The following is a 112394-nucleotide window of genomic DNA, read 5'->3' as shown; positions in this document are numbered from 1 at the left end:
TCATGCAGGATCCGGCGCGGATAATGGCGGTTCTCACGGAAGTTGGCGGCGGAGCGCCCGGCGTTGTAGCGCTCGACGTTGTCCCACCAGAGCCAGCGGCTGTGGCCGTTCTCTACGGCCAGCGCCTTGTCGCGCAGCACCCAGCCAAGCCCGCCGTTGTAGGCCGACAGCGTCATCGCCCAGCGGTCGCAGTTGGTGTCGGCCTTCAGGCGGCTGTGCAGCCAGCGGTCGTACCGGGCCAGCGCGCGCAATGACCAACGCGGGTTAAACGGCACCGGTTGGGCCAGTACGGGGTCGATATCCGGCATCCATTCCGCGGTGCGTGGCATGAACTGGCCGAGGCCCTCGGCGCCGACGGGGCTGATCGCCTTCGGGTTCCAGTAGCTCTCCTGGTGCACCTGCGCGGCCATCACCGCCAGCGGCGCGTCCAGCCCCCAGACAAGGCGAGCCTGCCGGGTCAGCTCCTGCCGGTACTGGTGGGCGGCATGAGGGATCTCGGCGGCCTCACCCAAAGGGGCGAGTACGAAAAGCACCACAAGCGTCCAGAATACGGACCAGGCAACGGCGAACTTCACGTCAGGCCCCCAGCGCGATGGCGATGATGACCGCGGCCATGACAATGGCGCGGCGCAGGGTGGCGGTGCCGGCGCAATGCCGGACGGCCCGGCTGCCCTCGGCGTTGTTGCCTTGGCGCAGCCAGTCGGCGATGTGGAAGAACTCGTGCGGCCGGGCATAGGGGAACACAACCCGGTCGATCCAGTAGCCCAGCACGGCCGCCAGCGAGACGAGGCTGAGTTTGTAGAGGGTGACGCCCAGCTGATGCGGCGCGAGGATGGCAATCACCAGCGTCAGAATCAGCGCGATGACAGCGAATGAGGTGAGGCGCGGTGCTCTTAACATAAAAATCCCCGGATCTGGTGTAACTCACGTTGGAGGCTGTGAGTTCCACTGTGCCGGGGATTGTGGGGAGCGTGGTTTAACCCACGTTGGAGATAGGCTTGTTATCAGTTCAGCTGTTCAACAGTGCCATCTGCATAGAGGATTTTCCGCGGTTCGAAGATGGCTCGAATGTTCTGTTGCTCCGCTGCGCGCAGCCTACGTTCGGAATCCTTGAACTCGTTGTAGTCGATCAGGCCATGCCAGTCGAAGAAGTCGTAGGCCGGGACCGGGTCATTCACTTCAGTGCGCAGCGATATGATCGAATTACCCAACAGGTCGACGAAGTGAATGATGCCGTCAAATGCCCGGATATCTCGATCCTGCTGATTCTCAAACCGTATCGTAAATGTGATCTCTTCACGGATCTTCATGTTGTCCAGATCCTTTGGAGAGAAGCCCTTGCGGATCAGAGTCGCCTGAATAGGCTGCGACTCAGGGTCGGGTATCGAGGGCTCCTGTTTATCGACTGGTTGCGCGGCGTCAGATAGCCCTTTGAAGCCTTCCGCGATCCCGCTAAAGGCATCGCTGAAGGCACTGCGCATTTCGTACTTCAGATGCTCACGTCCCGCGTAATAGCCCAGCACAAGGCAGAAGAGCCCGATCAGTACTACATGTTTTTTGGGTAGATCACCTTGCAGCAGCCCCGCCAGCTTTTGCATGGCAGGCTCCGATGAATTCGTAGCTTCCTCTTCTGGCGTGACGCTGCTGACCGCATAAACAGCAGCGCTTTCCGACTCGTCTGCTTCCGCCTTGGCATAAAGCACCCGGCACTTCGGGCACCGCGTTTCCGGTACCGGTTCATCGGCTTTGCGGGCGTAGCCGCACTTTGGGCAGACCTTCCCGACCACTCCCTGAGAGGCGCCCTGATCGTTACCAGCCATCGCATTATCTCCGTTGCTTGCTGTCATGGGTTCACCGGATCCTATCAAAACAACGCCGGCTGTACCCGCTTGAGGTGAATCGCCCGCTGTTCGTTAATGATCCGGTAGACGTGTTGCGCGGATATCTTGTACTTGGCCGCCAGCTGGTCCGGCACCAGGCCGTTGTCGTGCCAGTCGCGGAACAGTTCCACATCGCGGATCGCCTGCTTCAGCCGGTCGCCTTTCGGGATGTAGATGTGGCGACCGCCGCAGTACATCGCCTGCTCGGCGAGCAGGGAGTGCGCCAAGCGTTTGGCCTGCACGTCATCCAGCCCGCCGCGCTTGAGTGCCGCTTCGAAGATATCGATCAGCGCGGCGAGGTCCTTCGGCCACTTGCGTTTGGTTTCTGCCGGGATCTCGTCCAGGTGCTCCAGTAGCTCTTCGCTGAAGCTGCTCTCGCCCAGCATATCCTGCTGTTCTTCAGTCGCCACGATTCAGCTCCTCCCGGTTGGTGCAGTAATCGGGGTCATTCTCAATGCCAAGCTGCAAGTCAAATTCAGGCCACCACATGATGCGGTGCTCGGCCAGTAGCTGCCGGACCAACGCGACTACATAAGCGGGCCGCACTTGCTTTGATTGGATCAGCGCAAAGTCTTCCTTCTGCCACTGGCGATGCACGCGCTTGTTCCACTGTTTGAGATCTTCCAGCACCTGACTGGCCAGTTTTGTGTCACGCTCCAGCCAGTCCAGTGAATCCACGCCGACACCGCCGTTGCGCTTGCTGCTTGCTCGTTTGGCCCAGTGGGTCAGTGCAAGCTCGGAGCCGTCGCGGACGATGCCTGCCTGGTGCATCTCGATCCAGATGGCCCGCATGACGTCGATGATCTGGCCCTTTGATTTTGGGCTGTAGTACTGCTGGCGGCGGCTCTTCGGCTGGCCGCCACGATTTCGCTTGAATCCGACGTTTTCCAAGTGTTTGATCACCTGGTACAGCTCGCCGATCGCCATACCGGAGCAGCTGCGCTTACCGGTGATGTTTTCGAGCATCTCGCGGTAGATATCGTCATCCAGGCCCAGCTGTTTCTTGGCGATGTGGATCTGTGCGAGCGCGGCTTTGCGGTTGTCTTTTGCGGTCATGGCGTTACCAGTCGATATCGTGGATGTTCATGGTGCTGCGGCTGACAACGGCCCGGCGTTCGGCTTTTGAGCCTGTACTTGCGTTCGCTGGCAGAGCTTCGATATCACCCTCAACCACCGCTGCTCCCTGGTTCTCAAGCACACGTTTCAGGTAGTTGTGATTGGTCAGCGGCTTGAAGCTACCGGCCAGCTGCTTAACTCGCATCTGCTCAACGGTGTGAGCCATCGCAGGAGTTAGAGCGTTAAGCTGTGCCAGCTCTAACGCCTCGGTTGCGATGCGCAGTGCGCGATCGTTGGCCAAGTCGCGGCTCTTGCTGCGGAACAGGCTCATATAGCTGACCAGCGCACCGGCTGCGGAGCGGTCCAGCCTGGCCAGCATCGCCAGCAGTTCACGGCCGGCGTCATCCTGGACGAGGGCGTCCAGGTGGATGCGGCTGTGGCAAACAGGGCAACGGGTCAGCTGCATGTAGACCCCACCTTCAACCGCTCAAGGGTACGGATAGCACCCAAGGCTACATCCAACCCGTCATCTTCGATCTTGAAAGTGCTCTCTTCCCAGTGAAGGATTGCTTCTTCACCACTTACATACACCTCAATACCGGGTGGCAGGCTGTTGCGCAATGCCCGCAGGGGACTGATGTTTTTGGCTGGTTCGGACATCTGCAGCACCGGCACCTGTACCGTTTTCGGCTTACTGTGAGCAGACTCAGTTGACTTCTGTTTTGCGGCGACCTTTGGTTTAACCGATACCGGCGCGGGCTTAATGTCAGCGACCGCCGGTGTCGTTACCGTAGTATCGACCGTTGCTCCGATCTTTCCGTCCAGCACCTTTTTCTTGAGGGCGGCAGGCATTGCCCACTGACCGTTTGACTGGTATTTCGCCAGCGCCTTCTTCTCCAGCCCCTCCAGTGTGCCTTTCAGCTGCGCTTTTGAATCCAACCCCTCAACATGGGGCATGATGGTGGATGCGGCGCAGGGCCCACGCCGGGCGAGTTCGTTGAGTATGCGGACTTCTAAGATTGACAGTTGCATTGCTTTCTCCTGGCTGCTCATCAGTGCCCGACCACCACGCCGGACAGACGGACGCTTAGCGCCCGTTTCGCTCTGTGCATGTGCCGTCGCAGTGAGGGCAGACATTGTTGCCCATGCCGTTCATGCAGGGTCGGAGGTCGTTGATCGACGCCTGCAAGGCTCTACCGAACACCTGCGCTTTAGTTGGAACCTGATCAGCTTTAGGTAAGCCCTTAATATCAACAACCACATTTCCGCTGTCGTGGTCAGTCAGGGTGATGGTTACTGTGCTCATGTCAGGTCTCCGCCGTTTGTGATTGATACCCGATGCTGACGACCTCCAAGCCCTCCAGCTTCTGGAGCTTGCGGCGCAGGGACTTCGCAGTGCTGAAGTCCGGAGTCCAGAAAGAGAGCTTCTCGTCCAGGCGCGGGAAGTGCTTTTTAGCCGCTCGCTTGCCGAAGGTTTTGATGATCCGGGCGCGCTCCTTTGGCGGATGAATCGAGTGAGTACGTTCACGCCAGACTTTCTGAACAAACTCATCGAACGAATCCATATCCGGGAAGCCCCAGCCAAGGTTGAACGACCCGTCGATGAACACCAGAATCGCCAACCGATTCTCTTTGACGAAGCGCTTTTCCAGCGTTAGCTTCCGGCCTTCTAACATCAGCTCCACGCGGCCAAACATGTCCTGAAGCTGTTCCTCGATCTCGGCCCACTGTTCTTTTGTTATCGCCATCTCACACCCCGTCCGGTCGGCCATGAATCAGTCCCAGCATCCACCGCGCCATGTCGATGACACCCTCTTCGTAGGTGCCGTCTTCGTTGTCAGTTGTGCTGCCTTCAATGTGCTGCTCAGCCCATTCGAGCACTTCATTCAGCTCGGTTTCGGGTACACGTATTTGTGGAGTCATTTGCTCAGTGCCTCCCGCACGGTTCGGTGTTGACGAAAGCGCAGCGCTGGGGTGCCGTCGCTGGGCCGGGTGCCGAGGTCAAACAGGCCGAAGTTTTCAAACTCCACCGCGTGGCCTTGCTTGATCTCTTTCAGCACGGCGTTGCCGATCGCCTGGATCGCCTGCTCCGCCTGCAGCTGGGTCAGGCGGGCCTGAAAAGCGACGGCGGGTGCTAGTTGGTTTGCGGATTTGGTGGTCATGACCTTCCCCTAAACCGATGCCAGATCCAGCGGGATCGGGCGGTACTGATCAGACTTACCGATACGTTCATAGAGACGCACGTACACCGCTGTGCCGGTGTTCTTCATGGCATCCTTGAGCGCTTCCACTCATCGTCGTCGATGCTGAGTCGCATCAGATCCAGGATCTTTCCGGTACGGATCTCGCCCTTGGTGTTGGTGCGGAATGCCTGTTCAACAACGGCCATCAGGTGCGGATCGGCGTTGGTGCTCCAGCGGCGCAGGCAGTTGTCGATCAGCGCCTTACCGGCCTCGATCTCTTCGGTGAATGCGATCACTTCGCGGAAGCTACGAACCACCTTGTACTGGCCGTCGTAGCTTGTCAGCGTGACGTTTCCCTTTTTACCGCCAAGCTTTGCGCCATAGCGTTCACCGGCTATGGTGACCAGGTCATCGATATCGGTCAGGGCCTCGTCTTTGAACGCCTTCAGCGCCTGGTTAAGACCCAGAGCCTTGGGCACTAGGCCATTCACCAGCTGGTCGCGCAGCTGATCCTGTTCGGATACCTGGTCCGCAGGAACTAACCGGCCCTGGGAATCCATCATGTAGCCTTCGGGAATATGCGGTTGCACTGCCTGGTTCATGCGGCTTCTCCTTCTTCGGTTGCCGGTTTCTTAGGGGTGAGCAGCTCCATCAGGTCGCCGTCGTGCTCCCGGACTACCTGGGCCAGAATGGCGCGAGTGGTCGCACCGTTGTCGTAGCGGTGAAGGGCTTTGTTCAGGTGCTCCTCGCTCACGATCATTGCGGAGTCTTGGTCCTTGGTGTCGTGGCGTGGAACAACTGCCCAAAAGATCATTTCGCCAGCCTTGCGGGTGGCCGGCAGATTGATGATGAAGTAATCGTTATTCACTGGATTTCCTCCCAACGAACCTGGCATTCAGATACGAAGGCGACGCGCTCGATGATGCGCCGACCGTTCCGAACGGCGTTTTTGGTATAGCCCGACTTCAGCTGCTGACAGCCTCGGCCGGGGTTGATCAGCACCAGGGGGCGGCCATCCACCGCACTGAAGCTGGTCACAGTTAGACCAAGGGCTTGCAACGTGTTTACGGCAAGGCTCACCTTCGTCAGGTTCTCTTTAATCAGTTGGTTCTGTACGTTGTTATCCATGACTGTTCTCCTGACATTCAGGGTTGCGTGGGCAGGTACGACACGCGCGGTACAGACGAATCCGCGTGGGGTTACTGCCGATAAACGGTTTTTGGCGCTCTGTTTGGCACTGCTCACCGGTAATGGGGCCCAGAACCGGGCACTCGACATGGGCGGCCCATTTCATGATGGTTTTTGCCATCTTGTCGGTGCACGCCGGGTACTTGTTGGCGAGCAGGGTGCTAACCGAGGCGCGGTTGATCCCGAGGCGACGGGCAGCGGCGGCATTGTTGCCTTCCTGCTCGACCACGTTGGCCAGTACTCGGATAAACTCCGGCGGGTTGTCGCCCCAGGCGCTGGTATCAATGGTGCTCACAGCATTTCCTCCGGCTCATCGGCGTGCATCACCTTGTTCCAATTGGGGTCGTACACCACGCCAACACGCTGGATCTGAGGCGGGCGCGGGCCGCTGTCCATGCGGGGGATTAACTGGAGTACTTCCAGCTTGCCCCGGTGCCGATCGCAGGGGTGGACCATCTGCAGGTAGCCCGCCTTTTTGAGGGCTTTCAGGTAACGGCGCGCAGTCGATTCCTTCAGGTCAATGCCTGAGCTGACGACATGGCCCACCAGCTGGCGGGCGTCCAGCGGGCCAAGCATGCGCAGACAGCGCCACATTGCCTCTTGCCCAAGCCCCTGGGTGACCGGCTGTCCATCGCGGGTCAGTCGTGGGGCTTCGATGCCGGTGTCGCGAATCAGCTGGTAGTCCGCCTGATCGAACCGCTTATCGGTCAGCTTGACGACGTAGCCACCTTTCTCCAGGCACTGGAGATAGGTCTTCACGGTTTCATCGTCGGCTTCTGCACGCCGGGCGATGGTGTAAATCTGGAACCGTTCCTTGTGGATACGGATCTGCTCCCATGCCCGCTGGCGTGCTGGCTTGCCGCCAACGAGCTCCATCTGAATCGGTTTACGCAATCCGATATGCTTCGACATGGACGCTTTCTCCTAAATGCGCTTTCATTTCATGGCGAGTGCGGTAGACGCAGAGCCCAAAATTACGGTGTGAATTCGTCGTGCTCGGTGGCCCAAATGGCGGATCAACCCAGGCAACGTCTCGGTATACAGGGCCCATCGGTTCATGAGGCAGATAGGTGTATCGGGACGTGACCATCCCGTAGAAGTGCCCGTTGCCAAACAGATCGATCCACTCACCGGTCTTCGCATCCCGCACCTGTTCGCAGATTTCAATGTCGCTCATCCCAGCCTCCGCTTTGGTGCTTCGCCGGTGTACAGCTCGCGCCGCCCCCAGCTCTTGCGATCGATGTAGCCCGCGCCAGCGGTACCGGCCACCGTGGCAATCAGCTCCAGGTTGACTGCGACACGACGCACGCTGCCGCCGGAGATCTCAACAAGGTGAGCCAGTAGATCCTCTGCGACCTCAATGCCGGGGGCATACATCGGTACCAGTTTGGCGGCGTCTTCTAGCGATACCGGCTGCGCCGGCACCCAGTTAAGGATGCGCCCGTGGAAGCGCTCCCACTTTTTCAGCTTGTGGGGCAGCTGCTCTTCGCCGATCAGCAGGATCGCGGCCTGACTGCTCTCGTATATATCGCGGATCAGCTCAACCACGTTCTTTTCAACGAGGTGGTCCATTTCGTCAACGATCAGCGGGCGGCCGCTAAGCGCTAGTTCCTGAGCCACCATGTCGAGCATCTGCGGGATCGTGGCCTTGCCCGGCTGGACACCCATTTCGTGCAGGATGGCTGCAAGCGTGTGGCGACGGCTCCAAACAGACTTGGCCTGGATGTAGTAGGCCCGGCGGCGGCAGGCGACGTGGGTCGCCGCTACACTTTTGCCAAAGCCGCTGGGGCCGAACATGCAGACCATGCCCGGCAGGCTCCCGGTCCTGTCGATCGCGCGCTCAAGGGCGACATCGCACAAGCCAAGGTTGGCGGTTTCGGCGACGCCGTTGACGGGTACTGTGTTCTCGTTCATCATTTGTTAGTCACTCCTTACGTGATCCTTGGGGTTCGGCAGGTTGCGGCTGCCGGCCCCAGCCCTCTTCTTCGCTTTCTTCGTGTCGTCTTTTCATCGACCTGTATTCAGGATTCCTTGCGTAGCTCTCAAACCAGTACTGTTCCTCTGGCGGCAGGCTTATCTCGCCGCGGGCAACAGCGCAGTGCTCGGCCCAGCGCTCTTCCGGAGTCATCAGCTCAAACCGGCTCAGCGGTACATCTTCATATTCATCCACCGGCTTGCTCATCTGCTTGCGGATCAACTCACCGTTGATACTGCCCAAGGCACCCAGGCTGATGCTGTCGTCATGCTCCAGGAGCGGACGGCCGCGGCGTTCTTCCTCAATCTCCACGCGCTTGTTCTCGATGCGACGCAGACGGCCCTCGTATCGTTTTTCGCGGGCCTGCTCGATGACCGACATCGGCATGTAGTCGGTGCGGTTGGCGTTCCACTCGGCACGGCAGATCAGGCGGTCGTGTTCCTGGTCGAATACCCAGATGTGATTCGGGTTATTGAGGTCATAGGCCACCTGAACTTCTTCGCCATGCCACTCCGTCAGCTCTTGACTGAAGTAGCGATTGGCGAACACCTGGATCTCGCCGCGCAGCACTTTGCGGGTCACGCGGGGGCGGAAGACCTGGGCGGCTTCGTCCCCACTGAGCGTAAGCGGTTCCCAGCCCTGTTCGGTGTGGTGGTTCCAGGCTTCGTTGGGCGTCAGGTGGCGGCGCTTGCCGGATGCATCGGTAATCTTGGGCAAGGTGCTGTGTGGGCGGTTGTTGTACCAGTCCATCCGCTGATGCACCCATTCCATAAAAGTGGCCCAGGGCATCAGGGTCTGGCGGCCGCCTTTCATCGCCTGGCGGCTGAGTTTGAACTGGTGGTGCCGGGCTTCGCGGTCCATATCCGCGCCCATGTAACCGGCCAGACTCTTGGCGCCATCAACCCACAGGGTCTGGTGAATGCGCTCGATCGCACCCCGTGCCTGGGAGTTGTAGGGCAGCGAGTGGGTCATGGTGCTGCCGAGCCGCGCCATCACGCCGGTGGCCTCATCTTTCAGCATGGCGTTGCAGTAGCCAGAGCCGTTGTCCACATAGATCACCGCCGGTACCGCCTTGCCGCAGGCATCGATCAGGGCATCCAGGACGGCGATGCTGCTCTCGGCCAGGGCCACCGATACGCCCACAGCTCTGCGGGTGGCGATATCGATCCAGGTGGTCACCTCCGGGCGGAAGGGGCGGCCGTGCAGCGGGTGCTGTACCTCGGCATCGAAGGTGTGGCCGTCGGCGCTGTAGATGTCGCCCGGCAGCAGAGAGCTGAAGTCCCGGCGCACGAACGGCATGATGTTCTTCAGCTCACGAGGCCCCATGCGACCGTGCTGCTTGGCCACCGATCCCATCTTCTTCAAGAAGCGGCGAACGGCATGAATACTGGGCGGCTGCTCATCGCTGGCCCAGGCATCGATAAACTGGCGGTAGGCGTGCTCGACACTGGGCTTTTCCGGTTTCTGCCAGCACACCAGGAAGGCATTCGCCCAGGTAGGCGGCACCATGTCCTTTTCGCGCTTCTTGGGAGCCAGATCCTTAACGTCTTTGGTAATCCATCGCTTGAGGCTGCGAGCGCTGGGGTAGGGTGAGTGACCACCGCGACCACGCGAATCCTTAGCCAGCTGCAGCGCCTTATCCAGCACCGGGTTGAGCTCAGCGAGCTGGCCGGTTTCCGCTTGTGTCAAAAGAGTCGTCAGCGCAGCATTAAGGCTGATGCCCTGGCTGCGCATCCCGTCGATCGCGTTGATGATGGTCACACGGGCATCGGCAGCGGCGCGCTGCTTGTGCGTCATCGGCACGTTCGGCAGCGCAGCCGTCACCGGCTTGAGCTGACGCGGCGTGTCGTCGAGACGCGTTAGCATCTCGCGGGCGAAGTGGGCTTCTAACGCCTGCCGGGCCTCATGGGGGAGGTTGCTGATGTGGTATTCGTAGCCCTTTCCGAATGCGCGCTTTTGGGACTCCCAATTTTCGCGCTCGGCTACTTTATTTATGCCGCGAACAGTTGTCGGGATCCCCGGCAGCTGCATTGCTTCCAATTCCTGGGACGTGAACCACTGTTTCATGATCCACCTCGTATCGGCTTCAGGTCAGCCAGTTGCTCGTTCGGCAGGACATCACGCCATTTCATGCAGGCGTCATCAGCCCCGGCGTAAAAGGCATCAAACTCAGCAGTGCCTTCTCGGTAGGCACCTGAATAGGTGGCAACCGGAATGCCCTCATGGGCACGCTGCAGCCAGGCTTTGAGGCCAGCCTGATAGGCCGGGCTGCGCCGCTGTGCATAACCAAAATGGGTGTCGATCAGTGCCTGGTAATCCATCACTCACCTCCCAGCAGCAGCTCGGGCTGCTGATGTTTTTCGATATTGCCCCGCTGAAATGCGAGGTCTTCCATCAGGCGGGTCACGGCCAGAACGGCTTCATCGGCGCCTTCATGGCTGTCATAAAACTGAATCAGAAGCCCCAGCACCTCGTGGGCAAACAGGCTCAGCTCGTTCAGTTCGCGATGTTCAGCTTTGCGGCCGGTCGGCACCTTCACCAGCAAGTAGCCCGCGCTATGCGCCAGATACTGAGTGACAAAGTCAGCGCCGCAGGCATGCTCAAAGGCGCGAATCTTCACCGCCGGCATCCGGCCTGACTCCATCCACTTGTAAAGCGTGAAGTGGCTGGCTTCCCCCATCAGGTCGGCGATCTGCTCGACGCTGCGGTTCATCCGGTCATGCGCGTGACCGATGCACAGTTCTGAACCGTGCCGGAGGCTAATCGGTTGTTCCCGGCTCCAGTTTTTCCGTCGCTTCTGTCCCATCGCGCTGGTTACCCCTTCCAAACAAAATCAGCTTTTGCCTCTGTGCGTTTCAGGCAGCCGAGGCTAGGCTCAATACATCGATTCCAATGCGCGTGAGGTCACGCTATGCGACAATGCGAATGGGTAATATTTGTCTTAAAATCTATGGCTGGCTTGATGTAGCGCGAGGGCCAGATCTCGGCGGGTTCCACTTCCAGAAAGGCGGCGATGATCATCTCCACCTTGGGATAGGGCTTGTGGAATACGTTGTATAGAGCGGTCGGATTGCTGTAGCCGTGGTGGCGACCAAGCTCGGCGAGCGTGGTGCCTTTCTTACGGATCGCGGCCATGATGTCTTCTCGGTGCCAGTCCTGTGGGCGAGTGTTTTGCTTGCTCATTTTTTTGGGCTCCGCTGTGGGTAGTTTTTGAGGCGCGCATTAGTGCGCGTTACGCGTCAACAATAGTCGCAAAACTGATTGTACGTCAAGTCATTTTTGCGTGTTCCTTTTCTCCGAGAGGGGTTTTTGAATCATTTTTGCGATAAGGCATTGTTTAAAAATGAATAATCCGACAGACGAAGGATCAGAAACGAAAGGGAACGATGTTCCTTTTCAGGAGAATGAAATCGGAACTCGCATTAGCGAGATCAGCTCATTCGTGGGCGGGAAGAAGCAGCTCGCAAAAATGATTGGCCTATCTGAGGCTCAATTGCACAGGATCATCGCCGGCACCAGTCAACCGAGGCTCGAGCCAATTGTCGAAATGGCTCGCCTTACTGGGGTCTCCATTGCATGGCTCGCGACAGGAGACGGGCCGATGCGCCTTGGTGATCTCAGCGATGCCGAGCAGCGACGGGAAGATATCTACCTAGCTGAGGCGGGAGACCAAGACGCTGCGGACAGGAAAGAGGTGCACTTCAGAGAAGCGGTTGGTTTACTCCAGTCTTCCAGGGAAGCTGCGGATACGGCAGCGGCCGGAAAGGATCTCAGCATAGGGGACTACGAGCTGCTCCGCGCCATTGCAGGCGCCAACCCGATGGGTGAAGATCTGTTGGCGGGCTTGGCGTCACGTCTGAGCGTCGATACAGCAGGGGCCGAACTCAGCCAGGAATTCGCTCTGATACCCGGCTACAGCATCCAGGTAGCCGCCGGATCAGGCGCGTTGCCCGATAACGAGCAGCCCTCGCGAAAACTGGCGTTCCGGCGCAAGTGGCTGCGTTTCAGGGGGCTGAACGAAAAAGACCTGGTGCTGGTGTTCGCTAAAGGCGACTCGATGGAGCCGACGATCAGCGACAACAACACAGTCATGATCGATACCAGCCAGCGCGAGCTCACCGACGGCTCCATCTACGTGATCCGCACCGACCACCACCTGATCGTGAAACGGGTGCAGACTCTCTGGAACAAAGGCATCCTGCTGCTCAGCGACAACAAGGAGTATAAGGAACAGCTCGTCGAACCAAGCGAGGCCGACGACCTGGAAGTGATTGGCAGGGTGGTCTGGATCGGAAAGGATGTCTAACGGGGCAGGACGCCCACGTTGAGCGCATTGATTGTCTTTTTAGCCGCGCCGCTCGAAGAGTGACAAAACACGCGCAAGATCTACTCGTTGGCGCGTTGGCGTTGCGCTAAATCGATCCGCCCTCTAACATTTCACGGAAATCGCGCCAACCCTCCAAAGCCCGCGTATCCCGTGACATCCATCCCACTTAATCCCGTTTCATCCCATTTAATCCCGCTTATATCCCTGGGACAATTACTTCACTAGATCACACCAATCCATCCCGAAAATAGAGATAATCCCGCTCATACTCCCCTACGCAGTAGGTCCATTTTTGCCCGCTGCCGGAGCGCTTGACCTCGCAGGGGTGGCCCCAGGCGCGGGTGGCTTGATCTTCATCCATACCGACGACGACTTTACCCAGTCCTGCCAGTTCATCGAGACGGCGCTGGTGCCGGCGCTTGTCGAGTATCCGTTGCGATTTTGCATCCATTCTGGATTCTTCAATGGCTCGCTCCTGGCGGCGCTGCTCGAAGGATTGTTCGGCACGGCGCTGGAGGGCTTTGTAGTTACCGGGGTTTGAAGTGGGTGGCGCGATTTTGACTTGTTCGGAGGGATGGTTGTCACAGGGTTGGGCCTGGAACTGGAGTCGCCCTTCGCTGTTGCGGCACTTGTATACTTCGGCCCATACGGGCAGCGCGGTGGCTGCGAGCGTGGCTGCCAGAGTGAGGTGTTTCAGCATGAGTCCTCCTTGACTCGCTAAGTGGTTTTTAAGGTTTAGACGATAGAGAAGCCGCTGCTGTCGGCGGTGTAGTCGATGGTGTAACCCATATCCTGCAAGGTACCGCAGGTCATATCGTCCAGGTAATTGGTGTCATTGAAATTAGCAGGAAGACCGGGGCTGAGCCAGTTTGATCAAAGGGACAGGAATATAGGTCAATCATGGACGTGAGAAGGGCTGAGGGGCCTTTTTCCCAGACCTCGGCCACGCTATGATCGGGCGGCTGACCTTACCGACAAATTATGACAATTGGACTGAACCATGATGAAAAGCTGCTTTGCACGGCTCAAGCCGGTCGCTGCGTTGGCGACCCTGCTGACGTTTGTTGGCACCCCGGCATTGGCCGAAGACACCTATACACTCAAACTGGCGGAGACCTGGGGCCCGAATACGCCGATCCTGGGTGATACCACCAAACACATGGCGGAGATGGCGGAAACCATGTCCGGTGGCCGTCTGAAGATTCGTATCGACTCCGGCAACAAGCACAAGGCACCGTTCGGCATTTTTGACATGGTGAAGGCCGGTCAGTACGACATGGGCCATACCGCGTCTTACTATTACAAGGGTAAGGTGCCAAACACCATGTACTTTACCACTGTACCGTTTTCCATGACCGTGCCGGAGCAGTATGCCTGGTTCTACCACGGTGGCGGCATGGAGCTGGCCCAGAAGGTATATGAGCCCCATGGCATGCTCTCATTCCCAGGCGGTAACACCGGTAATCAGATGGGTGGCTGGTTCCGAAAGGAGATCAACTCCGTCGAAGATCTTCAGGGTCTGAAAATGCGCACCCCCGGTTTTGCCGGTGAGGTGATGTCTGAACTGGGTGTTGCCGTGACCAATATCCCACCGGGCGAGCTTTACACCTCTCTGGAGCGCGGCACCATCGATGCGCTGGAGTGGGTTGGCCCTGCTCTCGATCTGCCGATGGGCTTCCACCGTATCGCCCAGTACTACTACTCCGGCTGGCAGGAACCCGCAGCTGAGGTGCAGTTCCTGGTGAACAAGAAGGTGTGGGATGATCTGCCGGCGGATCTGCAAGAGATCCTGCGTGTGTCCATGCGAACCGCAGCTTACGACATGTACACACAGAGCACGCATATGAACAGTGCAGCCTGGGATAAGATGAAGGAAGAGTATCCGAACGTGACCCACAAGGTGTTCCCGCCGGCGGTGATCGATGCGCTGCGTCAGGCCACCGAGAAGCTGCTGGTGGAGCAGGCTGAAGCCGACCCGCTGGCTGCTGAAATCATCGAGAGCCAGCAGAGCTACCTCAAGCAGGTTCGCAAATGGACCAACATCTCCGATAAGGCTTACCTGAACAGTATCTCTACTGTGGAGTAAGTCTCATCCGCGGAAAAGGTAAACCCCGTCCACTGTGGCGGGGTTTTTGTTTTCAGGCCAGCCACTGTTCGATCAGGTGGACCAGTTCCGAATCCTCGGCAAACGCCTCGGTGGCGCTTATGCGGTAGTGTTTGTTGTAGGGCGTAATCGATTGACGGTCGTAGGTGTTGGTGGGAGCGGGGTCCACGTAAAGAATCGTGGCCGCGGCCTGACTGCCGATATAGGCCTCGGCGCAGAAGGCGATGACGCTTTCGCTGCTGCCCACCACCACGACCAGATCCTCTTCTGTGAGACTGTTCATCAACTCGAAGAGCTCGGCATACACCGGTGCTATCTCACCGAAAAACACTACGTTGGGTTTGAAGCGGCCCTGTTGCGCCGTGTAGTCGAATGCCTCGTAGTGCAGCGGGATGATCTCCCGGCTGTCCAGATTGACCATCTCCAGCAGATTGCCGTGGATATGCCGGACCCTCGGGCTGCCCGCGCGCTCATGCAGGTCATCCACATTGGAGGTCATCAGAATGACGCGCTCCGGTGCCCCCTGTTGCACCTGCGCGATTTTGCGATGGGCGGTATTGGGCTCAACGCCGGCCAGAGCCGTACGTCGCTGGTTGTAGAACTGGTGAACAAGGTCATAGTTCTGCTCAAAGGTGTCGATATGACAGACATCTTGAATGCGGTGGTTTTCCCACACCGCATCGGAGCCGGTTCTGAAGGTGGGGACGCCCGACTCGGCCGAGACCCCCGCCCCGGTAAAAAAGATCACACGTTTCATAGCTATCCGGTTTGTTGGTTCCCGTTTGACGTATCAGCGGTCACCGTCGATCAGACGGCCCAACCCGCCCAGCACGGAGCCTTCGCCCTTATCGCTGCCGCCATGGGAGGGCGCGTTTGCGATAATGCGATCCGCCATGCGCGAGAATGGCAGGCTTTGCAGCCAGACGGTTCCGGTGCCGCGCAGAGTGGCCAGGAACAGTCCTTCGCCGCCGAAGATCATCGATTTCAGGTTGCCGGCACGCTGGATATCGTAGTCGATGCCCTCGGTAAAACCGACCAGACACCCGGTATCCACGCGCAGGGTTTCGCCATTGAGCTTTTTCTCGATGACCGTGCCGCCGGCCTGAATAAAGGCCATGCCATCGCCTTCAAGTTTTTGCAGAATGAACCCCTCACCTCCAAATAACCCGGAGCCGATGCGCCGGTTAAAGGTGATACTGACCTTGGTGCCCAGTGCTGCGCAGAGAAAGGCGTCCTTCTGACAGGTGATCCTCTCGCCATATTGAGCCATATCGAGCGGGACGATATTGCCGGGGTAGGGCGCAGCAAAGGCGACCCGGCGTTTACCGGCTCCGCGGTTGGTGAAATGTGTGGTAAAGATCGATTCGCCGGTGAATACGCGCTTGCCGGCGGAAAACAGCTTGCCCATGAAGCCTTCGTCGGGATCGGAGCCATCACCCATGCGGGTTTCGAAATCGATCCCTTCTTCCATGTAGGTCATCGCCCCGGCCTCTGCGATCACGGTCTCGTTGGGGTCCAGTTCCACCTCGACCAGCTGCATTTCAGAGCCGATTAATTCATAGTCCACTTCATGGCAGCGCATGGTTGAATCCTCTCTCATCCTGATTGGCGATAATCCAAACAGTTTAGCGAAGTTGGCCGAATCAAGCATACAGGGTTAACGCGCTTTGATTGACTGGCATTGGGGTTGATTTTAAGCTCGCGCACAGGAACAGGAAGTTCCATCCGGCCGTAATCCCAGGGAGGCTCGCTCTGACACCCGCCCCCATGTTCGGTTTGTCTGACTTCCTGTCGATCCTCAACCACCTGGGAGGCTCAGGATGAGCGAACATCTCAAGCATTTCAAAGCCCTGCACAGCAACATGGCGCAAGCCATTGTCGGTAAACATCGCACGCTGACCCTGGGGCTGATCACCCTGATGTGCCGCGGTCACCTTCTGTTGGAGGATGTGCCGGGCCTGGGTAAGACGATGCTGGCGCGGGCGCTGACCCGCAGTATCGATCTGGAATTTCGTCGTGTGCAGTGCACGCCGGATCTGATGCCCTCGGATATCACCGGGGTTTCGATTTTCAATCAGCAGGAGCATCGGTTCGAGTTCATGCCGGGGCCGGTGTTCTGCAATGTGCTGCTGGCCGATGAGATCAACCGTACGTCGCCACGGACACAGTCCAGCCTGCTGGAGTGTATGGCTGAGGCTCAAGTCACCACGGAAGGGGTGACCCGGACCCTGCCGGAGGTGTTCATGGTGATTGCCACCCAGAACCCGGTGGAGTATCACGGCACCTATCCACTGCCGGAAGCGCAGCTCGACCGCTTTTTCATGCGTCTCTCCATGGGTTACCCGGATCGCGATGCAGAGATTCGGATTCTCCAGCAGCAGTTCACCGGTCACCCCATCGATAACCTTAAGCCGGTTATTTCGATCGCCCAGTTGCGGGCTCTGCAGGAGGCGGTTGAGCAGGTGCATATTTCGGAGCCGGTGCTGGGCTATATCGCGGATATTGTGCGTGCCAGTCGGGAGCATCCGGATCTGGAGCTTGGCGCCAGCCCACGCGGCGCTCTGGCGTTGATGAAAGCGGCACGGGCGGCGGCGTTGATCGATGGCCTGGACTATGTGACGCCGGATCAGGTGATCAAGGTGGCTGAGCCGGTGCTGGCACACCGCCTGATCCTGAGTCAGCCGGCACGGATGAAGAAACTGCACGAAACGGACCTGGTGAAGGCGATTCTAAAGCAGGTTGAGCCGCCGGTCTTGGACGCGGCGCAGGCGTTGTGAGGGCGCTGACGGCGCTCAAAGGGATCTGGCGCCACCCGGGGTTTTGGCTAGGTACGCTGTCGGTGCTGATTCTGCTGGCGGCCTGGAATACGGGCGAAAGCCGCTTGTACCAGTTTGGCGTTTTGCTGAGTGCGACACTGATCGCTGGCTATTGGCTGCCACGGCGTAATGTGCGTGGGATCCATGTCAGTCGTGAGCTGCCGGCGGAAAGTCATGAGGGCGATGAGATCGAGGTGGCGCTCCAGTTGCAGGCCAAAGGCTTCTTTGCCCGCTATATGCTGCAGGTTCGGGATCGGTTGCCATTTCTCGATCAACCCGACTATCCGGTGCTGATTGCGCGGCTCAGGGGGCGGCAGCAGTTTCAATACAGCATTACCTGTGAGCGTCGTGGTATCCATACGATCGGCCCACTGCAGGTGAGCTCGGAGTTTCCGCTGGCATTGATGCGGGTGAGTCTGCCGCTGACCGATAGCCTGACCGAAATCCGGGTGCTGCCTTCAACCTTCCCGATACAGGGGCTGATGTTGGCGGGACAAACCGGATTTCCCACCGACAGTCATCAGGTGGGCCCGGCCAGTCGTGGTCAGGATACTTTCGCTGGCGTGCGGGATTATCGGCGCGGCGACAGTATGCGCCATATTCACTGGCGTGCGTCAGCGCGCCGGGGTGAGTGGGTGGTCCGCGAATATGAGCAGATCGAAAACGCTGAACTGGTGATTGTGCTTAATGCGGATCCGGGTGCGAACCCGGGTAGCGGCCGGGAGAGCTGTTTTGAATATGCGGTGCGTATTGCTGCATCACTGGCTCGTTATGCCACTGAAAATGGGCATAAGGTCGGCGTTTTCTGTCAGCAGATGGATGGTGTGCGCTGGCTGGCCCCAGACAGTGGCTGGCATCACTACCGCCATGCGCTGGAGTTTCTGGCCGGTGTAGAAGCCGACACGCCCGGCGATTATCGCCAGGCGGTTGAACAGGCAGCGACACTGGCCGGTCGACAGGGGCGGCTCTGGCTGTTCCACACCGCGGAGTCTCCTTCGACCATTCCGGCGGCACCCGCGCTGTCTTCTCGCATTGATCAGGCCCCGGTCCAGGTGGCGTTTGATGCCCCCAGCTTTCGTCAGAGAGCGGCAACCCAGGCGCCGTCCCTGCGCCAGATGGCGGTGCCAGACCTCTACTGGATCAGCCGCGGGGCCAATCTGGCGGAGGTGTTTGCATCATGAACGGGGGATTGAGTGGCGGCGTCTATGGGGCGCTGTGGATGATGCTGACGTTGGCCGCATTCGGCTGGACCAATAACCTGGTGGGCGCATTTCTAATCTCGTTGCTGGCGGGCGGCGCTCTGCTTTCCGGCTTCCGTTACAGCCGTGCTCCGGCCCGCTGGATGCGGCTGTTAAAAGGTTTCGCCGTTGTTATCGGGCTTCTGCTGGCGCTGCCCGGCTTAATGCGCGGTGACCTGCTGAACGGCATGATGATGCTGATGCTGTTCATCGCGTTGGGGCTGTCCTGTACGCTGAGCAACCGCCGTGAGCTGTTCATGCTGATCCTCGCGTCGATCGGCCTGATGCTCTACGCCTCAACCTATTCCCGCAGCTTTTCGATACTGCTCGCGTTGTATCTGCTCAGCGTCGTGATTGTGTTGATGCAGCTGCAATTGGCTCGCGTGCGTCAGCAGGTGGCGCAGTATCGAGGCCGTGGCAGCGCGCTGGCCGCATTGCCGGTGACCCTGTCCATTCTGGGCCTGACGGCAATCCTCTACTGGCTGTTGCCGCAACCCGAACCCACCTATAAATCCTGGGTGCCACAGGATGCTGAACTCACTTATGGCAACCGCGGTTGGGAGTCGATGGCAGATCAGCAGGGGCGCGCAAAGCGCGGGGGGCAAGGCAGTTCCGGCTCCGGCGGTGGCGGCTCGGGCCAGGGTGAGCAGGGTCAGCCACCGCCCCCGACATTGGCGCAGGAGCCGATTCTGGGGGAGGGCGGCGCGCCTGATAACGAGCCTCCCCGGCTGTTGTTAAAGGTGGACAGTGACTCCCGCCCGCTCCTGCAGGCCCAGATTTTCGATCACTTTAACGGGGAGAGCTGGAGCCGGGCGGCCCCGGGGATGGGAGACCGCTTTTACCGAGTGTCGGACGGCCTGTTCGAGCGTGATGTGCCGCGTGGATTCCCGGTGACAGTACAGCAGATTGAGGTTGTAGAAGAGATGCCCGGAGCCCTGCCGGTATCGCCAGTGGCGTTTCGCATCGCACTGCCGACCCGGGTGATCCGAATAGATCCAAGGGGGAATGTCTACCTGCCGGGGCCGTTAGAACCGGGATTGCAGTACCGGGTTGAGTCGGCTCGTGGTGAAGTGGATGGCCGCCGTCTGTCGCCTGGTCAGGCGGATGGAGCACAATGGCTGCAGTTACCGGGGTCTGCTCACGCGCTTTGCCCGTTAAGTGATCGTCTGGTGGCGGACCGCGCCCCCCTGGCCGCCGGCCGAGAGATTGAACGCTATCTGCTGGAGCGGGGAGCAGTCGTTGGCAAAATGGGCGGGTCCTCGCGCATTGAGCTGGATCCGGAGCAGTTCCAGGAGGGGGCGGGGCTAACGGCCATGCAGCGAATCAGCGCTTTTGCCTTGATGCTGCGCTGCCAGGGGATCCCGTCCCGGGTGGTGAGTGGATATCGCGCTGATACCCGTCACCCGATCAGCGGGACTTGGGAGGTCACTTCCGCGAGCGCCGTGGTCTGGGCCGAGCTCTATCTGCCGGGCCAGGGCTGGGTGCAGTTTGTTGTCAACGATAACCCGGGAACGGCTGCACGGTCGGCACTGGAGCAGGCCCTTGATTACGTGGAGCAACGGTTGCAAAGAGCGGACACGGGGTTGCTGGAGTATATCGGCCTGTCCATGGTGGCCGCCTTGCTCGGCGCTCTGATCGCCGTGTCACAGCTTCCGTTGTGGGTAAAACTGCTGTTGTTACTCTGTGCCTTGTTGGTTCTGGGGCTGTTGATCTGGGCGTGGCGCAACCGGGAGAAACTGCGTGATCGATGGCTGGAGCGGCGTTTTCTTCATCGCTTGCAGCAGTCACCGGAGAGGGCCGCAACTCATCTGCTTGCTGCGCTGGAAAGTTGGCTTGAGCGCCGGGGACAGGGCCGTGCACGGCACGAAACGGCCAGTCTATGGCTAAACCGGGTGGGCAACGATTACCCCTGGCTGCAGGATGTGTTGGTACCGGTGGAGATCGGCTTTAACCGCGAGCGCTATGCGGACAGCGGGGAGGGGATGACCGCCGCCCAGGCACAGACCTGCTGGCGCGCTTTTCGTCAGCGCATTGCCCAGCAGGGCTGGCAACTGGGCGAACGGTAGAGGATCAGGCGCGGGAACTGAACTTACCGGTTTCGGTATTGATCTTTACTTTCTCGCCGGTTTCCAGGTACTCCGGGACCTGGATCTCCAGCCCGTTGGCAAACCGGGCCGCTTTGGTGCGTCCGGTGGCGCTGGCCGCTTTCATACCGGGTACGGTCTCGACGATCTCCATAACGACGATGGAGGGCAGCTGGATCGAGATCGCCTGGCCATCCACGAGGGAAACCATAATCCCTTCCATGTTTTCGATCAGGTAGGGCAGCTGATCTTCGATAACATCAGCGTTAATACCGTACTGGCTGTAATCCTCGGCATCCATGAAGTAGAACAGATCATCCTCACGGTAGAGGTAGGAGCATTGACGGCGCTCCAGTGCCACATCCTTGACGATATCGTCACCCACGTAGGTGGCTTCATGCTTGCCGCCGCCGGGAATCTGGCTGAAACGGACACGATAAAGTGTCGACGCGCCCCGGGCTGTGGGGTTACGCACGTCGATCTGCTGGACCAGCATCAGCTTGCCGTCGATATCGATGACTTGGCCGCGCTTAAGTTCGGATGCCTTAGGCATAGGGACCTCGAAAGGTTGGGTTGAAAGTGCGCTATTCTACCGCCGTTTGCCCCGTAATCAGTAGCCCCGTCGATAGTTAACCGCAGGCGGAATGGTTCCATCTTTTTGGTAGGCCTGCAGATTGTCGCGGACGATTAAACTGGCGGTTTTGACATTGGTCGGCGCGGATATGTGGGGTAATACCGTAACCGCCGGGTGATGCCAGAAAGGGTTGTCCGGTGGCAGCGGTTCGGTGCTGAACACATCCAGCACGGCATGGCGCAGGGCACCCTGATCAAGCTGGCGTAGCAGGGCCTGCTCATCAAAAATTGCGCCACGTGCAAAGTTGATAATGGCGGCCTGGGGCTTGAGCAGGGCCAGACGCTGGATATCCATCAGGTGCTCGGTGTCGGCCGTTAAAGGCAGCAGGCTGACCAGAATATCGCAACGGGCCAGCAGGGCAGGCAAACGCTCCAGCCCGGCGTAATGATCGACACCGTCGATCTGCTGCTCGGACCGGCTCCAGGCACTGACACGGAAGCCGCATGTCAGTAGCGCCTCAATTGCCGCCCTGCCCAGCTTCCCGCTGCCCAGCACGCCAACCTCACACTCGTCAGGTGGTGTGTAGGGCCGCTGTTGCCAGATTTTTTCTTTCTGCTGGCGCGCATATTCCGGCATATCTCTGTGCAGATAGAGTGTCCAGGCCAGAACGGCTTCGCCCATGGTGCGAGCCAGCTCCGGGTCCTCCATACGCACAATGGGAATCTCCGCGAGCTCAGGCATTTTGACCATCTTTTCCACGCCGGCCCAGACGCTCTGTACCCAGCGCAAGCCTGTGAACCGGCGCAGTTCATCCGGAGAGGGGTTGGCGACAATCGCCACATCGGCGTTAGCCGCCTGATCTGTATTGAACTGCTCGGACGGGCGCACCTCGGTATCCGGCAGCACTGTGTTTAGCTGGGTTAACCAGGCGTCACGTTCATCGCTTTCGATATTGGCGATCAGGGGGATCGATCTCATGCCTTGTTCCTGCACAGTGTTAACGACAAAAGGGGCCGTTCAGGCCCCTTGCAGTTAGAACATCAGAAGACGGGTGGCGTTAGCCCAGCACCTCTTCGACCGCGCCTTGCAGAGCGCTGACCACCTGATCGCACTCTTCCCGTGTGATGCATAGCGGGGGCGCGAAGCCGAGGATATCACCCTGCGGCATGGCGCGGGCAATGACGCCGCGCTTGAGCAGGGCGGCTGCCAGTTTGCCACCTGTGGTGCCGACATTTTCGAAGCGGCGGCGCTCGGCCTTGTCCTCAACAAACTCTACCGCGCACAGCAGCCCTTCACCACGAACATCACCCACGTTGGCGTGGTCGCCGATGGCATCCTTCATCGCCTGCTTGAAGTAGGCGCCGGTTTCGGCTGCGTTGCCCACCAGGTTCAGCTCGTCCACCAGCTGCAGGTTGGCTACACCGGCGGCAGCACCGATCGGGTGCGCAGAGTAGGTCCAGCCGTGGCCGAATACACCGAACTCGTCAGTGCCTTGCTCCAGTACCTTCCAGACCTTGTCGGAGATGATGGAACCGGACAGCGGTGCGTAGGCGGAGGTCAGGCCCTTGGCGATGGTGATGATATCCGGCTTGAGTCCATAGTGAGTGGAGCCGAACATGCTGCCCAGGCGACCAAAGCCGGTGACGACTTCATCGGCGATCAGCAGGATATCGTGCTTGTTGAGCACAGCCTGAATCGCTTCCCAGTAGCCCTTGGGCGGCGGAATCAGGCCGCCGGTACCCAGCGCCGGTTCACCGATGAAGGCGGCGATGGTATCGGCACCTTCGCGTTCGATCAGCTTCTCCAGTTCCGCCGCACACTGGGCGGAGAACTGCTCTTCGCTCAGGCTGCCATCCTCACGGCCATAGTAGTAGGGCGCTTCGGTGTGGATAACCTGGGACAGCGGCAGATCAAACTGTTTGTGGAACAGGTGCAGGCCGGTTAGAGAGCCGCTCATCAGGCCGGAGCCGTGGTAGCCACGCCAGCGGGAGATGATCTTCTTCTTCTGCGGACGGCCCAGCACGTTGTTGTAGTACCAGACGACCTTGACGTTGGTCTCGTTGGCATCGGAGCCGGACAGGCCGTAGTACACCTTCGACATATGGTCCGGGGCTCGATCCAGGATCATCTTCGACAGGGTGATCGATGCTTCGGTACCGTGACCCACGTAGGCGTGGTAGTACGCCAGCTCATTGGCCTGCTTACTGATGGCGTCGATCACCTTCTGCTGGCCGTAGCCCACATTGACACAGTAAAGGCCGGCAAACGCATCCAGCAGGTTGTTGCCCTTCATATCATTGATAAAGACACCTTTGCCGCCGGTGACGACGCGGTTCGGTGCATCGCCACGGGCAAAGTCGGCCAGATGTGTGGAGGGGTGGAAAAAGTTTCCGCGATCCCAGCTTTCCAGTTCATTGATATCAGTCATAACATCCTCCAGTGGGTTATCCGGCGCTTATTCAAAGTCCCGGCAGACATATTTCACTTCAGTAAAGGCTTCGATGCCCAGCCGGGCACCTTCGCGTCCGATACCGGACTGCTTCATCCCCCCGAAGGGGATAGGCGCGCCGGTGACCTTGGTTCGATTGACCGCGACCATGCCGTACTGCAGGGCGCGGGTCAGGCGGTAGATACGGTGTGCGCTCTCCGTGTGGATATAGCTCACCAGACCATATTCGGTGTCGTTGGCACGACTGATCGCTTCGGCTTCAGTGTCAAAGGGCGCGATAGCGGCCACCGGACCGAAGGTTTCTTCATGGAAAATGGCCGCGTCAGCCGGTACATCCGCCAATACCGTGGGCTGATAGAACAGCGGGCCGGCCTTGTGGATATCTCCGCCGGTGAGCAGCTTGGCGCCTTTTTCAAGCGCGTCGCTGACCTGCTCCACCTGCTTGGCCACGGCTTTCTCGTTCATCAGCGGTCCAATGACCGGGTCATCAATACCCGGGCCGATGGAGAGCGCGGCGGTTTTCTCGGCAAAGCGTTTACAGAACGCGTCATAGACCGGGCGTTCGACCAGTATACGGTTGGCGGCCAGACAGTCCTGACCGGATGTGGCGAATTTGGCGTCAATGGCGCAGTCCACCGCATGCTCCAGGTCCGCATCGGCAAATACCAGAAACGGCGCGTGTCCACCCAGCTCCAGCACCAGACGTTTGACGGTGTCGGCACTCTGGCGGTACAGCAGCTTGCCGATCTCGGTGGAACCGGTGAATGACAGGGCGCGCACCTCGGGCATCTCGGTCCAGGGGCCTACAATGGTGGGGGCTTCGCCGGTCACCACATTGAATACGCCCGCCGGCATACCTGCGCGCTCAGCCAGTTCTGCCAGCGCCAGCGCCGAGAAGGGAGTTTCCCAGGAGGGGTGTGCCACCACGGTACACCCGGCCGCTAGAGCTGCACCCGCTTTACGGGTCAGCATGGCCGAGGGGAAATTCCAGGGAGTGATCAGGCCCGCGACGCCCACCGGTTCGCGCCAGAGTTCAACTTCGGCCCGCTCAAGGTGAGACATGACGCTTTCGATATTGAGGCGCTTGCCCTCTTCGGCGTAGTACTCCAGGAAGGAGGCGGCGTAGTCGATCTCACCCCGGGATTCTGACAGGGGCTTGCCCTGCTCCAGGGTCATCAGCAGTGCCAGGTCCTCTTTGTGCTCCATCATCAGGTCGTACCAGCGATCGAGGATCTTGCCCCGCTCCTGGGGTAGCTTGCGCGACCAGGCTTCGAATGCCGCGTTGGCCAGGTGCACTGCGTTGCGGCTCTGCTCAGCGCTCATGCTGGCGACAGAGCCCAACCAGACACCGTTGGCCGGGTTATAGACATCGGTCCGTGCGTCATTTTCACCGGAGCACCATTCGCCGTTGATGTAGGCAAATTCACGCAGCAGCGTCGGGTCAGCCAGAGAATCCAGGTGTGGATCGCGTTCGTGGCGTTTTTGAGTAGACAGCATAGTCTGGCCCTCCTGGGGAGTCTTCGATGTCAGCGTTGACTGTATTGTGGTTCAGGAAGCCGGGAGGTGTTTTCTTTAATCCTGCGGTTACGGGGAGAAACTCTCTTTTTACAGTGGGACCGGAAGAGAGAGTCTCTCTCCCGGTGGGACAATGACCGATGGGTTAGAGCACCTCACCGATCACGTAGAGGCAGTCGCCGATCTTGGCCAGCGACGGCACGTGACGCGCGATAACCATACCGTCCCGGGGGGCGCGGTATTCGCACGTGGGTACGGCGGTGCGCTCGATATTGTGGATCCGTGCCATCACCTGGCCCTCCCGGACACTATCGCCGAGGGATACACAGGGTTCCACCAGCCCGTTGTGCTCGCTGAACAGATAGGAGCGAAAGTCGGGCATATCCAGGCTCACCGTTTCTGTTTCCGGCAAGTGTAGTTCACCTTTCAGGATCCCGGCGTGGATCAGGAAATTATCCACACCGCGGCGGGCGATACCGACCGACTCGGGTGACGTGGTTCCAGCGCCCCCGAGCTCGGTGGTGACAAACACCTTGCCGCTCTCCTCGACCTGGGTGTCGTAGAGCCCGCTTGCATCGATCTCCAGCATCTGCACCCGGTAGGGCGCGCCGAACGCCTTGGCTGCCTCTTCACAGAGCTTCTGCTGGTGCTTGTCGTCCAGAATGTGCGAGGCGGAGAAGGGGACGAAGTCCAGCGTTTTACCGCCGGAATGGATATCCAGTACATAATCGGACATCGGCACCAGGTAGCGGGAAAAGTAATCTGCAATGACTTCGGTGGTGCTGCCATCAGGGCGGCCGGGAAAGATACGGTTCAGGTTGAGCCGGTCGATGGGCGAAACCCTTCGAGCCTGCTGAAACGCCGGGTAGTTCATGGCCGGGATGATGATCACGCGGCCCTGGATATCATCGATCTGCGGGCGGCCTGCGAAGTTGAACAGGGCCACAGGGCCTTCGTACTCGTCCCCGTGGTTGCCGCCAGTCATCAGTGCCGTGGGGCCATCACCATTCTTGAACTGGGTGATCGGGATCATGATCGCGCCCCAGGCGGATTCATCACTGGAGTAGGGCAGACGCAGGAAGCCGTGCTGAATCCCCTCTTTGTCGAAATCGATGGTGGCGGAGATTGGGTTGTTTCGCATCACGTACCTCCTGAGCTTATTTCACAAACAGTTTGCGTGGCACATTGGACAGGACCTGGCCCCCGTTCGGGGTCACGGTCAGGCTCTCGGTAATCTCAAAGCCCCAGTCGTCGAACCACATACCGGGCATAAAGTGGAAACACATCCCCTCCTGCAACTCGGTGGTATCGATATCACGCAGACTCATGGTGCGCTCGCCCCAGTCCGGCGGATAGCTCAGGCCGATGGAGTAACCGCAGCGGTTATCTTTTTCGTAGCCGTTCTTACGCAGCAACATGGTGAATGCATGGGCCACCTCGCCGCACGTGGTGCCGGGGCGGAACATATCGATGACCAGATCGATCGCCTCCAGAATCACCGCTTCGATATCCCGGTACTTCTTGGGCGGTTTGCCGAAGTGTAGCGTCCGGCTGCAGGGGCAGTGGTAGCGGTTGTGCGCCCCGGCCAGCTCCAGACACATACCGGTATTCTTCTCGATGGGAGTGGAATCCCAGGTCAGGTGGCAGGCGCTGGCCTCCGGGCCGGATGCGATCAGTGGCTGGATCGCCGCGTAGTCGCCGTAAAACTCCTCGGTGCCCTGGGTGCTCGCATGCAGGATCTCGGCGACCAGATCGTTCTTGCGCATGCCCGGTTCAGCAATCTCCAGTACCCGGTCGTACACCCGCTCAATCACCTGGCCGGCACGCTGCATATACTCGATTTCGAGGGGGGATTTGATTGCCCGCTGCCAGTTCACCAGCGCGGTGGCATCGGTGAAGGTTGCGTCCTGCAGGCACTCCATCAGCAGGTGCATGCCCCGGTAGGTCTGGTAGTAGTTATCCATCTCGGCACCGATATGACCGGTGTCCAGCTGGCGCTGCTTGAGGACCTGAGCCAAGTATTCAGTCGGGTGCACTTCGGCGGACTGAACGTAGTGATCCGGGTAGGCGATGATGTCCTCTTCCGGCAGGTGCGTGGTGATATGCGCAGCGGGCGCGTCAATGCCGCGACCGAACCAGAAAAGCTCGCTGTCGGCGCTGATAACGACGCACTGATAAACATAGAACGACCAAGCATCATAGCCGGTAAGCCAGCAGATGTTGGAAGGATCTGCGATTACCAGCAGATCGATACCCGACTCAATCATCGCTTTACGGGTTTTTGCCTGGCGTACCAGATATTCTCCGGCATCAAAACGGCGACGTCTTGGTTTCACAGAAAATCCTCTCGCTAGAGATGTATACAATTACCGGCTTGGGAGCGTTACGCGTCCTTTGTTTCAGCCACATGTGTAGTACTATTTTGATCAAATGTATACATCATGTTTGCAATATCGTGACTAGGTTGTATGTTGAATAGCAGTGCAACTGCTGAACGGCAAATCGTTCGGCGCTTTTGCATGATGAGGATAACGAAACATGTAAAAACGAAATTCACTTCCAGTAGAGGGAATTCAGATGAAGAAAACATTTGCGCCGAAGTATCTAGCCAGTGTCATCGCGGGCGTGGTCATGACGACCGGAGTTGCTCAAGCAGATACTTGGCGATACGCCTTTGAAGAGGCGATCACCGACGTTCAGGGTGTGTTCGCGACCAAGTTCAAAGAGGAGATCGAAAAGAACTCCGATCATGAAATCGAACTCTTTCCCTACGGTACACTGGGCGAGTCAGCCGATATCATGGAGCAGACCCAGGCAGGTATCCTGCAGTTTGTGGACCAGTCACCGGGCTTTACCGGGGCGTTGATCCCGGAAGCTCAGGTCTTTTTCGTCCCCTACCTGTTGCCTACCGAACCCGAAGCGCTGAACGAGTTCTTCCGCACCAGTAAGGCGATCAACGAAGACTTCAAGGAACTTTATGCCCAGCATGGGCTGGAACTGCTGACCATGTTCCCCGAGGGTGAGGTCGCGATGACCACTCAGGAGCCGGTCAAGAGCCCCGCTGACCTGGAAGGCGTCAAATTCCGTGTCATGACCAACCCGCTGCTGGTAGAAACCTATCAGGCCTTCGGTGCGACTCCGACACCGCTGCCCTGGGGTGAGGTATATGGCGGCCTGCAAACCAACATCATCCAGGGCCAGGAGAACCCGGCGTTCTTCATCGAATCCACCAAGATGTATGAAGTGACCGATGTGATCACTTATGCGGGTCACAGCAACTTCACCACCGCCGTAATGGCCAACAAGGATTTCTACGATGGCCTGCCTGCGGGTGATCAGGAGCTGGTTCAAAACTCCATCGATACGGCGTTTGAATACATTCTCGATTACCAGCGAGGACTGGATGAAGAGTCGATTTCCAAGGTCAAGGAAGCCAAGCCGGAGATCGTGGTCAACGTGCTGACCGAAGCGGAGCGTGAGCCGTTCAAGGCTGCTGCGAAAGAGGTTGAGAAGAAGTTCATCGAAATGACCGGGGATAGCGGTAAAGCGATCCTTGATCAGCTGAAGAAAGATCTGGCCGCCGTTACCGAGTAACCGAGCGGACCTGGCTGCGGGGCGTCGGAGATCCCGATGCCCCGCGTTCGTTTGCGTGGGAGCACTGCAATGTCCATCTCATTGATCTCCAAGGAGGGGCGCCATGGCGGATAATCCACAGGACCACGAGCACGCCTCCGACCTGCCCGGCTTCCTGGGCACGATCGACTCGATCATCAGCCGCCTGGAATCGATCGGCCTCGCGGTTAGTGTCCTGCTCATGGCGGTGAATACCATAGCCAATGTGGCCGGCCGGTTCCTGTTCGGCGAGAGTATCTTCTTCAGTGAGGAGCTCAACCGAATACTGATTATTCTGATTACCTTTGCCGGTATCGGCTATGCGGCCCGGCACGGGCGACATATCCGTATGTCGGCGATCTACGATGCACTACCGCCCGCCGCGCGCAAGGTGTTCATGGTGGCTATTGCAGTGATTTCGGCACTGTGCATGTTTGCGCTGTGCTATTTCGCGGTGACCTATATCCAGAAGGTCGCCAGTTCAGGGCGGGTCCTGCCTTCGCTTCAGATACCGGTTTACTGGATCTATCTCTGGGTGCCCATTGGGTTTCTCGTGACCGGTGTTCAGTACACGCTGACGGCGATCAAGAACCTGGTGGAAAAGGATATCTATCTCTCGACCAAAGTACTCGAGGGATACGATGACACTGAAGTCGAGCTCTAGGAGAGACGATCATGGCAGCGACAATATTTCTGGCAATGATCATTCTGTTATTGCTGGGCTTCCCGATGATGATCCCGCTGATTGTCGGCGCATTCATCGGTTTTTACGAACTGTTTAACGGCATCGACAAAATGGATTTTATGGTACAGCAGTTTATGGCGGGTATTCGCCCGGCCTCACTGATTGCCGTGCCGATGTTTATTTTTGCCGCCGACATCATGACCCGAGGCCACTCTGCCAACCGGCTGATCGATATGGTGATGAGCTTTGTGGGCCATATCAAGGGCGGACTGGCAGTCAGTACGGCTACTGCCTGTACGCTGTTCGGGGCGGTTTCCGGCTCCACGCAGGCGACGGTGGTCGCGGTGGGGTCACCGCTTCGCCCGAGGATGCTGAAGGCCGGCTATAAGGATAACTTTGTACTGGCGCTGATCGTCAACTCCAGTGATATCGCCTTCCTGATCCCCCCCAGTATCGGCATGATTATTTACGGGGTGGTTTCCAATACCTCGATCTCCGAGCTGTTTATCGCAGGCATTGGGCCGGGGTTGCTTATCCTCTTCCTGTTCTCGATCTACAGCATGATCTACGCGACGGTGAAAGGCGTACCGACGGAGCCGAAGGCGTCCTGGTCGGAGCGCGTCAAGGCAGTGCGCGAGGCGGTATGGCCTCTGGGCTTCCCGGTCATCATCGTGGGCGGTATCTACGGGGGTATCTTTAGCCCCACCGAAGCGGCAGCCGTATGTGTTCTTTATGCACTGATTCTGGAGTTCATCGTCTTCAGGGCGATCACCGCTAAAGAGATCTATGAAACGGCTAAGTCCACCGGCTTGATTACTGGTGTGGTCTTTATCCTGGTGGGCGCCGGCGCCGCATTCTCTTGGGTTATATCCTTTGCCCGCATTCCGCAGGAGTTGCTGGGTGCCGTAGGTGTGGCCGACATGAGCGCCGTTGGCGTGCTGCTGGTGATCTCTATCTCCTTCTTTATCGGCTGTATGTTTGTTGATCCGATCGTGGTCATTCTGATTCTGGTGCCGATTTTTGCGCCGGTCGTTGAGTCTGTAGGTCTGGATCCTGTGCTGGTGGGCACCATTGTCACCCTGCAGGTGGCGATAGGTTCGGCGACGCCGCCCTTCGGGTGTGACATTTTTACTGCCATGGCTGTGTTCAAACGTCCCTACTTCGAGGTCATTCGTGGTACGCCGCCGTTTGTCTTCATTCTGCTGAGTGTGGCGGTAGCGCTGATCTTCTTCCCGGATATTGCCCTGTTCCTGCGGGATCTGGCATTCCAGAAGGGAGCCTAGGCATGAAGGGGGAAAAGGATGTTTAAACGGATTTTGCTGGCAGCAGATGGTTCAGAAGGGGCCTTTGAGGCCCTCAAACTGGCTGTCGAGCTTCAAAAAACGCATGAGTCGGAGTTGTGGATACTGTCGGTGTTCCGCCACCACAGTCTGCGAGAGGCATCGATGTCCATGGTGCGTCCACGGGAGCCTGAGCATATGGATGATTTGATGCAGAGCTACTCCAAGGAAGTGGCTGAGAGCTTCAAAAAATATGCGATCGAACATGGTTGTCCCGGTGTGCGGGCCTTCGTGAAAAATGGCCATACGGCGAAGACGATTGTCGAGTTTGCTGAGAAAAGTCAGGTCGATCTGGTTATTCTCGGTAGCCACGGACTGGGGGAGGCTGAGACCTTTTTGGTCGGTAGTGTTTCTCAGAAAGTGGTTGGTATGGCGAAATGTCCGGTGCTGGTGGTCTGAACGGGCAGAACAGCATTCAGGGAGCATTCATGCTCGCCGTCCCCTGATTCACCTGCCTCCGTCGAGAAACGGTCGGGGCGCAGGGTGTGTGGCCGGGCCGCACGATAACAACAATACAGGATTGAATGCTGAATCATGAACAGTACAGCGGATCAGTCTCTCGTTCCGGGGGACCTTCATGGGAGCGCCGAACAGCGCTTCGAGGCGATCTATCTGCTTTTGCGCAGACGTATCTGCCTGCTCGAATATGAGCCGGGCAAGCGGTTATCGGAGACAGCACTGGCCCGGGAGTTTGATGTCAGTCGGACGCCCATTCGCAAGGTTCTTGGGCGGTTGGAGGTCGAAGGCCTCGTCGAGATCCGTCATGGCGTCGGTACGCTGGTGACCAACATCGATCTGGCCTACCTGTGTGAGGTGTATCAGATGCGGATGGAGATCGTCTGTCAGCTGGGGCTGATGTCGCCTTTGTCACCCACACCCCAGGTGACTCGCCGGATACGCGCCACACTGAACAAGGCCCGCACGATTACCGAAGCGGAGAACCCCAAGCGGCGATTCGCCGAAGTGAATATTGAGTTCTTTGATGCGCTGATGGAGCTGGTGGGTAATCGCGCCATGCGAGAAGTTGCCGCGTTGCTGTTTTACCGCTCGTCACGCATGTGGCCGTTTCTGATGCAGGATGAGGTTGTGCCACTGGAGGCGGAGATGTTTTGTAACGAGATACGAGAAACGTTGCAGCTGCTGGAAAGCGGGCAGCTGGCAGCGGTTGGCCATCTGCGTCGGCGCCATATCGCCATGGCGCTCTCGCGTTTGAAGCTGATGTCGCCAGACAGTGGGCTCGTCGCATGACGCTGGATCTGTCCTCTGTTTTCGCCGCGCGCAGAGCGATCGCGGGGAAAGTCACACAGACGCCGCTGGTACCGGCGTTCAGCCTCAGTGACGCCTATACCGAAGTGCGCCTGAAACTGGAAACCACTCAGCCCACCGGCGCGTTTAAATTGCGCGGTGCTACAAACGCGGTATCCCGGCTGACACCGGAACAGCTGGCGCGCGGGGTCGTATGTGCCTCTACCGGAAATCATGGCCGAGCGCTGGCCTGGGCCGCGTCTCAGGCAGGCGGGCGGGCAACGATCTGCATGTCTTCACTGGTGCCCGAGAACAAGGTGGAGGCGATCCGCGCGCTAGGGGCCGATATTCGTATCCATGGGCGCAGTCAGGACGATGCCCAGGTCTTGGTTAAAGAGCTGGTCGAGGATCAGGGGATGACAGAGATCCCTCCGTTTGACCACGCCGATGTGATAGCCGGACAAGGCACTATAGGATTGGAAATACTGGAAGAGTGGCCGGAGGTGGATACGCTGATTGTCGGACTCTCCGGGGGTGGGTTGCTTAGTGGGATTGCATTGGCAGCCAAGGCGATTAAACCGTCAATCCAGGTAATCGGTGTCAGTCCCGAGCGTGGTGCAGCCATGGCCGCCAGCCTGGAGGCTGGAGAGCCGGTTGAGGTAGAGGAGCTGGAAACACTGGCAGACTCGCTCGGTGGAGGGATCGGCTTGGCAAACCGTTATACCTTCAGCCACGTCCAGAGACTCATGGATCATCGGGTGTTGCTGTCGGAGCTGGAGATCGCAAGGTCCATGAGGCATCTCTACATGCACGAACAAGTGGTCGCCGAAGGGGCCGCCACGCTGGGGGCCGCTTTGTTGCTGGAGCCCGCCCGAAGGCAGGCGCTGGCTGATCGCCTGGGCCGGAGAATCGCGATCATTGTCTCGGGCCGAAATGTGGATATGGCGATGTTCACCCGCATCATTAATCAAACTCATAACGTCTGGCAAAACGCAGGTGAGTGATGGCAGATATCAAAATACTGACCGAATCTGAACTTCGTCAGTGTGTCAGCCTCGACAGAGCGCTGCACGATCGAATTGAGCATGCGTTTTCCCAGCTGGAGCAGGGGGATGTGGTGATGCCCCCGGTGCTGAGTATGGATCTGCCGTCGGTGAATGGCGAGGTTGATGTCAAAACCGCATTTGTACCGGGTATGGATAACTTTGCGATCAAGGTCAGCCCGGGTTTTTTTGATAATCCGGCCAAGGGTCTGCCCAGCTTGAACGGGCTGATGGTGGTGCTCAGTGCTGAAACCGGCATTGTCACCGCGGTATTGCTCGATAATGGTTACCTGACTGATATCCGGACCGCTGCCGCAGGGGGGGTGGCGGCGCGTCATCTCGCGCCGGCCAGTGTGCAGACCGCGGGTATCCTTGGCACCGGTGTGCAGGCGCGCCTGCAGCTTAAGGCGCTACTGCTCGAACGGGAAGTGCAGCGTGTGCGGGTGTGGGGCCGTGATCGAGATAAAGCGGAGTCATTTGCGCAGGAACAGGCCGAACTGCATGGCATACCGGTCACGGTCAGCGAAAGCATCGAGGCATTGGTGCTCGAATCCCAGGTGGTTATCACCACGACGCCTGCGCGTGAGCCGTTGATTCGAGCCGACTGGTTGCATCCCGGTATGCATATTACCGCCATGGGCTCTGATGCACCCGATAAGAATGAAATAGCACCGTCGGCGTTGGCAGCAGCCGGGTACCTGGTTGTTGACCGGGTCAGCCAGTCTCTGGAGCGCGGGGAGTTGCGCAGTGCCGTGGCCGCGGGCGTGTTGCGACGTGAAGGTCCGTTCACCGAACTGAGTGCGATCTGCGCCGGGACGGCCCCGGGGCGGACCCATGAAGCGCAGATTACGGTCTGTGACCTGACCGGTACCGGTGTACAGGATACGGCGATCGCGGACCGTGCACTGCAGGTGGCTGATATACATGGGCTGGGGACACTTATTCACAGCTGACCGGCGCTTGGGTAAGCTGGTGCCGGTTTCGTTCAGGGTTTAAAGGGGCAGTGTAAACACCTATGCGTGTAAAACTGGATGATCGGGATATCCAGATGTTGTCGATCCTGCAAAAGGAGGGGCGCATCACCAAAACGGAGTTGGCCAGGCGCGTGAACCTGTCTCCCACGCCCTGCTGGGAGCGGCTTCAGCATCTGGAGAAAGTGGGGTTAATCGAGGGCTATGGGGCGCGTATCGCCTGGTCGGCTCTCGGGAGCCAGACGCTGGTCTTTATGGAGGCTGAACTCAACAGTCATCTGGCGTCTGATTTTGCACGTTTTGAAAAGGCGGTCCAGGCTCAGGATGAGGTGCTGGAGTGTTGGGCATTGGGGGGTGGCATCGATTACCTGCTGAAGGTTGTGGCGCCCTCCATCGACGACTACCAGCGTTTCGTGGACCGGATGCTGAACGCGGATGTGGGGTTGCGTCGCTACTATACCTATATTGTCACGAAACGGGTGAAAGACGCGGACGCGGTACCGGAAACGCTGCTGCAATCACTCAAGAGCTAAGCGGCTTATTGCCGTCGCTTTCTGCTACAATTTCGCTCTTTCGGACAGAACGGAAGACAGGCATGCAACAACTCGGTCACCTTTACATCGTCTCCGCCCCCTCCGGCGCCGGCAAAACCAGCCTGGTCAAGGCGCTGCTTAAGCGCGACCCCCAGGTGGTGGTATCGGTTTCTCATACCACGCGGCCGATGCGCGAAGGTGAGCAGGACGGGGTGGATTATAACTTCGTCAGCCGCGAGACCTTCGATGCCAAGATCGAGGATGGTCTGTTTCTGGAATATGCCGAAGTGTTCGGCAATAAGTACGGTACTTCGCAGGTTTGGGTCCGGGAGCAGCTTGCCAAGGGGCTGGATGTTATTCTGGAAATTGACTGGCAGGGCGCATCCCAGGTTCGCCGTTTAATGCCGGGCGCACGTTCGATCTTTATTCTGCCGCCCAGCCGGGCTGTGCTGGAGGAGCGGCTCAGGGGGCGTGGCACCGACACTGACGATGTGATCGAGCGACGTCTGTCAGAGGCGGTGGCGGAAATGAGTCATTATGCCGAATTTGATTTCCTGATCATCAATGACCAGTTCGACGTGGCCCTGGACGATCTGGCATCGCTGTTTCGCGGTGCGCGCCTGACACAGACGCTTCAGCAGCAGCGTCATCAAGCGCTGTTGGCTGACCTCTTGTCTAAGTTATGATCGAACCGTAAACTACTTGCCCTTTTCACCGTCACCGCATCGAGGACAGCAATGGCACGTGTAACAGTTGAAGATTGCCTGGATAATCTGGATAACCGCTTCGAGCTGGTTATGGTCGCATCACGTCGTGCGCGCCAACTGGCTACAGGCGGCAAGGATGCAAAGGTTGATTGGGAGAACGACAAACCCACCGTGGTTGCCCTGCGCGAAATCGCTGAAGGGCTGGTTGATCGCACCGTTCTGGATGAGCGCGAAGAGGCCTGATCTTTTACTTCCAGCGTGGATGGGGCATTATCCTTGGTGAGGGTTGAGCCGATTGGATCGGTTCGGTTTGTAGGCCCGGAGGTATAATGTCCACCATCGACGCGTTATCCGAAAATCTCACCGAATACCTGGATCTGCCCCAGATCCTGCAGGTGCGTCGTGCCTATTTTTACGCCGAGCAGGCACACGATGGTCAGCGCCGTAAAAGCGGTGAACCCTACGTAACACACCCTCTGGCGGTCGCCTCTGTCCTGTCCGAAATGCACATGGATCATCAGAGCCTGATGGCCGCCATGCTGCATGATGTGATTGAAGATACCGAAATCAGCTATGAAGGCATCGAAGGTCAATTCGGGCAGTCGGTCGCCGATATCGTCGACGGCGTCTCCAAACTGACCCATCTTGAGTTCGAGACCAAGGCGGAAGCCCAGGCCGAGAACTTTCAGAAAATGGTCCTGGCCATGGCGGAAGATATCCGCGTGATTCTGGTCAAACTGGCCGACCGCCTGCATAACATGCGCACGCTGGGTGCGATGCCGCCGGTTAAGCAGCGCCGAATCGCCCGTGAAACCCTGGATATATACTCGCCGATTGCGGCTCGCCTGGGGATGCGGGATCTGCAGGTTGAACTGGAGGATCTGGCGTTCCAGGCGTTTTATCCCATGCGCTCACGTTATATTCGCCGCGCCGTGGTCAAGGCGCGGGGGCAGCGCCGGGATATCATTACGCAGATTGAGCAGGCGATTCAGGGCCGGCTCGATCAGGAGCACCTGCCCGGCGTTGTGACCGGTCGCGAAAAACACCTCTACAGCATCTATAAAAAGATGAAATCGGAGCGCAAGGCGTTTTCTGAGATCATGGATGTGTTTGCTTTCCGTGTTGTGACGGAGAGTGTGGATGACTGCTACCGGGTGCTGGGTGCCGTTCACAATCTATACAAGCCAGTCCCGGGGCGCTTCAAGGATTACATCGCTATACCGAAGGCAAACGGCTATCAGTCCCTGCATACCGATCTTTTTGGCGCTCGCGGGATTACCATTGAGGTGCAGATTCGCACCCGAGAGATGGATGCCGTGGCCAGCCAGGGGATCGCCGAACACAGTCACTACAAAGTGTATGGCGACTCAGCCAGTGCCGTTGGCTCCTACAACCGGGCCCGTAAATGGGTTCAGGGGCTGCTTGAGATGCAGCGCCGTGCGGGCGATTCGATGGAGTTTATCGAGCACGTCAAGAAGGACCTGTTTCCCGACGAGGTGTATGTCTTCACGCCCAAGGGGCGGATCCTGGAGCTACCCCGTGGCGCAACACCGGTTGACTTTGCCTACGCCGTTCACACCGATGTTGGCAACTCCTGTGTATCCTGCCGTATCAATCGACGTCTTGCGCCGCTGTCTGAGCCACTTCAGAGTGGTCAGACCGTTGAGGTGATCACAACCCCCCGAGCTCAGCCTAACATGGCCTGGCTCAATTTCGTGGTGACCGGCAAGGCGCGTTCCAGTATCCGCCATTTTCTCAAGAATCAGCAGCGTCATGAGTCTATCGAGCTGGGTCGGCGACTGCTTAACCAATTCATGGCCAACTACGGCTGCGGCATTGATGACATTGACCCGGACAAGCTCACGGAGCTGCTCACTGAAGCGGATCTGCCGGCGCTGGACGACCTGCTGGAAGATATCGGCATGGGCAACCGCATGGCTTATGTGGTGGCCCGTCGCCTGAAGCCGGAAACTACAGAGCCGGAGTCTGAAGCAGCCTCGCCGCCGGGGCCGGCGGGCCAGCGCAAGCCGATGGCGATTCAGGGGGCTGAAGGGATGGTGATGCACTATGCCAAGTGCTGTCATCCGATCCCCGGCGACACGATTGTCGGGCATATTAGCAGTGGCCGCGGCCTGGTTGTGCACCGCTCTGACTGTCGGAATATCGGCTATATGCGCGATGACCCGGAAAAGTGCCTCTACCTGGAGTGGTCCGGTGCCGGTGATGAAGAGTATCCGGTTGCGCTGTCTCTGTCGGTAGAGTCACAGCGTGGCATCATTGCTCAGCTGGCCATGGCCGTGGCATCAGCCGGTGCAAACCTGTTAAAGATCGACAGCGGTGAGCGGGATGGCCAGCTCTACCGGGTGCATCTCGAGTTAATGGTCTTCAACCGTGTTCACCTTGCAAAGGTGATCAAACAGCTCCGTCGCCAGGCAACCGTCAATCACGTTATCCGTCACTGATCACGCTAACGCCCGACCGCTTTGCCCTCCCGCCGCGGATCCACGCCTGTTTCCCAGCGCCCATCCGGTAAACGACGGACACCGTGCAGTCCGCTGTTGAGTGAGCGTTGATCCAGCGTATGTCCGCGGCTCTCCAGCGCGTCGAGCAACGAAGCGGATGTCTGCCCATCCTCGATGGCGGTGCTGCCATTGCGGTTGCTGATATGTGGCAGAGAGACGATCTGCTGCAGGGGCAGGTCAGAGTCGATCATGGCGAGTACTGATTGCGCCACATAATTGATGATATGACTGCCACCGGGTGAACCGATCGCGCCTATCAGCCGGTTATCTGCGTCAAAAATCATCACCGGAGCCATGGAGCTGCGCGGACGTTTACCGGGCTCAACCCGGTTGGCGATGGGTTGTCCATTCCGCTCACTCTGGAACGAGAAGTCGGTCAGCTGGTTGTTGAGCAGAAAGCCTCCGACCATCAGGGTGGAGCCAAAAGCGTGCTCAATGCTCGATGTAATCGATACCGCATTACCCGCTTGGTCCACAATGACGAAGTGACTGGTGGAGGGCAGTTCGGGTGACCGGTCGTCCGAACGGCTCAGCGATACGGGCTCGCCGGCGGCCGCCTTGCCCATATCTTTGTTTGGATCAATCAACGCGGCACGGTGTTGCAGGTACTCCTTATCCAGTAAAGCCTTTACCGGCACCTGCACAAAATCCGGATCCGCCAGGTATTGGGCGCGATCGGCGTAAGCGAGTCGGCTCGCCTGAGTAAACAGGTGGGCGAAATCGGTGCTTTGCGGCGATTGTGGCGCGAAGTTCTCCATTATTCCGAGTATCTGAAGCAGGGTCGCGCCGCCCGATGTAGGTGGGGGAAACCCGCACACCCGATAGCTGCGATAGCTCTGACACAGAGGGGGACGTTCTACCGCACGGTAGTTGGCCAGGTCGTCTTCGCTGAGGTAGCCGGGGTTGTCGGTTACGTTGTGTACGCGTTCTGCAATCTGGCGGGCCAGCGGGCCGGTATACAGCGCGTCGGCACCCTCTGCAGCGATGCGGGTCAGCGTCTGAGCGAGCGCAGGGTTGTCTCGGCGCGTGCCGACTGGCAGCGGCGCGCCGGTTTCAGTAAAGAAGTAGTCTCGCGCCTCCGGATAACGGCCCAGTCCCGGGTTCACTGATTGACTGATCAACTGATGTAAGCGCTCACCAACAAGAAAGCCCTCTTTAGACTGTTTGATGGCAGGCTCAAACAGTGTGGCCCACGCGAGTTTGCCGTGGCGTGAATGGGCCAGCTCGAGCATACGCAGGACACCGGGCGCGCCAACCGCGCGGCCGCCGATTACAGCATCGATCCAGCGCATGGTGTCGCCATCGGGGCTGAAAAATAGCTGGGACGTGGCGTTCGAAGGTGCGGTCTCACGGCCATCGTAGGCGTACAGCTGCTGAGCCTGCGCATCCCAATAGAGTAAAAAGGCACCGCCGCCGATGCCGGAGGACTGCGGTTCAACCAGGGTCAACATCGCCTGCACGGCAATTGCCGCATCCAATGCTGAGCCGCCCTGCTCCAGAATGGCAAAGCCGGCATCAGCGGCGAGAGGGTGAGCGGCAACCACCACTTCATGGCTGAATGTAGACGCCTCACTTGCGCTGAACCCGGTACTCGTTTCCGGGTCTGGACGTGCCAGCTCATTGGCCCGGGCCGGCGCTACTGTGACAAGAAAGGCGAGCGTTAAAATGCCGAAAATTGGATGCATGTAGCCTCCCTTATTGGGGCTGTTTTTGCTGTCATCGGTAAGTGTTTCCTATACTCTAGGGGCTTCGGTGTACTGAGAGAAGCCTCGGGATAATTTATCTGAATTTAATGATTGCCAGACGATTATCATCAGCGTGCATAGACAGACTGGAGAGTGCTACGTGTCTTTAGGAGTACAGGCGCCGGATCCGGGCGCAGGGGATGAAAACGCGGTTCGACTGGTCTTGCTGCATGATGCACAAGGGAAAGCACTGGTGCTGCTCCCGGCGAGGAGTCTGTTAAACCTCGGCAATATCTGGTCTTTGACCGGCCGCCGCCTGCAGACCACACGGGGTGAAGATGCCCAGCGATTTTTCTCCCAGGCCGGTTTGCAGAATGAGCCGGGCCAGAAGCGTTTAATGGCGTCGCTGCCTCTGATTATCGATCAGACGCTTGAGGGCGCCCCTGTTCTGCAACTGCGTGAATTATACAGCGGACTGGCATTCAGCTGGCGCTATCCAGGCAGCAGTGAGCAGCCGGTTCAGTTTGCCGACATTGCCGTCAGTCAAAGTAAGCTGGCGTCTCCCCGCCCCGGTGAAGGGCAGGATGAAGCCGCCATTACTCGGGCAGTGGAGCGCTTTACGGCGCTGCGTATCCAGCAGCGTCTGGAAGACACTCTGGGTCTGCCAGCTTTGGCACCCACCACTCAGAAAATCATTATGCTGCGTTCGGACCCGGATGCCGGTGTCGATGACCTGGTGCCGGTGGTGCGCCTGGATCCGAGCCTTTCAGCGCAGGTCATGAGCTGGGCGGTATCACCCTATTATGCGGCGCCGGGCAAAGTCAGCTCCATTGATGATGCCGTGATTCGGGTGCTGGGTTTTGATCTGGTGGTCAATCTGGCGCTGGGTATCGCTATGGGACAGGTACTGCGAGTTCCTGACGATATGCCCAGAGGGTCCACACCCTATTGGCAGCAGGCCGTGTATGCGGCAACGCTGGCCGAGATGCTCGCCCGAAAGATTCCCCTCGAACGGCGTCCCAAGGTGGGCCTGGTCTATCTGTCCGGCCTGTTGCATAACTTCGGTTACCTGGTACTGGCGCACCTGTTTCAGCCGCAGTTCTCGGTTCTTTCCCGTTACATTGAGGCAAACCCGCATCTTGAGCCGGTGATGGTTGAGCAGCAGGTGCTGAATGTGACCCGGGATCAGATCGGTGGCTGGTTGCTTGATAGCTGGAATCTGCCTGCTGAAGTCTGCGCGGCAATCCGTCAGCAGCAGATGGAATCGCCGGATGAAGAAGTGGAGCCCTATGTCGGGTTGCTACAGCTGACCACGCGGCTACTGCGTGCAGAGGGGTTGGCTGATGGGCCGGTGCATGCCATCGAGCCGGCGCTGTATGAGCGCCTGGGGCTGACGGCCGATCAGGTGGCGGACGCGGTGGAAAGCCTCAAAGCGTCACAGGATGAGCTGACCGAGCTGACGCATACTCTGAGCAAGAGCCGGGCTCAGGCGTCCTGAGCCAGCTCGGCCTCCAGCGTCTCGAGTGCCTCCAGCTGCTCAAGCAGAATCTCCTCTACTTCAGACTGTTGCTGGCTCAGGCTCGCCTGGTCGGCCAGCAACTGCTTTAGCTCGTCCTTGCGGGCCTCCTCATACAGGCCGGTATCAGACAGCGCAGTCTCTATAGAGCTTAGCGCGTCTGATACCGATTCCAGCTTGGCTTCCAGTGTGTCGATCTGTTTACGAAGTGGCCGCAGCTTGGCTCGCTTGTCAGCCTCCCTGCGTTTCTGCTCTTTGCGCTCCTGGGCGCTGAGCGAACGGGGGGCATCATCCGGGGCGGGTTGTGTCGTTTCGTTGTCGCGGCGCTGTTGTGCCAGCCACTGATGATAATCATCCAGGTCGCCTTTAAATTCATCGATACCGCCATCGGCGACGAGCAGAAAGCGATCAACGGTGTTTCGAATCAGGTGCCGGTCATGCGAAACCAGAATCAGCGCGCCTTCAAAGGTTTGCAACGCCAATGTCAGGGCGTGACGAACCTCCAGATCCAGGTGGTTGGTCGGCTCATCGAGCAGCAGGAGGTTCGGCTTGCGCCAGGCGATCAGCGCCAGTGCGACGCGCGCTTTCTCGCCGCCTGAAAAACTGCCCACCGGATCCAGCGCCTGGTCGCCATTGAAGCCAAAACTACCCAGGAAGTTGCGTAGCTCCTGGTCGGTGGCTTGGGGGGAGATCCGCTGCAGGTGCAGAAACGGGGAGGCTTCCAGGTCGAGCGCTTCAAGCTGATGCTGTGCGAAGTAGCCAATCTCCAGATGTTCACCAGTATCACGGGAGCCGCTCAGCAGCGGAATGTCCCCCACCAGGCTTTTGATCAGCGTGGACTTGCCGGCACCGTTATGGCCCAACAATCCGATACGTTCTCCCGGTGTCAGCGTCAGCGCAATATCCTGTAAGACCGGTTTACCGGAATAGCCCAGGGTCGCATCGTAGAGCGTGAGCAGGGGAGAGGATATTTTATCGGAGCAATCAAAATGAAAACTGAAGGGGCTGTCCACATGCGCCGGAGCCAGCTGCTCCATTCGCTCCAGTTCCTTGAGGCGGCTCTGGGCCTGTTTGGCCTTGGTCGCCTTGGCCCGAAAGCGACGCACAAAACTTTCGATCTGCTCGATTCGCGCCTGCTGCTTTTCGAAGGCGGCCTGTTGCTGAGCCAGATTTTCCCGCCGCAGCCGCTCAAACGCCGTGTAGTTGCCCTTGTAGAGGGTCAATGAACGTTGGTGCATATGGGCCACGTGACCGACCACGGCGTCGATAAAGTCACGATCATGAGAGATCAGTAACAGTGTGCCCGGATAGAGCTTGAGCCACTGCTCAAGCCAGATGGTGGCATCCAGGTCCAGGTGGTTGGTGGGCTCGTCCAGAAGCAGCAGGTCGGAGCGGCGCATGAGCGCCTGGGCCAGGTTCAGACGGATACGCCAGCCGCCGGAAAAGCTGCTGACCGGGCGTGCGGCATCACCCGGCATGAAACCCAGGCCATCCAGCAACTGGTGCGCCCGTGATTCAGCGCGGTAGCCGTCGATCGACTCCAGCTCCGCATGCAGCTCGCCGATCTGTTCGGCGCGATGACCCGCTTCGGCCTGAGCTAAATCGTGCTGAATGCGGCGCAGCTCAGGGTCGCCATCGAGGACGTACTCGAGTGCCGTACGGCTGCTGGAGGATACCTCCTGTGCCATATGGGCGATCGTCAGCCCCGCGGGCAATGATAGCTCCCCGGCATCGGGCTGCAGCTCACCGAGCAGCAGCTTGAATAGACTCGATTTACCCACGCCGTTGTTGCCGACAATGCCGACTTTCCAACCCGAGTGAAGGGTCAGGTCAGCCTGCTCTAGCAACGGCAGAGGCCCGCGATGTAAGCTAAGATTCTGGATCTGGATCATGGCCGCGAATAGTACAGCGACTAAGCTGGCCAACGCCAGTCCGGCATGCGCCGGACCGGTGGAAATTTGGTCGAGCCGGAGAATACCGCTTATGCCGTTAGATAATCCGTTGTGGCACTACGCCCTGAAACTCTACGCCAAACCCGGAGTGGAACAGGCGGCACTGGAGTTGCAGAACGCCGGCTGCAGTATTAATCGTTTGCTGCTGGCCTGCTTTCTGGCTCGGCGTGGGGAACGATTGACGCCGGACATGCTCTCAGGCGAGGCGCTGGAATGGCAGCGTGAGCTGACTCACCCGCTACGTGTTTTGCGTTATAGGGTTCGTAACCGAAAAAGTGAACGGCCCGAACTGGATGCATTCTATAGACGGCTGCGAGAGGCGGAGCTGGCGGCGGAGCAGGTGGAACTGTCTCTGTTATGGGAGTCGATCGAATCCGATGAACGGCCGGCTGCGCCTGCCGGTGAAAGTTTAGCCCGGACCAATCTCCAGGTGGTGCTTGCGGATGCCGGCCCCACGCTGGTGCCGCGCTTCTCGGCTCAGCTTGAGGTTTTGGTACATGCCGCTTTTGGCTCTGATCTGGCCAGCGACTGAACTTTCGCGTTTAATGGTCGCCTAACCCGGAACAACCCGCGTTCAACCGTTAAGGAATCGAGAATGAATAAAACCTTACTCGCTGTAGCACTGACCGGTGCTCTCGCCTCCGCTCCTGCTCTGCACGCTCAGGAGCTGACAACCGAGCAGGAAAAGCTGAGCTACAGCCTGGGTCTGATCCTCGGCCAAAAGCTGAAGATGGATATTGAAGACCTGGATGTCGATGCCTTCCGAAGCGGTGTGGAAACGATCTACTCCGACGAGGAGCCGCTGCTCAACGATCAGCAGATCGGTGAAGTGATGCAGGGGTTTCAGCAGCGCAAGATGGAAGAGCAGAAGCAGGCGATGGCTCAGCTGGCTGACGAGAACAAAAAGGCCGGTGAAGCCTATATGGCTGAAAACGCTGACAAGGATGGTGTAACCACCACCGAGTCAGGGTTGCAGTATGAAGAGCTGGCCGCTGGTGAGGGCGACAGCCCTGAAGCCAGTGATACCGTCAAGGTTCACTACCGTGGCACTTTGATTGATGGTACCGAGTTCGACAGCTCCTATGCCCGTAATCAGCCGGTCTCCTTCCCGCTGGATGGTGTGATCCCGGGCTGGACCGAAGGGCTCCAGCTGATGAAAGAGGGCGGCAAGGCGCGCTTGGTTATCCCGTCTGACCTGGCTTACGGCCCGGGTGGAATGGGTAACGCGATTGGCCCCAACGAGACGCTGGTGTTCGAAGTTGAGCTGCTGGAAGTGAACCCGGAATCCGAAGCGCAGTAAATAATGCGCCTGGGTTTCTGAAACGGCCGCCGATGAGTGCGGCCGTTTTGTTTTCAGGCCGTCGAGAGCGCTAAAGACTCGGCCTGCGTTTTAACGCAGGACGTTGAGAAGACCGTTGGAACCGAACGCGTAGTAACGTCCGTCATTGCCAAAGGCGACGGCCTGAACACTGGTGCTGGTGGGCCCGTAGGCAGCGCGCTTGTGCACCGCCCAGCGGCGCAACTCCTGACCGCTGCTGACGCTCCAGAGCTGTACTGTGCCGGACGCGGTGCCGGTAAGCAGTCTTTGGCCATCATCGGAGAAACGGGCGCTGATATAGCTTACGCGCCGCTTCCAAAGAGCTTCGTCACCGCTCAGCGTATGCAGGATCTCACCGCTGGCGGTATCCCAGATATGGGCTTGATCCAGCGTCGCGGAGCTGAAGGCGAACCGGCCATCAGCCGACAATTCGACAGTGTCAACGGTGTTGGCAAACTGAATGCTGTGCTGGAGCTCTCCGGTGGCCAGGTTCCACAGACGGGCCTGGTAGTCATCACAACCGGTTATAGCCAGGCTGGCACTGTCGTCTAGATCGACACTGCGCACTCGCGCTGGGTGGCGCAATGTTTGGCTGATACCGCCGTTCTTGATATCGAAGTAGACCGCTTCATGATTGGCCTGTCCCAGTAGTGCGAAATCTCCGCCGGGAGACAGTGCAATGGACAGGATCTCGGACGGGGCACTCCAGAACCAGACCGGTTGGCCGTCATCCAGGGTCCACAGCACCATATCCTGGGAGGTGGCCGTGACAGCGAAGCGGCCTTCCGGAGAAAAGCTGCTGTCGACAATATTAGCGTATTCGCCCTGTTGGTGGTTCCAATCATAGAGGCGTTCATGACGCTGGATATCCCAGAGGCTGCCGCCATGCCGGATAGAACCGATCATGGCGCTGCGACTGTCAGGGGAAAAGCTGGCGCTGTAACTGCCCTGGCTGGTATAGGCGTGCCAGCTGTCCGGAGCATCTCCGCTGCCACAGCCAGTCAGTAGCAGCGTACACGCAAGGGCGAGCGGGAGACCTCTGTTCACGCCCCGCTCGCGGCGATGGCCGGGTTATGTGCGGTATGGAGAACTTCGATCAGCTGGTCCTCCAGCTCGAAGCGGTCTTCAAGCGTCTCGCCAAGCCGGGACAGATCCTCGGTAAAATCGCGAATTTCACGCAGGGTCGGTGCGTCAAAGGTTCCGTACTGATCGTTGAAGTCGAGCGCACTGTCGGTGGTGGGCTGGATCTTGGGAAAGATATCCTGAACCTGTTCCACACTGCCGTCAGCGTAGTCGCTGCCCTCTCGCAGCAATTGCTCGTAGACCTCGAAATGACCGGAAGAGACATAGTCCATCATCAGGTCACAGAAGAGTGTGAGCTGAGTGTTTAGCTCTTCACCAATCTGACAGTCGGATAACGAAAACAGGGTGCTGATCAGGCGCTGACGCTGCTCCAGCCACTGGTCAATGATATCGCTGACTCCGCCCCAGCGTTCCTGTGCATTGCGACATTTTTCCAGCATAGGCGCCTCTCCCGATGAATGTGGTTCAATAGTACTGCCAAGCGTAATCGAGGTGCAACAGCTCCCCGGGAGGCTGCCAGAAAAGAGTGCAGCAGGTATACTGCCGGAGCTGATTTGGCGCAATACAATCGAGCCGCAAACAAGGGAGAAGTGCATGACCAGAGTGCTATCGTTGATGCTGGTTGTCTGGCTGGGTCTGATCGCCCCGGTCGCGCAGGCAACAGAAGAGAACACGCAGGAGCAGTACATCAGCTACATCGAGCTGAAGCCGTTCGTCACCAATTTTGGCAGTGCGGATGATCTGCGGTTTCTGAAAGCGGAGGTGACCATTCAGGTCAATTCCAGTGCTGCGCACCATGCCGTGAACGCTCACAAGGCTCAGATTCGCAATGATCTGGTGTTTCTGTTCAGTGCCCAGACCGATGAGAGCGTCGGTACCGTTGCCGCCCAGCAGGTGCTGGCCGGCAAGGCCCTGGAGCTGATCCAGAAAACGCTGATGGAAGAGGAGGGTGAATCCTACGTCAGCGACCTGTTTTTTACCTCGCTGGTGATCCAGTAATCCCTTATTGCGCGAGGTACTCTGCCAGGAACTGATCGAATGGAGGCTGTGGCTGCGCTTCGATCTCTTCCTGCTCCGCCAGTGACCGGCCGGTCATCTCTGAGAACAGGGCGTGTTCACTGTTGCTCAGCGGCACCTGGCTCAGTGTCTGGCGGTGGGCGCGGCTCTGTGCCATGGCCCAATCGGTATAACTCAGTCCACTTTCCTTGATCGCGCGAAGTACCTGAGCCGAAGGCGTCTGGTCCGGGTCTTCCAGCTTGGCGTGCTGGGCCTGTACGGCGTTTTCGTGGTCGCGGCCACCCAGCTGTTCGTCCATGATTTTGGCGGTCAGCAGGGTCTGTTCAAGAATCTGTTTGCCGCGCTCGGCAACGCTGCGCTCGCCATCGGCACAGGCCAGCATCAGGCCCGGCTCCCGACCGCGAGTAACGATGCGTTGATGGTTGGCGGCGATGCGTTCACACTCCGCATCGGAAACCAGGTCGTCACTGCACAGCAGGCAGGTGATCAGGAAGGCATCCATAAAACGCGCCTGTTCCAGATCAATACCCAGCGGCTTGAGCGGGTCGATATCGGTATTGCGGACCTCGATGTATTCCACGCCGCGTGACATCAGTGCATGGACCGGCTTCTCGCCGGAGAAGGTCACCCGTTTGGGTCGTACATCACTGTAGTACTCGTTTTCGATCTGCAGGATATTGGTGTTTAACTGGCGGTACTGGCCATCCACCTTGACCCCGATTTTCTCGTAAGCGGCGTGCGGTGTGTTGATCGCTTCATTCAATGATGCGGCATAGGTATCGAGGTGGTTAAAGCAGATATTCAGTGAGGACTGGGCCCGGTTGGAGTAGCCCAGGTCGCTCATCCGCAATGAGGTCGCATGAGGCAGATAGAGGGTGTGATCACCGAGGCGCTCGAGCTGGTGAGAGCGGCCCTGCATAAAGCTGGTTGAGAGTGCCGGCGATGCTCCGAACAGATACAGCAGAATCCAGCCATAACGACGGAAGTTGCGGATCAGCTTGAAATAACCGGCAGAGCGAAACGCGTCGGTGCTGCCTTCAGCCCCGGTCAGCGACTGGTAAACCGGCCAGAAGCGATCGGGCAGAGAGAAGTTGTAGTGAATTCCGGCGATGGTCTGCATCATCTTGCCGTAGCGGTGCTCCAGTCCTACCCGGTAGATATGCTTGAGCTGGCCGATATTGGAGCTGCCATATTCAGCGATGCGGATATCGGCCTCGGTACCGATATGACAGGGCATGCTGGCCGCCCATAGCTCCTCATCTCCGAGCTGTTCGAAACAGAAACGGTGCAGTGCGGCGAGATGATCAAGCGCCTGCTCCGGAGTGGCGCAAACCGGCGTGATAAATTCCAGCAACGCCTCGGAGTAGTCCGTGGTGATCTGAGGGTGGGTCAGCGCGGAGCCCAGCGCCTTGGGATGCGCGGTCTGAGCGATCACGCCACGGGTATCTACCCGCAGCCCCTCTTTTTCGATGCCATGACTGAGCTGGGTCAGCAGCGCTGTTTCGCCGTTGGCGACCAGCAGGTCGAGGTGTTTTTCCAGAGTTGCCAGCACCGGTCAGCTTCCTGTTTCTGAGTGTAAAGCGCGGCATTATACAGCCGCGCGGGGATGATGAGCCATGCCTGATCGTTTTTTCGCCGCAGATGATTAACGGCGCAGACCGGCGGCCTTGAGTTGTGCCGCCAGGCTCCCTTCAGGTTGCTGTGCCCCGGGCTTTGCGGAGCTGGCAGTTTGCGTGCGCTCAGGCTTTCCCCTGGGCGGTGTTTGCTGGGCCCGCATGGACAGACTGACACGCTTGCGTCGCTCATCCACGTCGAGTACCCGCACCTGCACAATCTGTCCGCTACTGACAACCTCATGCGGGTCCTTGATAAACCGGTCTGCCAGCTCCGAGATATGCACAAGGCCATCCTGATGGACACCGATATCAACGAATGCTCCGAAGTGTGTCACGTTAGTCACCACGCCTTCCAGTGACATACCCGGGGCCAGATCCCCCAGGGTCTCGACGCCCTCCTTGAACGCCACCGACCGGAACTCGGGGCGTGGGTCGCGACCGGGCTTCTCCAGCTCCGTGAAGACATCCTTGACCGTATAGAGGCCAAATCCTTCTCGAACGAAATGCTCCGGGTCCAGGCCATTCAGGCGTTCGGCATCGGCCAGCAGCGCTGAGCGGTCGACTCCGGCGGCAGCCGCAATGCGATCCACCAGTGGGTAGGATTCCGGGTGTACCGCGGAGTTGTCCAGTGGCTCCTCGCCATCACGAATGCGCAAAAAACCGGCGCTGAGCTCAAACGCCTTGGGCCCGAGCCGTTTGACCTTGAGTAGCTCACGGCGGTTTTTGAAGGCACCGTTCTCGTCACGGTACTCAACGATGTTATCCGCCAGCTTGGTGTTGAGCCCCGATACATGGCGTAACAGCGGGCTGGATGCGGTATTCAGATCAACTCCCACATGGTTGACGCAATCCTCAACGACGGCATCCAGAGCACCACTGAGCTGAGTCTGGTTAACATCGTGCTGATACTGACCGACACCGATGGAGCGTGGGTCGATCTTGACCAGTTCAGCCAATGGATCTTGCAGACGACGGGCAATGGACACGGCGCCCCGGATACTCACATCCAGATCCGGAAACTCCTTCGCGGCCAGTTCCGAGGCCGAATAGACCGACGCCCCGGCTTCACTGACAACCACCGGCTGAACGCCCAGCTCGGGGTGTTTCTGTGAAAGTTCGCGGGCCAGCTGCTCGGTTTCCCGGGACGCGGTGCCATTACCAATGGCGATCAGCTCCACACTGTGTCGGCGGCAAAGTGCGCGCAGTTGATCCAGGCTGGCGTCCCACTGTTTGCGTGGCGCGTGCGGATAGATGGTCGTGTGCTCCAGCAGTCGCCCGGTCGCATCAACGACCGCGACTTTGACCCCGGTACGCAGGCCCGGATCCAGCCCTACTGTAGCCCGGCCTCCGGCCGGTGGTGCCAGCAGCAGATCATTCAGGTTGCGCGCGAATACATCGATTGCGGCCGCCTCCGCTGCCTCACGCAGACGCCTGACCAGTTCGGTTTCCAGCTGCGGTTGCAGCTTCCGTGACCAGGCCTGTTCCAGCGTGCGTTGCATCCACGGTCCGGGAGCGCGCAGCTTCCAATGGCGTTGAACGGTGTCGATGCCCCGGGTGCTATCGCTGTCCGGAAACTCCAGTTTGTACTTGAGAATCCCTTCCTGCTCGCCCCGGAGGATGGCCATAGCCCGGTGGGAGGGGATGCGGCCGATCGGTTCGGCATACTCGAAGTAGTCGCGAAACTTGCTGTCCGGGTCGGCCTTGCCACGACTGGCACGGGTGCTGAGCTCGCCCTGAGACCAGAGTCTGCTGCGCAGTGTTTCCAGCAGATCGGCCGATTCGCTGAGCTGTTCAATCAGCAGATGACGAACCGATTCCAGTACGGCGTCCGGTGAATCCAGCCCATGTTCGGGTGAGAGATAATCACCAGCGCGGCCCGCGGGGTCACGCTCGGGGTGTTCCAGAACCTGGCGTGCCAGCGGCTCAAGACCCGCTTCGCGTGCCTCCTGGGCTTTGTTGCGCCGTTTGGGGCGGTAGGGCGCGTAGAGGTCCTCCAGTCGGGTGCGGTTATCCGCTGCCAGCAACTCACCGCGCAGTTCATCGGTGAGATGACCGCTGTCCGTCAGTTGGCTGAGGATCGTATCCCGGCGTGCCTCCAGCTCACGCAATTGGCCTAAACGGGTATGCAACTGGCGCAGCTGGGTATCATCCAGTGCGCCGGTGGCCTCTTTCCGGTAGCGGGCGATGAAGGGGACGCTGGCCCCTTCATCGAGTAACGCCAGGGTAGCGTTGATCTGATTGATACCGACGTTGAGCTCGCCGGCCAGCTGTTCAGCGATCCGCATGCGTCAGGGTACCTGAATGATCTGCATGGAGTTGGTGCCACCGTGTACGCCCAGCGTCTGCCCGCGGGTCAGCAGGACGGTATCACCGCTGGTGATCTTGCCGGCCGCTTCCAGCCCAGCCAGCAGCTCCTTGTTGAGTGCTGCCTCACTTACGGCCGTTGCATCGAAAAACATCGGCTCCACGCCGCGGTAGAGTGCGACGCGGCGCATGGTCTGTTCGTTGCGGGTCAGCGCGTAGATCGGCAGGCCAGAGCGAATACGGGACATCCACAGCGGCGTGGAGCCGGATTCGGTCAGGCAGATGATCGCTTTGATGGTTGGCAATCCGTTCGCTGTGTACATGGCGGACCGGGCGATCGCTTCGTCAGTGCTGGAACAGGGTGTTTCCGGTTCGCTGGGCGCCGGGCGCGACAGCTGATGTTTCTCTGCGCCCTGGCAGATCCGGCTCATCGCCTGTACAACCTCCACCGGGTAGGCACCTGCCGCGGTTTCCGCGGACAGCATTACGGCATCGGTGCCATCGAGAATCGCGTTCGCCACATCGAACACCTCGGCCCGGGTCGGCATGGGGCTGGTGATCATTGTCTCCATCATCTGAGTGGCGGTTATTACGACCCGGTTGAGTTCGCGGGCACGGCGGATGATGTGCTTTTGCACGCCGATCAGCTCCGCATCGCCGATCTCAACCCCCAGGTCACCCCGCGCCACCATGACGCCATCGCTGGCGAGGATAATCTCATCCAGCGCTTCAGCCGTGGCGACCGTTTCTGCACGCTCGACCTTGGCGATAATCTCGGCCCGGCTGCCGGCTTCATCCAGCAGGTGGCGGGCCTCTTCCAGGTCGGCGCCGCTGCGGGGGAACGAGACCGCAACGTAGTCCAGGTCGAGCTCCGCTGCGACCTTGATATCGAAACGATCCTTGTTGGTCAGCGCCGCCGCCGACAGGCCTCCCCCCTGACGGTTGATCCCTTTATTGTTTGAAAGGTTGCCGCCGATGGTGACTTCGGTCTCGATCCGAGAGCCTTTGATGCCGGTCACTCGCAGCTGAACCCGGCCATCGTCCAGTAGCAGGATATCGCCCTCACGGCAGTCCTCCGGGAGCGCCTTGTAGTCGATACCGACTTCGGTCTGTGTGCCCGCTTCCGTTTCTAAAGCGGCATCAAGGGCAAACGGGTCCCCGACCTCCAGTTGAATCGGGCCTTCAGCGAAGCGGGCAATACGGATCTTGGGCCCCTGCAGGTCGCCCAGCGTGGCAACTGAGGCACCGAGCTTGCGGCAGGCTTCGCGCACGGCCAGAACACGCTGGCGGTGATCATCGGCGCTGCCATGGGAGAAATTGAGGCGCACGGTGTTGACGCCTTCGCGGATGAGCTGTTCCAGCACACCGGGTTTATCGGTGGCCGGGCCGAGCGTTGCGACGATCTTGGTTCGTTTATGCATGCTTGATCTCTGGCTGAAAGGAGATGCGCCTGTTCGGCGTGGCGCGACTAAAGTAAGATTCAGCCTAGCCAATTTCAAGTCATGCAGGAAGCGAGATGGGGAGATGCCGTGGTTATGGCGGTTGATACCGGCAGGCCCGTCAGTTCGCTGAGGGCATACAGACCACTACTGATTACACTGCTGCTGACACTGTTTGTCCTGCTGCTGGTGGAGACCGGTGTGGTCAGTCGACAGCAGGCGATTGACGAGCTGCAGCGCAGTGCCGAATCCCATCTCGACCGCTACATGCTGAGCCTTCAGCAGAAGCTGGATCGCTACAAAGACCTGCCCCATCTGTTGGCCACTCACTCGGAGTTACACTCAGCTGTGACCGCGCCCCTGGGCGACCCCATACTGGAGCGCGCCAGTCGCTACCTGGAGGAGGTTAATGGGATTATCGGCACCACGGATGTCTATCTGATGAATGCTGAAGGGGTGACGGTCGCGGCCAGTAACTGGCGTTCGGATACCACCTTCATCGGCCGCGATTTCAGCTTTCGTCCCTATTTTCAGGATGCTATGGAGGGTCAGGAAGGGCGCTATTTCGCGCTGGGTACCACCTCCAATAAACGCGGCTACTATTTCTCCTACCCGTTGCATCAGGACGGGCGGATCGTGGGTGTCGTTGTGGTCAAGGTCGATTTACATGATGTAGAGCGTCACTGGAGCAACCCGCTGATCGATCTGCTGGTTACCGATTCCGACGGCATTATCTTTATCTCGACGCGCCCGGACTGGAAGTTTCGTTCTCTGCAGCCCTTATCTCAGCAGGAGATGCAGCGCATTGTTTCCAGTCTGCGTTACGGTAACTACGAGCTGACGGAGCTTGAGATTCTCAAGCGGGAACAGCTCGACAGTGGGGGCGAGCTGATCACGCTGTTGGACAGCCGGCATATTGAGAATGAAGCGCTTGATGGCTTGAAGCCGCGGCAGTTCCTGCTGCAGCGCAAACAGGTGCCTGGTTTCGGTTTGCATGTTTCAGTGCTGGCGAGCCTGGAGCCGGTGGAAAACAGCATGCTGCGCAGTGTGTTGATGATGGGCTTTAGCACCGCCGCAGTGGCGCTGCTGGTGTTGTTCCTGTTGGCGCGCCGGCGCATCGTCAAGGAGCGGGCACGTTTTCAGCAACGGGAGATGATGGCACTGGAGGAGAACGAAGCGCGGGTTCGTGCGATCATCGATAACACCCACGCGGGGTTGGTGATGCTGGATACCAGTGGATCTATTGAGTCGATCAATCCCACCGCGGAGAAACTGTTTGGCTTTGCCATTGATCAAATCAGGGGGCATTACTTCAGTCAGCTGCTGGCACAGGCTGACCGGGCGCTATGTTGGCGCCATATTCTGGCGGATGACCCGGAAACGCCGGACCTGCTGTCGATTGAGGCAACCGGGCTGCGTCAGGATGGCAGTCGATTGCCGCTGGAGCTGAATATCAACCGGATGACGCTGGCCGGCTCCCGACACTTTATTGTGACCATTCATGATCTGACCGAGCGCAAGGAGCAGGAGCGCCAGCTGAAGGCCGCCCAGGAGGCGCTGGAAACCCGTGTGCAGGAACGGACCATCGATCTCAGTCGCGCAAACGCCAAACTGGTCGAGGAGATGGAGCAACATGGGCGGACGCAGAATGAATTGATCCAAACCGCCAAGCTTGCGGTGATCGGACAGATGTCCGCCGGTATCAACCACGAATTGAATCAGCCGCTGACCGCGATCCGTAACTACGCCGACAATGCTCGCGCATTTCTGGCTCGGGATCGACTGGAAACGGTGGATACAAATTTGCAGGAGATCGGAGCACTTACCGAGCGCATGAGCCGCATTATCCACCCCCTTAAAGAGTTTGCCCGCAAAAGCAGTGGCGCTGCTGAGCGCGTCTGCCTGCAGAGCGTGCGGGATGGAGCCATGTCACTGATGTACGGGCGGTTCGAAAAAGCCAGAGTGGTGGTGAACTGGCCCGAGGATCTGGGTGAGATCTATGTGCGCGGCGACAGTCTGCGTCTGGAACAGGTGCTGGTGAATCTGCTCTCCAATGCCCTGCATGCGATGGAGGGGCAGGCGGATGGACAGATCGATGTAACCCTGGCGCGGGACTCACACTGGATCGAACTGTCCGTGCGTGATCACGGACCCGGCATTCCGGCAGTGGATCAGGCCCGGGTGTTTGAGCCCTTTTACACCACCAAGAAGTCGGGACAGGGGTTGGGACTGGGGCTGTCGATCTCCCATCGGATTGTGCAAACGATGGGCGGACATCTGAGTGTGGCAAACCATCCAGAGGGCGGTGCGGTATTCACGATTCAGTTACCGACGGGAGAGGACACATCTCACGCCACGGGATCTTCGGAGAAACAGAATGACCAATACTGATCAGGCGGCGGTACCGGTCCTGCTGATCGACGATGAAAAGCATATCCGCCTTGCGGCCGGGCAGACACTGGAGCTGGATGGTTACGACGTCCAGACTCTGGAGTGCGCTGAGGGTGTGCTCGAACTGATTGATCAGGGGTGGCCCGGGGTGATCGTGACCGATATAAACCTGCCTGGGCTGAATGGTCTCGAGCTGATGCGTCAGGTGCGCGATGTCGATCCGGAGCTGCCGGTGATCCTGATTACCGGTCATGGTGATATATCCATGGCAGTCAGCGCCATTCGGGATGGCGCCTACGACTTTATCGAGAAGCCTTTCGCGTCTGATTTTCTGCTTGATACAGTGCGCCGTGCCGCCGATAAGCGCCGGCTGACGCTGGAAAACCGCCGTCTGCGCCAAGAGCTGGAGAGCCAGAGTGCGCCGGGTCCGCGAATCGTCGGTAATACCCCTCAGGTGCAGGCGTTGCGTCAGCTCTGCAAAACCGTGGCAGAGACACCGGCTGATGTGTTGATTCTGGCGGAAACCGGGTCCGGTAAGGATCTGCTGGCGCGTTATATCCATGAGCGCAGCCCCCGCCGCTCGAAAAACTTTGTCGCGATCAACTGCGGCGCGGTACCGGAAAACCTGATCGAGAGCGAGCTGTTCGGCCATGAAGCAGGTGCATTCACCGATGCCAAAACTCGGCGTATCGGTAAGTTCGAGCATGCCAACGGGGGTACGCTGTTTCTCGATGAGATCGAGAGCATGCCGATGTCGCTGCAGATCAAGCTGCTGCGGGTACTGGAGGAGCGTGCCATTGAGCGCCTGGGTTCCAACAAGCTGATTCCATTGGACCTGCGCATCATTGCGGCTGCCAAGGTAGACCTGAAGCAGTTGGCCGAGGAGGGGCAGTTCCGCGAAGATCTGTACTATCGCTTGAATGTGGTCCGGATCGATATACCACCGCTGCGAGAGCGCCGCGAAGATGTGCCGCTGCTGTTTCAGCATTTTACGCTGGTGGCTTCAGCACTCTATGGACGTGAGGTGATTGAACTGTCACCGGAGCGGATGCAGAGTTTGATGATGCATGACTGGCCCGGTAATGTGCGTGAGCTGCGTAACCTGGCTGAGCGTTATGTGCTCTTGGGTGAGTCCTGTACCTTCGATTTCGATAACCGCCCGATTACCGAGGATGGTAATGGAGCGGGTCTCACGCTGCCGGAGCGGGTTGAGCAGTTCGAGCGGATGTTGATCCATACGGAGCTTTCGCGGCATGGCGGTTCGATCAAGGATACGCTTCACTCGTTGGGTCTGCCACGCAAGACGCTCTACGACAAAATGAAAAAATACGGCTTGGATAAAAGCGATTATAAGCCCTGAAACGGTTGTCCTCAGGCGCGAAATAACGCTTTGAGATACGAAAAAGGCGGTTGGCGGATTTCGACACATTTGTCTCAATCGCCAACCGCCTTTCTGTTTTGGGGCGTGCCGGGAGCCGGTGATCAGAGTTTAAAGCGACTCACCATCTGTTCCAGTTGCTTGGACAGGTCGGACAAGTGCTCTGCCACGTTGGACAGCTCCTGCGCTCGGCTTGATGTGGTTTCCGTGCTGGAGTTGATCTCGGTGATGCTCTGCTCTACCGAAGAGGCCATCTGAGTCTGCTCGCGCACCGCGCTCGCCACCTGGTGGTTCATATCGTTGATAACACGAACCTCCTCAGCAATGTTGCTCAGTGCATGCGCGGTACGCTTGACCTGCTCCACACCGTTTCCGGCACCATCCAGTGCCGTGCGCATGACGCCCACCGCTTCCTTGGCATCGATCTGCAGATCGCTGATGATCTTGTTGATCTCTTCGGTGGAGTTGTGGGTACGGCTCGCCAGCGTGCGGACTTCGTCGGCCACTACGGCGAAGCCTCGGCCCTGCTCACCGGCGCGGGCCGCTTCTATGGCCGCGTTCAGTGCCAGCAGGTTGGTCTGTTCCGCCACTTTCTGAATCACCTCAAGCACGGTGCCCACGTTCTGACTTTGCGAATCGAGTCGCTCGATCACGCCGGTGGCCTGCTCAATGCTGGATTTCAGTGCTTCGATCGCCTGAATCGCCTGCTCGGTAACTTGGGTGCCTTCCGTGCTTTCCTGCAGGGCCAGGTCGGAGGCGGAAACGGTACTTTCGGCGCTGGCTTCAACGCTTTTGGTTGCTGCTTCCATCTGCTCCATGGCCGATGCGACCGAACTGGTCTGCATCTGGTTGCCTTTGGCTCCCTCAATGGCGCGTAGCGCGATTTCGTTGATCTGGCTGCTCGAGCTTGTCAGGCGCAGCACCGTATCATTCACGTGCTGAATACTGCTCTGGAAGTTGCCAAGCATGGAGTTAAACGCCTGGGACATGCGGCCGATCTCGTCCTGCGATTTTACATCGATACGGCGGCTCAGGTCAGAGTTACGCTCGATTTCATGGATCGTGTCGGCCAGGGCGTTGATCGGGCTGACCACGATACGACGCAGCAGGAGGCCGATGATCAGGATGCCGCCGATAAACAGACCCAGTTCCACCATCGCGACGTTGCGCAGGTTAATCATGATCTCTTTGTCGATCTGGGCGAAGTCGTAGGTCACACGTACCGCACCGAGAACCGTACCCTCTTCGACCTGGTGGCAGAGCAGGCAGTTGGTACCCTTGTAGTCGGATAAAGCTTTCATGGGCGTGACGACGGTCAGGCGGTGACCTTCGTCGTCGTCAAACTCCTTGACGATATGCTCACCATCCATCGCGCGCCGATCCAGCTCGTCCATAATGACCGAATCTTCAGTCCCCGGGCCGTAAACGTCCGAGACGCCTTTACCGCGAATGATGCGGGCTTCGATCAGTGACTCGTTACTCAGGATTTTCTGCTGCAGAACCCCCCGGTTATTCATGGCCCCGCTGAGCATGAGCATGTTGATGCTGTCAAAGTAGGAGTCGGCGGTTGCTTGGGTGGTGAACTCGGCTACATCCAGACTCAGCGAGGATTCGCTGCGGTAGATCGCTGTCAACGAACTGGCGAAGACCACGAGGAACACGAGTACCAGAGAGAGATTGACCTTGGTCTGAATAGAAACGGCTTTGTTCACTGTTCAGGGGTTCCGCTTGATTTTGTTATACGACGGTGATTACAGCATGTTGCGCAAATTCATCGCGTGATTCAACTGTTAATCCCCCGGATGCGGCGAAATGACAACACTCTTTTGCTTTGAGTCACTATGTCTGTCTTTTGAGTCACTTTTGTACATCCGCCGGTTGCGGCGAGAACCCGCTCATTTATCCAGGATCGATGTGTGGAAATCCGCCGATTCAATATGGCTTGAGTAAAAATCTAGTCGAGCCAGTTAAAAAATGTTTGTTTTTAAGTCGTTGTTTTAAAGGGCTTAAATGCTAAAGGTGATTGGTGTTTAACGGGGTTGGCACTGCGGTTGCTTAATCCGGGGACGATCACTCCTCCCCAAAGAGTGGCGAATAACTACAAGCAAACGATAACCGGATAAAACCGCGATAACAGGAGAAGTCCAATGCGTCTATTGACTGCTGCCGTAACCACAGTTGCTCTGACCCTCGGTGCTCAGGTAGCCACTGCAGCCCCCATCGAAATCAAGTTTTCCCACGTGGTTGCTGAAAATACGCCAAAAGGCCAGATGGCTATGCGCTTCAAGGAGCTGGTCGAGGAGCGCCTGGATGGCAAAGTAACCGTCTCCGTATTCCCCAACTCCCAGCTGTTTGGCGATAACAAGGTGCTGGAAGCGATGCTGCTGGGCGATGTTCAGATGGCTGCGCCGTCCCTGTCCAAGTTCCAGAAGTACACCAAGCAACTCCAGGTTTTTGATCTGCCGTTCCTGTTTAAAGACATGGAAGCGGTTAACAAGTTCCAGCAGAGCGCTACCGGTCAGGAACTGCTGACTTCTCTCGAAAAGCGCGGGCTGGTCGGCCTGGGTTATCTGCATAACGGTATGAAGCAGCTTTCAGCCGGCGAACCGATGCGCACCCCGGAAGATGCTGCGGGTAAGAAGTTCCGCATCATGACCTCCGACGTACTCCAGGCTCAGTTCGAAGCTGTGGATGCGGTGCCACTGAAAAAGCCGTTCTCCGAAGTGTTCACACTGCTGCAGACTCAGGCGATCGACGGTCAGGAAAATACCTGGTCCAACATCTACTCCAAGAAGTTCCACGAAGTACAGCCTTACATCACTGAGTCCAACCACGGTCTGCTGGACTACATGGTAGTGACCTCTGCCGAGTTCTGGAAAGGCCTGGATGCTGATGTGCGCACCGAAGTGAAAAAAGCGCTGGATGAAGCGATCGCGTATGGCAACGACATCTCTGAACGTAAAGCGATGGAAGATCGCCAGGCAATCATCGACTCCGGCCGTTCTGAAGTGATCCAGATCACCGATGCCGAGCGTGCCAAGTGGGTTGAGGCGATGAAGCCGGTGTGGAAGCAGTTTGAAGATGAGATCGGCGCGGATCTGATCGAAGCCGCTGCGGCCTCCAACAACTGATCATTCTCGTCATCAGACCGGGTGTCGCCTGATACCCGGTCTACTACCCCAGGGTCTGCGCTGCAACGGATGTAGAGGAAAGGCCGGGGTCTCCCCTGTACGTCCGCAGCCGTTATGCGCTCCGAACTTTTGAGGTTCAGTTATGGCACTTCGTAATCTTGTCACGCAGATTGAAGAGGCGGTTTTATCGCTGCTTCTGGTCAGCATGACCTTTCTTGTCTTCGCCGAGGTGGTTGCACGCTTCGGTTTTAATGCCGGCATTCACTGGGCACAGGAAGCCACTTTGCTGCTGTCCGGCTGGTTTGTCCTGTTCGGCGCCTCCTATGGCGTGAAAGTAGGCGCTCATATCGGCGTCGATGTCTTCGTCAAAATGCTACCCAGGGGCGTGCATCGTGCGGTCACTGTCTTTGCCGTCGCTCTCTGCCTGGGCTATTGCACATTGTTCCTGATCGGTTCCTGGGAATATGTGATGAAGATGAAAATGATCGGTATTGAACTTGAGGATATTCCGATCCCGAAATGGACGGTCTCGACAATTCTGATTATCGGCTTTGTGCTTTTGATTATCCGTTTCCTGCAGCTGGGTTGGATGGTGATCAAAGGGGAGGCTGACGGTTTCCACTTTGCCGATGAAGCTGAGGAAAGCATGCATATTGCCAACGAACTGAAAGAGTCGGAACAGAAGGAGGGCCGCTCATGACCACTGCTATGCTCTTCATTCTCCTGTTCGGCTGCATGCTGATGGGGATGCCGATCGCGATCGCGCTGGGTCTGTCCAGCGTCACCACAATTCTGCTGTTTTCCAGCGACTCGCTGGCGTCGATTGCGCTGAAGCTGTTTGAGGCAACCTCCGAACACTACACGTTGCTGGCGATACCGTTTTTTATTCTGTCGTCTGCTTTCCTGTCCACCGGCGGTGTGGCGAAGCGCTTAATCAACTTTGCTGTTGATGCCATTGGTCATGTGCGCGGCGGTCTGGCAATGGCGTCGGTCATGGCGTGCATGCTGTTTGCGGCCGTGTCGGGCTCGTCTCCGGCCACGGTGGCCGCGATCGGCTCCATCGTCATCGCCGGTATGGTGCGCTCCGGTTACCCGGAGGCGTTCGGTGCAGGGGTTATCGCCAACGCCGGTACTCTGGGTATTCTGATTCCGCCTTCGATTGTGATGCTGGTGTACTCGGCGGCGACAGAGGTTTCAGCGTCTCGCATGTTTATGGCGGGTTTTGTACCGGGCATCATGATGGGCGGGATTCTGATGATTGCGATCTACATCGCGGCTCGCATCATGAAACTGCCGGCCCAGCCGTTTCCCGGCTTTGGCCAGCTGGCACGCTCCGGCCTGATTGCGCTGGGTGGTTTGATGCTGATCGTGATTGTGCTGGGTTCCATTTATGGGGGTATTGCATCGCCGACCGAAGCGGCTTCCGTTGCGGCCATCTACGCCTTCCTGATTGCCGTTGTCGGTTATCGCGATATTGGACCGCTCAAGGGTGTGGCCTGGCGCAAAGAGGGTGAGGGCATGGGTAGCGTGGTGGCGCGTAACACCGGCCTGATGCTGTTGGCGCTGCCGAAGTCTGTGACTCACCCGGAAGTGCGTAAGGTGCTGGTCGATGCCTCCAAGGTGTCGATGATGCTGCTGTTCATCATCGCCAATGCCATGCTGTTCGCCCATGTACTGACTACCGAGCGTATTCCCCATACGATTGCGGAAGTCATCGTAAACTGGGGACTGCCGGCCTGGGGGTTCCTGATTGTTGTTAACATCCTGCTGTTGATCGCCGGGAACTTCATGGAGCCGTCGGCGATCCTGCTGATCATGGCACCGATCCTGTTCCCGATCGCCACCCAGCTGGGGATCGATCCTATCCACCTGGGGATCATCATGGTGGTCAACATGGAGATCGGCATGCTGACACCGCCGGTGGGCCTCAACCTGTTCGTGACGGCCGGGATTACCGGGCGGGATATGGTCTGGGTCATCAAGGCCTGTCTGCCCTGGCTCTGCCTGCTGCTCTTCTTCCTGATACTGATTACGTATATTCCGCAGATATCGCTGTTCCTGCCGGAGTATATCGATCAGCTGAAAGGCTACTGATTCCGTAACAGGAGATCCGGCGACGGGAAGATGGAACTCCCTGAAGCCTCTTTGCCTCCCAGTGAGTGATACCGCCAGTGCTATCCCCCCGGATCGCCTGGCGGTTTTTTTATGTACAGGACGTACGGTATGCCGCGGTCGCAGGGATGCGCAGGCGCGTATTTCCCGGTACCGAGGTCGGATATAAGTTGTGCTGCGATAGCGGTATAATCGCACTCTGTTCGTTTTACGGTGGGAGTAAAAGATAAAATGCTGGGTGCTGTAGCTGCGATCTGGGGATTTTTGGGTATTTGCCTGTTGTTCGGCAGCGCGATCTATCGCCTGGGAAGTATGGCATTGGAGATGTCGATGGCGAGCTTCGCCTGGTATCACTGGGCCGCTTTAGCTTTTAGCCTGGGGTTTATGGGGTTTGCCGAGGGTTACCGAGGCTTTCAGCAGAACTTCTCACCTCGGGTGGCCGCCCGAATCCGATACCTGTCCGGGAATGTGACGCCGCTTCGGGTGATACTGGCACCGGTATTCTGCATGGGATTTTTTCACGCTCAGCGCCGTCGGCAGATCGTTACCTTCTGTTTAACGGGCGGTATTATCATGCTGGTCATGGTGGTGCGTTTGTTGGAGCAGCCGTGGCGAGGCATTGTTGATGCGGGCGTCGTGCTGGGACTGACCTGGGGTATTCTGTCGCTGGCCGCGTTTACCTTCCAGGCGTTCCGGAGCGAAAGTTTCAACTATTCACCGGAAACGCCTTAATCGTTGGTATCCCGCATTAGAACCTCAGTCCTTGACGATCATCGTAACCTCCTCTGAGCCATGTACGATATGAGGAAAGGACTGCAGTACTTTCATCAGACCGTAGATGGCTACGCCATGGTGGGCACCGAAGTAACCATGGTCGATGGTTTCCCAGATCTCATGACCGGATGTCAGCAGCAGGATGACGCCGGAAAGCAGATTGACCCAGGGGTTTTCCGCAAAGCGTTTTAGGCGAAGAGTGAGCATCGATAATCCTCATTGCAGGGGTGGGCGCAGACTGTATTGTTGGCAAATGGCCCGCGCCTGTCACTCGAAATATCGATGAGAGCTCTACTGATCGTGAACCACCACTGTTCAAGTGGTGGTCCGGAGCTTTTCTGTGTAGGAGGTTTCGTCTTCCTCCGTACCCTCGGTACCCAGTGCCTTTTTCCAGCCCAGTTTTTTCTCGATCGACGAGATCATGCGTCCGGCAATATCTTTTCCGGTGGCCGCTTCAATACCCTCAAGGCCCGGCGAGGAGTTGACCTCCAGCAGCAAGGGGCCGTTCTTGGAGCGGATGATATCAACCCCGGCGATATCCAGCCCCAGCGATTTGGCGGCAGTCGTCGCAAACTTTCTCTCTTCCGGGGTGATCTTGACTACGCTGGCTGTGCCGCCCTGATGGATATTGGCGCGGAACTCGCCCGGGGCCGCCGTGCGCTGGATCGATGCCACCACCTTGCCATCAATCACGAAGCAGCGGATATCTTTACCATCCGCCTCCTTGATGAACTCCTGTACCAGCAGGTTAGCGCGTAGCGATTTAAAGGCGTTGATAACACTCTCTGCCGCTTTCTTGGTCTCGGCCAACACCACACCGCGTCCCTGAGTACCTTCCAGCAGTTTTACGATCAGCGGAGCCCCACCCACCATTTCGATCAGGTCGTTGGTATCCATGGGCGAGTTGGCAAAACCGGTGGTGGGGATATTGATTCCACTTTTCAGCATCAGCTGCAGCGAAAACAGTTTGTCCCGGCTCTTGATGATCGAGTCAGAGGTGTTGGTGGTCAGCACCTTCATGCTTTCAAACTGCCGGGCAAGCGCGCAGCCGTAGAAGGTGACGCTGGGTTTGATGCGTGTTACCACGGCGTCCAGATCGTCTAACAGCCAGCCGCCCCGATAATGCGCTTCAGGGTTCTTGGCATCCAGTTTCATGTAGCACTGCTTGATATCCAGGAACACCATCTCATGGCCCCGCTCTTCACCGGCTTCCATAATGCGCTGGTTACTGTACAGGTCTGGATTGCTGGCCAGCACCGCAATCTTCAGTCCGCTGCGGACGGTCTCTTTCTCGGCGTACAGGGTCTGCAGCTGCTCCTTGTTGAGCTGGCCCATGCAGAAGCTGCTGGAGGGGTCGATCAGGAAGCGTCCGCTCATGGCCTCGCGTCCCAGCAGCATGCGATAGCCCATGGAGTCCCGGTTGGCCAGTGTCAGTTCGATATCCCAGCACTCATCGCCGAGCTGCAAAGGAACGGAAATTACGTAACGCGTTTCCGAAATCCCGCTGGAGCTTTTGACCGAACGCTTGTCCACAACGGGGCGTTCGCAGCGAATGGAGGTGCGACGATTGTTCTGCAGCGGGTGGACCTCGAAACTGACCCAGAGTTTGCTGTCCCGCCGGAATGTCTGAATATTAAACGCGTGGATCGAGGAGGTTTTGGCTCCGGAGTCGATCCGTGCCTTGATGGCCGGCAAACCGAGCTCTGGAAAAGCACACCATTCTTCACTACCGATAATCGCGCTCAATCTGGCTGATCCTTTCATGGAGATAACCGTTAAAGTTCGGGTTCAGGTTTTGGAGGGCAGTCTAGCCGGGAATATCGGTTTGGAACATCCTGTGGGCAACGGATTTTTCAGATTGGTTGGCTCTGGGGCGCGGGTAAGGGGCGGTTATTCGGCTAGCGGGACGAGTGCCGCCGAAATATTGAATCTTCGGCGGCGTCTGATGCGCAATCAGCCCAGGAACAGCTGATAGGCGCGGTTTTCAGTTTCATCGAAGTAGGTGTAACCGATCTCTTCCAGGAACTGGACCACTTTGCTGCGCTCATCCTGCGGCACCTGCATGCCGACCAGAACGCGGCCATAGGCGGCACCGTGGTTACGGTAGTGGAACATGGAAATATTCCAGCGCCCGCCCAGCTTGTTAAGAAACTTCATCAGTGCCCCGGGCCGCTCCGGGAATTCAAACCGGTAGACCACCTCGTTGGTCACGCTGGCCGGGGCATGCCCTCCCACCATATAGCGCACGTGCAGTTTGGCCGTTTCATCGTCGGTCAGGTCTACCACGTCCTCGATGTGTTCCTGCAGCTCCTTGAGCAGCTCGGCACGGCCGCCGTTATTGGGGCGGATCTGGACTCCGGCGAACACCATCGCCTGCTCATCGTCTGAGTAGCGATAGTTGAACTCGGTGATATTGCGCTTGCCCAGGGCGGCGCAGAACTGTTTGAATGCGCCGGGCCGCTCGGGAATACGGGCGGCGATAATCGCTTCGCGTTGCTCGCCCAGCTCGGAGCGTTCGGCGATATGGCGCAGGCGGTCAAAGTTGACGTTGGCACCGGAGTCGATCGCGATCAGAGTCTGACCCTCAACACCATCGCGGGCGACATATTTTTTAAGCCCGGCCACGCCCAGAGCTCCCGCGGGTTCGCAGACGGAGCGGGTATCATCGAAGATATCCTTGATGGCGGCGCAGATCTCATCGGTGGTAACGGTAATAACCTCGTCCACGTAGTCTTTGGCGATCTCCCAGGTGTACTCACCGATCTGAGCCACGGCGACCCCGTCGGCAAAGATACCGACCTGGTCCAGCGTATCGCGAAACCCTTTTTCCATGGCGAGGTGTAAACAGGCTGACTCCGCCGATTCGACACCGATCACCCGCGTTTCCGGGCGCAGGTATTTCACGTAAGAGGCGATCCCGGCAATCAGGCCGCCGCCGCCCACGGGCACAAAAATAGCGTCGATAGGCGCGCTTTCCTGGCGCAGAATCTCCATGGCGATCGTGCCCTGGCCGGCGATCACATCAGGGTCGTCGTACGGGTGGATAAAGACCAGCCCCTTTTCTTCCATCAGCTTCTGGGCATGGCCGCGCGCTTCGTCAAAGGTGTCGCCATGCAAGACCGCGCGACCGCCCAGACGTTTTACGTTGGCAACCTTCACATCGGGTGTGGTCTTGGGCATGACGATGGTCGCTTTAATGCCCAAATGCCTGGCTGAAGCGGCAACGCCTTGTGCATGGTTGCCCGCCGAGGCGGTAATCACCCCACGCGCTTTCTCCTCGTCATTCAGCTGGGCCATCTTGTTGTAGGCGCCGCGAATCTTGAACGAGAACACCGGCTGTTCATCTTCGCGCTTGAGCAGCACGCGATTGCTGAGGCGTTCTGATAAACCGCGCGCTTCATCCATCGGCGTTTCACGGGCGATGTCATAGACGCGGGCTTCGAGGATTTTCTTGATATAACGCTGCATAGGTCGCTTCTGTGTGTTGAGTGGCGTCGATCCGCACATTTCAGGAGGCCAAATGGTATCGGCTCTGCCCATTAGCGTCTATAAGGGGGGGCGACACTTGGCTATAATCGCGCCAGATCCCAACCCTATGAGAAACGTGAGCAGGTCATGACCCAGGACGAAATGAAACAGGCGGTTGCCCGTGCCGCGGTTGAGCGTATTCGGCCAAAGCTGGAAAACGATACCATCATCGGTGTGGGCACAGGTTCAACGGCCAACCTTTTTATTGATGCACTGGCTGAGGTCAAAAACGATTTTGGCGGTGCGGTCGCAAGCTCAGAGGCCACTGCCGAGCGGCTCAAGAGCCACGGGATCGAGGTGTTTGATCTCAACAGCGTGGATCAGCTTGCCGTATACGTGGATGGCGCGGACGAATTTGATCGGCACTTGCATCTGATTAAGGGCGGTGGCGGAGCCCTGACCCGGGAAAAGATTGTAGCGGCGGTGGCGCGCGAGTTCGTTTGTATCGTCGACAGTACTAAAAAAGTGGATCTGCTGGGTGAGTTTCCGTTACCGGTGGAGGTGATTCCCATGGCGCGCTCCTATGTGGCGCGGGAACTGGTCAAACTGGGCGGTCAGCCGGTGTACCGGGAAGGTGTAGTAACCGATAACGGTAATGTGATTCTTGATGTGCATGATATGGAAATTCTGGATCCGAAAGGACTGGAACAGCAGATCAATAATATCGTCGGCGTCGTCACCAATGGCCTTTTCGCCCTGCGTGCCGCCAATGTGGTGCTGATGGGCACCGAAAGTGGTGTTGAAACCCTGCACGATACTCACTGAATACTCAGGCGTTTCTTCCAGAGCTCATTGAACAGCGTCGGTTCAGGGGCGTGTTTGGGAAAGCTGGGATAGAGGAGAGCGGAGGAATCAGGCCCCGGCGTGCGGACTAACCAAGGGTTTCGACGCTGAGGCCTTATCGGCGCGAGAGTTCACCTGCTTTCAGTCGCTTGAGGCCGATGAAGCAGGTAAACCCGAGCCGCTTTTACCACTGAACGACCTGAGTCAGGACCAGTGATACCGGCATGGTGATCCATACCATGGCGATCAGGTTAACGACGATCCAACCAAAGCCAGAACTGTCACGGAAGTTTTCATTACTTGCCATTGTTTTCACCCTGTACTGCTAAAAAGTAAAATCGATCTTTCGAATCGTTATTTGACCGCCCGGACAGCCTGGAGGCCGTCTCGGCGGCGGGCCGGATTCTATCAGGCTGTTCAATTTCTTTACAGATGGTCGCGCCTGGAAGGCATCTGCCAGCGTGAACCTGATTTCGTCGTCCGAGACTGCTATAAAAGAAAAATGCGTTTGTTTTTTCAGGGAGTGTTATTGCATGAGATGGATCGCAGGCGGGATGGGCACGCTGTTGGCACTGGGCTTGGTGTTGCATTCCATACCCTTTCTGGTGCGTGATCAAGCTGTGATCTGGCTGCGAGATCAGGGTGTTGAGGATGCCCGGTTTCGCGCTTTGAATATCGATTGGTTCAGCGGACGTGTTGAACTCTTGGGGTTGAAAGCGCGCAGTGAAGGGCGGTTTCCGCTGGAACTGGATCGACTGGACCTGGATCTGGACTATGCGGCACTGTTTGATAAGCAGCTCCGTGTTCAGCGCGTGCTGGTTGAGGGCCTGCGAGGCGGGCTTGTTTACCGCGATGATGAGCAGTGGTTGGGGCCTATTAACCTGAGTGCGTTGACCGACGCTCAGCCGGAAGATGAGTCTGCAGCGACCACAGAGCCGTCATCCTGGAGCCTGGGCCTGGATGGACTGGCGCTTAAGGCAGTGGACTGGCGTCTTCGGCTTGAAGACCAGGCCCATCACCTGGAGCTGGACCAGCTGGCACTGGGGAGTGTCTATCTCTGGCAACCCGATCTGGAGACTGCGCTGAGCCTTTCAGGCCGCATCAACGGGGCTCCCTTCTCGCTGGATACCCGGTCTGTACCGCTGGCGGAGAATAAACGAGGCGATATCGCGATCCAGATTGAGCAATTGCCTGTGCAATCGCTGACGTCCGCTTTTGTGCCGGAGCTCGAGGCTACCCTGACCACGGATCTTCAAGTGAATCTGGCCCTGGAGGGCAACTCGCTTCAAGTGGCGCCCAGAGGGCGCATTCAGGTTGACCGGTTCCGCTACGATTCAACGTCCGATATTCAAGTGGGTCAATTGGTGTGGCAGGGCGATGCCGATCTGGCGTTGGAGCAGTTTCAGCTCGCTAAGTTGACTCTGGATGGATCTCTGGAGCTGCAGCAGCCCCGGTTCGCTCAGGACGCGCTGGATGCTCAACTGCAGAGCCTGAACTGGCAGGGGCAGGTGGTGCTGGATGACGGCGAATCGATCAGTATCGATGTGGACGGCGCGGTGAAGGGCGGTGGCCTGGCGTTATCTCAACAAGCTCAAGAGGCGTTGGATCTGACCGTGAATGACCTGACATGGCAGGGCCAGGTGGCGCTCGCCATGGCCGAGGGCGGGTCGATGACGGGCCGCCATCAGCTGGCACTGAATCAGTTGCAGTTGGGCCAGGGGGAGTCCCTCAAACTGACGATGAACAGGGTTGACCTGCAGACCCGGCTTAGCACCCGGCAGTTTGATCAGTGGGGCTGGCAGGAGATGCGATTAGCACTTGAGGGTGCAGAGTTAAGCATGGCGCCGTCCATGGGGAGCGAAATAGCAGCGCTGGATGTCCAGTCGCAGGGGGAGTACCAGATTAGTGATGGTCGGCTCTCGGCACAGGTCTCCCGGGTAGGCGTGGGTCGCACCGACCTTCAGGTTGGGGACGGTGCGCCCTTGGCCCGTTTCGAATCGCTTGCTGTCAACGACATGACGTTGGCCTTGCCGCTGGATCTCAGCCTTGCATCGGCCGAGCTCAAAGCGCTGGATATAGACACCGGGGGGGAGCCTCTGTTCGCCTCACTGGGCAGCGGGCGGCTGGAGCAGCTCGTGATGGATAGCGAGCGAGTCGGGATTGGGCGGATCGATCTGGAAGGATTAGTCTCCCGTCTGACCCTGGATGAACAGATGCGTCCGCTGGAACTGGAGGCACTGACCGCTCGCCTGGAGAGCGTGAACTCAGGTCAGTCCGCACCTGAGTCCCAGGCGGAGGCGCCCGGCGCAGATGTCGGCCAGCCACTGCGTGTTTCCGTGGACGAGGCGCGCATTGGCGGAGACAGTGCATTCTATTTCACCGACCGGTCAACACAGCCGGTTTTTGATACCCGGATCACTATTCGGGAAGCCGTGATCCGCGATATAGACACGGCGGGCAGCGCTCAAAGTGAGTTTTCATTCAGTGCCGGTATCGATCAGTTCGCAGAACTGAAGGCCGAGGGTGCGGTCAATCTGATCGGCTCGCCCCGCAGTGGACACTGGAATGCGGAGCTGACCGGCATGGAGCTGCCGGCGTTAAGTCCGTACAGCATCAAATACACCGGCTATTTCCTCAAAAGCGGCCAGCTGGCGCTGGATCTGGAGGGGACGCTGGAGCAGGATCAGCTCAACGGTGAGAACCGTATTCGGCTGCATCGTCTGGCGGTGGACCCGGTGGATCAGGAGCAGATTCAGGACTTTCAGGCGCGGATCTCGATGCCGTTGGGCACCGCCGTGGCTGTGCTCCAGGACGATAACGACAATATTGATCTGGACGTACCGATCAGCGGGTCACTGGATGACCCCGAGTTTGATTACCAGAGCATCATCAATCGGGTGGCCGGAAAAGGGGTCAAGCAGGGAGTGTTGAGCTATCTGACGAAGGCGTTGCAGCCCTATGGTGCGCTGATCTCTCTGGCACAAACTGCGATCAAGGCCAGCAAAACCGGCGCCTTTATCAGCCTGGAGCCGGTCGGCTTCGAGCCGGGCAGTGACCTCCCGGTCGCCGGTGCCACGGACTATCTGGAACAGCTGGCGGGTTTGCTTGAGCAGCGCTCAGCGTTGCGCCTTAACCTGTGCGGTATTGCCGTTGAGTCCGATCGGACTCTGTTAGGCGAGACCCTGCGTGAGGCTAACGAGAAAGCCGACGAGCCGCTCGAGCCTGACGCCTTGGCAGCGGAGCTGGACAAACAGCTGGCCGAGCTGGCGGAAAACCGTGCGGTGGTGCTCAAACAGCGCCTGCAGCAGCGGATTGATGGTGAACGCCTGTTCCTGTGCTATCCGCAGGTCGACCAGGAGGGCGAGCCCCGCGTTGAGCCCGCCCTCTAACGGCCGTATGGCCTACGCGCCTGCGCGCAGCAGCCGGTAGCACTGATCCAGCCGCAATGGGCGGCGGATCAGTACACCGGTGACCACGAAAAAGCAGGATGCCAGTGCCGGTAACGCAACCCAGAGTGTTGGGTGCAACCGCGGCTCAACATCGATCAGCGCCAAGTGCAAGCCGGCCAGTACCAGCTCGGCACTGAAACCAGCCAGAGCCCCGCAGACCAGACCCAGCAGCAGAAACTCCAGCAGGTCCAGGCGGCGGGTCTGGCGGCCACTGGCGCCCAGTGTCTGCATCAGGGCCGCTTCAAAGCGACGCTGCTCCAACGCCTGCAGCAGTGTGACTGCCATCAGGATCAGCCCGCAAAACAGCGTCAGTCCCAGGATCATGGCTGAACTATCTCCCAATCGCTTGAGCCAGGTGGCCAACTGGGCCAGTAGCTGGTCGATATCGATCAGTGTCAGCGACGGGAATTCAGAGAGCATCTGTGTGGCCAGTGCCTTGCGCTCTCCTTCCAGACGGAAACTGGTGATCCAGGTGGATGGGTAGGACTCCAGCGCGCCGGGACTGAAGATGACGTAGAAGTTGGGTCGGAACGAGGTCCACTCCACCCCGCGGACACTGGTGATCTCAGCGGACACCTGCTGGCCGCCGATATCAAAGCCCAGGCTGTCACCGATCTTCAAACCCAGGTCTCCCATCATGTCCTGCTCCACCGATATCTGCGGTCGATCAGGGGTCTCCTCCCACCATTGGCCGGCCAGGAGTTCATTATGCGCCGGTTTGTCGTGGGTCCAGCTCAGATTGAGTTCCCGGTGCAGGCTGTTGTCCTGAAGCTGCTCTTCGTTGAGTTGGGGTCGGATCGGCTTACCGTTCAGCTCGTTGAGACGGCCTCGGATCATTGGGTAGAGCTGACTGTCGATCGTGTTCTGCTCCAGAAAGCGATCCAGATCCGGTTTCTGCCAGGGTTGAATGTTGATCACGAAGAAGTTCGGCGTATCCGTGGGGAACTTGGCGCGCCACTCGGCCAGCAGGTCGGAGCGGCTGACCCAGACCACCGCCAGCAGGGTTAGCAATAGTACGATGACGGCTGATTGCAGACGGTGCCATTTACGCTGCTGGCGCAGACGCAGGCGCAGCAGTTTGCCCAGCAAAAGTCGGTTGGCCAGGGGCTCAGCGGCGCGTACCAGCAGCCACTGGGCAATAAATCCGAACAGAGTGCCGCCAACCAGTAGCAGCACCAGCAGGATCAGCGCGGCCAGCGGAGCCTGGAGGAATACCAGCAGGGTGACAGCCAACAGAGCAAGACAGATCATTTGCAAGGTACGGGCGCGTTTATCCTGGGGGGGACTGTCGCCGCGCAGCAGGTGTGCCACGGGGATGCGCGCCAGTGAAAGCACTGGCGGCAAACCGATCAAAATCAACATGACTAGACCTAGTGCGGCACCGCTGAACCAGAGGTAAGGCGCGGGGTCGGGCAGACGTTGGGGCAACAGGTTGGCCAGCCAACCCTGTATGGCGCTATCCAGCAACACGGCGGTAGCCGTACCCAGCAGGGCGAGCGCTACCCAGGCCAGCAGCAGTTGGTAGAGATAGATGCGCACCAGTTGGCCCGGGTTCAGGCCCAGATTAAGCAGCAGCGCACTGCGGGTGTGCTGTTTCTGGCTGAACCGGCGCAGGCTGAGCAGTATGGTCAGCGCCGATAGCAATAGGGCGGTCAGAGCAGAGAGTTTCAGGTAGGCCAACGCGTTACCCAACGCGTTCCCGGTCAATGGTTGATCCGTGCGCAGGGCCAGCAGGCGCTCGTGGTCCGCCAGCGACGGCCTTAGCTGGGCGTCCATTGCGGCAACCGATTCCTTGTCGCCAGCCATCAGCAGTCGAAAGCTGGCTCGGCTGCCCGGGGCCAGTACGCCGGTGGCTTCCAGGTCGCTGCGGTTGATGATGATATGGGGGCTGAAACTGCGAAAACCGGTACCCCGGTCCGGTGAGCTGATCAGTTCAGCGCTGATGGTAAACTCGCTGTACCCCAACTCCAGTGTCTCGCCCGGCTGCAGGCCCAGTTGGCTCAGAACGCGCTGTTCCACCCAGACTTGCCCAGGTTCCGGCAAGTCTGTGGTTTGGGCGGGTTCCGTGATGATCTCGCCACGCAGGGGGTAGGGCGCAGTGGCGGCGCGAACGGAGACCAGCATCGGCGGTGTGTCTCCGCCGGTGGGGTTGGAGATCATGCTGGGGAACTGCACCACCCGGGTCTGTGTGAGGCCGCTGGCTTCTATCTCATCAAGCCGTTCGTCGCTGAGTGGGCGGCTGCTGCTCAGTACCAGATCGGCCCCCAACAAATTTGCACTTTCGCGCAGCAGCCCCCGTTCCAGGCGGTCGCCTAGCAGGGTCAGCAGTGTGGTCAGGGTAATGGCGATCCAGGTGGCCAGCAGCAGTGCACGCCATTCAGTGGTGCGCAGTTGAGTCTTCAGCTGGCGTCCGGCCAGGCGCATAAGCAGACTCATGAGGTAATCTCCGTCAGGGCTCCGTTGTGTAAACGCAGGCGACGATCGCAGCGGGCAGCGAGTTCCGGATCATGAGTAATCAGAATAAGGGTCGTATCCTGCTGCTGGTTGAGTGCAAACAGCTGATCGATAATCCGGGCGCCGGTTTCCTCATCCAGGTTGCCCGTGGGCTCGTCGGCAAACAGCAGCCTGGGCTGGGTGGCAAAGGCGCGTGCGATAGCCACACGCTGCTGCTCACCGCCCGATAGCTGTGCCGGGTAGTGGTGAAGGCGTGGCTCCAGTCCAACCTGTGACAGCCAGTGAGCAGCCTCCTTGTCCGGGCTTTCGGCACCCCTGATCTCCAGTGGCAGGCGCACATTATCCAGTGCGGTCAGCTCCGGCAGCAGGTGAAATGACTGAAAGATGAAGCTGATTTTGGTGGCTCTGAGCCGGGCGCGCTCTTCATCACCCAGCAACTCCATCTCCTGACCTTCAATCAACACCTGGCCCTCGGTTGCGGTATCGAGGCCGGCCAACAGGCTGAGCAGGGTTGATTTTCCGGCGCCGGATCGGCCGACGATGGCCAGGCTCTCACCAGGACGAACCTGCAGGTCCAGGCCGCTGAAAAGTGTGACGGCCCCGGCCTCGGTCTGAAATACTTTGCTGATTGAGCGGGTTTCGATCATCAGGTTTTCACGGGTAGACTGATCCATATCCATCTCGTATCTGGTTTATCTATCGGGTTACGCGGATTTTAGGTGAGCGGAGCACCCACTATTGCACGTATGAGCCCTGAGGGAACCAATGGTTCTGATAAGAAGTGTAAAGGAGCGACAATAATGCGCGTATTTCTGTTTCTGATTTTGCTGATTTCGGGTGTGGCTCAGGCATCGCCGCTACTGGTGCTCGGGGATAGCCTGTCGGCGGCCTACGGTATTGAACGGGACCAGGGGTGGGTTAACCTGCTGCGACAGCGCCTGTCGGAGCAGGGGTATGATCTGGAGGTGGTCAATGCCAGCGTCAGCGGTGAAACCACCAGTGGCGGATTGAGTCGGTTGCCGCCCCTGCTCGAAACTCATCAGCCAAGTATTGTGATTATCGAGCTGGGTGCCAATGATGGTTTGCGCGGTACGCCGCTGGATATCGTCCGGCGCAATCTGGAGCAATTGGTAGAAACTGCTGAGGTGTCTGGCGCGCGTGTGATCTTGGTGGGTAATCATCTGCCACCCAACTATGGCCCGCGTTACACCCAGGCGTTTTTTGCGCTGTTTCAGGAGGTCGCTGAGGAAAAGAGCGCTGTGCTGGTCCCTTTTCTGCTTGAAGGGGTCGCCGATGACTGGGATCTGATGCAGGAGGATGGTTATCATCCCAAGGCGAAGGCTCAGCCGAAACTGCTGGATACGGTTTGGCAGGTACTTGACCCGGTCTTAGGGTCGGAAACGGAAAAGGCGCCCCAATGAGGCGCCTTTTTCAGCGTTGATCAAACCTTTGATCAGGCGAAGTTCTGGTTCGCGAAGTCCCAGTTCACCAGTGACCAGAAACCTTTCAGGTATTCCGGACGCGCGTTACGGTAATCGATGTAGTAAGCGTGTTCCCACAGGTCGACGGTCAGCAGTGCAGTCTGGCCGCTGGTCATCGGAGTGCCCGCGTTGCTGGTGTTGACGATCTCCAGGGAGCCATCAGCGTTTTTCACCAGCCAGGTCCAGCTGGAGCCGAAGTTGTTAACGGCCTTGTCGTTGAACTCTTCCTGGAACTTCTCGAAAGAACCCCACTTGGCGTTGATGGCGTCAGCGATAGCACCAGTGGGCGCACCGCCACCGTTCGGGGACAGGCAGTGCCAGTAGAAGGTATGGTTCCAGATCTGAGCGGCGTTGTTGAATACACCACCAGCCGGTGCAGACTTGATGATCTCTTCCAGAGACTTGCCTTCGTACTCGGTGCCCGGTACCAGACCGTTCAGCTTGGTCACGTAGGTGTTGTGGTGTTTGCCGTGGTGGTATTCCAGAGTTTCGGCGGAGATGTGCGGTTCCAGAGCATCCTTTGCGTACGGCAGTGCTGGCAGTTCAAAGCTCATAATAATTCACCTTATTTGTTTGACAGGTTTCCGAAAGTCCTTGGCGTTGTACAGCCGCTAGAAACACGGCCGGCAGCCGTCGTACTTTCAAGCATAAAACTGGGTTAGCCCATCGGGTCACCCTCGGCGGTGAACCGATAATAGCACCCTTATGGGTCAGTATCATGGCACAAACTGTAGTGCCTTTATCGGTCTTGGCGTCCGGTAACGGCCCCGCCAAGCCGTTACACGAGGTAATGGGGATGGCTGGACGGGATTGCAAGCCCTGGTGTTCGATATTCTCTAGCGCGGCTCGGTGTCGAGAAAGTGCCGGGCCAGATAAAGTGCTGCCACGGCACGGCCTTCGGCGAACGCCGGGTCCATGGCAAGCGCGTCAATATCGCTTAATGGCCAGGCCACCGGCTCAAGCGGCTCGGGTTCGTCGCCCTCCAGCTGGCTGGGGTAGAGGTCGCGGGCCAGAATAATATCGATCTGGTGGCCCATGTAGTTGGGTGCTGAGCAGAGCTTCTTGAGCGGTATCAATTCACGGGCACCCAGCCCCACCTCCTCTTGAAGTTCGCGGTTGGCCGCTTCGAGTGGTGTTTCGCCTGGATCGATCAGCCCCTTGGGCAGCGTCAGGATATAATCGTGCAGACCGGCCGCATATTCGCGAATCAGACGCAGGTTGTTGTCGGTGTCGACAGCGACAACCATAACAGCCCCGCGCCCCCGGTTGGACAGGCGCTCGAAGCGGCGTTCCACACCGTTACTGAAACGCAGGTCCAGCGCCTCTATTTGGAACAGCTGGCTCTGAGCAACCGGGGTTACCTTCAAAATGTCCGGCTTTCGGGGCATACTTTTGATCCCTTTTTAAGTCCCATTCAACACAGAGTTTTCCCTGATTATGCTTGATTGGCAAGCCGTGGATACTGTTCTGCTCGACATGGACGGTACCCTGCTCGACCTTCACTTCGATGCACATTTCTGGTTGGAGTTCATGCCGTTGCGTTATGCCCAGCGTCATGGGCTGGATCCGGCTACCAGCCGCGATCCGCTGATTGAACGGATCATGTCCGAACGCGGTTCGCTCAACTGGTATTGCCTGGACTACTGGAGCCGCGAGCTGGATCTTCCCATCGCCGAGCTTAAGCGTGAAGTGGCAGACCGTATTGGCTATCGCCCGGGGGTGGAAGATTTTCTGGCAGCCCTGCGCCGCAGTGGGCGGCGGACTCTCATTGTGACCAATGCGCACCGTGACAGCCTCAGCCTCAAGGTCGAGCGTACCGGGGTCGATCAGCTTGTGGATGCAGTGATCTGTTCCCATGACTTCGGCTTGCCCAAAGAAGATGTCGCCTTCTGGTCTAAACTGCAGCAGGTGGAGCCCTTCGACCCGGGGCGTACGTTGTTGGTTGAAGACAGTGAGCCGGTGCTTGAGTCCGCCCGGCGGTTTGGCATTCGTCACCTGTTGTATGTCGCGCAGCCTGACAGTCAACAGCCGGCGCGCGAGAGCGATACCTTTGAAACCGTTCACGACTTTGCGGAGGTTATGCCACCACAATGAGCAAAGATTCAAAAGCCGCTGAGGCGTCCAAGGTTCGTCTGGATAAGTGGCTATGGGCCGCGCGATTTTACAAAACCCGGGCCCTGGCCAAGGCGATGATCGAAGGTGGCAAAGTGCATTATGACGGCCAGCGAGCCAAATGCAGCAAGATGGTGGAGGTGGGCGCCAAACTGCAGATTCGCCAGGGTAATGAGGAAAAGGTTGTTGAGGTACTGGCGTTGTCCGATCAGCGCCGTGGCGCACCCGAAGCCCAGAAGCTCTATCGCGAAACCCAAGAGAGTATTCAAGCGCGCGAGCAGCGTGCCGCCGAGCGCAAACAGATGGGCAGCGCGCCGGATCAGCGACCCGATAAAAAGAGTCGGCGGGAGTTACTTCGGGTTAAAGGCCGGTTTTGAACCGAGGACGCTGTTTTTGGGCCGGTAATATGATAGATCGCGTGATGTTCCCGACAACATTCCGTAAAATCGCGCCTTTGTTTTATCCAGCCCGGCGGCCGCTGGCGGTCGGGACTTAGTTTCCGTAGGTGAGATGTGAGTAACTCAGACCATATTCAGCGCATTCTTTTTGACGAGATTGATGTCCGCGGCGTAATCGCGCGGGTAGAGGAAAGTTATGCCGAGGTGCTCGCGCGGGCAGATTACCCTCCGGTTATCCGCCGAATACTTGGTGAGATGCTGGCCGCGGTCAGTCTGTTGAGCTCCAACCTAAAGTTTGAGGGACGGCTTTCACTGCAGGCTCAGGGTGAAGGAAACCTGCGTATCTTGATGGCGGAGTGCAGTCATCACCAGGATCTCAGGGCCATCGCGCGTTACGAGGGTGCCCTTGCCGAGGCGCCCTTTAATGAGCTGTTGGTCAATGGTCGTCTTGCACTGACCATCGAGCCTGAAGGCGGTCAGCGCTATCAGGGGGTGGTGCCGTTGGAGAAGCCTTCGCTGGCTGAGTGTCTCGAGGATTATTTCCGTCAGTCTGAGCAGCTATCGACCAGTATTCATTTGGCGGCCGATTCGCAGAAGGCGGTGGGCCTTCTGTTGCAGGTTCTTCCTGCTGCCGGGACCGGTGTCGACGACTGGGAGCGGATCTCCGCGTTGGCATCGACGCTGAAGGACAGCGAGCTCATCGAACTGGATAACGAAACCGTGCTGTATCGTCTGTTTCACCAGGAGAAGTGCCGTTTGTATGAACCGGAAAGCCTGCGTTTTCAGTGTGACTGCTCACGGACGCGCAGCGCCGAGGCGCTGCAGATGATGACCGAGGAGGAGCTGCTTCAGTTGGCGGATGAGCATGACGGTGTGCTTGAGGTGAGCTGTCATTTCTGTAACGAACTCTATCGTTTCGACAAGGCCGATATACAGGCGCTGTTCAGCAATGGCGGCCCGCTGGATCAGCCGGATCAGATACACTAAGCCCGACTGTTGAACGGGAACAGGGGCTTTGCATAGCGCCGATACGGGGGAATACTTCCCGGGCGCAAATGAGAAGGGTTCCGGGTTATCCTGGCCTTCACTTTGTGCGATAATATGCATCCCCAGAATAATAAATGCGGCCGGCCAACGGTGCGCGTAACAGAATAATTGCTTTCAGGTAAATTTGGCGCGCAGCCAAGGGAATCAGGTAATGACCACAGATAACGTCAATCGCGTACACGTGAATCCGAGCCCGGCGGAGCTGGTCGAGCTGGCGGTTTCTCGCAAAGAGGGTGTTCTGGCGGACACCGGCGCACTCGTTGTAACCACCGGTAAACGTACCGGTCGCTCACCGATGGATCGCTACATCGTTGAAGAGCCCAGTACTTCCGATGTGATCGACTGGGGCAATATCAATCGTCCGTTTCCCGCAGACAAGTTCGATGCGCTCTGGGACCGGGTTGAGGCCTATCTCGCCGATCAGGAGCATTTCGTTTCTCATGTTCATGTGGGGGCGGATCCCAATCACTATCTGCCGGTGAAAATGTCTACCCAGACGGCGTGGCAGAACCTGTTCGGTCAGAACCTGTTTATCCGCCCTCATGAGTACAACCCGAAGGGCAAAGAGGAGTGGCAGGTGCTCAACGTGGCTGGCTTTGTCTGTGAGCCGGAGCGTGACGGTACCAACTCCGATGGCTGCGTCATCCTCAACTTTGCCAAGCGCAAAGTGCTGATCGCAGGTATGCGCTACGCCGGCGAAATGAAAAAGGCGATGTTCTCGGTACAGAACTTCCTGCTGCCGGAAAAAGATGTGTTGCCGATGCACTGTTCGGCCAACATCGGGGAAGATGGTTCTACTACGCTGTTTTTCGGTCTGTCCGGTACCGGTAAAACTACGCTGTCAGCCGATCCGACCCGTTACCTGATCGGTGACGATGAGCATGGTTGGGGCAAGGGCGTGGTCTTCAACCTGGAAGGTGGTTGCTATGCCAAGACCATTAACCTGAGCAAGAAAAACGAGCCGATCATTTGGGATGCAATCCGTTTTGGCGCCATTGTCGAGAACGTTCATCTGGATGCCAAACGTCACGCGGATTACAACGATACACACCTGACCGAGAACGGTCGCTGTGCTTATCCTCTGGATCATGTTGAGAAACGTTCAGCTACCAACATGGGCTCCGAACCGGATGCCATCGTCTTCCTGACCTGCGACCTGACCGGCGTGTTGCCGCCGGTGTCTGTGCTTACCAAGGAAGCGGCGGCGTACCACTTCCTGTCCGGTTATACGGCGCTGGTTGGCTCCACGGAAATGGGCTCCGGTGGCGGCATCAAGTCCACCTTCTCCACCTGCTTTGGTGCACCCTTCTTCCCGCGTGCGGCGCATGTATACGCAGATCTGCTGATGAAGCGGATTGAAGAGTTCGGGTCCCGGGTTTACCTAGTTAACACGGGGTGGACCGGTGGTTCCTATGGTACCGGGGAGCGCTTCAGTATCCCGACGACCCGTGCCATCATCAGCGGTATCCAGAGCGGTGCCCTGAAAGATTGTGAAACCGAGCATTTGCCGGGTATTAACCTGTCGGTACCCAAGTCAGTGCCCGGTGTCGATGACAAACTGCTCAATCCGCGCACAACCTGGGCTGATCCGGCGGCCTATGATGCTGCAGCGAAGGATCTGATCGGCCAGTTCGTCAATAACTTCCAGAAGTTTGACGGCGTCTCTGAGGCGATCAAGCAGGCTGGTCCTCAGGCGTGATAGCGCGCTGAACGGATCGAACGAAAACGCCCCGCTGATGCGGGGCGTTTTGCGTCAGGAGGTTTGAAAAAGTTTGCCTCAGGCGCTTACTCGATGCGTAGGGTATGGCCATTGGCGCGCTGGTATTCTGCCTCGCTCTCCAGGTCGGCCCGGGTGAGCGGATGGTGGGTCAGCCAGCCGGTGGGGAAGCGCAGGGTCAGCTCATTGCCGTTGTTGATGCTCAATTGAATGGCGGGAAGCCTGGCTGTGGTGCGACTGCGGTGCAGGATTACGGCCAGGCGCAGCAGCACGCACAGGCGCAGAAACGGCTGTTGGCTCTGCTCGGGCAGAGCGCGGAACTCTTCCTTGGGAAACTTGCGGCGATGGCCACGTACCAGAAACGCCAGCAGTTGTTGCTCGGTGTTGGTGAAGCCGGGCAGGTCGGAGTGCTGGAGCAGGTAGGCGCTGTGTTTGTGGAACTGGGTATGGGCGATGGTCAGCCCGATCTCGTGAGTGCGGGCGGCCCAGCTGAGCATATCCTGATATTCGCTGTCGGCGATCTCCCAGGTGTCGCGGATCTGCGCGAGCAGATAGAGCGCGCTGGCTTCTATGCGCTGAGCCTGTCCGGTATCGACGTGGTAGCGTTTCATCAGCGCAGCAATGCTGCGTTCACGGACATCTTCATGGTTGAGACGCCCGGCCATATCGTAAAGCAGTCCCTCGCGAAGAGCGCCATCGGAGTAGTCCATCTGCTCAATGCCCAGCAACTCGAAAACCGCCAGCAGGATGGCTGCGCCGGAGGGCAAAACCGCGCGCCGGGCCGGTTTGATCCCTTCGATATCGATCCGGTCTGCACTGCCGAACGAGAGCAGCTGTTTACGAACCGCCCTGAGCCCCTCGAGCGTGATTTGGTCGCCATAACCCAGTGCGTTGCAAGCCTGTCGCAGTGCCTTGACGGTGCCGGAAGAGCCGATGGTGCTTTGCCAGCGCAGCCGGCGATAATCCCGGCGAATAGCCAGCAGTTCCCGAGCGGCCGCCGTTTCTGCTTTGTCCATGGCGTCGGGCGTAATCTTGCCATCGGCAAAAAAACGCTTGGTGTAGCTGACACAGCCCATATGAAGGCTTTCCAGCTTCAGCGGTTCAAAGCGGGATCCGATAATAAACTCGGTACTGCCACCCCCGATATCGACCACCAGGCGGCGGTCACTGTCGTCCGCCAACGTATGCGCAACACCCAGGTAGATCAGGCGTGCCTCTTCACGGCCCGCAATAACTTCAATGGGGGCTCCCATCAATGTGCGTGCGCGGCGAATAAATTCGTCCCGGTTCTTGGCCTCACGTAGCGCGTTGGTGCCGACGATGCGGATGGCATTGCGAGGCAGCTCTTTGATGCGCTGGGCAAAGCGGCTGAGACACTCCAGTCCGCGCAGTTGCGCTTCTTCGCTAAGCAGACCATCGTCTCCGATACCGGCCGCCAGCTGAACTTTTTCCGACATCACATCGAGCGGCTTGAGCTCACCGTCCACCAGGCGGGCGACCACCATGTGAAAACTGTTGGAGCCCAGGTCGATAGCGGCGAGCAGATCGCCGGTTGTAGGGGGTTCCTGGTCGAGCATGCCGTGTAGCACCTCCGAAGTTGAGCTTGACCCACCGGTGGCGGCTTGGCCGTCCACTTTGTTGCGTCGCGCAAGATTACCAGATGTTATCCATCGGTGCAGGCGTGTCGATGGCGTTTAACCGCCTGTTCACATTGGTTCGATGCTGGTGGTATCATCGGTGGTCAGATTTTTAACGCACCAGGTGCACTGGAGAGCAGAGCCAATGAGTGAAAACATCGTTAGCGTCACCGACGCCACCTTCGAAGAGGAAGTGTTGAAAGCGGAGGGCGCTGTCCTGGTAGATTACTGGGCTGAATGGTGTGGTCCCTGCAAAATGATCGCCCCGGTACTGGAGGAGATCGCCAAGGACTACGCCGGTCGTCTGAAGGTCTGCAAGCTCAATATCGATGAGAATAACGAGACACCACCGAAGTTCGGTATTCGTGGTATCCCCACGCTGATGCTGTTCAAGGGTGGAAACGTTGAAGCGACCAAGGTTGGCGCACTGTCCAAATCGCAGTTGGCCGCTTTTGTGGACGCGAACCTCTAAGCACACCGAAAGAAAACGCACTGTGTCCGGCGGACCATTGCGTTTTCTTGCATTACGTGCTGGACAGCACAACCCTTAGGCTTTATATTGCTTTTCACTTATCTGTCCGGTGGCGGCGTCCGTCGTATAACCCGGCCTGATCACTGAATTTTTTCTTCCGACTAATCACTCCGGTCCCATCCGAAATCGGCCTTTCATGGCCGCTTCCAAAAAAACTATGAATCTAACCGAACTCAAGACAAAAAGCGTTCCGGAACTACTGGACATCGCCACCGAAATGGGCCTCGACAACATGGCCCGATCCCGCAAACAGGACGTTATCTTCGCGATATTGAAGAAGCATGCGAAGAGTGGGGAGGACATCTACGGCGATGGTGTTCTCGAGATTCTGCAGGACGGCTTCGGTTTCCTCCGCTCCGCAGACTCCTCCTACCTCGCCGGTCCCGACGATATCTACGTTTCCCCCAGCCAGATCAGACGCTTTAACCTCCGCACCGGAGACACCATCGCCGGCAAGATTCGCCCGCCGAAAGATGGTGAACGCTACTTCGCGCTGCTCAAGGTCAACGAGATCAACTATGACCGTCCCGAGAACGCGAAAAACAAGATTCTGTTTGAGAACCTGACGCCGCTGTTTGCGCAGAAGCGTCTGCGGATGGAGCTGGGTAACGGCAGTACCGAAGATATCACGGCCCGTGTGCTGGATCTGGTCACCCCGATGGGTAAAGGTCAGCGCGCCCTGATCGTGTCGCCGCCAAAGGCGGGTAAGACATTGATGCTGCAGAACATCGCCAACAGCATCACGCGCAACAACCCCGAGTGCTACATGATCGTTCTGCTGATCGACGAGCGCCCGGAGGAAGTCACCGACATGCAGCGCACCGTGCGCGGTGAAGTGGTTGCCTCCACCTTCGATGAGCCGCCATCCCGCCACGTACAGGTAGCCGAGATGGTGCTGGAGAAGGCCAAACGCCTGACTGAGCACAAGAAGGACGTGGTGATCCTGCTCGACTCCATCACCCGTCTGGCCCGTGCCTATAACACGGTAATTCCCTCTTCCGGTAAGGTACTGACCGGTGGTGTGGATGCCCATGCGCTGGAGCGCCCCAAGCGTTTCTTCGGTGCGGCCCGTAACATTGAAGAGGGCGGCAGCCTGACCATCATCGCTACCGCATTGGTCGATACCGGCTCCAAGATGGACGAGGTTATCTTCGAGGAGTTCAAGGGTACCGGTAACTCCGAGGTGCACCTGGACCGTAAAATCGCTGAAAAACGTACGTTCCCGGCGATCAATATCCGTCGCTCCAGCACCCGTCGTGAAGACCTGCTGACCAGCGAGGAGGAGCTGCAGCGGATGTGGATTCTGCGCAAGCTGCTCGACTCCATGGAAGACGCGGCAGCCACCGAGTTTGTGATCGACAAACTGAAGGACTTCAAGACCAACGATGAGTTCTTCATGTCGATGAAGCGTAAATAAGCGCGACGGTTGATCTGTTTGTGAAAAAGGCGAGTAAGAGAGGCTCTGAAAAGGCTTCCTGCTCGCCTTTTTTAATGTCTGCTGGACGGGGCTGATAGGCCGGAAAGCCAGCACATCTGTATAACCAGCAAAAGGCCCGATTGCTGATGAGTAACCCCAAGTACAAGGATCTGCGCGACTTTATAAAAATGCTGGAGGCGCGTGGCGAACTGAAGCGGATCAGGACCGAGGTCGATCCCTACCTGGAGATGACCGAGATCAGCGACCGCACGCTGCGTGCTGAAGGTCCGGCCCTGCTGTTCGAAAACCCCAAGGGCTACGACTACCCGGTGCTGACTAACCTGTTCGGTACGCCGGATCGTGTGGCTCTGGGAATGGGTGAGGAGTCGGTCACTGCGTTGCGTGACGTGGGTAAATTGTTAGCGCAGCTGAAAGAGCCTGAGCCGCCCAGGGGGATGAAGGATGCCTGGGAGAAGCTGCCGGTCTTTAAGCAGGTGCTCAACATGGGCCCCAAAGTGGTCAAAAATGCGCCCTGCCAGCATACGGTGATCGAGGGTGATAATGTGGATCTGTACAAATTACCGATCCAAACCTGCTGGCCCGGCGATGCCGGCCCATTGGTGACCTGGCCGCTGGTCGTGACGCGCGGGCCTGAGAAATCGCGTCAGAACCTGGGTATTTACCGTCAGCAACTGATCGGTCGTAACAAGTTGATCATGCGTTGGCTGTCCCACCGCGGAGGCGCCCTGGATTTTCGCGAATGGAAACTCAAACATCCCGGCGAACCTTTCCCCGTTGCGGTGGCGCTGGGCGCGGATCCCGCCACGATTCTCGGTGCCGTGACTCCGGTACCGGACACCCTGTCGGAGTACGCCTTTGCCGGGTTGCTGCGCGGTGGCAAGACCGAGGTGGTGAAATGTATCGGTAATGATCTGCAGGTACCGGCCAGCGCCGAGATTATCCTTGAAGGTTATATCTATTCGGACGAACTGGCTGATGAAGGCCCCTTTGGTGATCATACCGGTTACTACAATGAGGTGGATCGCTTTCCGGTATTCACCGTCGAGCGCATCACCCAGCGCGAGGTGCCTATCTACCACAGTACCTACACCGGCCGACCGCCTGATGAGCCCGCCGTGCTTGGCGTCGCCTTAAACGAAGTGTTCGTACCGATTTTGCAGAAGCAGTTTCCCGAGATCGTCGATTTCTACCTGCCGCCGGAGGGGTGTTCCTACCGGATGGCGGTGGTCACCATGAAGAAACAGTACCCGGGTCATGCCAAACGGGTGATGATGGGGGTCTGGTCTTTCCTGCGGCAGTTTATGTACACCAAGTTCGTGATTGTCTGTGACGACGACGTCAACGCCCGGGACTGGAAGGATGTGATCTGGGCGATCACGACGCGAATGGACCCGAGCCGGGATACCCTGCTTGTGGACAACACACCGATCGATTACCTGGATTTTGCTTCCCCGGTGTCGGGCCTGGGCTCGAAGATGGGGATGGATGCCACCAACAAGTGGCCCGGCGAAACCGACCGTGAATGGGGCGTGCCGATCACCATGGATGCAGCGGTTAAGGAGCGAGTGGATAGTATCTGGCAGGAGCTGGGTATCTTTGACGACGATTGAGCAGAGCGATTTCAATCGCTGGCAGGTTTCTCTACCTGAAGAGGGGGTTGTCCTGGCGCTGCGTCAGGAGGCTTCGTTACTGGAGCAGCTGGTGGAAGCCGGTGTACCCCTGCGCCATGCCTGTCGCAATGGCGTCTGCGAAATCTGTGAGGCCTGGCTATTGGAGGGGCGGGTTGAACAGGCCTATCCGGCAGACGTCATTGAGGGAAATAAAGAAAGAGCGCCGCTGATTCGCCTTTGTACGGCGCGAGCGCTCTCTGATCTAACGCTCAAGCTGACCGGCTATGCCCGGCGTCAGTGAGATTTCTTCGTGAGTTTATCCAGAATGCCCATGGCAAACGCGGACACCACGAACGTCAGGTGGATAATGACGTACCAGAGCAGTTTGTCGTTATCCACATTGCCGGCATTCATGAAGATTTTCAGCAGGTGGATCGACGAAATGGCGACGATGGAGGCGGCGACCTTGTTCTTGAGACTGTTGGTATCCAGTGTGCCCAGCCAGCTCAGCTTTTCCGAGCCCTCATCCAGGTCGATCCGGGATACGAAGTTCTCGTAACCAGAGAACATCACCATCACGATGAGTCCGCCGACCAGTGCAATATCGATCAGTGACAGGACCACCAGTACGATATCGGCTTCGGCGATCTCGGTCACATGGGGTAACAGGTGTATCAGTTCCTGAAAGAATTTGATGCCCAGTGCGACCAGCGCCAGACTCAGTCCCAGATAGATCGGGGCCAGAATCCAGCGTGAGACATACATCAAACGTTCGAATTGACGTTCCAACATCTGTAATTCCTTTATACCGGGTAACTACCAATCGACCCCTTTGATGGGGTCGGTGGCCGCAAGTTCAATCCTTGTCCGGTGCGTGCTGTTTTGCCGGTGGCAGGGGAAGGGCGGGCAGTGCGCCATTCATCAGTTCGAAACCGCGTGCGGCGACGGCGGAGGCGCGTTCTCCCTCGCCCAGATGGGTCAGCAGGCGGCTGAGTTCTGCGCAGGCTTCGGCCCCTGGCTCCAGCTCAATGCTACGCTCGAAGTGGCTGATTGCGTTGCCCCAATGTTCATTCTGCATGGCCAGGCGGCCCAGGGTCAGTTCCAGAGCAGCACTCTCGTCCTGCTTCTTGGCCCAGCCACGGGCTGTTTCCAGCTGTTTGTGGGGATTGCTGCTGCGGATGCGACCGTAGAGGCGAACCAATGACTCATCCCACTGCTTTTTAAGTTGATCGCGCAGCATCTTCTCTGCTTCATCGGCGCTGCCAGCGTCGACCATCAGCTGGGTGTACTGTTCGATCAGCTGGTTGTCATGGGTGCAGTTGGCTGGCAGTGATTGCCAGGTGTGAGCGACCGCCTGCAGCCGGGTCTTGCTGTCCGCTTCCGCAGGCTGCTCCGCCAGGCTCTGGTCCAGCAGGTGATGGGCTGCCTCCGTTTCCAGACGGCGAACCTGCTCATCAGGCAGCACCTGGTGGCGCTTGAGGTCCGGCATCAGCTTGTTGAGGCCAGACCAGTCGTTCAACCGAACGTAGGTCTCCTTGAGCAGTTTCAATACATAGCTGTGTTTGGGAGCCAGACGCTTCAGGTGCAGCAGTGTTGCCAATGCGGGTTCATTCTGACCCCGGGCCAGCTGAATCTGGGCCTGAACGATGCCGATAGCGACTTCCGCTTTCGGGGTGGCCTCTCGGGCTTTCTGCAGCAGTTGATCAGCGCCGCTGGCGTCGCCCTGTTCATGGGCGGCCTTGGCGGCCGCCAAGTAGTTGATCAGAGGTTGTTCGCTACGCTCGGCCGCCTGGGTCAGGTAGCGCTGAGCTTTCCACCAGTTGCCTTCGGAGAGTGCCATCAGCCCTTTGAGAGTCTTGCCCTGGGCGATCTTATGATTGCGACGGCCGCGCCAGTCGCGCATCCGCTGGGCTGGTACACCGGCCCGGGTGATCAGGTTGAGCACCGTATGCAGGACCGCAAACAGTACAATGGCGATCAACAGCAGAACCCAGAGGCTGGTTTCCACCGTGGTCTCTTTGTAGGCCATCAGAACGTAGCCCGGGTCCTGCACCATCAGCTGGCCCAGCCAGGCACCGGCCAGCAGCAAGATCAGTAAGATGATGAAAAAGCGTTTCATTGCCCGGCCTCCTGTTTCAGGCGGGCCATATCACGCAGATGGCCCTTGAGGGCTTTCAGGGAGCCGGAGATGTCGGGCAGTTCAGGAGCAACGTTGGTGGCGTTCAGTTCGCCGATGCCCCTCAGCAGCGCCTGAGTTGTCGCGTCTTCTTCGTTGAAATAGTTGCCGATCCACTGGGAGGCCTTTTCAAGGCTGGCGTCGAACGCCTGCTGCTTGCGTTGCAGCAAAGCCAGTTGCGCCTGTTCCAGCATCAGGTGCAGGTTCTGCTGCAGATAGTAAGTCTGCTCCGGTGATAACAGCGGTTCTACCGGCTCGTCACGGTGCTGAATAACCACCAGCTTTTCAAACTTGTCCATCGCCTTGCCCCAGGCCGCCGCAGCGCCCTCGGTCCAGGTTTTCTCCACCGACTCGGGCGTGATCTCCTCCAGCATGGACGGTAGTTTGCGACGATCGGTAATCGGGGTCAGGCGCAGATCATCCACCTGCCGATTCATGGCGGCCAGCTTCAGGTAAACCCCTTCCACATCAAGCACCGGCACCGCTTCCAGGGCCGCGATATCGTTGGCCAGTGCCTCGCGTACCGGGTAGAGCGCCACATCGTCACTTTCGCGCAGAATATCGTCAGTGGCTTTAAGCAGGGTCAATGCGCCGGTCGCGGTCTGCTCCATCAGTACGCGCTGGTTAGCCAGGCGCAGCAGGTATTCGGCTTCGGCCATGAGCCAGTCGGTGCGCGATGTTTCCCGGGTGGCGTTGACCTGCTTGATGGCGTCTGTCAGGCGCTGCTGGAGCTGTTCGATATTTTGCTTGTCGGCCTGAGCCCGGCTCTGGAGCGACCCCAGTTGCTGGTTCATGCTGCCGATCCGGTCGGCCACATCGGCTTTGGTATTCGCCAGAGCCGTCTCAACCTGTTGAGTGATTGCGGTGCGGGTGGATGCGGATGTCTGCTTGAGCTGCCACCCTTCCCAGGCCAAGTAGCCCACGCCGCCAACGGCAACCAGTGCCAGAACCAGTGCCAGTTTGCCAGGCCAGGTAGCACCCTGTTTTTCGGCTTTGGGTGGAGAGGGTGGGGGTGGCGGTGTCGCACCCAGGTCGCCGGAAGTTTCCTTTGCCGTTTCGCTGGGCGCAGCTTCGGCGTCTGTGGTTTTCGGGCCGGGTGTCGTCTGTTTGTTTTCCGCCGTGTTGGCGTTGGATGTGTCCGGCGTCGAGTTATGTTGCTCTGTTTCTTTTGCCTCGGTTGCCGGGGTGTTCTCCTCGGGCTTACGGGTATCGTTCATGCCTAAAGTTCCAGTCAGTCGGCAGGTCTTATAGCGCGGATCATGGACGTGTCATCCGGTCCGTCCGCTATCCTGATTCGAGTAAAGCCCCGAGCCCGGGCCAGATCGGCAATGCGCGGGCTGGGAACAATCAATTCTGTGCTCAGTAGATCCGGCTCTGTCCCCGCCAATGCCAACAGGTGCTCCAGAGCCTGGCCGCTGGTTATCAGAATAACGGATAACCGCTGATCATAAATAGTACTTTGGATAAGCTCTTTATCATGCGCCGGACAGACGCGCCGGTAAAGGTCGGCATAGTGGACCGTCGCTCCGCGTGCTTCCAGTGTCGTGGCGAGAAGCTCACGACCCGCTTCCCCGCGCATGATCAGAAAGCGCTGTCCGGCCACATCCTGGAGCAGTGGGTCGGCCAGCAGCGCTTCTGAGTCAAACCCTCCTGCCACATGGTAAGCAGGGATGCCCTCCGCTTCCAGCCGGGCTGCGGTCGCGGCCCCGATCGCCAGCCACTGCACCCCAATCGGGAGCTGGGGCCAGTATTCGTCTACCCATTGGGTTCCGATGGCTGCCGCGTTGGCGCTGACAAAAATCACCCCCTGATACAGGTCCAGGTCGAGGATGCGCGACTTCACGGTTTGATACGCGGCATCCCCTGTCTGTGTCGGGACGATCTCCAGTAGCGGCAGCGCCAGTGGCTCGGCACCCAGTGCGCTTAGCTGAGCGATCAGATTCGCAGCCTGGTGTGCCGGTCGGGTAACCAGTACGCGTTTACCGGTGAGCGGCTGTTCAGCCACGTTCGGCGTAAACCTCTTTCAGGATCGCATCGGCACCGGCTGACAGCAGGCGCTCAGCCAGCGTGATCCCCAGCTGTTCGGCCTGATCAACGGGACCGCGGATTTCGTCGCGCAATACATGGGTACCGTCGGGGCGACCGACAAGGCCACGCAGCCAGATTTCGCTGATATCGTCATTCAGGGTTGCAAAGCAGCCGATGGGTACCTGGCAGCCGCCCTCCAGGCGGCGGTTCATGGCGCGCTCGGCCAGCACACGGTAGGCGGTTTCGGTGTGGTGCAGCGGCTTGATGAGGTCGATGAGTTCCTGGTCATCGCTGCGGCACTCAATGCCTACGGCTCCCTGGCCTCCAGCGGGGAGACTTTCCTCCGGGGTGATTTCGTAGCGAATGCGCTCATGCAGCTCAAGGCGCATCAGACCGGCTGTGGCCAGAATGATCGCGTCGTACTCGCCAGCATCCAGCTTGCCCAGGCGAGTCTGCACGTTACCGCGCAGGAAGTTGACTTGCAGGTCGGGGCGGCGTTCCCGGATCTGGACCTCCCGGCGCAGGGAGGAGGTGCCAACAACGGCGCCCTGGGGCAGTTCATCCAGATGGTTGTAGTGGTTGCTGACAAAAGCGTCGGTCGGCTTTTCGCGCGGGCAGATCACCGGCAGGCCCAGCCCGTCCGGAAACTCCATGGGGACATCTTTCATGGAGTGAACAGCGATATCCGCTTCTCCGTCGAGCATGGCGTTTTCCAGCTCCTTGACGAACAGCCCCTTGCCGCCGATCTTGGCCAGCGGGGTATCCAGGATTTTGTCACCCTTGGACTGGATCTTGACCAGCTCCACCTGAATGCCGGGGTGGATACGCTCAAGCTCGGCTTTGACATACTCGGCCTGCCAGAGGGCCAGCAGGCTGCGACGGGTGGCGATGCGAATCGTTCTGCTCATGAAACCTGAAATCCTGTATCCAGAGGCATAGCCTCGACCTGAAAAGTTAATGGAGCAGAGTGTACCAGAACCGTTCAGTTCTAGCGCTTGGCCGACACGATTGGCATGGCAACCGGCTGCCACGGAGCGCGCATCAGGCTTCAGTTAGTTGGGCACTGAATTTGTGACGGCGTGTCAGGCCTTTTCACCGCGTCAGATCCTGATCCTTTTGCAGGGTGGGTCAGAGGCTGAGAAACCAACTGAAAAGGGCTGTATAATCCCGGCATTACACGTCAGGGACCGCGTTTTCGCGGCCGAATCAGCGCCAGTGAGGTACCAGTTATGAGCAAAGAGACCAATCAGCAGTGGGGTGGCCGTTTCAGTGAACCGACAGATGCTTTCGTGGCGCGTTTTACCGCCTCTGTCGATTTCGACCGCCGCCTCTATAAGCAGGATATTCAGGGGTCGATTGCTCACGCCCGGATGCTTGAGAAAGTCGGTGTGCTGACGGAAAAAGAGCGTGACGACATCATTCGGGGCCTGGGTGAGATCCGCATTGAAATCGAGCGCGGCGACTTCGATTGGTCTGTGGCGCTGGAAGATGTCCACATGAACATCGAAGCGGCGCTGACCAAAAAGATCGGCATTACCGGTAAAAAACTGCACACCGGGCGCTCGCGCAACGACCAGGTGGCCACCGATATCCGTCTGTATATGCGCGACGAAATTGATCTTGTACTCAGCGAAATCAGTCGCCTGCAGAGTGGTTTGCTGGATCTGGCGGAGCGTGAAGCGGATACTATTATGCCGGGCTTCACCCATCTGCAAACCGCACAGCCAGTGACCTTCGGACACCATCTGCTGGCCTGGTTCGAGATGCTCTCCCGTGACTATGAGCGGTTTGCCGATTGCCGCAAGCGGGTCAACGTGATGCCCCTGGGCGCGGCCGCGCTGGCCGGGACCACGTACCCGATCGACCGCGCTTACACCGCTGAACTGCTGCAGTTTGATGCCCCGGCCGGCAACTCGCTGGATGCGGTATCGGACAGGGACTTTGCCATCGAATTCTGCGCCGCTGCCAGCGTGCTGCTGATGCATATGACCCGTATGTCAGAGGAACTTGTGCTCTGGACTTCCGCCCAGTTCAATTTCATCAACCTGCCGGACCGCTTCTGCACCGGGTCATCGATCATGCCGCAGAAGAAAAACCCGGACGTGCCGGAGTTGGTGCGTGGCAAGAGCGGACGGGTGTATGGCCATCTGATGTCATTGCTGACCCTGATGAAGTCCCAGCCGTTGGCGTACAACAAGGATAACCAGGAAGACAAAGAGCCGCTGTTCGATGCGGTGGACACCGTAAAAGGCTGTCTGCGCGCCTTCGGCGATATGGTACCTGCCATTGAGTCGCGCAAGGATGAGATGCGTGAGGCCGCTCGCCGAGGTTTCTCCACCGCGACCGACCTGGCTGACTATCTGGTTCGGAAGGGCGTTGCCTTCCGCGACGCTCACGAGATAGTGGGCCTGTCGGTGGCCTACGGGATCGAGAGTGGAAAGGATCTTTCTGACATGTCGCTGGAGGAGCTGCAGCGTTTCTCCGATACCATCGAAGAGGACGTATTCGACGTATTGACACTGGAAGGCTCGGTGGCGGCGCGTAATCATATCGGTGGCACTGCGCCGGACCAGGTGCGCGCAGCGGTGGACCGCGGTCGGGTTCTGGTCGCCGCTCGGGGCGAGTAAGGCGACAGCGACTGCGCCCGTTCAGAATAATAATGAACCATCCCGGGCTGCCGGGGTGGTGATAGGGAGCAGTTTAATGGAACAGCGTCTTAAAGTGCTGTTTGCAGGGATTCTCAGTCTTATTGTTACGGTCGGGGTGGCGCGTTTTTCCTACACGCCAATTCTCCCGATCATGCTGGAGCAGACCGGGCTGGATACCGCTGGTGGTGGATGGCTCGCCAGTTTTAACTACATCGGTTACCTGGCCGGTGCACTCGCTGCGGCCGCAGTCAGCGATCTTAAGCTCAAAGATCGGTTGTATCGCCTGTGCCTGATCCTGGCGGTGGCCACCACTCTGGGAATGGCACTGACCGATAACTTTCTTCTCTGGTCCGTGTTGAGACTGGTGGCAGGCTTCGCGGCCACCGGGGGGCTCTTGCTTGCCAGCGCATTGATACTTAATTGGCTGATTCGTCATCAATACCGTTCCGAGCTGGGTGTGCACTTTATAGGAATGGGAGCGGGGATTGCGCTCTGTTCACTGCTGGTGGAGTTTTTTGCCCGTTCGGGGCTCGACTGGCAGGGCCAGTGGCTGGGGTTTGCGGGCGTGGCTCTGGTGCTGGCCGTACCGGCTTGGCGGTGGATGCCTCCACCCGATACGGGGGGTAAGACCCGCTCTGGGCAGGCATTGGTGGATCGGCCTCCGGGTAAAATGTTTAGCCGGTTGCTGCATCTGGCGTATTTCTGTGCCGGCTGGGGGTACGTGATCAGCGCCACCTTCATCGTTGATATCGTTCAGCGTCAACCCGGCCTGGAGGGGAGTGGTAACTGGGTGTTTCTGGTCTTGGGTCTGGCAGCGGCTCCCGCTGTGATTGCCTGGGACCGGATCGCTCGGCGAACCGGCTATATACCGGCGCTGTTTCTCGCTTACCTGCTTCAGCTAGTCGGTATCATGCTACCCGCTCTGCAGCCGAATCTGATCGGTGCCATGGCCGGTGCAATCCTGTTTGGCAGCACTTTTATCGGCTGTGTCGGGTTGGTGCTGACGATGGCGGGGCGTTTCTATCCGACGAAACCCGCCAAACTGATGGGGCGCATGACGCTGGCTTATGGCACCGCGCAGATTCTCGCGCCGGCCATAACCGGTATGTTGGCAGCGCGGCTGGGTAGCTATGATCTCGGTTTGTACATAGCGGCGGCTATGGTGGGGCTGGGGGCATTGTTGATGACGCTGTTGTGGCGTCTTGAGCGTGATGAGCTGGCGCTGGAGCGCCATTCAGGCTGACTCCAGTACCAGTGACGGACAGGTGCCTCAGTTCAGGGTGATATCCACCATCAAGTCGGAGGCGATCGACTCAAGCTTGTCCTGGAGCTCATCCAGATCCACCGGTGACGGTACCCAGATTTCGGCATGGGCCTTAAACAGCTGCTCGCCGGACATGGATCCAGAGGTCAGCTCGGTCTGCATCTTGTGGACGTTGACCTGCATGCCGGCCAGGGCCTGGGATATTTCCCGTACAATCCCCGGTTTATCGTGGCCGATCAGATCCAGCGTGACCGAGCGGTTGCCCGCGTGGCTCTCATCCTCGGCGCTCTTCTCGACGCTCACCCGCAGGCCCTGTTGTTCCAGAGCCTGCAGCGCGTTAATCAGCTCAGGTTGCCGCTCTTCAGGCACCTGGATGATCAGTACACCGGCAAACTGCCCGCCCAGTCGGGACATGCCCGACTCCAGCCAGTTGCCGCCATGCTCGGCGATAGTGGTAGAGAGCAGGCCGACCAGGCCGGGTTTGTCCCGACCGATAAAACTCATTACCAGAGATGTCATTGCAAGGGGCTCCGTGTAGGCTAAGGTCGCCGAACGAACGGCGTTATCGATAGTTTACGCTCATAGAGCGTCTGGCTTTGAGTATAAACAAACATGGCTGAGATTCTTACCGCACTCTGGCCCGTCTTTGCACTGCTGGTGATTGGTCATCTGGCGCGTCGCTTTGATTTTCCGGGCGCGGCGTTTTGGCCGCCTGCTGAGCGGGCGACCTACTATGTACTTTTCCCCGCGCTGTTGGTCAGCCGGTTAAGCCGGGCGGACCTGGGTGGGGGGCAGTCGCTGCAGCTGATTACAGCGGTCCTCGGGCTATTGGTTCTGGGGAGTTTACTGGTATTGCTACTGGGGCGTTTATGGCGCTTTGCCAACCCCCGGTTTACATCGGTGTATCAAGGAAGCCTGAGGTTTAACACCTATGTGGCACTGGCAATCAGTGCGGCGTTACTGCCTGATCAGGGTGTGGTTTTGGCGGCCGTGCTGGCGGCGGTTATGATTCCGACACTGAATCTGTTCTGTGTGCTGGTGTTCGCGGGTTACGGGGATGCCAAGCCCAGTATGAATGGCGTGGCTCGTACGCTGGCGACCAATCCCCTGATACTCGCCTGTCTGTTGGGGATCGCCCTGAATCTGTCGGGGCTGGGGTTGCCGGTGCCGTTTGTACCGGTCCTCGAACTGTTGGGGGGAATGGCGTTGCCACTGGGGCTGTTGGCCGTAGGCGCAGCGCTCAATCTGCAGGCACTCAGGCACAGTGGGCCGGAAGTCATCATGGCCTCAACAGTGAAACTGCTGGTCTTCCCGCTGTTTGCCGCCACGCTGGCCTGGTTGCTTCAGCTGGATCAGGCCGGAACCCGGGTGTTCCTGGTGTTTGCGTCCGTGCCGACAGCAACAGCCTCTTATATTCTGGCGCGGCAGCTGGGAGGGGATGCACCGCTGATGGCCAACATCATCACTGCACAGACGCTGCTCTCGCTGATTACCATGCCTTTGATGATCGGTTGGCTGGGTTGACTGTCTTTGCTCCGGCCGGTGAACCGTCTTGCTTGGAATGATCATTTTTGAATGTTGATCTATCGAGACGCGCTTTTATTGTTCTGGTTGCTACTACTTAGCGGCGAGGAGGGGAAATCTGTTCTAAATCAAACAAAAAAGCCGGCTTTTTGTCGTATTTGTTGCATTTTTTCTCAAGTATGGAACACTTGAGCCGATTGCATGTCAAACAGCTGTTACAAATTGGTGGGCCCGAACTTCGTGAACCGGGAAACCGGCGCCGATACTGGGTTTGCAACCTGATAATAAACAATGGAACCGGCTGAAGAAGATGAAAAGAAGTCCCGATTTGGTACTCGTTCTTGTAATCGTTTTCGTTCTAGGTGCGCTGATGACGGGTGTATCCCAGACGGACCTGCAGTTCACGGCGCTTGTCCAGCAGGTATTTAACAGTTAAACCCGGCGGCTTGTAGATACTGCGTGTTGTCGGTCACAATCCCGAACAGGGGGACATCCCAGGGCTGAACCGGGAGTGCCTCGACCCGCTGACATTCATGTGCCAGACCAATCAGCTTGGCACCGTGTATCCCTTTCTCAGTGTGTTTGTAGCTGAACGTGCGGTCGTAGAAACCACCGCCCATCCCCATTCTATTTCCCTGCGGATCAAACGCGACCAGTGGCAGCATAACCAGATCCAGCGCCCAGGCGGGGCGTCTCGGCACACCCTGTAAGCCCGGTTCCTCAATGCCGAACCGGTTCTTAACCATTTTGGTGGTCGGTGAATAGGGTACAAACCAGAGGCGGTTGTGCCGGATCGGATGCAGCACCGGCAGATAAACCTGCTTGCCGAGCTTCCAGCACAACTCTATCAACGGTCTTGGGTCGATCTCTCCGTCGTTGGGCAGGTAGAGTGCAATATGTTGAGCTCGCCGAAACCAGAGTTGATGACCCACACTCTTTTTCAGGCGCAGAGCTGCGGCTTTCTGCTGTCGAGGCGTCAATGATCGACGTCTGCGTCGCATTGTCTGGCGAAGCGAACGGCGCTCGGAATCGATAGAGGGAAATGTATTCATGAAAAGGGCCTCCCAGGGTGCCGGCATCGGTTGTGGCCCTGAACCCAAAGGTTCAGAGTGGGGACGTCAGTGGATATATTAGGCTTTCCGGCAGACCGGACTTGCACACAATATCCGCATTCCATCCCCTGGGTATTGCTTATCGGCTCGAGGGACTTAACCGACAATCGAACACCCCAGGAAGTTGATTTCCATTATACGCCGGCTGTATTAAATGTCAGGTCTTGTAATTTTTCAGGGATTTGCTACGGGGCTGTAAGTCGCTGAAATAAATAGGGTTAGATCGACTATGAGAGTTTTTCAGGGTGTGATCAGCGGCTTGCGTCATCGTCATCCGGCTGCTGAACTTCACGCTCATCGATCTGATGCAGGGAGCGGTCGATCTTGTTACCCAGTCGACGCAGCTGCATCTCGACGTTGTGGCGGCTTTCCTCACGGTTTTTGATTAACTCGTGCGACATGTTCAACGCTGCCATCACCGCGATGCGCTCCAGGCCGACGATTTTGCCGGAGGTTTTGATTTCGCGCATTTTGCTGTCGAGGTAATCGGCAGACGCCAATAGCTCCGCTTCTGCGCCGTCCGGGCAGCTGATGGTGTATTCCTTGTCGAGCAGCTTCACGGTAACGGTCCGTGCTTCCTGACTCATGACTGTTGCTCCAGTGCTTTCAGGCGGGAGATCATGCTTTCGACACGGTCCCGGGTCTGATCGTGCAGTTGCAAGAGTTGCGCACGCTCCTCACGGAGTCGGGCGTCCTGTTCGCGTAAATGCGTGTTTTCCGCTTCCAGGGCCTGAAGTCGGGCTAGCAGCCGATCGATTTTCTGTTCCAGTGCATTGAAGTAGTGTTCTGACATCGTGTGGCCCTTAATGTCCGGCAGTCGCAGCCCGTTCAGCGCGACTATAAACAGGGCAACTGTCGGGGTCAATTGAGTCCTCCGTGGGTTGCCGCTGAACCCCTTGCGCTTGGCTATGCAAGGTGGCATGTTTAGATTTTGACCAGTCGGTTATACAGGGACGTTGTGTTGACTCGCATTCTAGTCTGTTTGTCACTGTTTTGTCTGTTTCTGGCCCGGTTCGCTGCTGCGGATCTGGTGCTCAGTGACGCCGAGCGTGCGCGGGTCGAAAGCGGGCAGCCGGTGACCATGGCCGCGATGTATGATTTTGTGCCCTTTTCGTTTGTCGAGGAGGGCGAGCTCAAAGGGTTTGTCCCTGATCTGGTTGCGCTGCTGGAGCAGAAAACCGGGCTTAAGATCCAGCTGCAAAGCGGTGAATGGTCCAACAACCTGCGTCGGCTGCGCGAGCGGCAGATCGATGCGATCTCCGATATCTCCTTCAAGCCTGAACGAACCGCATTCACCCTTTATACCACCCCATACTTCGAGATTCCGACGGTGGTCTTTACCCGCAAGGAATTTGGCGGGTATGAGGGGCTTGCTGACCTGTCCGGCCGTAAGGTCGGCGTGTTGCAGAATATTTTTTATCTGCCGGAGCTGCGCTCTCACAGTGATATCGAGGTGAGCGAATACGACGATTATGAAACCCTGATTCGGGCTCTGGCCTATGGCGAAGTCGATGCCGCGATTCAGAACCTGACCTCCGGCTATCACTATGCCACGCGTAACGCCTACACCAACCTGAAAGTGGTTGGGGAGTTCCAGCTCGATAGTGTGGGGCGGGAAGACCTGCGATTTGGTGTGCAGCCCGAGCAGCCGGAGGTGCGCTCGATCTTGCAGAAAGGGCTGGATGCGATCACTGAGACTGAGCGTAAGCAGCTGATTGATCGCTGGGTCGGGGGAGCGTCCCTGGGCTTTATTCGTGACGCGAGGACTGTCCCTCTATCGCCTGAGGAGCGCGAGTATGTCAAACGCCATCCGGTTATCACCGCGCACAACGAAGCCAAGTTCGAGCCCTATAATTTTTTCGAGAATGGTCAGCCCAGGGGGCATTCGGTTGAGCTGATCAAGCTGTTAGCCGACCGGGTGGGTCTGAAAGTAGAGTTTGTCAGCGGAAAAAGCTGGGATGAGTACCTGCATATGATGCGCCGGGGCGAGCTCGATGTGATGATGAATATCGTGCGTAGCCCTGAACGCGAAACCTATATGCAGTTTACCCGGCCCTATATCCGGCTCGCCCAGGCGCTGTATCAGCAGCAGGATAGCCCCGATATTCGTACCTTCGATGATCTCAAACACAAGCGGATCGCGTTACCTGACGGTTTCTATATGTACGATCAGCTTAGCCGGGTGCCCGAGATCGAGCTCATTGCCACCGACGACAGCCTGGAAGCGCTGATGATGGTCAGTACCGGAGAGGCTGATGCCACCATCGAGTTGATGACAGTGGCTGACCACCTGCGCCAGAAATACGGTATACCCAACCTGAAAACCCAAAGCGCGTTGCGTATCGAGGGTGGCGATCCGCTGTCGTTGCATATCGCCGTACCCCGGGATCATGGGGTGCTCCGCGATATTCTGCAAAAAGCGATGGACAGTCTCAGTGAGCAGGAAAAGCGCGAGCTTCAGCAAGAGTGGGTTGGACGCGCAAAGAGCCCGGCCAGTTATGTCCACTTGACCGGGCAAGAGCTTGGCTGGCTTGAGTCACGGGCGGCTCTGGGTATCTGCGTGCAACAGGAACATCTGCCGTTTGAGCAGATCGATGAAAACGGCCAGCAGATTGGCGCACTAAGCGAAATGCTGGAAGTGATTGCCAATAATTCCGGACTCAGTTTCAGAGTCGTACCGGTGGCCGGGTTCCAGTCGGCACTGGAGGCGCTTGATGCCGGTCGCTGTGACCTGGTCAGTGAAGCGCCGATGATCGCGGGACGCCCCGGTCTGACCTATACCCAGACATTGTTTACGACCCCGTTAGTGATCGCCACAGGGCTGGATCAGGTATTTGTCAGTGATCTGTCTCAAATCGGTAAGGAAGTGCTCGGCGTCGTTAACGGTTCCGGTGTTCAGGCATTACTGTCAGACCGCCGTCCTGGTTTGAATTTGCGCAGCTACGATACCCTCCCGGACGCGCTGGAAGCGCTGCATGAGGGTGAAATCTACGGTGTGGTGGAAAGTTTGCCGGTGCTGGGGCGCGCCATGAGCCAGCGGGTGTATGGGGATCTTAAAATATCGGGCCAGGTTCAGGGCGGTTATCCGGTCCGTATCGCCATGCGCAGCGATGACGGGATTCTGAGCCAGGTGATGAACAAGGCGTTGGTTTCGGTGACTGACAGTCAGCGTGAAGCCATATATAACCGTTGGCTGCAGCTGGCCACCGTTCGTGACAAGACAGATTACGCCGTGATCACACAGGTGACCCTGGCGGCGGCGTTCGTGTTGGGGGTCATCCTGTTATGGAACCGGAAGCTGGCGCGGCTCAATAACCAGATCAGCGAAAGCAATCAACGTCTCCAGGATACGCATGAAGAGTTGCAGGTTAAGAACCGGATGCTGGAGGAGTTGTCCGTCACCGACCGGCTGACCCGGCTCAAAAACCGGCTCTATATCGAGCAGATGTTTGAGCGTGAAATCGAGAAAGCGGAACAGCATGGCGAAGGATTCGCGGTATTGTTGCTGGATATCGATCATTTCAAGGCGGTTAATGATCGTTTTGGTCACGCCGCTGGCGATGCCCTGCTGACCGAGTTCGCCGGGCTGCTGAAGACGGCCTGTGACCGGGAGGATATTATCGCCCGCTGGGGCGGCGAAGAGTTTATGGTGATTGCACCTGGCGCCGATGCACAGCGAGCTCGTGCCCTGGGTGAACGCTTGTGCCGGGTGATTGGTGAACACCGGTTCAGCGAGGTTGGCGGATGCACAACGAGTATCGGTGTGGCGCTGTGGCAACCGGGCGATCGCCAAAAGAGCCTGAGCATGCGGGCCGACAATGCGCTCTACAAAGCTAAAGAGGGCGGGCGCAACCAAGTGTGCTGCCAGTTCTGAGCTCCCCCCTCGTTCTCGCCAGGTTGAGGTGCTAGCATAGCTGTCTTCCCCTCACCTGATCAGACAATATTCCCGACTATGAGCAATGATGAATCCCCTGTAGCACTGCCTGACTTCGATCTGGTGGCCAACTTGCTGATCGAGGAGGGCGTGCTGGCCGTATCTCCGGCTGAGCTGCACGGCCTGCTTGCCGGGCAGCTTGCCGCGGGTGCCCGGTTTGATGCCGATACCCTGCTCAAGGTTTTCCAGGAACTGATGGATGTCAGTGCACTGCGCAGTGAAACCACTAAACTGGGGCTGATTGAGCTCTATCAGCGTACCCTCGCACAGTATGAATCCGATGATTTTGGATTCGCTCTGCTGTTGCCGGACGATGACCAGATGCTGGCGCAGCGTGCCGAGGCACTGGGTAGCTGGTGCAGTGGGTTCCTCAGTGGTTTCGGCCTGCATACAAAAGCGAACACCAAGCTGTCCCAGGAAGCCAGCGAAGGGTTGCAGGACCTGGCTCAGATCGCTCAGATCGCCGCTGACACTGACGCCGAATCGGAAGAGGATGAGGCTGATCTGATGGAGGTGCAGGAGTATGTCAGGATGGCTGCGATGCTGATGTTCAACGAGTGTAACCGGGTTCCCGAATCGGACGCCGAGGCAAAGCCCCCCACACTGCATTGAAGTCCTTTTTGGAGAGAACGACGCCATGCGAATAAGCCCGCAAACCTATGCCGCAAGACGTCGGCGCCTGCTCGAACAGCTCCCTGAAGGAAGCGTGGCGCTGGTAGCCGGCTCGACACTGGTGAACCGTAACCGGGATGCCGAGTATCCGTTTCGCCAGAACAGCGATTTCTATTACCTGACCGGTTTTGATGAGCCAGATGCGCTGCTGGTGCTCAAGCCCGGTCGTGCTGAGGGTGAAACCGTTTTGTTCTGTCCGCCACGGGATCCGGATATGGAGATCTGGACCGGGTACCGGGCCGGTCCCGAAGGCTGCGTAGAGCGCTATGGGGCGGATCAGGCGTTTGTACTTGCCGAGCTTGACGAACAGGTACCGCAATTGCTGGACGGTTCCCGCCGTCTCTATTACGCGCTGGGCAGTGACGAAACGCTGGATAACCGGGTGCGTGGCTGGCTCAACGCGGTTCGAGCCAAGGCACGTCAGGGAGCAGAGGCTCCGGAAGAACTGGTATTGCTGGATAACCTGTTGCATGAAATGCGCCTGTTCAAAGAGTCAGAAGAGCTGGATGTGATGCGGGCTGCGGCGCGTATCTCTGCGGCAGCGCATGTGGAAGCGATGCTGTACGCACACCCCGGTGTTCATGAATATGAGCTTGAGGCCAAGATCCTGAGCCATTGCATGGGTGAGGGTGCTCGCCACCAGGCTTACAGCCCCATCGTCGGCGGCGGCGCGAATGGCTGCATACTGCACTATATCGAAAATAATGCGCCGATTGATGATGGCTCGCTGGTGCTGATCGATGCGGGGTGTGAGCTGGACTGCTATGCCAGTGATATCACACGCACCTTTCCGGTCAATGGCCGCTTCAGCCCGGAGCAGCGGGCTCTCTATGAGCTGGTACTTAAAACCAACGAAGCCTGTATCGCACTTATCCGACCCGGCTTGCCCTGGAACGAGGTTCATGACCTGTCGGTGCGTCTGCTGACCGAAGGCCTGGTCGAGCTGGGGTTGCTCGAGGGTGAACCGGAAAAACTGATCGAAGAGGGGGCTTACCGTACCTTCTATATGCATCGTATCGGGCATTGGCTGGGTATGGATGTGCATGATGTGGGTAACTACAAAGTGGCTGGCAACTGGAGGCCGCTGGAACCCGGGATGGTCATGACGGTCGAGCCGGGTATCTATGTCTCTCCGCACAACGAATCGGTTGAACCCCGCTGGCGTGGTATCGGTATCCGGATCGAGGATGATGTGGTCGTCACGGAGCAGGGCTGCGAGGTTTTAACCGCCGATGTGCCAAAGTCTGCCGAGGCGATCGAGGCGCTGATGAACCGGAACTGAAGATGACAACTGACTATGATCTGTTGATCGTCGGCGGCGGCATGGTGGGCGCAAGCTTGGCCTGCGCACTGCTGCCGGTGGCGCAAACCCTGAATCTGAAGGTCGCCGTCGTGGAAACCGAGGCGCCGCCCGGGCCGGGTGAGCCTGTTTTTCAGCCCAGCTACGATACGCGCTCCACGGCGTTGGCGTATGGCGTTCGAGCGGCGTTTGAGCGAATGGGACTTTGGGATACGCTGGCGGAGCATCTCACGCCGATAGACCATATCCATGTATCGGATCGGGGGCATTTTGGCGCGACCCGGCTCAATGCTCAGCGAGAACAGGTTCCGGCGCTGGGCTATGTGGTGGAGAATCACTGGCTGGGTCAGGTTTTGCTCAGCCGGCTTGGCCGTGATGGGGCGCCCTGGGTTGAATTTATCGCCCCGGCTGAAGTTGTGGATCTGGATAACCGTTCCGATGGGTGTACGGCGGTCCTGAATGAGGAGGGGCGTGAACGCCAGGTCAGAGCGGGGCTGGTTGTTCTCGCTGATGGCGGCCGGTCGGCCCTGCGTGAGCGATTGGGAATCGGCTACAGTCAGAGCAGCTATGATCAACATGCCCTGGTGGCCAACGTCAGCCTGGATCGCCCCCACGCAGGGGTGGCCTACGAACGGTTTACCGATACCGGGCCTATTGCTTTACTGCCCGGCGAAGACCTGGATGGCCAGGCGCGCTGTGGGCTGGTGTGGACATTGCCGGAGGATCAGGTCGAAGAGGTGCTGGCGTTGAGTGATCAGGCGTTCCTCGACCGCCTCCAGCAACGGTTTGGATACCGAGCCGGACGTTTTATCCGGGTCGGCGAGCGTTTCCACTACCCCTTAAAACTCGTGCTTGCTCAAGAGCAGGTGCGCGCCGGACTAGTGGTGCTGGGTAATGCCGCCCATGCACTGCACCCTATCGCCGGGCAGGGGTTCAATCTGGCATTTCGTGGTGTTACCGCGCTGGCCGATTTGATAATCGAACGTCGTCATCAGGGCCTTCCCTTGGGTGATCTGCACGCCCTGCAGGCGTTTGAGGCGGCGCGCCGGGGCGATCAATTCAGAACCATTCAGTTCAGTGATCTGACCATGAAACTGTTCACCCATGAGCGGCCGGGCCTCGCGCTGTTGCGGGATGTCGGGCTCAATGCGCTGGAGTGCTGCCCGCTGGCGAAAACACTCCTGACCCGGGCCGCGATGGGGTTAAGTGAACCGGCACCGCGATTGCGGGTATCGGATTGAAGTAGGTAAGGCAGGAGAGCGGTTCCATGGATCAGCAGTCGGTAAGTGGGCAGGATGTCATCATTGTGGGTGGCGGCATGGTCGGTGTCGCCCTGGGCTGCGCGTTGGCATCATCGGGTCTGCGGATTCGTATACTTGAGTCGCGTACCGATCAGCCCTTGGAGCTGATTGAGCGCTTGCCGGAGTTGAGCAGGCTAGGGTTTGATTCGCGGGTCAGCGCGTTGACCTGTGCCTCGCAGCAGTTTCTGACTTACCTTGACGCCTGGCCCCGGATGGTTGAGGCGCGCGTTTCGCCCTATACCGATATGGAGGTTTGGGATGGGCAGGGACGTGGCTCGATCCATTTCAGTGCGGTCGAGCTGCATGAGCCCTGCCTGGGCCATATTGTTGAGAACCGGGTGACACTGGCCGCGCTTTATCAGGTGATGGCGGGGCATGGCAACATCATTTTCGAGCCGGGGATTCACATTGAAACCGTCAGTGCCGCGGATAGTGTAGGGCACCATACGCTTAAACTCAGCGATGGACGCGAGTTGACCACCGCTTTGCTGGTGGGCGCGGATGGTGCTCATTCACGTATCCGCGCTTTGACCGGCATGGGGACAACGGAATGGGATTATGGTCACCATGCGATTGTGACCACCATCACCACGGAGCATCCTCATCAGGACACCTGCTGGCAGCGTTTTACCGAAGACGGCCCACTGGCGTTGCTGCCTCTTTCTGAACCAGGCGGCCATACCCTGTCTATTGTCTGGTCCACCTCTCCGGGGCATGCGCGGGAGCTGATGTCCCTGGGCGATGACGCGTTCTGTCAGGCGTTGACCCGCGCCTTTGAAGCGCGATTGGGCGAGGTGTTGACCGCGGATCGGCGCTATATGCACCCGCTTCGTCAGCGCCATGCTCAGCAGTATGTCAAGCCTGGCCTGGCGCTGGTGGGGGATGCTGCGCACACCATTCATCCGTTGGCTGGGCAGGGGGTCAACCTGGGGCTGCTGGATGCTGCAGCGCTGGCCGAGGTTATCATTGATGCGGTCAAGCGGGGCGAGGCACCGGGGGATGAGTCGGTCTTAAGTCGTTTTCAGCGGATGCGGCGCTCGGATAATCTTCAGACAGCGGCTGCCATGGAAACCTTTAGGCGTCTCTTCGATGACTGGCCGGCACCGGTGAAGCTGCTGCGATCAGCGGGCATGGGGTTTATGGATCGTCTGTCACCGGTGAAGCAGCACCTGATGATGATGGCGATGGGGTTGCGAGGTGATATCCCCCGTTTCGCCCGTCGACCCTCGCCCGTAAAGGCCAAAATCGGCTAAAGATTGAACTGCCCGGTATTTGCCGATACATTGTCATCCCTTTTTTCCGGGCATCCGGTCCGCCGCATCAAGGTAAGTAGCGGGGCGGCTGTCAAAGATGACGGAAGCGCTGATGGCAAAAACAACTCCTCTCCATGATCAGCACTTGGCGCTGGGCGCCAAAATGGTCGACTTCAGTGGCTGGGATATGCCGTTACATTATGGCTCTCAGGTTGAGGAGCATCATCAGGTGCGCCGTGAGGCTGGCGTATTTGATGTCTCCCACATGACCATTGTCGATGTCTCTGGCCCTGATGCACGCAGCTACCTGCGCCATCTGCTTGCCAACGATGTGGCGCGGCTGGATACCCAGGGTCGGGCGCTCTACAGTCCGATGCTGAATGAGCATGGCGGTGTGATTGATGATCTGATCGTTTATCTGATGACTGAGCCGGGCGTCACGGGCGAGTGGTATCGAGTCGTCGTCAATTGCGCTACGCGGGATAATGACCTGAGCTGGATGGCGGATTGCGCCGTACGCTTCGATGTGTCCCTGGCCGAGCAGCCTGATCTGGCCATGATTGCTGTTCAGGGCCCCAAAGCGCGCCAGTTGGCCGCTTCCGTGCTCAGCGAGTCCCGGGCGCGCCTAATCGGTCAGCTGAAAGTGTTTCAGGGGCAGGAGTCCGAGGGCTGGTTTATCGCCCGCACCGGCTACACCGGCGAGGATGGCCTGGAGGTGATGATACCTGAGGAGGAAGCACTCACTTTTTTTCAGGCTCTGGTCGATGCCGGTGTGCGGCCCTGTGGGCTGGGAGCACGGGATACCCTCCGACTGGAAGCGGGCCTGAATCTCTACGGTTCCGATATGGATGAAACGGTGACCCCGTTGCAGAGCAATATGGGTTGGACTGTTGCCTGGGAGCCCCAGGAGCGAAGTTTTATTGGCCGGGAGGCGCTGGAGCGGCAGCGCGATGGCGGTGTGCCGTCTAAACTGGTGGGACTGGTGTTGGAGCAGCGTGGCGTGTTACGCGCGCACCAGACCGTTGTGGTCGATGGGCTCGGCGAGGGTGAAATCACCAGCGGTACGTTCTCCCCCACGCTGGGTTACTCCATCGCGCTGGCTCGGGTACCAGCCGCTGCGGATGCCGAAGCCAGCGTTCTGGTGCGGGGTAAGACGCTGCCCGTAAAGATTGTCAGGCCCCCGTTTGTGCGCAAAGGTGCCCAGGGTCATTCCTGAATTTAAAAGCAAGGATCTAAAAAATGAGCAATATCCCCAGTGAACTGAAATACGCGGCGAGCCATGAGTGGGTTCGAGACGAAGGAGAGGGTGTCGTTTCAATCGGTATCAGTGACCACGCTCAGGACCTGCTCGGGGATGTGGTGTTCGTGGAGTTGCCGGATCTGGACGCCGACGTGTCGGCGGGCGATGAAGCGGGTGTGGTGGAGTCGGTAAAGGCGGCCTCCGATCTTTACGCGCCGGTCAGCGGCAAGGTGATTGCGATCAATGAAGAACTGGAGGACGCGCCCGAACTGGTCAATAGTGATCCATACGGCGACGGCTGGTTTTTCAAGGTGAAGTTGAGCGACCCGGCTGAGCTGGAAGCGTTGCTCGATGCTGATACCTACGCCTCGCACTGCGAAGAAGACTAAGCCCTCCACTCTGACCCGCTTTGGCGTGCGCCGAGGCGGGTTCTATCGTTCGAAAAAGTGATTATGACACTCAAACCTCTGGTGCTTCAGGCCAACGCCGACCGCCGTCTGCGTGCAGGCCATCTTTGGATCTATAGCAACGAAGTCGACAACGGCCGATCGCCGCTAAAAAGCTTTGAACCTGGTGAGCAGGTGGAGGTGATCAATGCCCGAGGCAAGTCCCTGGGGTTGGCATACGTAAACCCCAATACGCTTATCTGCGGCCGCTTGATCGGTCGCAGCACAGAGCATCCGTTGGACCGATCGCTGCTGGTACACAGGCTTAAAGTGGCGGCCTCACTGCGCGATGCGCACTTCGATCAGCCTTGCTACCGCTTGGTATATGGAGACTCGGACGGTCTGCCAGGGCTGGTGATCGATCGCTTCTATGATACTTTTGTGGTGCAGATAGCCACTGCCGGGATGGATCGTGTACAGCCGCTGGTCATCGAGGCACTCAATAAGGTCTTCAAGCCCGCTGCAATCGTCCTGCGTAACGACGGTAAGATGCGTGCTGTAGAAGGACTCGAAACCTACGTGGAAGTGGTGCAGGGCGAAGTGCCTGAGCTGACCCGCCTTACAGAGAACGGTGTCGAGTTGCTGGCGCCGGTACTCACCGGACAGAAGACCGGCTGGTTTTATGATCACCGGGAAAACCGGGCGCGGATGCAGCGGATGGTCAAAGGCAAGCGTGTGCTGGATCTGTTCAGCTATGTGGGTGGTTGGGGCGCACAGGCGCTGGCTGCCGGTGCTGAAGAGGTATCCTGTGTCGATGCGTCGGCTGGCGCACTGGAAGTGGCCGCCGAAAATGCGAGGCTTAATGACGGCGCATCTCGTTTCCGGGCTTTGCAGGGTGATGCGTTTGATTTGTGTAAGGCGATGGTGGCCGAGCGTGAACGCTACGATGTGGTGATCGTTGATCCCCCTGCCTTTATCCAGAAACGCAAGGATATCCGTAATGGTGAGCGCGCCTATGGACGTATCAACAACTTCGCCATGCGCCTTTTGGCCCGCGATGGTGTGTTGATATCGGCCTCTTGCTCAATGCACCTGCAGCGCGACCGGCTGGTGGACTTGCTGCGTGCAAACAGCCGGGAGCTTGATCGCAGCGCGCAGATCTTCGCCCAGGGGTACCAGGGGGCCGACCATCCGATCCATCCGGCCATACCGGAAACCGAATACCTGAAAGCCTATTTTTTGCGCGTTTTACCTGCCAGTTAATCACCATTTGCAAAACCAAGGAGTGACTTGAGTATGGAATACAAAACGCTGGGCCGGTCCGACCTGTGCGTCAGTCGAATCTCTCTCGGAACGATGACCTTTGGTCGCACTAATACGGAAGCGGAAGCCTTCGAGCAGATGGACTATGCGCTCGCACAGGGGGTTAACCTGTTCGACGCGGCGGAGATGTATCCGGTACCCACGGACCCAGAGTATCAAGGTAACACCGAGCGCTATATCGGTAACTGGATGAAAGCGCGAGGGATGCGTGAGCAAGTCGTGTTGGCAACCAAGGCGGCAGGCCCCGGAGATCAGGTCAGCTACATTCGCCCTGATCTTCATTTCGACCGGGTAAATCTGCGCCAGGCGGTGGAGGATTCTCTGACCCGCCTGCAGACCGATTACATCGATCTTTACCAGCTGCACTGGCCCGACCGCAGTACCAATATGTTTGGTCGCTTGGGTTACGAGCATCAGCCCGAGAAAGATGGCACACCGATACTGGAAACGCTCCAGGTGCTCCAGGAGCTTGTGGACGAGGGTAAAATACGTCATATCGGCCTCTCCAACGAGACGGCCTGGGGCACGATGAAGTTTCTGCAACTGGCAGAGCTGCATGATCTGCCACGTGTGGTTTCGGTCCAGAACCCCTATAACCTGTTGAACCGCTCACTGGAAGTAGGTCTGGCCGAAGTGTTGCTGCGCGAACAGGTGGATCTTCTGGCGTACTCGCCCCTGGCTTTTGGCGTGCTGAGTGGCAAATACCTCGGCGGTGCCCAGCCGGCGGGCTCACGTTTGGTCGAATTCCCTCAGTTTGCTCGTTATATGACTGAATCTGGCATAGCAGCGACAGAGGCCTATGTGGCACTGGCGCAGAAAGTGGGGCTGGATCCAGCCATGCTGGCGCAGGCGTTTGTGAATACCCGTGACTTCCTCGGTGCCAACATTATCGGTGCGACGCGCATGGAGCAGCTCAAGGCGAATATTGCATCGGTAGAGCTCAGGCTTGAGGAGAGTGTCATGGCCGAGATCGAGGCGATTCACACGCGCTACACCTATCCCTGTCCCTGATCAAAAATTTATCTCGACGTACAGGCAAAAGCGACGATCCTCTGCCAAACTTTTTACGAAAAGAATGAGAAAGAGAGGAAAGTCGCATGCTACATCAGAAACAGGTGCGTGACCTGATGCTCCCGGTCGCGCATCCGCTCACTGCCGATATGGCACTATCCGAAGCGGTGGAGTTGATACTGGTTTCCGGCCAGCTGGGCCTACCAGTGGTCGATGGTCGTCGGGCTGTGGTGGGTTTTCTGTCCGAGCACGACTGCCTTCGCTACCTGGTCAGTAGCAGCTATTACTGTGACAGTCGGATCCAAGTCAAGGATATCATGCACGCGGAGCCACTCTGCGTTTCCCCGGGCGACAGTGTTATCGACCTGGCCCAGCAGATGAGCCAGGCCAAACCTAAAAATTACCCGGTGGTCGAGCAGGGCCGTTTAGTCGGTATGATCACTCGCCGCCAGGTTATGACGGAGCTGAACCGAACGCTGCGGGACTGCAAAGTGGCGATCTGATCAGCGGCGCAGGTCCAGTATCGGCCAGCTTCGCTGCTGGGCGATCTGGGTCAGGCGCTCGTCCGGGTTAACGGCAACCGGGTTATCAACCCGCTCGAGCAGCGGCAGATCGTTGCAGGAGTCGCTGTAAAAGCTACTGCCTTCGAGAGTGTACCCGGTCTGATTCAGCCACTGCTCAAGCCGGGTTACCTTGCCCTCCTGGAAGCAGGGGGTGCCGCTGACGCGACCGGTATAGCGGTCTCCGAGTTGTTCAGGGTCGGTGGCAAGCAGGCCGTCTACCCCCAGACGTTGGGCAATGGGTTCGGTGACAAAGCGGTTGGTCGCCGTGATAATCAACAGATATTCGCCGCGCTCACGGTGGCTGTCCAAAAGCTGCTGCGCCTTGGGGAGCATCATCGGTTCAATGCATTCGCGCATGAACTCGTCATGCCATTGAGAGAGCTGCTCAGGCGTGTGGTTTGCCAGCGGGCGCAGGGCGAAATTAAGAAACTCATGGATATCCAGCGTGCCGTTCTGATACTGCCGGAAAAAGTGATCGTTGGCCGCCCGGTATTCAGCTTCGTCAACAATTCCTCGATGGCATAGAAACTCGCCCCAGGCATGATCGCTGTCGCCGTTGAGCAGGGTGTTATCGAGATCGAAAATGGCCAAACGCACGGGGATGTTGCTCCAAACAGTATGATAGGGCGGATAGGATACAGTGCCTGAGGTGGGCTGCGCCAGCATACCGGTGGGAGGAACCTATCAGACAGTAAGGGGTCGGAGCTGATTGGTGTGGCTATTTGCCAAACAGAGGAACTGTGGAACAATAGATTCATATTATTAAAGTTATTCGGGACAAAAATGTGATCGATTCAGACGGGTTCAGGCCGAATGTAGGTATCATTCTGGTCAACGCGCTGGGTCAGGTACTTTGGGCAAGGCGCATCGGGCAGGATGCCTGGCAGTTTCCACAGGGCGGTATTCAGGGACGCGAAACGCCCGAGCAGGCAATGTTTCGAGAGCTGAAGGAGGAGATCGGGTTATCGCCGGGCGATGTGGAGGTTCTCGCGGTGACACGGGGTTGGTTGCGTTACCGTTTGCCCAAACGCATGATCCGCCGCCATTCGCACCCAGTGTGCGTAGGCCAGAAGCAAAAATGGTTCTTGTTGCGTATGCTCAGTCATGACAGTGCAGTGAGAATCGACGAGACTGACAAGCCAGAGTTTGATGGATGGCGTTGGGTCAGTTACTGGTACCCTCTCGGACAGGTAGTATCCTTTAAGCGAGAGGTGTATCGAAAAGCATTACGAGAATTATCGCCGAAGCTGGTGCGTTTGCAGCCGGTTTCAGAGCGTTAGACAGGGGCATACATCACATGGCGGCGACGATGTTGAGCGTTCTGCGCAAAATCGTACAGGAGGTGAGCACGGCTCCGGATCTGGATTCGGTGCTCGACCTTACCGTTCGTCGCATCCAGCGGGCCATGCATACCCAGGTCTGTTCAATCTATCTGCTTGATACCATTTCGCAGCGTTATGTATTGATGGCGACCCAGGGGCTGAATGTTGAAGCCGTCGGACAGGTGAGTCTCTCACCCACCGAAGGGGTTGTCGGTCTGGTGGGGCAGCGCGCTGAACCGTTAAACCTGGAAGACGCGTCGGTACACCCTTCCTATATTTATCTCAAATCCACCGGTGAAGAGCGCTATCACGCGTTTTTGGGTGTGCCGATCATCCATCAGGGTGAAGTGCTCGGTGTATTGGTTGTCCAGCAAAACGAGCGGCGCCGTTTCGATGAGTCGGAAGAGGCCTTCCTCGTTACCGTGTCAGCGCAGCTGGCAGGCGTCATCGCTCACGCTGAGGCCACAGGCTCGATTCAGCCGGTGGGCAACAACGTGGAAAACGGCGGCGAGCGCTTCGCTCAGGATCGCCGCTTTTCCGGTGTGGCCGGAGCGCCCGGCGTGGCCATCGGCCAGGTCTTTGTCGCGACGCTGCCCGCTGATCTGGAAACGGTGCCGGACAAGCCCGCCAAGGATGTCGATAAGGAGCTGGAACGGTTTAATACCGCGCTGGAGGCGGTTCGCAGTGATATCCGGGCGGTCAGTCGTAATCTGGCGCAGCGGTTGCGCAGTGACGAACAGGCCTTGTTCGATGTCTATCTCCGGATGCTGGAGGACAATGCGCTGGCCGGACAGGTGGCGGATCGGATTCGTGCCGGTAACTGGGCTCAGGGCGCGCTCCGCGAGGTGGTTGCGGAACATGTGCGCGAGTTCTCGGCCATGGATGATGCCTATCTGCGTGAGCGAGCCACCGATATCCGTGATCTGGGGCGCCGGGTTCTGAGTCATCTGCAGGAAAATGTGAACTCTCAGGATGTGGAGTATCCGGATAAAACCATTCTGGTGGCGGATGATCTGTCGCCCGCCATGTTAGGGCTGGTGCCGGAGGATAAGCTGGTGGGCCTGGTATCGGTCAGTGGCTCAGGGAACTCCCATGCCGCCATTTTGGCCCGCTCCATGGGCATCCCGACGGCCATGGGGGTGGTGGATCTCCCGTTTACTCGCCTGGAAGGGCGGGAAGTCATTCTCGACGGCTATACCGGCCGTGTTTACGTCAACCCATCCGATGATCTCAAAAACGCTTTTGGAGAGATCCTGCGCGAAGAGCAGATGATTGCCGCCGGGCTCGAAACCCTGCGTGATCTGCCGGCACAGACCACGGATGGTTACCGGATGCCGCTCTGGGTTAATACCGGTTTGGTCAGCGATGTGGAGCGCTCGCTGGAGCGGGGGGCCGAGGGTATCGGTCTGTACCGGACCGAGATTCCGTTTATGACCCGCGACTTCTTTCCCAGTGAGCAGGAGCAGTTACAGATCTATCGGCGTCAGCTCGAGGCCTTTGCGCCGCGTCCGGTCACCATGCGAACGCTCGATGTGGGGGGGGATAAGGCTTTACCTTACTTCCCCATCGAAGAGGATAACCCCTTCCTGGGGTGGCGAGGTATCCGGGTGACCCTGGATCATCCCGAGATCTTCCTGGTTCAGGTGCGTGCCATGCTGCGTGCTGCCTTGGGCTTCGGCAACCTGCGAATCATGCTGCCGATGGTCACCAGCATGCATGAGATCGAGGAGGCCAGTAAGCAGATTGATCGTGCTGTGCGTGAGCTGCAGGAGGAGGGGCTGGATGTGGAGCGACCGCCTGTCGGTGTGATGGTGGAGGTGCCGGCGGCGGTGTATCTGACGCGGCGCTTTGCACGCAAGGTGGACTTTATTTCGGTGGGCTCCAACGACCTGACTCAATACCTGCTCGCGGTGGATCGCAATAATCCGCGTGTGGCCGGGCTCTATGCACCCTACCACCCGGCAGTGCTGAGAGTGTTGCATTTTGTGGCTCAGGAAGCGCGCAAGGAGCATAAGCCGGTATCGATCTGTGGTGAAATGGCGGCCGACCCAGGCGGTGCGCTGCTGTTGATGGCGATGGGGTATGACGTACTGTCGATGAACTCCAATAACCTACCCAAGGTAAAATCCGCTATCCGTGGGACCAGTCTTGCCAAGGCCAATACGCTCTTACAGCGCGTGATGCGTATGGATGACGCTGAAGCCATTCATGAGTATCTGCGCACATCGCTTAAGGATATGGGGCTGGGCAATCTGACCCGGCCTGTGCTGCCCGGGCGTTAATTCCAGCCCAGCGGTGGCAGATCGAGTCGATAGCTTGCACGGCCGGTTGTGCCCAGTGCGTCCTGTTGTACCTCTTCGATCAATGTCTCCCCCTCATTGTTTTGCAGTATCAGCGTGCGTGCCCGGGTGCCGTATCCGGGGCTGCGAATAAAGCAGCGCGAGAGGAGCCGCTCACGCTCCAGCGAAATCCCGGTGGCGGGCAGCTCGCTGTCCGGAGCCGTACGTTCATCCAGTAACAATTCAAGTAGAGACTCGGGCGTGGTGTCTGCGCGCCCTAATGCCTGCTCCAACGCCTGTTGAAGATTGCGCTGTTTGGGCCAGCTGCTTTCGAGCAGGCCGTTGCTTAATGTATGAATACCCGGTCCCAGTCTCTGAGTATGACCACCCCGGTTGCTGTGATAGAAGATTCCGCTGTGGTCGGCGCAAAGCAGGTTGTAGCCTGATTCAATGCGAGGGTCGGGCGTAAACTGCGCGGCAGGCTGGGTCCCGAGGAGAAAATCGGTGGGGAGCGTTCCCCGGGAGCGGGAATACGGAAAGCTACGTCCGCCTTCACGGTAGTTTGTGACCGCAGAAAACCGGCCGGATCTGGAAAGCGCCAGCCAGGTGCCGCCGGCTAACAGGTCTCGTCCCCCAATCAGGGGTGCGTCTGGCCAGAAGCCAAGATGGCGGGTTGGGCGATCATAAAACTCATCCCGGTTGGCCAGCACCACAAGTGGCCACTTAGGGTGGGTTTTCAGCGCAATGGCGATCAGGCACACAGTTATCTCCGCTATTCAGCTGTGTCAGAAAACCCTACTATAGGCCACTGCTGTCCCATAGTTTTTTTGATCATAAAGGGATCCTCATTTGAGGGTCCCTTTTTTGTGGCTCGGGTGGAGGAGGATTGAGCAGCGCCCAAAGGGGAATGCGTTCGAACAAGCTCACCTGAAGAGTTCGCATAATGCGTTGTACACTCCAGCCTTGCCGCGCACTATGGCGAGCAAACGAGAGCAGCAGATAGCAGATCATGGCGATCCAGATCTGCGTCAACACTGCATTTTTACTGTGACCTAAAAACGCCTTTATCTTCAGGTTCTGCTTGAGCGCTTTGAAGAAGAGCTCCACCT

109 protein-coding genes, 2 other RNA genes and 3 pseudogenes (1 of these 114 running past the window's edge) are annotated in these 112394 nt (G+C 58.2%); 52 read left to right on the top strand and 62 right to left on the bottom strand.

Annotated features, from left to right (window positions below; all coding sequences use genetic code 11):
* From G403_RS22525 to G403_RS22495, 22 genes and pseudogenes are all read right to left on the bottom strand, one after another.
* Positions 1-575 carry the 5' portion of a transglycosylase SLT domain-containing protein gene (locus G403_RS22525; RefSeq protein ID WP_211232654.1) on the bottom strand. It extends 52 nt beyond the left edge of the window, so only the first 575 of its 627 coding nucleotides appear in the window; its start codon is at positions 573-575; the stop codon falls past the left edge of the window.
* A gap of 1 nt (position 576) precedes the next feature.
* Entirely contained in the window at positions 577-900 is a 324-nt protein-coding gene (locus G403_RS0107080; RefSeq protein ID WP_036232912.1) for a putative holin, read from the bottom strand.
* A gap of 104 nt (positions 901-1004) precedes the next feature.
* A complete protein-coding gene (locus tag G403_RS0107075) occupies positions 1005-1820 on the bottom strand; it encodes a hypothetical protein (RefSeq protein WP_027853373.1) in 816 nt (271 codons plus the stop codon).
* 44 nt (positions 1821-1864) lie between these two features.
* Positions 1865-2290, bottom strand: a complete 426-nt coding sequence (locus G403_RS0107070) for a Mor transcription activator family protein (protein WP_051298671.1) — start codon at positions 2288-2290, stop codon at positions 1865-1867.
* On the bottom strand, positions 2280-2936 hold the full coding sequence (locus tag G403_RS22520; protein WP_051298669.1) for a gp16 family protein: 657 nt from the start codon (positions 2934-2936) through the stop codon (positions 2280-2282). Before G403_RS22520 ends, G403_RS0107070 begins: the two co-directional genes overlap by 11 nt.
* Before the next feature lie 4 nt (positions 2937-2940).
* Positions 2941-3402 carry a hypothetical protein gene (locus G403_RS22515; protein WP_051298667.1) on the bottom strand — a complete coding sequence of 154 codons (462 nt, stop codon included), beginning with the start codon at positions 3400-3402 and terminating at the stop codon, positions 2941-2943.
* Positions 3393-3968 carry a hypothetical protein gene (locus G403_RS0107055; protein ID WP_027853371.1) on the bottom strand — a complete coding sequence of 192 codons (576 nt, stop codon included), beginning with the start codon at positions 3966-3968 and terminating at the stop codon, positions 3393-3395. Before G403_RS0107055 ends, G403_RS22515 begins: the two co-directional genes overlap by 10 nt.
* A 7-nt stretch (positions 3969-3975) precedes the next feature.
* An RNA gene (locus G403_RS24875) (hammerhead ribozyme type II) lies at positions 3976-4041 on the bottom strand.
* A gap of 202 nt (positions 4042-4243) precedes the next feature.
* Positions 4244-4684, bottom strand: a complete 441-nt coding sequence (locus G403_RS0107045) for a hypothetical protein (RefSeq protein WP_027853369.1) — start codon at positions 4682-4684, stop codon at positions 4244-4246.
* Position 4685: 1 nt separating this feature from the next.
* Entirely contained in the window at positions 4686-4859 is a 174-nt protein-coding gene (locus G403_RS25265) for a hypothetical protein (RefSeq protein WP_156899655.1), read from the bottom strand.
* Complete coding sequence (locus G403_RS0107035) at positions 4856-5098, bottom strand: HU family DNA-binding protein (protein ID WP_027853368.1); 243 nt, start codon at positions 5096-5098, stop codon at positions 4856-4858. The genes G403_RS25265 and G403_RS0107035 overlap by 4 nt, the downstream gene beginning before the upstream one ends.
* Before the next feature lie 9 nt (positions 5099-5107).
* Positions 5108-5679: pseudogene (locus G403_RS22510) on the bottom strand (DUF3164 family protein).
* Between the two features lie 38 nt (positions 5680-5717).
* On the bottom strand, positions 5718-5987 hold the full coding sequence (locus G403_RS0107025) for a hypothetical protein (protein ID WP_027853367.1): 270 nt from the start codon (positions 5985-5987) through the stop codon (positions 5718-5720).
* Positions 5984-6247 carry a hypothetical protein gene (locus tag G403_RS0107020; protein ID WP_027853366.1) on the bottom strand — a complete coding sequence of 88 codons (264 nt, stop codon included), beginning with the start codon at positions 6245-6247 and terminating at the stop codon, positions 5984-5986. The genes G403_RS0107025 and G403_RS0107020 overlap by 4 nt, the downstream gene beginning before the upstream one ends.
* Positions 6240-6602, bottom strand: a complete 363-nt coding sequence (locus tag G403_RS0107015) for a hypothetical protein (protein ID WP_027853365.1) — start codon at positions 6600-6602, stop codon at positions 6240-6242. The genes G403_RS0107020 and G403_RS0107015 overlap by 8 nt, the downstream gene beginning before the upstream one ends.
* Entirely contained in the window at positions 6599-7219 is a 621-nt protein-coding gene (locus tag G403_RS22505) for a hypothetical protein (protein ID WP_036232907.1), read from the bottom strand. The genes G403_RS0107015 and G403_RS22505 overlap by 4 nt, the downstream gene beginning before the upstream one ends.
* Positions 7194-7484 carry a hypothetical protein gene (locus G403_RS0107005; protein ID WP_027853364.1) on the bottom strand — a complete coding sequence of 97 codons (291 nt, stop codon included), beginning with the start codon at positions 7482-7484 and terminating at the stop codon, positions 7194-7196. Before G403_RS0107005 ends, G403_RS22505 begins: the two co-directional genes overlap by 26 nt.
* Positions 7481-8221, bottom strand: coding sequence for an AAA family ATPase (locus G403_RS0107000; RefSeq protein WP_245578217.1), 741 nt, complete (start codon positions 8219-8221; stop codon positions 7481-7483). The genes G403_RS0107005 and G403_RS0107000 overlap by 4 nt, the downstream gene beginning before the upstream one ends.
* A 10-nt stretch (positions 8222-8231) precedes the next feature.
* The gene (locus tag G403_RS22500) at positions 8232-10349 is read right to left on the bottom strand and encodes a Mu transposase C-terminal domain-containing protein (protein WP_051298665.1); all 2118 of its coding nucleotides are present in this window, start codon (positions 10347-10349) and stop codon (positions 8232-8234) included.
* The gene (locus G403_RS0106990; RefSeq protein ID WP_027853362.1) at positions 10346-10603 is read right to left on the bottom strand and encodes a hypothetical protein; all 258 of its coding nucleotides are present in this window, start codon (positions 10601-10603) and stop codon (positions 10346-10348) included. Before G403_RS0106990 ends, G403_RS22500 begins: the two co-directional genes overlap by 4 nt.
* Complete coding sequence (locus tag G403_RS0106985; RefSeq protein ID WP_027853361.1) at positions 10603-11088, bottom strand: hypothetical protein; 486 nt, start codon at positions 11086-11088, stop codon at positions 10603-10605. Before G403_RS0106985 ends, G403_RS0106990 begins: the two co-directional genes overlap by 1 nt.
* A 98-nt stretch (positions 11089-11186) precedes the next feature.
* Entirely contained in the window at positions 11187-11465 is a 279-nt protein-coding gene (locus tag G403_RS22495; RefSeq protein WP_036232903.1) for a helix-turn-helix domain-containing protein, read from the bottom strand.
* Between the two features lie 160 nt (positions 11466-11625).
* Between G403_RS22495 and G403_RS24870 the strand changes: the two genes are divergently transcribed.
* Positions 11626-12588, top strand: coding sequence for a S24 family peptidase (locus tag G403_RS24870; RefSeq protein ID WP_084403966.1), 963 nt, complete (start codon positions 11626-11628; stop codon positions 12586-12588).
* A gap of 247 nt (positions 12589-12835) precedes the next feature.
* On the opposite strand, the gene G403_RS0106970 is transcribed toward G403_RS24870, so the two are convergent.
* A complete protein-coding gene (locus G403_RS0106970; RefSeq protein ID WP_027853360.1) occupies positions 12836-13309 on the bottom strand; it encodes a DUF4124 domain-containing protein in 474 nt (157 codons plus the stop codon).
* A gap of 300 nt (positions 13310-13609) precedes the next feature.
* Here G403_RS0106970 and G403_RS0106965 point away from each other — a divergent pair, with 300 nt between their 5' ends.
* A complete protein-coding gene (locus tag G403_RS0106965) occupies positions 13610-14695 on the top strand; it encodes a TRAP transporter substrate-binding protein (RefSeq protein ID WP_027853359.1) in 1086 nt (361 codons plus the stop codon).
* Between the two features lie 52 nt (positions 14696-14747).
* Here the strand turns inward: G403_RS0106965 and G403_RS22485 are convergent, their stop codons facing one another.
* A complete protein-coding gene (locus G403_RS22485; protein WP_036232900.1) occupies positions 14748-15470 on the bottom strand; it encodes an SIR2 family NAD-dependent protein deacylase in 723 nt (240 codons plus the stop codon).
* A 33-nt stretch (positions 15471-15503) separates the two neighbouring features.
* The gene (locus tag G403_RS0106955; RefSeq protein WP_027853358.1) at positions 15504-16295 is read right to left on the bottom strand and encodes a TIGR00266 family protein; all 792 of its coding nucleotides are present in this window, start codon (positions 16293-16295) and stop codon (positions 15504-15506) included.
* A 238-nt stretch (positions 16296-16533) separates the two neighbouring features.
* Between G403_RS0106955 and G403_RS0106950 the strand changes: the two genes are divergently transcribed.
* From G403_RS0106950 to G403_RS0106940, 3 genes are read left to right on the top strand one after another with little or no spacing between them, the layout of a single operon-like run.
* Positions 16534-17490, top strand: a complete 957-nt coding sequence (locus G403_RS0106950; RefSeq protein ID WP_027853357.1) for an AAA family ATPase — start codon at positions 16534-16536, stop codon at positions 17488-17490.
* Positions 17487-18710 (top strand): DUF58 domain-containing protein, encoded by a 1224-nt coding sequence (locus G403_RS0106945; RefSeq protein ID WP_027853356.1) that lies wholly within the window; start codon positions 17487-17489, stop codon positions 18708-18710. The genes G403_RS0106950 and G403_RS0106945 overlap by 4 nt, the downstream gene beginning before the upstream one ends.
* Entirely contained in the window at positions 18707-20833 is a 2127-nt protein-coding gene (locus G403_RS0106940; protein WP_027853355.1) for a transglutaminase TgpA family protein, read from the top strand. The genes G403_RS0106945 and G403_RS0106940 overlap by 4 nt, the downstream gene beginning before the upstream one ends.
* 4 nt (positions 20834-20837) lie before the next feature.
* On the opposite strand, the gene efpL is transcribed toward G403_RS0106940, so the two are convergent.
* The 6 genes from efpL to G403_RS0106910 form a co-directional block, all read right to left on the bottom strand.
* Complete coding sequence (gene efpL, locus G403_RS0106935) at positions 20838-21404, bottom strand: elongation factor P-like protein EfpL (protein WP_027853354.1); 567 nt, start codon at positions 21402-21404, stop codon at positions 20838-20840.
* A gap of 57 nt (positions 21405-21461) precedes the next feature.
* Complete coding sequence (locus G403_RS0106930; RefSeq protein WP_036232896.1) at positions 21462-22403, bottom strand: 2-hydroxyacid dehydrogenase; 942 nt, start codon at positions 22401-22403, stop codon at positions 21462-21464.
* Between the two features lie 79 nt (positions 22404-22482).
* Positions 22483-23853, bottom strand: coding sequence for an aspartate aminotransferase family protein (locus tag G403_RS0106925; RefSeq protein ID WP_027853352.1), 1371 nt, complete (start codon positions 23851-23853; stop codon positions 22483-22485).
* 27 nt (positions 23854-23880) lie between these two features.
* The gene (locus G403_RS0106920; RefSeq protein WP_051298663.1) at positions 23881-25371 is read right to left on the bottom strand and encodes an NAD-dependent succinate-semialdehyde dehydrogenase; all 1491 of its coding nucleotides are present in this window, start codon (positions 25369-25371) and stop codon (positions 23881-23883) included.
* Between the two features lie 163 nt (positions 25372-25534).
* A complete protein-coding gene (gene doeB, locus G403_RS0106915; protein WP_027853350.1) occupies positions 25535-26530 on the bottom strand; it encodes a N(2)-acetyl-L-2,4-diaminobutanoate deacetylase DoeB in 996 nt (331 codons plus the stop codon).
* Positions 26531-26546: 16 nt separating this feature from the next.
* Complete coding sequence (locus G403_RS0106910) at positions 26547-27725, bottom strand: M24 family metallopeptidase (RefSeq protein WP_027853349.1); 1179 nt, start codon at positions 27723-27725, stop codon at positions 26547-26549.
* A 241-nt stretch (positions 27726-27966) separates the two neighbouring features.
* Between G403_RS0106910 and G403_RS0106905 the strand changes: the two genes are divergently transcribed.
* The 11 genes from G403_RS0106905 to spoT all read left to right on the top strand — a co-directional run bounded on the left by G403_RS0106905 (position 27967) and on the right by spoT (position 37987).
* Entirely contained in the window at positions 27967-28983 is a 1017-nt protein-coding gene (locus G403_RS0106905) for a TRAP transporter substrate-binding protein (protein WP_027853348.1), read from the top strand.
* 103 nt (positions 28984-29086) lie between these two features.
* Positions 29087-29665: a TRAP transporter small permease gene (locus G403_RS0106900; RefSeq protein ID WP_027853347.1), complete on the top strand. Its 579-nt coding sequence runs from the start codon at positions 29087-29089 to the stop codon at positions 29663-29665.
* Between the two features lie 11 nt (positions 29666-29676).
* On the top strand, positions 29677-30969 hold the full coding sequence (locus G403_RS0106895; protein WP_027853346.1) for a TRAP transporter large permease: 1293 nt from the start codon (positions 29677-29679) through the stop codon (positions 30967-30969).
* 18 nt (positions 30970-30987) lie between these two features.
* Positions 30988-31425 carry a universal stress protein gene (locus G403_RS0106890; protein WP_027853345.1) on the top strand — a complete coding sequence of 146 codons (438 nt, stop codon included), beginning with the start codon at positions 30988-30990 and terminating at the stop codon, positions 31423-31425.
* Between the two features lie 135 nt (positions 31426-31560).
* Complete coding sequence (locus tag G403_RS22480; protein WP_051298660.1) at positions 31561-32274, top strand: GntR family transcriptional regulator; 714 nt, start codon at positions 31561-31563, stop codon at positions 32272-32274.
* Positions 32271-33275, top strand: a complete 1005-nt coding sequence (gene eutB, locus G403_RS0106880; RefSeq protein WP_027853344.1) for a hydroxyectoine utilization dehydratase EutB — start codon at positions 32271-32273, stop codon at positions 33273-33275. The genes G403_RS22480 and eutB overlap by 4 nt, the downstream gene beginning before the upstream one ends.
* Entirely contained in the window at positions 33275-34267 is a 993-nt protein-coding gene (locus tag G403_RS0106875; RefSeq protein ID WP_036232887.1) for a cyclodeaminase, read from the top strand. Before eutB ends, G403_RS0106875 begins: the two co-directional genes overlap by 1 nt.
* 62 nt (positions 34268-34329) lie before the next feature.
* Positions 34330-34818, top strand: a complete 489-nt coding sequence (locus G403_RS0106870; protein ID WP_027853342.1) for an Lrp/AsnC family transcriptional regulator — start codon at positions 34330-34332, stop codon at positions 34816-34818.
* Positions 34819-34880: 62 nt separating this feature from the next.
* Positions 34881-35504 carry a guanylate kinase gene (gmk, locus tag G403_RS0106865; protein ID WP_027853341.1) on the top strand — a complete coding sequence of 208 codons (624 nt, stop codon included), beginning with the start codon at positions 34881-34883 and terminating at the stop codon, positions 35502-35504.
* A 51-nt stretch (positions 35505-35555) separates the two neighbouring features.
* On the top strand, positions 35556-35768 hold the full coding sequence (gene rpoZ / locus G403_RS0106860; RefSeq protein ID WP_027853340.1) for a DNA-directed RNA polymerase subunit omega: 213 nt from the start codon (positions 35556-35558) through the stop codon (positions 35766-35768).
* Between the two features lie 86 nt (positions 35769-35854).
* On the top strand, positions 35855-37987 hold the full coding sequence (spoT, locus tag G403_RS0106855) for a bifunctional GTP diphosphokinase/guanosine-3',5'-bis pyrophosphate 3'-pyrophosphohydrolase (RefSeq protein WP_027853339.1): 2133 nt from the start codon (positions 35855-35857) through the stop codon (positions 37985-37987).
* 5 nt (positions 37988-37992) lie between these two features.
* Here the strand turns inward: spoT and ggt are convergent, their stop codons facing one another.
* Entirely contained in the window at positions 37993-39732 is a 1740-nt protein-coding gene (gene ggt / locus G403_RS0106850; protein WP_036232883.1) for a gamma-glutamyltransferase, read from the bottom strand.
* Between the two features lie 160 nt (positions 39733-39892).
* Here ggt and G403_RS22475 point away from each other — a divergent pair, with 160 nt between their 5' ends.
* Entirely contained in the window at positions 39893-41230 is a 1338-nt protein-coding gene (locus G403_RS22475; protein ID WP_051298658.1) for an HDOD domain-containing protein, read from the top strand.
* On the opposite strand, the gene G403_RS0106840 is transcribed toward G403_RS22475, so the two are convergent.
* On the bottom strand, positions 41218-43140 hold the full coding sequence (locus tag G403_RS0106840) for an ATP-binding cassette domain-containing protein (protein ID WP_027853337.1): 1923 nt from the start codon (positions 43138-43140) through the stop codon (positions 41218-41220). The two genes, G403_RS22475 and G403_RS0106840, sit on opposite strands and share 13 nt — an antisense overlap.
* Positions 43141-43231: 91 nt before the next feature.
* Between G403_RS0106840 and G403_RS24400 the strand changes: the two genes are divergently transcribed.
* Together G403_RS24400 and bamJ are read left to right on the top strand one after the other, a co-directional pair.
* The gene (locus G403_RS24400) at positions 43232-43732 is read left to right on the top strand and encodes a TIGR02444 family protein (RefSeq protein ID WP_051298655.1); all 501 of its coding nucleotides are present in this window, start codon (positions 43232-43234) and stop codon (positions 43730-43732) included.
* 63 nt (positions 43733-43795) lie between these two features.
* Complete coding sequence (gene bamJ / locus G403_RS0106830; protein ID WP_027853336.1) at positions 43796-44500, top strand: BamJ family beta-barrel-assembly machinery protein; 705 nt, start codon at positions 43796-43798, stop codon at positions 44498-44500.
* 90 nt (positions 44501-44590) lie between these two features.
* Here the strand turns inward: bamJ and G403_RS0106825 are convergent, their stop codons facing one another.
* Together G403_RS0106825 and G403_RS0106820 are read right to left on the bottom strand one after the other, a co-directional pair.
* Positions 44591-45565 (bottom strand): WD40 repeat domain-containing protein, encoded by a 975-nt coding sequence (locus G403_RS0106825; RefSeq protein ID WP_027853335.1) that lies wholly within the window; start codon positions 45563-45565, stop codon positions 44591-44593.
* A complete protein-coding gene (locus G403_RS0106820; protein WP_027853334.1) occupies positions 45562-46041 on the bottom strand; it encodes an Rsd/AlgQ family anti-sigma factor in 480 nt (159 codons plus the stop codon). The genes G403_RS0106825 and G403_RS0106820 overlap by 4 nt, the downstream gene beginning before the upstream one ends.
* Positions 46042-46195: 154 nt before the next feature.
* On the opposite strand from G403_RS0106820, the gene G403_RS0106815 reads away from it, so the two are divergent.
* Positions 46196-46600 (top strand): flagellar basal body-associated FliL family protein, encoded by a 405-nt coding sequence (locus G403_RS0106815; protein WP_027853333.1) that lies wholly within the window; start codon positions 46196-46198, stop codon positions 46598-46600.
* A gap of 4 nt (positions 46601-46604) precedes the next feature.
* Here G403_RS0106815 and gshA read toward each other — a convergent pair whose 3' ends face one another.
* The 3 genes from gshA to pyk all read right to left on the bottom strand — a co-directional run bounded on the left by gshA (position 46605) and on the right by pyk (position 51959).
* Entirely contained in the window at positions 46605-48170 is a 1566-nt protein-coding gene (gene gshA, locus G403_RS0106810) for a glutamate--cysteine ligase (protein WP_027853332.1), read from the bottom strand.
* 93 nt (positions 48171-48263) lie between these two features.
* Positions 48264-50519, bottom strand: coding sequence for a Tex family protein (locus tag G403_RS0106805; RefSeq protein ID WP_027853331.1), 2256 nt, complete (start codon positions 50517-50519; stop codon positions 48264-48266).
* Positions 50520-50522: 3 nt separating this feature from the next.
* Entirely contained in the window at positions 50523-51959 is a 1437-nt protein-coding gene (gene pyk / locus G403_RS0106800; protein WP_027853330.1) for a pyruvate kinase, read from the bottom strand.
* 114 nt (positions 51960-52073) lie between these two features.
* Between pyk and G403_RS0106795 the strand changes: the two genes are divergently transcribed.
* Together G403_RS0106795 and G403_RS0106790 are read left to right on the top strand one after the other, a co-directional pair.
* Positions 52074-54368: an ATP-binding protein gene (locus tag G403_RS0106795; RefSeq protein WP_051298653.1), complete on the top strand. Its 2295-nt coding sequence runs from the start codon at positions 52074-52076 to the stop codon at positions 54366-54368.
* Entirely contained in the window at positions 54355-55728 is a 1374-nt protein-coding gene (locus G403_RS0106790) for a sigma-54-dependent transcriptional regulator (protein WP_027853328.1), read from the top strand. The genes G403_RS0106795 and G403_RS0106790 overlap by 14 nt, the downstream gene beginning before the upstream one ends.
* Before the next feature lie 122 nt (positions 55729-55850).
* Here G403_RS0106790 and G403_RS0106785 read toward each other — a convergent pair whose 3' ends face one another.
* Positions 55851-57458, bottom strand: coding sequence for a methyl-accepting chemotaxis protein (locus G403_RS0106785; protein WP_027853327.1), 1608 nt, complete (start codon positions 57456-57458; stop codon positions 55851-55853).
* 435 nt (positions 57459-57893) lie between these two features.
* Between G403_RS0106785 and G403_RS0106780 the strand changes: the two genes are divergently transcribed.
* The 4 genes from G403_RS0106780 (at position 57894) to G403_RS0106765 (ending at position 61721) form a co-directional block, all read left to right on the top strand.
* Positions 57894-58877, top strand: coding sequence for a TRAP transporter substrate-binding protein (locus G403_RS0106780; RefSeq protein ID WP_027853326.1), 984 nt, complete (start codon positions 57894-57896; stop codon positions 58875-58877).
* Between the two features lie 142 nt (positions 58878-59019).
* Positions 59020-59577 (top strand): TRAP transporter small permease, encoded by a 558-nt coding sequence (locus G403_RS22465; protein ID WP_036232878.1) that lies wholly within the window; start codon positions 59020-59022, stop codon positions 59575-59577.
* Entirely contained in the window at positions 59574-60971 is a 1398-nt protein-coding gene (locus tag G403_RS0106770; RefSeq protein ID WP_027853325.1) for a TRAP transporter large permease, read from the top strand. Before G403_RS22465 ends, G403_RS0106770 begins: the two co-directional genes overlap by 4 nt.
* 249 nt (positions 60972-61220) lie before the next feature.
* A complete protein-coding gene (locus G403_RS0106765) occupies positions 61221-61721 on the top strand; it encodes a hypothetical protein (protein WP_027853324.1) in 501 nt (166 codons plus the stop codon).
* A 24-nt stretch (positions 61722-61745) separates the two neighbouring features.
* Here the strand turns inward: G403_RS0106765 and G403_RS0106760 are convergent, their stop codons facing one another.
* From G403_RS0106760 to ilvA, 4 genes and pseudogenes are all read right to left on the bottom strand, one after another.
* Positions 61746-61970, bottom strand: a complete 225-nt coding sequence (locus tag G403_RS0106760; protein WP_027853323.1) for a hypothetical protein — start codon at positions 61968-61970, stop codon at positions 61746-61748.
* A gap of 108 nt (positions 61971-62078) precedes the next feature.
* On the bottom strand, positions 62079-63032 hold the full coding sequence (rimK, locus tag G403_RS22460; protein ID WP_211232655.1) for a 30S ribosomal protein S6--L-glutamate ligase: 954 nt from the start codon (positions 63030-63032) through the stop codon (positions 62079-62081).
* 78 nt (positions 63033-63110) lie between these two features.
* Positions 63111-63527: pseudogene (locus tag G403_RS25535) on the bottom strand (ATP-dependent zinc protease family protein); the annotation flags it as partial.
* A 189-nt stretch (positions 63528-63716) separates the two neighbouring features.
* Positions 63717-65270, bottom strand: coding sequence for a threonine ammonia-lyase, biosynthetic (gene ilvA / locus G403_RS0106750; RefSeq protein WP_084403964.1), 1554 nt, complete (start codon positions 65268-65270; stop codon positions 63717-63719).
* A gap of 108 nt (positions 65271-65378) precedes the next feature.
* Here ilvA and rpiA point away from each other — a divergent pair, with 108 nt between their 5' ends.
* Positions 65379-66056 carry a ribose-5-phosphate isomerase RpiA gene (gene rpiA, locus G403_RS0106745; RefSeq protein WP_027853321.1) on the top strand — a complete coding sequence of 226 codons (678 nt, stop codon included), beginning with the start codon at positions 65379-65381 and terminating at the stop codon, positions 66054-66056.
* Positions 66057-66258: 202 nt separating this feature from the next.
* Here rpiA and G403_RS25765 read toward each other — a convergent pair whose 3' ends face one another.
* Positions 66259-66381 carry a hypothetical protein gene (locus G403_RS25765; RefSeq protein WP_281171141.1) on the bottom strand — a complete coding sequence of 41 codons (123 nt, stop codon included), beginning with the start codon at positions 66379-66381 and terminating at the stop codon, positions 66259-66261.
* Between the two features lie 226 nt (positions 66382-66607).
* On the opposite strand from G403_RS25765, the gene G403_RS0106735 reads away from it, so the two are divergent.
* Entirely contained in the window at positions 66608-69463 is a 2856-nt protein-coding gene (locus G403_RS0106735) for a DUF748 domain-containing protein (RefSeq protein WP_084403963.1), read from the top strand.
* Positions 69464-69475: 12 nt separating this feature from the next.
* On the opposite strand, the gene G403_RS0106730 is transcribed toward G403_RS0106735, so the two are convergent.
* Together G403_RS0106730 and G403_RS0106725 are read right to left on the bottom strand one after the other, a co-directional pair.
* Positions 69476-71959: an ABC transporter permease gene (locus G403_RS0106730; RefSeq protein WP_027853319.1), complete on the bottom strand. Its 2484-nt coding sequence runs from the start codon at positions 71957-71959 to the stop codon at positions 69476-69478.
* Positions 71956-72651 carry an ABC transporter ATP-binding protein gene (locus tag G403_RS0106725; protein WP_211232653.1) on the bottom strand — a complete coding sequence of 232 codons (696 nt, stop codon included), beginning with the start codon at positions 72649-72651 and terminating at the stop codon, positions 71956-71958. Before G403_RS0106725 ends, G403_RS0106730 begins: the two co-directional genes overlap by 4 nt.
* A gap of 126 nt (positions 72652-72777) precedes the next feature.
* Between G403_RS0106725 and G403_RS0106720 the strand changes: the two genes are divergently transcribed.
* On the top strand, positions 72778-73398 hold the full coding sequence (locus tag G403_RS0106720; RefSeq protein WP_027853317.1) for an arylesterase: 621 nt from the start codon (positions 72778-72780) through the stop codon (positions 73396-73398).
* A gap of 32 nt (positions 73399-73430) precedes the next feature.
* Here the strand turns inward: G403_RS0106720 and sodB are convergent, their stop codons facing one another.
* Positions 73431-74012, bottom strand: a complete 582-nt coding sequence (gene sodB / locus G403_RS0106715) for a superoxide dismutase [Fe] (protein ID WP_027853316.1) — start codon at positions 74010-74012, stop codon at positions 73431-73433.
* Positions 74013-74294: 282 nt separating this feature from the next.
* Positions 74295-74846 (bottom strand): ADP compounds hydrolase NudE, encoded by a 552-nt coding sequence (gene nudE / locus G403_RS0106710; protein ID WP_027853315.1) that lies wholly within the window; start codon positions 74844-74846, stop codon positions 74295-74297.
* Between the two features lie 49 nt (positions 74847-74895).
* Between nudE and yrfG the strand changes: the two genes are divergently transcribed.
* From yrfG to G403_RS0106690, 4 genes are all read left to right on the top strand, one after another.
* The gene (gene yrfG / locus G403_RS0106705; RefSeq protein WP_027853314.1) at positions 74896-75552 is read left to right on the top strand and encodes a GMP/IMP nucleotidase; all 657 of its coding nucleotides are present in this window, start codon (positions 74896-74898) and stop codon (positions 75550-75552) included.
* Positions 75549-75947, top strand: a complete 399-nt coding sequence (hslR, locus tag G403_RS0106700; RefSeq protein WP_027853313.1) for a ribosome-associated heat shock protein Hsp15 — start codon at positions 75549-75551, stop codon at positions 75945-75947. Before yrfG ends, hslR begins: the two co-directional genes overlap by 4 nt.
* Before the next feature lie 135 nt (positions 75948-76082).
* A complete protein-coding gene (gene hslO, locus G403_RS0106695; protein ID WP_027853312.1) occupies positions 76083-76955 on the top strand; it encodes an Hsp33 family molecular chaperone HslO in 873 nt (290 codons plus the stop codon).
* Positions 76956-77139: 184 nt separating this feature from the next.
* The gene (locus G403_RS0106690; protein WP_281171140.1) at positions 77140-78714 is read left to right on the top strand and encodes a phosphoenolpyruvate carboxykinase; all 1575 of its coding nucleotides are present in this window, start codon (positions 77140-77142) and stop codon (positions 78712-78714) included.
* Positions 78715-78800: 86 nt separating this feature from the next.
* Here G403_RS0106690 and ppx read toward each other — a convergent pair whose 3' ends face one another.
* Positions 78801-80309 carry an exopolyphosphatase gene (gene ppx / locus G403_RS0106685; protein WP_027853310.1) on the bottom strand — a complete coding sequence of 503 codons (1509 nt, stop codon included), beginning with the start codon at positions 80307-80309 and terminating at the stop codon, positions 78801-78803.
* Positions 80310-80514: 205 nt separating this feature from the next.
* Here ppx and trxA point away from each other — a divergent pair, with 205 nt between their 5' ends.
* The 4 genes from trxA to G403_RS0106665 all read left to right on the top strand — a co-directional run bounded on the left by trxA (position 80515) and on the right by G403_RS0106665 (position 84250).
* On the top strand, positions 80515-80841 hold the full coding sequence (gene trxA, locus G403_RS0106680; RefSeq protein WP_027853309.1) for a thioredoxin TrxA: 327 nt from the start codon (positions 80515-80517) through the stop codon (positions 80839-80841).
* Between the two features lie 217 nt (positions 80842-81058).
* On the top strand, positions 81059-82318 hold the full coding sequence (gene rho, locus G403_RS0106675) for a transcription termination factor Rho (protein WP_027853308.1): 1260 nt from the start codon (positions 81059-81061) through the stop codon (positions 82316-82318).
* Between the two features lie 146 nt (positions 82319-82464).
* Positions 82465-83949 carry a 4-hydroxy-3-polyprenylbenzoate decarboxylase gene (gene ubiD, locus G403_RS0106670; protein ID WP_027853307.1) on the top strand — a complete coding sequence of 495 codons (1485 nt, stop codon included), beginning with the start codon at positions 82465-82467 and terminating at the stop codon, positions 83947-83949.
* The gene (locus G403_RS0106665) at positions 83936-84250 is read left to right on the top strand and encodes a 2Fe-2S iron-sulfur cluster-binding protein (RefSeq protein WP_027853306.1); all 315 of its coding nucleotides are present in this window, start codon (positions 83936-83938) and stop codon (positions 84248-84250) included. The genes ubiD and G403_RS0106665 overlap by 14 nt, the downstream gene beginning before the upstream one ends.
* On the opposite strand, the gene G403_RS0106660 is transcribed toward G403_RS0106665, so the two are convergent.
* The 5 genes from G403_RS0106660 to hemC all read right to left on the bottom strand — a co-directional run bounded on the left by G403_RS0106660 (position 84244) and on the right by hemC (position 89061).
* Positions 84244-84741, bottom strand: coding sequence for a TIGR00645 family protein (locus G403_RS0106660; RefSeq protein ID WP_245578216.1), 498 nt, complete (start codon positions 84739-84741; stop codon positions 84244-84246). The two genes, G403_RS0106665 and G403_RS0106660, sit on opposite strands and share 7 nt — an antisense overlap.
* A 64-nt stretch (positions 84742-84805) precedes the next feature.
* Positions 84806-86068: a heme biosynthesis HemY N-terminal domain-containing protein gene (locus tag G403_RS0106655; protein ID WP_027853304.1), complete on the bottom strand. Its 1263-nt coding sequence runs from the start codon at positions 86066-86068 to the stop codon at positions 84806-84808.
* Entirely contained in the window at positions 86065-87342 is a 1278-nt protein-coding gene (locus tag G403_RS0106650; protein ID WP_027853303.1) for a uroporphyrinogen-III C-methyltransferase, read from the bottom strand. The genes G403_RS0106655 and G403_RS0106650 overlap by 4 nt, the downstream gene beginning before the upstream one ends.
* Positions 87343-87356: 14 nt before the next feature.
* Positions 87357-88130, bottom strand: coding sequence for a uroporphyrinogen-III synthase (locus G403_RS0106645; protein ID WP_027853302.1), 774 nt, complete (start codon positions 88128-88130; stop codon positions 87357-87359).
* The gene (gene hemC / locus G403_RS0106640) at positions 88123-89061 is read right to left on the bottom strand and encodes a hydroxymethylbilane synthase (protein ID WP_027853301.1); all 939 of its coding nucleotides are present in this window, start codon (positions 89059-89061) and stop codon (positions 88123-88125) included. The genes G403_RS0106645 and hemC overlap by 8 nt, the downstream gene beginning before the upstream one ends.
* Positions 89062-89382: 321 nt before the next feature.
* On the opposite strand from hemC, the gene argH reads away from it, so the two are divergent.
* Both argH and G403_RS0106630 read left to right on the top strand, forming a co-directional pair.
* The gene (argH, locus tag G403_RS0106635; RefSeq protein WP_027853300.1) at positions 89383-90780 is read left to right on the top strand and encodes an argininosuccinate lyase; all 1398 of its coding nucleotides are present in this window, start codon (positions 89383-89385) and stop codon (positions 90778-90780) included.
* 76 nt (positions 90781-90856) lie between these two features.
* Positions 90857-92044 (top strand): YbfB/YjiJ family MFS transporter, encoded by a 1188-nt coding sequence (locus G403_RS0106630; protein ID WP_027853299.1) that lies wholly within the window; start codon positions 90857-90859, stop codon positions 92042-92044.
* 27 nt (positions 92045-92071) lie between these two features.
* On the opposite strand, the gene G403_RS0106625 is transcribed toward G403_RS0106630, so the two are convergent.
* The gene (locus G403_RS0106625) at positions 92072-92584 is read right to left on the bottom strand and encodes a glycine cleavage system transcriptional repressor (protein ID WP_027853298.1); all 513 of its coding nucleotides are present in this window, start codon (positions 92582-92584) and stop codon (positions 92072-92074) included.
* A 93-nt stretch (positions 92585-92677) separates the two neighbouring features.
* Here G403_RS0106625 and G403_RS0106620 point away from each other — a divergent pair, with 93 nt between their 5' ends.
* On the top strand, positions 92678-93589 hold the full coding sequence (locus G403_RS0106620; protein WP_027853297.1) for an AEC family transporter: 912 nt from the start codon (positions 92678-92680) through the stop codon (positions 93587-93589).
* Positions 93590-94014: 425 nt separating this feature from the next.
* On the opposite strand, the gene G403_RS0106610 is transcribed toward G403_RS0106620, so the two are convergent.
* The 4 genes from G403_RS0106610 to G403_RS0106600 form a co-directional block, all read right to left on the bottom strand.
* A complete protein-coding gene (locus G403_RS0106610) occupies positions 94015-94641 on the bottom strand; it encodes a 5-formyltetrahydrofolate cyclo-ligase (protein ID WP_027853296.1) in 627 nt (208 codons plus the stop codon).
* Positions 94642-94646: 5 nt separating this feature from the next.
* A non-coding RNA gene (ssrS, locus tag G403_RS24865) (6S RNA) lies at positions 94647-94827 on the bottom strand.
* 125 nt (positions 94828-94952) lie between these two features.
* Positions 94953-95288, bottom strand: a complete 336-nt coding sequence (locus G403_RS22455) for a cell division protein ZapA (protein WP_036232872.1) — start codon at positions 95286-95288, stop codon at positions 94953-94955.
* On the bottom strand, positions 95285-95566 hold the full coding sequence (locus tag G403_RS0106600; RefSeq protein ID WP_245578215.1) for a TIGR02449 family protein: 282 nt from the start codon (positions 95564-95566) through the stop codon (positions 95285-95287). The genes G403_RS22455 and G403_RS0106600 overlap by 4 nt, the downstream gene beginning before the upstream one ends.
* A gap of 96 nt (positions 95567-95662) precedes the next feature.
* On the opposite strand from G403_RS0106600, the gene G403_RS0106595 reads away from it, so the two are divergent.
* From G403_RS0106595 to G403_RS0106550, 10 genes are all read left to right on the top strand, one after another.
* Positions 95663-98575 carry a transporter substrate-binding domain-containing diguanylate cyclase gene (locus G403_RS0106595; protein ID WP_156899653.1) on the top strand — a complete coding sequence of 971 codons (2913 nt, stop codon included), beginning with the start codon at positions 95663-95665 and terminating at the stop codon, positions 98573-98575.
* Positions 98576-98653: 78 nt separating this feature from the next.
* A complete protein-coding gene (locus G403_RS0106590; protein ID WP_051298649.1) occupies positions 98654-99247 on the top strand; it encodes a UPF0149 family protein in 594 nt (197 codons plus the stop codon).
* 25 nt (positions 99248-99272) lie between these two features.
* Positions 99273-100589, top strand: a complete 1317-nt coding sequence (gene pepP / locus G403_RS0106585; RefSeq protein ID WP_027853292.1) for a Xaa-Pro aminopeptidase — start codon at positions 99273-99275, stop codon at positions 100587-100589.
* A gap of 2 nt (positions 100590-100591) precedes the next feature.
* Positions 100592-101848 carry a 2-octaprenyl-6-methoxyphenyl hydroxylase gene (ubiH, locus tag G403_RS0106580; protein WP_027853291.1) on the top strand — a complete coding sequence of 419 codons (1257 nt, stop codon included), beginning with the start codon at positions 100592-100594 and terminating at the stop codon, positions 101846-101848.
* 26 nt (positions 101849-101874) lie between these two features.
* Complete coding sequence (locus G403_RS0106575) at positions 101875-103161, top strand: UbiH/UbiF/VisC/COQ6 family ubiquinone biosynthesis hydroxylase (protein WP_027853290.1); 1287 nt, start codon at positions 101875-101877, stop codon at positions 103159-103161.
* Positions 103162-103273: 112 nt separating this feature from the next.
* Positions 103274-104377: a glycine cleavage system aminomethyltransferase GcvT gene (gene gcvT / locus G403_RS0106570; RefSeq protein WP_027853289.1), complete on the top strand. Its 1104-nt coding sequence runs from the start codon at positions 103274-103276 to the stop codon at positions 104375-104377.
* Positions 104378-104400: 23 nt separating this feature from the next.
* Positions 104401-104790 carry a glycine cleavage system protein GcvH gene (gene gcvH / locus G403_RS0106565; RefSeq protein ID WP_027853288.1) on the top strand — a complete coding sequence of 130 codons (390 nt, stop codon included), beginning with the start codon at positions 104401-104403 and terminating at the stop codon, positions 104788-104790.
* A gap of 63 nt (positions 104791-104853) precedes the next feature.
* Complete coding sequence (locus G403_RS0106560) at positions 104854-106050, top strand: class I SAM-dependent rRNA methyltransferase (protein WP_027853287.1); 1197 nt, start codon at positions 104854-104856, stop codon at positions 106048-106050.
* 33 nt (positions 106051-106083) lie between these two features.
* Positions 106084-107121: an NADP(H)-dependent aldo-keto reductase gene (locus G403_RS0106555; protein ID WP_027853286.1), complete on the top strand. Its 1038-nt coding sequence runs from the start codon at positions 106084-106086 to the stop codon at positions 107119-107121.
* A gap of 86 nt (positions 107122-107207) precedes the next feature.
* Positions 107208-107624 (top strand): CBS domain-containing protein, encoded by a 417-nt coding sequence (locus G403_RS0106550; RefSeq protein WP_036232869.1) that lies wholly within the window; start codon positions 107208-107210, stop codon positions 107622-107624.
* On the opposite strand, the gene G403_RS0106545 is transcribed toward G403_RS0106550, so the two are convergent.
* Complete coding sequence (locus tag G403_RS0106545) at positions 107625-108281, bottom strand: histidinol-phosphatase (protein WP_027853284.1); 657 nt, start codon at positions 108279-108281, stop codon at positions 107625-107627. It abuts the gene before it with no gap.
* Positions 108282-108469: 188 nt separating this feature from the next.
* On the opposite strand from G403_RS0106545, the gene G403_RS0106540 reads away from it, so the two are divergent.
* Both G403_RS0106540 and ptsP read left to right on the top strand, forming a co-directional pair.
* Positions 108470-108964, top strand: coding sequence for an RNA pyrophosphohydrolase (locus G403_RS0106540; protein WP_027853283.1), 495 nt, complete (start codon positions 108470-108472; stop codon positions 108962-108964).
* Between the two features lie 29 nt (positions 108965-108993).
* Positions 108994-111288, top strand: coding sequence for a phosphoenolpyruvate--protein phosphotransferase (ptsP, locus tag G403_RS0106535; protein ID WP_027853282.1), 2295 nt, complete (start codon positions 108994-108996; stop codon positions 111286-111288).
* On the opposite strand, the gene G403_RS0106530 is transcribed toward ptsP, so the two are convergent.
* Both G403_RS0106530 and G403_RS25455 read right to left on the bottom strand, forming a co-directional pair.
* Positions 111285-112046, bottom strand: coding sequence for an NRDE family protein (locus G403_RS0106530; protein ID WP_027853281.1), 762 nt, complete (start codon positions 112044-112046; stop codon positions 111285-111287). The two genes, ptsP and G403_RS0106530, sit on opposite strands and share 4 nt — an antisense overlap.
* A 70-nt stretch (positions 112047-112116) precedes the next feature.
* Positions 112117-112394, bottom strand: a pseudogene (locus G403_RS25455) (IS4 family transposase); the annotation flags it as partial.

Source organism: Marinobacterium litorale DSM 23545, from assembly GCF_000428985.1.
Lineage (GTDB): Bacteria > Pseudomonadota > Gammaproteobacteria > Pseudomonadales > Balneatricaceae > Marinobacterium_D > Marinobacterium_D litorale.
Note: the sequence above shows the minus strand (reverse complement) of the source record. Positions and strands in the feature narration are given on the sequence as shown.

Coding starts and splice junctions, on each gene's coding strand:
- G403_RS0107080 (WP_036232912.1), bottom strand. CDS start 900: ATGTTAAGAGCACCGCGCCTCACCTCATTCGCTGTCATCGCGCTGATT.
- G403_RS0107075 (WP_027853373.1), bottom strand. CDS start 1,820: ATGGCTGGTAACGATCAGGGCGCCTCTCAGGGAGTGGTCGGGAAGGTC.
- G403_RS22520 (WP_051298669.1), bottom strand. CDS start 2,936: ATGACCGCAAAAGACAACCGCAAAGCCGCGCTCGCACAGATCCACATC.
- G403_RS22515 (WP_051298667.1), bottom strand. CDS start 3,402: ATGCAGCTGACCCGTTGCCCTGTTTGCCACAGCCGCATCCACCTGGAC.
- G403_RS0107055 (WP_027853371.1), bottom strand. CDS start 3,968: ATGCAACTGTCAATCTTAGAAGTCCGCATACTCAACGAACTCGCCCGG.
- G403_RS0107045 (WP_027853369.1), bottom strand. CDS start 4,684: ATGGCGATAACAAAAGAACAGTGGGCCGAGATCGAGGAACAGCTTCAG.
- G403_RS25265 (WP_156899655.1), bottom strand. CDS start 4,859: ATGACTCCACAAATACGTGTACCCGAAACCGAGCTGAATGAAGTGCTC.
- G403_RS0107035 (WP_027853368.1), bottom strand. CDS start 5,098: ATGACCACCAAATCCGCAAACCAACTAGCACCCGCCGTCGCTTTTCAG.
- G403_RS0107020 (WP_027853366.1), bottom strand. CDS start 6,247: ATGGATAACAACGTACAGAACCAACTGATTAAAGAGAACCTGACGAAG.
- G403_RS22505 (WP_036232907.1), bottom strand. CDS start 7,219: ATGTCGAAGCATATCGGATTGCGTAAACCGATTCAGATGGAGCTCGTT.
- G403_RS0107005 (WP_027853364.1), bottom strand. CDS start 7,484: ATGAGCGACATTGAAATCTGCGAACAGGTGCGGGATGCGAAGACCGGT.
- G403_RS0107000 (WP_245578217.1), bottom strand. CDS start 8,221: ATGAACGAGAACACAGTACCCGTCAACGGCGTCGCCGAAACCGCCAAC.
- G403_RS22500 (WP_051298665.1), bottom strand. CDS start 10,349: ATGAAACAGTGGTTCACGTCCCAGGAATTGGAAGCAATGCAGCTGCCG.
- G403_RS0106990 (WP_027853362.1), bottom strand. CDS start 10,603: ATGGATTACCAGGCACTGATCGACACCCATTTTGGTTATGCACAGCGG.
- G403_RS0106985 (WP_027853361.1), bottom strand. CDS start 11,088: ATGGGACAGAAGCGACGGAAAAACTGGAGCCGGGAACAACCGATTAGC.
- G403_RS22495 (WP_036232903.1), bottom strand. CDS start 11,465: ATGAGCAAGCAAAACACTCGCCCACAGGACTGGCACCGAGAAGACATC.
- G403_RS24870 (WP_084403966.1), top strand. CDS start 11,626: ATGAATAATCCGACAGACGAAGGATCAGAAACGAAAGGGAACGATGTT.
- G403_RS0106970 (WP_027853360.1), bottom strand. CDS start 13,309: ATGCTGAAACACCTCACTCTGGCAGCCACGCTCGCAGCCACCGCGCTG.
- G403_RS0106965 (WP_027853359.1), top strand. CDS start 13,610: ATGATGAAAAGCTGCTTTGCACGGCTCAAGCCGGTCGCTGCGTTGGCG.
- G403_RS22485 (WP_036232900.1), bottom strand. CDS start 15,470: ATGAAACGTGTGATCTTTTTTACCGGGGCGGGGGTCTCGGCCGAGTCG.
- G403_RS0106955 (WP_027853358.1), bottom strand. CDS start 16,295: ATGCGCTGCCATGAAGTGGACTATGAATTAATCGGCTCTGAAATGCAG.
- G403_RS0106950 (WP_027853357.1), top strand. CDS start 16,534: ATGAGCGAACATCTCAAGCATTTCAAAGCCCTGCACAGCAACATGGCG.
- G403_RS0106940 (WP_027853355.1), top strand. CDS start 18,707: ATGAACGGGGGATTGAGTGGCGGCGTCTATGGGGCGCTGTGGATGATG.
- efpL (WP_027853354.1), bottom strand. CDS start 21,404: ATGCCTAAGGCATCCGAACTTAAGCGCGGCCAAGTCATCGATATCGAC.
- G403_RS0106930 (WP_036232896.1), bottom strand. CDS start 22,403: ATGAGATCGATCCCCCTGATCGCCAATATCGAAAGCGATGAACGTGAC.
- G403_RS0106925 (WP_027853352.1), bottom strand. CDS start 23,853: ATGACTGATATCAATGAACTGGAAAGCTGGGATCGCGGAAACTTTTTC.
- G403_RS0106920 (WP_051298663.1), bottom strand. CDS start 25,371: ATGCTGTCTACTCAAAAACGCCACGAACGCGATCCACACCTGGATTCT.
- doeB (WP_027853350.1), bottom strand. CDS start 26,530: ATGCGAAACAACCCAATCTCCGCCACCATCGATTTCGACAAAGAGGGG.
- G403_RS0106905 (WP_027853348.1), top strand. CDS start 27,967: ATGAAGAAAACATTTGCGCCGAAGTATCTAGCCAGTGTCATCGCGGGC.
- G403_RS0106900 (WP_027853347.1), top strand. CDS start 29,087: ATGGCGGATAATCCACAGGACCACGAGCACGCCTCCGACCTGCCCGGC.
- G403_RS0106895 (WP_027853346.1), top strand. CDS start 29,677: ATGGCAGCGACAATATTTCTGGCAATGATCATTCTGTTATTGCTGGGC.
- G403_RS0106890 (WP_027853345.1), top strand. CDS start 30,988: ATGTTTAAACGGATTTTGCTGGCAGCAGATGGTTCAGAAGGGGCCTTT.
- G403_RS22480 (WP_051298660.1), top strand. CDS start 31,561: ATGAACAGTACAGCGGATCAGTCTCTCGTTCCGGGGGACCTTCATGGG.
- eutB (WP_027853344.1), top strand. CDS start 32,271: ATGACGCTGGATCTGTCCTCTGTTTTCGCCGCGCGCAGAGCGATCGCG.
- G403_RS0106875 (WP_036232887.1), top strand. CDS start 33,275: ATGGCAGATATCAAAATACTGACCGAATCTGAACTTCGTCAGTGTGTC.
- G403_RS0106870 (WP_027853342.1), top strand. CDS start 34,330: ATGCGTGTAAAACTGGATGATCGGGATATCCAGATGTTGTCGATCCTG.
- gmk (WP_027853341.1), top strand. CDS start 34,881: ATGCAACAACTCGGTCACCTTTACATCGTCTCCGCCCCCTCCGGCGCC.
- rpoZ (WP_027853340.1), top strand. CDS start 35,556: ATGGCACGTGTAACAGTTGAAGATTGCCTGGATAATCTGGATAACCGC.
- spoT (WP_027853339.1), top strand. CDS start 35,855: ATGTCCACCATCGACGCGTTATCCGAAAATCTCACCGAATACCTGGAT.
- ggt (WP_036232883.1), bottom strand. CDS start 39,732: ATGCATCCAATTTTCGGCATTTTAACGCTCGCCTTTCTTGTCACAGTA.
- G403_RS0106840 (WP_027853337.1), bottom strand. CDS start 43,140: ATGATCCAGATCCAGAATCTTAGCTTACATCGCGGGCCTCTGCCGTTG.
- G403_RS24400 (WP_051298655.1), top strand. CDS start 43,232: ATGCCGTTAGATAATCCGTTGTGGCACTACGCCCTGAAACTCTACGCC.
- bamJ (WP_027853336.1), top strand. CDS start 43,796: ATGAATAAAACCTTACTCGCTGTAGCACTGACCGGTGCTCTCGCCTCC.
- G403_RS0106820 (WP_027853334.1), bottom strand. CDS start 46,041: ATGCTGGAAAAATGTCGCAATGCACAGGAACGCTGGGGCGGAGTCAGC.
- G403_RS0106815 (WP_027853333.1), top strand. CDS start 46,196: ATGACCAGAGTGCTATCGTTGATGCTGGTTGTCTGGCTGGGTCTGATC.
- G403_RS0106805 (WP_027853331.1), bottom strand. CDS start 50,519: ATGCGGATCGCTGAACAGCTGGCCGGCGAGCTCAACGTCGGTATCAAT.
- pyk (WP_027853330.1), bottom strand. CDS start 51,959: ATGCATAAACGAACCAAGATCGTCGCAACGCTCGGCCCGGCCACCGAT.
- G403_RS0106795 (WP_051298653.1), top strand. CDS start 52,074: ATGGCGGTTGATACCGGCAGGCCCGTCAGTTCGCTGAGGGCATACAGA.
- G403_RS0106790 (WP_027853328.1), top strand. CDS start 54,355: ATGACCAATACTGATCAGGCGGCGGTACCGGTCCTGCTGATCGACGAT.
- G403_RS0106780 (WP_027853326.1), top strand. CDS start 57,894: ATGCGTCTATTGACTGCTGCCGTAACCACAGTTGCTCTGACCCTCGGT.
- G403_RS22465 (WP_036232878.1), top strand. CDS start 59,020: ATGGCACTTCGTAATCTTGTCACGCAGATTGAAGAGGCGGTTTTATCG.
- G403_RS0106770 (WP_027853325.1), top strand. CDS start 59,574: ATGACCACTGCTATGCTCTTCATTCTCCTGTTCGGCTGCATGCTGATG.
- G403_RS0106765 (WP_027853324.1), top strand. CDS start 61,221: ATGCTGGGTGCTGTAGCTGCGATCTGGGGATTTTTGGGTATTTGCCTG.
- G403_RS0106760 (WP_027853323.1), bottom strand. CDS start 61,970: ATGCTCACTCTTCGCCTAAAACGCTTTGCGGAAAACCCCTGGGTCAAT.
- ilvA (WP_084403964.1), bottom strand. CDS start 65,270: ATGTGCGGATCGACGCCACTCAACACACAGAAGCGACCTATGCAGCGT.
- rpiA (WP_027853321.1), top strand. CDS start 65,379: ATGACCCAGGACGAAATGAAACAGGCGGTTGCCCGTGCCGCGGTTGAG.
- G403_RS25765 (WP_281171141.1), bottom strand. CDS start 66,381: ATGGCAAGTAATGAAAACTTCCGTGACAGTTCTGGCTTTGGTTGGATC.
- G403_RS0106735 (WP_084403963.1), top strand. CDS start 66,608: ATGAGATGGATCGCAGGCGGGATGGGCACGCTGTTGGCACTGGGCTTG.
- G403_RS0106730 (WP_027853319.1), bottom strand. CDS start 71,959: ATGAGTCTGCTTATGCGCCTGGCCGGACGCCAGCTGAAGACTCAACTG.
- G403_RS0106725 (WP_211232653.1), bottom strand. CDS start 72,651: ATGGATCAGTCTACCCGTGAAAACCTGATGATCGAAACCCGCTCAATC.
- G403_RS0106720 (WP_027853317.1), top strand. CDS start 72,778: ATGCGCGTATTTCTGTTTCTGATTTTGCTGATTTCGGGTGTGGCTCAG.
- sodB (WP_027853316.1), bottom strand. CDS start 74,012: ATGAGCTTTGAACTGCCAGCACTGCCGTACGCAAAGGATGCTCTGGAA.
- nudE (WP_027853315.1), bottom strand. CDS start 74,846: ATGCCCCGAAAGCCGGACATTTTGAAGGTAACCCCGGTTGCTCAGAGC.
- yrfG (WP_027853314.1), top strand. CDS start 74,896: ATGCTTGATTGGCAAGCCGTGGATACTGTTCTGCTCGACATGGACGGT.
- hslR (WP_027853313.1), top strand. CDS start 75,549: ATGAGCAAAGATTCAAAAGCCGCTGAGGCGTCCAAGGTTCGTCTGGAT.
- ppx (WP_027853310.1), bottom strand. CDS start 80,309: ATGCTCGACCAGGAACCCCCTACAACCGGCGATCTGCTCGCCGCTATC.
- trxA (WP_027853309.1), top strand. CDS start 80,515: ATGAGTGAAAACATCGTTAGCGTCACCGACGCCACCTTCGAAGAGGAA.
- rho (WP_027853308.1), top strand. CDS start 81,059: ATGAATCTAACCGAACTCAAGACAAAAAGCGTTCCGGAACTACTGGAC.
- ubiD (WP_027853307.1), top strand. CDS start 82,465: ATGAGTAACCCCAAGTACAAGGATCTGCGCGACTTTATAAAAATGCTG.
- G403_RS0106660 (WP_245578216.1), bottom strand. CDS start 84,741: ATGTTGGAACGTCAATTCGAACGTTTGATGTATGTCTCACGCTGGATT.
- G403_RS0106655 (WP_027853304.1), bottom strand. CDS start 86,068: ATGAAACGCTTTTTCATCATCTTACTGATCTTGCTGCTGGCCGGTGCC.
- G403_RS0106650 (WP_027853303.1), bottom strand. CDS start 87,342: ATGAACGATACCCGTAAGCCCGAGGAGAACACCCCGGCAACCGAGGCA.
- hemC (WP_027853301.1), bottom strand. CDS start 89,061: ATGAGCAGAACGATTCGCATCGCCACCCGTCGCAGCCTGCTGGCCCTC.
- argH (WP_027853300.1), top strand. CDS start 89,383: ATGAGCAAAGAGACCAATCAGCAGTGGGGTGGCCGTTTCAGTGAACCG.
- G403_RS0106630 (WP_027853299.1), top strand. CDS start 90,857: ATGGAACAGCGTCTTAAAGTGCTGTTTGCAGGGATTCTCAGTCTTATT.
- G403_RS0106625 (WP_027853298.1), bottom strand. CDS start 92,584: ATGACATCTCTGGTAATGAGTTTTATCGGTCGGGACAAACCCGGCCTG.
- G403_RS0106620 (WP_027853297.1), top strand. CDS start 92,678: ATGGCTGAGATTCTTACCGCACTCTGGCCCGTCTTTGCACTGCTGGTG.
- G403_RS0106610 (WP_027853296.1), bottom strand. CDS start 94,641: ATGAATACATTTCCCTCTATCGATTCCGAGCGCCGTTCGCTTCGCCAG.
- G403_RS22455 (WP_036232872.1), bottom strand. CDS start 95,288: ATGAGTCAGGAAGCACGGACCGTTACCGTGAAGCTGCTCGACAAGGAA.
- G403_RS0106590 (WP_051298649.1), top strand. CDS start 98,654: ATGAGCAATGATGAATCCCCTGTAGCACTGCCTGACTTCGATCTGGTG.
- pepP (WP_027853292.1), top strand. CDS start 99,273: ATGCGAATAAGCCCGCAAACCTATGCCGCAAGACGTCGGCGCCTGCTC.
- ubiH (WP_027853291.1), top strand. CDS start 100,592: ATGACAACTGACTATGATCTGTTGATCGTCGGCGGCGGCATGGTGGGC.
- G403_RS0106575 (WP_027853290.1), top strand. CDS start 101,875: ATGGATCAGCAGTCGGTAAGTGGGCAGGATGTCATCATTGTGGGTGGC.
- gcvT (WP_027853289.1), top strand. CDS start 103,274: ATGGCAAAAACAACTCCTCTCCATGATCAGCACTTGGCGCTGGGCGCC.
- gcvH (WP_027853288.1), top strand. CDS start 104,401: ATGAGCAATATCCCCAGTGAACTGAAATACGCGGCGAGCCATGAGTGG.
- G403_RS0106560 (WP_027853287.1), top strand. CDS start 104,854: ATGACACTCAAACCTCTGGTGCTTCAGGCCAACGCCGACCGCCGTCTG.
- G403_RS0106555 (WP_027853286.1), top strand. CDS start 106,084: ATGGAATACAAAACGCTGGGCCGGTCCGACCTGTGCGTCAGTCGAATC.
- G403_RS0106550 (WP_036232869.1), top strand. CDS start 107,208: ATGCTACATCAGAAACAGGTGCGTGACCTGATGCTCCCGGTCGCGCAT.
- ptsP (WP_027853282.1), top strand. CDS start 108,994: ATGTTGAGCGTTCTGCGCAAAATCGTACAGGAGGTGAGCACGGCTCCG.